127 protein-coding genes and 2 riboswitches (2 of these 129 running past the window's edge) are annotated in these 115343 nt (G+C 36.2%); of the genes, 15 read left to right on the forward strand and 112 right to left on the reverse strand.

Annotated elements, in window-relative coordinates:
- The 74 genes from QSJ81_RS10860 to QSJ81_RS11225 form a co-directional block, all read right to left on the reverse strand.
- On the reverse strand, positions 1 to 382 hold the beginning of the coding sequence (locus QSJ81_RS10860; protein ID WP_285717414.1) for a ClpP family protease. It extends 395 nt beyond the left edge of the window; 382 of the gene's 777 nt are visible here — the first part of the coding sequence; it begins with the start codon at positions 380 to 382; its stop codon lies off the left edge, out of view.
- A 121-nt stretch (positions 383 to 503) separates the two neighbouring features.
- Positions 504 to 2168 carry a ribonuclease J gene (locus tag QSJ81_RS10865; RefSeq protein ID WP_285717415.1) on the reverse strand — a complete coding sequence of 555 codons (1665 nt, stop codon included), beginning with the start codon at positions 2166 to 2168 and terminating at the stop codon, positions 504 to 506.
- Positions 2169 to 2389: 221 nt separating this feature from the next.
- Positions 2390 to 3271: a 4-hydroxy-tetrahydrodipicolinate synthase gene (gene dapA, locus QSJ81_RS10870; protein WP_285717416.1), complete on the reverse strand. Its 882-nt coding sequence runs from the start codon at positions 3269 to 3271 to the stop codon at positions 2390 to 2392.
- A gap of 18 nt (positions 3272 to 3289) precedes the next feature.
- On the reverse strand, positions 3290 to 4510 hold the full coding sequence (dapG, locus tag QSJ81_RS10875) for an aspartate kinase (protein WP_285717417.1): 1221 nt from the start codon (positions 4508 to 4510) through the stop codon (positions 3290 to 3292).
- Positions 4511 to 4519: 9 nt separating this feature from the next.
- Positions 4520 to 5551 (reverse strand): aspartate-semialdehyde dehydrogenase, encoded by a 1032-nt coding sequence (locus tag QSJ81_RS10880; protein WP_285717418.1) that lies wholly within the window; start codon positions 5549 to 5551, stop codon positions 4520 to 4522.
- Between the two features lie 155 nt (positions 5552 to 5706).
- Positions 5707 to 6501 carry a 4-hydroxy-tetrahydrodipicolinate reductase gene (gene dapB, locus QSJ81_RS10885; protein WP_038670755.1) on the reverse strand — a complete coding sequence of 265 codons (795 nt, stop codon included), beginning with the start codon at positions 6499 to 6501 and terminating at the stop codon, positions 5707 to 5709.
- Positions 6502 to 6658: 157 nt separating this feature from the next.
- A riboswitch (Lysine riboswitch) is annotated at positions 6659 to 6836 on the reverse strand.
- A gap of 114 nt (positions 6837 to 6950) precedes the next feature.
- A complete protein-coding gene (locus tag QSJ81_RS10890; protein WP_285717419.1) occupies positions 6951 to 7619 on the reverse strand; it encodes a general stress protein in 669 nt (222 codons plus the stop codon).
- 64 nt (positions 7620 to 7683) lie between these two features.
- On the reverse strand, positions 7684 to 7974 hold the full coding sequence (locus QSJ81_RS10895; RefSeq protein ID WP_285717420.1) for a YlmC/YmxH family sporulation protein: 291 nt from the start codon (positions 7972 to 7974) through the stop codon (positions 7684 to 7686).
- Between the two features lie 5 nt (positions 7975 to 7979).
- Positions 7980 to 8303 carry a hypothetical protein gene (locus tag QSJ81_RS10900; RefSeq protein WP_285717421.1) on the reverse strand — a complete coding sequence of 108 codons (324 nt, stop codon included), beginning with the start codon at positions 8301 to 8303 and terminating at the stop codon, positions 7980 to 7982.
- A gap of 110 nt (positions 8304 to 8413) precedes the next feature.
- Positions 8414 to 8866: a dCTP deaminase/dUTPase family protein gene (locus QSJ81_RS10905; RefSeq protein WP_285717764.1), complete on the reverse strand. Its 453-nt coding sequence runs from the start codon at positions 8864 to 8866 to the stop codon at positions 8414 to 8416.
- Positions 8847 to 10100: a M16 family metallopeptidase gene (locus QSJ81_RS10910; RefSeq protein WP_285717422.1), complete on the reverse strand. Its 1254-nt coding sequence runs from the start codon at positions 10098 to 10100 to the stop codon at positions 8847 to 8849. The genes QSJ81_RS10905 and QSJ81_RS10910 overlap by 20 nt, the downstream gene beginning before the upstream one ends.
- A gap of 165 nt (positions 10101 to 10265) precedes the next feature.
- Positions 10266 to 11114, reverse strand: coding sequence for an N-acetylmuramoyl-L-alanine amidase family protein (locus tag QSJ81_RS10915; RefSeq protein ID WP_285717423.1), 849 nt, complete (start codon positions 11112 to 11114; stop codon positions 10266 to 10268).
- Positions 11115 to 11138: 24 nt separating this feature from the next.
- Entirely contained in the window at positions 11139 to 12368 is a 1230-nt protein-coding gene (locus QSJ81_RS10920) for a glycosyl hydrolase family 18 protein (RefSeq protein ID WP_285717424.1), read from the reverse strand.
- Between the two features lie 114 nt (positions 12369 to 12482).
- Positions 12483 to 13199, reverse strand: a complete 717-nt coding sequence (locus QSJ81_RS10925) for a polysaccharide deacetylase family protein (protein WP_502929647.1) — start codon at positions 13197 to 13199, stop codon at positions 12483 to 12485.
- 94 nt (positions 13200 to 13293) lie between these two features.
- Positions 13294 to 15393 (reverse strand): polyribonucleotide nucleotidyltransferase, encoded by a 2100-nt coding sequence (locus QSJ81_RS10930; RefSeq protein WP_285717426.1) that lies wholly within the window; start codon positions 15391 to 15393, stop codon positions 13294 to 13296.
- Between the two features lie 154 nt (positions 15394 to 15547).
- Entirely contained in the window at positions 15548 to 15814 is a 267-nt protein-coding gene (gene rpsO / locus QSJ81_RS10935) for a 30S ribosomal protein S15 (RefSeq protein WP_084159813.1), read from the reverse strand.
- A gap of 167 nt (positions 15815 to 15981) precedes the next feature.
- Complete coding sequence (locus QSJ81_RS10940) at positions 15982 to 16902, reverse strand: bifunctional riboflavin kinase/FAD synthetase (protein ID WP_285717427.1); 921 nt, start codon at positions 16900 to 16902, stop codon at positions 15982 to 15984.
- A gap of 86 nt (positions 16903 to 16988) precedes the next feature.
- Entirely contained in the window at positions 16989 to 17864 is an 876-nt protein-coding gene (gene truB / locus QSJ81_RS10945) for a tRNA pseudouridine(55) synthase TruB (protein ID WP_285717428.1), read from the reverse strand.
- On the reverse strand, positions 17861 to 18814 hold the full coding sequence (locus QSJ81_RS10950; RefSeq protein ID WP_285717429.1) for a DHH family phosphoesterase: 954 nt from the start codon (positions 18812 to 18814) through the stop codon (positions 17861 to 17863). The genes truB and QSJ81_RS10950 overlap by 4 nt, the downstream gene beginning before the upstream one ends.
- A gap of 3 nt (positions 18815 to 18817) precedes the next feature.
- The gene (rbfA, locus tag QSJ81_RS10955; protein WP_038670780.1) at positions 18818 to 19174 is read right to left on the reverse strand and encodes a 30S ribosome-binding factor RbfA; all 357 of its coding nucleotides are present in this window, start codon (positions 19172 to 19174) and stop codon (positions 18818 to 18820) included.
- Positions 19175 to 19194: 20 nt separating this feature from the next.
- Positions 19195 to 21720 carry a translation initiation factor IF-2 gene (gene infB, locus QSJ81_RS10960; RefSeq protein ID WP_285717430.1) on the reverse strand — a complete coding sequence of 842 codons (2526 nt, stop codon included), beginning with the start codon at positions 21718 to 21720 and terminating at the stop codon, positions 19195 to 19197.
- 41 nt (positions 21721 to 21761) lie between these two features.
- The gene (locus QSJ81_RS10965; protein WP_285717431.1) at positions 21762 to 22070 is read right to left on the reverse strand and encodes a L7Ae/L30e/S12e/Gadd45 family ribosomal protein; all 309 of its coding nucleotides are present in this window, start codon (positions 22068 to 22070) and stop codon (positions 21762 to 21764) included.
- Complete coding sequence (gene rnpM / locus QSJ81_RS10970) at positions 22067 to 22333, reverse strand: RNase P modulator RnpM (RefSeq protein WP_285717432.1); 267 nt, start codon at positions 22331 to 22333, stop codon at positions 22067 to 22069. Before rnpM ends, QSJ81_RS10965 begins: the two co-directional genes overlap by 4 nt.
- 9 nt (positions 22334 to 22342) lie before the next feature.
- Complete coding sequence (nusA, locus tag QSJ81_RS10975; RefSeq protein WP_038670788.1) at positions 22343 to 23380, reverse strand: transcription termination factor NusA; 1038 nt, start codon at positions 23378 to 23380, stop codon at positions 22343 to 22345.
- Between the two features lie 25 nt (positions 23381 to 23405).
- Positions 23406 to 23864, reverse strand: a complete 459-nt coding sequence (gene rimP, locus QSJ81_RS10980; protein ID WP_038670789.1) for a ribosome maturation factor RimP — start codon at positions 23862 to 23864, stop codon at positions 23406 to 23408.
- A 251-nt stretch (positions 23865 to 24115) separates the two neighbouring features.
- The gene (locus QSJ81_RS10985; RefSeq protein ID WP_285717433.1) at positions 24116 to 27784 is read right to left on the reverse strand and encodes a PolC-type DNA polymerase III; all 3669 of its coding nucleotides are present in this window, start codon (positions 27782 to 27784) and stop codon (positions 24116 to 24118) included.
- 245 nt (positions 27785 to 28029) lie between these two features.
- Entirely contained in the window at positions 28030 to 28650 is a 621-nt protein-coding gene (gene cobC / locus QSJ81_RS10990) for an alpha-ribazole phosphatase (RefSeq protein WP_285717434.1), read from the reverse strand.
- Positions 28647 to 29747 carry a threonine-phosphate decarboxylase CobD gene (cobD, locus tag QSJ81_RS10995; RefSeq protein ID WP_285717435.1) on the reverse strand — a complete coding sequence of 367 codons (1101 nt, stop codon included), beginning with the start codon at positions 29745 to 29747 and terminating at the stop codon, positions 28647 to 28649. Before cobD ends, cobC begins: the two co-directional genes overlap by 4 nt.
- Positions 29725 to 30624: a GHMP family kinase ATP-binding protein gene (locus QSJ81_RS11000; protein WP_285717436.1), complete on the reverse strand. Its 900-nt coding sequence runs from the start codon at positions 30622 to 30624 to the stop codon at positions 29725 to 29727. Before QSJ81_RS11000 ends, cobD begins: the two co-directional genes overlap by 23 nt.
- Before the next feature lie 156 nt (positions 30625 to 30780).
- The gene (cobS, locus tag QSJ81_RS11005; RefSeq protein WP_285717437.1) at positions 30781 to 31527 is read right to left on the reverse strand and encodes an adenosylcobinamide-GDP ribazoletransferase; all 747 of its coding nucleotides are present in this window, start codon (positions 31525 to 31527) and stop codon (positions 30781 to 30783) included.
- 71 nt (positions 31528 to 31598) lie between these two features.
- Positions 31599 to 32549 (reverse strand): adenosylcobinamide-phosphate synthase CbiB, encoded by a 951-nt coding sequence (cbiB, locus tag QSJ81_RS11010; protein ID WP_285717438.1) that lies wholly within the window; start codon positions 32547 to 32549, stop codon positions 31599 to 31601.
- Positions 32549 to 34069 carry a cobyric acid synthase gene (locus QSJ81_RS11015; RefSeq protein ID WP_285717439.1) on the reverse strand — a complete coding sequence of 507 codons (1521 nt, stop codon included), beginning with the start codon at positions 34067 to 34069 and terminating at the stop codon, positions 32549 to 32551. The genes cbiB and QSJ81_RS11015 overlap by 1 nt, the downstream gene beginning before the upstream one ends.
- Complete coding sequence (cobU, locus tag QSJ81_RS11020; RefSeq protein WP_285717440.1) at positions 34062 to 34643, reverse strand: bifunctional adenosylcobinamide kinase/adenosylcobinamide-phosphate guanylyltransferase; 582 nt, start codon at positions 34641 to 34643, stop codon at positions 34062 to 34064. The genes QSJ81_RS11015 and cobU overlap by 8 nt, the downstream gene beginning before the upstream one ends.
- 24 nt (positions 34644 to 34667) lie before the next feature.
- Complete coding sequence (locus QSJ81_RS11025; protein WP_285717441.1) at positions 34668 to 36059, reverse strand: cobyrinic acid a,c-diamide synthase CobB; 1392 nt, start codon at positions 36057 to 36059, stop codon at positions 34668 to 34670.
- A gap of 59 nt (positions 36060 to 36118) precedes the next feature.
- The gene (locus QSJ81_RS11030; RefSeq protein ID WP_285717442.1) at positions 36119 to 36745 is read right to left on the reverse strand and encodes a precorrin-8X methylmutase; all 627 of its coding nucleotides are present in this window, start codon (positions 36743 to 36745) and stop codon (positions 36119 to 36121) included.
- Positions 36745 to 37503, reverse strand: a complete 759-nt coding sequence (cobK, locus tag QSJ81_RS11035) for a precorrin-6A reductase (RefSeq protein WP_285717443.1) — start codon at positions 37501 to 37503, stop codon at positions 36745 to 36747. Before cobK ends, QSJ81_RS11030 begins: the two co-directional genes overlap by 1 nt.
- The gene (gene cobJ, locus QSJ81_RS11040; RefSeq protein WP_285717765.1) at positions 37500 to 38198 is read right to left on the reverse strand and encodes a precorrin-3B C(17)-methyltransferase; all 699 of its coding nucleotides are present in this window, start codon (positions 38196 to 38198) and stop codon (positions 37500 to 37502) included. The genes cobK and cobJ overlap by 4 nt, the downstream gene beginning before the upstream one ends.
- Positions 38199 to 38224: 26 nt before the next feature.
- On the reverse strand, positions 38225 to 39286 hold the full coding sequence (locus tag QSJ81_RS11045) for a cobalt-precorrin 5A hydrolase (protein WP_285717444.1): 1062 nt from the start codon (positions 39284 to 39286) through the stop codon (positions 38225 to 38227).
- On the reverse strand, positions 39283 to 40038 hold the full coding sequence (gene cobM, locus QSJ81_RS11050) for a precorrin-4 C(11)-methyltransferase (RefSeq protein WP_285717445.1): 756 nt from the start codon (positions 40036 to 40038) through the stop codon (positions 39283 to 39285). Before cobM ends, QSJ81_RS11045 begins: the two co-directional genes overlap by 4 nt.
- A 48-nt stretch (positions 40039 to 40086) precedes the next feature.
- Positions 40087 to 40668 (reverse strand): precorrin-6Y C5,15-methyltransferase (decarboxylating) subunit CbiT, encoded by a 582-nt coding sequence (cbiT, locus tag QSJ81_RS11055; RefSeq protein WP_285717446.1) that lies wholly within the window; start codon positions 40666 to 40668, stop codon positions 40087 to 40089.
- The gene (gene cbiE, locus QSJ81_RS11060) at positions 40665 to 41291 is read right to left on the reverse strand and encodes a precorrin-6y C5,15-methyltransferase (decarboxylating) subunit CbiE (protein ID WP_285717447.1); all 627 of its coding nucleotides are present in this window, start codon (positions 41289 to 41291) and stop codon (positions 40665 to 40667) included. Before cbiE ends, cbiT begins: the two co-directional genes overlap by 4 nt.
- A complete protein-coding gene (gene cbiD / locus QSJ81_RS11065; RefSeq protein ID WP_285717448.1) occupies positions 41276 to 42376 on the reverse strand; it encodes a cobalt-precorrin-5B (C(1))-methyltransferase CbiD in 1101 nt (366 codons plus the stop codon). The genes cbiE and cbiD overlap by 16 nt, the downstream gene beginning before the upstream one ends.
- Before the next feature lie 77 nt (positions 42377 to 42453).
- Positions 42454 to 42628, reverse strand: a riboswitch (cobalamin riboswitch).
- Positions 42629 to 42727: 99 nt separating this feature from the next.
- Entirely contained in the window at positions 42728 to 44323 is a 1596-nt protein-coding gene (locus tag QSJ81_RS11070) for an ArnT family glycosyltransferase (protein WP_285717449.1), read from the reverse strand.
- Positions 44324 to 44334: 11 nt separating this feature from the next.
- On the reverse strand, positions 44335 to 45873 hold the full coding sequence (locus QSJ81_RS11075) for an ArnT family glycosyltransferase (protein ID WP_285717450.1): 1539 nt from the start codon (positions 45871 to 45873) through the stop codon (positions 44335 to 44337).
- 114 nt (positions 45874 to 45987) lie between these two features.
- A complete protein-coding gene (locus tag QSJ81_RS11080; protein ID WP_285717451.1) occupies positions 45988 to 46899 on the reverse strand; it encodes an SDR family NAD(P)-dependent oxidoreductase in 912 nt (303 codons plus the stop codon).
- Between the two features lie 12 nt (positions 46900 to 46911).
- Positions 46912 to 47895 (reverse strand): lysylphosphatidylglycerol synthase transmembrane domain-containing protein, encoded by a 984-nt coding sequence (locus QSJ81_RS11085; RefSeq protein ID WP_285717452.1) that lies wholly within the window; start codon positions 47893 to 47895, stop codon positions 46912 to 46914.
- Entirely contained in the window at positions 47888 to 48742 is an 855-nt protein-coding gene (locus QSJ81_RS11090; RefSeq protein ID WP_285717453.1) for a ChbG/HpnK family deacetylase, read from the reverse strand. Before QSJ81_RS11090 ends, QSJ81_RS11085 begins: the two co-directional genes overlap by 8 nt.
- Positions 48743 to 48945: 203 nt before the next feature.
- Positions 48946 to 49734, reverse strand: coding sequence for a GTP cyclohydrolase FolE2 (folE2, locus tag QSJ81_RS11095; RefSeq protein ID WP_285717454.1), 789 nt, complete (start codon positions 49732 to 49734; stop codon positions 48946 to 48948).
- Between the two features lie 3 nt (positions 49735 to 49737).
- On the reverse strand, positions 49738 to 50448 hold the full coding sequence (gene queC / locus QSJ81_RS11100) for a 7-cyano-7-deazaguanine synthase QueC (RefSeq protein WP_285717766.1): 711 nt from the start codon (positions 50446 to 50448) through the stop codon (positions 49738 to 49740).
- A 25-nt stretch (positions 50449 to 50473) separates the two neighbouring features.
- Positions 50474 to 51667 (reverse strand): nickel pincer cofactor biosynthesis protein LarC, encoded by a 1194-nt coding sequence (larC, locus tag QSJ81_RS11105; protein ID WP_285717455.1) that lies wholly within the window; start codon positions 51665 to 51667, stop codon positions 50474 to 50476.
- A 4-nt stretch (positions 51668 to 51671) separates the two neighbouring features.
- The gene (larB, locus tag QSJ81_RS11110; RefSeq protein ID WP_285717456.1) at positions 51672 to 52424 is read right to left on the reverse strand and encodes a nickel pincer cofactor biosynthesis protein LarB; all 753 of its coding nucleotides are present in this window, start codon (positions 52422 to 52424) and stop codon (positions 51672 to 51674) included.
- A gap of 148 nt (positions 52425 to 52572) precedes the next feature.
- Positions 52573 to 53664 carry an HD-GYP domain-containing protein gene (locus tag QSJ81_RS11115; protein ID WP_285717457.1) on the reverse strand — a complete coding sequence of 364 codons (1092 nt, stop codon included), beginning with the start codon at positions 53662 to 53664 and terminating at the stop codon, positions 52573 to 52575.
- Positions 53665 to 53801: 137 nt separating this feature from the next.
- Positions 53802 to 56891: an efflux RND transporter permease subunit gene (locus QSJ81_RS11120; protein WP_285717458.1), complete on the reverse strand. Its 3090-nt coding sequence runs from the start codon at positions 56889 to 56891 to the stop codon at positions 53802 to 53804.
- Positions 56892 to 58025 (reverse strand): efflux RND transporter periplasmic adaptor subunit, encoded by a 1134-nt coding sequence (locus QSJ81_RS11125; RefSeq protein ID WP_285717459.1) that lies wholly within the window; start codon positions 58023 to 58025, stop codon positions 56892 to 56894.
- Between the two features lie 119 nt (positions 58026 to 58144).
- On the reverse strand, positions 58145 to 59245 hold the full coding sequence (gene aroB / locus QSJ81_RS11130; protein WP_285717460.1) for a 3-dehydroquinate synthase: 1101 nt from the start codon (positions 59243 to 59245) through the stop codon (positions 58145 to 58147).
- A complete protein-coding gene (locus QSJ81_RS11135; RefSeq protein WP_285717767.1) occupies positions 59232 to 59762 on the reverse strand; it encodes a shikimate kinase in 531 nt (176 codons plus the stop codon). Before QSJ81_RS11135 ends, aroB begins: the two co-directional genes overlap by 14 nt.
- Positions 59763 to 60031: 269 nt before the next feature.
- Positions 60032 to 60616, reverse strand: coding sequence for a type IV pilus inner membrane component PilO (locus QSJ81_RS11140; RefSeq protein WP_285717461.1), 585 nt, complete (start codon positions 60614 to 60616; stop codon positions 60032 to 60034).
- A complete protein-coding gene (locus QSJ81_RS11145; RefSeq protein ID WP_285717462.1) occupies positions 60616 to 61149 on the reverse strand; it encodes a PilN domain-containing protein in 534 nt (177 codons plus the stop codon). The genes QSJ81_RS11140 and QSJ81_RS11145 overlap by 1 nt, the downstream gene beginning before the upstream one ends.
- Positions 61146 to 62213: a type IV pilus assembly protein PilM gene (gene pilM, locus QSJ81_RS11150; protein ID WP_285717463.1), complete on the reverse strand. Its 1068-nt coding sequence runs from the start codon at positions 62211 to 62213 to the stop codon at positions 61146 to 61148. The genes QSJ81_RS11145 and pilM overlap by 4 nt, the downstream gene beginning before the upstream one ends.
- 9 nt (positions 62214 to 62222) lie before the next feature.
- Positions 62223 to 62495 (reverse strand): late competence development ComFB family protein, encoded by a 273-nt coding sequence (locus tag QSJ81_RS11155; protein WP_285717464.1) that lies wholly within the window; start codon positions 62493 to 62495, stop codon positions 62223 to 62225.
- 13 nt (positions 62496 to 62508) lie between these two features.
- Entirely contained in the window at positions 62509 to 63561 is a 1053-nt protein-coding gene (locus QSJ81_RS11160; RefSeq protein WP_285717465.1) for a hypothetical protein, read from the reverse strand.
- The gene (locus QSJ81_RS11165) at positions 63551 to 64087 is read right to left on the reverse strand and encodes a PilW family protein (protein WP_285717466.1); all 537 of its coding nucleotides are present in this window, start codon (positions 64085 to 64087) and stop codon (positions 63551 to 63553) included. Before QSJ81_RS11165 ends, QSJ81_RS11160 begins: the two co-directional genes overlap by 11 nt.
- A gap of 32 nt (positions 64088 to 64119) precedes the next feature.
- On the reverse strand, positions 64120 to 64521 hold the full coding sequence (locus tag QSJ81_RS11170) for a type IV pilus modification PilV family protein (protein WP_285717467.1): 402 nt from the start codon (positions 64519 to 64521) through the stop codon (positions 64120 to 64122).
- 15 nt (positions 64522 to 64536) lie between these two features.
- On the reverse strand, positions 64537 to 64998 hold the full coding sequence (locus QSJ81_RS11175) for a pilus assembly FimT family protein (RefSeq protein WP_285717468.1): 462 nt from the start codon (positions 64996 to 64998) through the stop codon (positions 64537 to 64539).
- 17 nt (positions 64999 to 65015) lie between these two features.
- Positions 65016 to 65759 carry a prepilin peptidase gene (locus QSJ81_RS11180; RefSeq protein ID WP_285717469.1) on the reverse strand — a complete coding sequence of 248 codons (744 nt, stop codon included), beginning with the start codon at positions 65757 to 65759 and terminating at the stop codon, positions 65016 to 65018.
- 100 nt (positions 65760 to 65859) lie between these two features.
- Positions 65860 to 66240, reverse strand: coding sequence for a type IV pilin protein (locus QSJ81_RS25700; RefSeq protein ID WP_352230880.1), 381 nt, complete (start codon positions 66238 to 66240; stop codon positions 65860 to 65862).
- A 26-nt stretch (positions 66241 to 66266) separates the two neighbouring features.
- Positions 66267 to 67487: a type II secretion system F family protein gene (locus QSJ81_RS11190; RefSeq protein WP_285717470.1), complete on the reverse strand. Its 1221-nt coding sequence runs from the start codon at positions 67485 to 67487 to the stop codon at positions 66267 to 66269.
- Positions 67488 to 67509: 22 nt separating this feature from the next.
- Entirely contained in the window at positions 67510 to 68559 is a 1050-nt protein-coding gene (locus QSJ81_RS11195) for a type IV pilus twitching motility protein PilT (RefSeq protein WP_285717471.1), read from the reverse strand.
- Positions 68559 to 70244: a GspE/PulE family protein gene (locus QSJ81_RS11200; protein WP_285717472.1), complete on the reverse strand. Its 1686-nt coding sequence runs from the start codon at positions 70242 to 70244 to the stop codon at positions 68559 to 68561. The genes QSJ81_RS11195 and QSJ81_RS11200 overlap by 1 nt, the downstream gene beginning before the upstream one ends.
- 91 nt (positions 70245 to 70335) lie before the next feature.
- The gene (locus tag QSJ81_RS11205) at positions 70336 to 71571 is read right to left on the reverse strand and encodes a secretin GspD/PilQ domain-containing protein (RefSeq protein WP_285717473.1); all 1236 of its coding nucleotides are present in this window, start codon (positions 71569 to 71571) and stop codon (positions 70336 to 70338) included.
- On the reverse strand, positions 71568 to 72149 hold the full coding sequence (locus QSJ81_RS11210; protein ID WP_285717474.1) for a pilus assembly protein PilP: 582 nt from the start codon (positions 72147 to 72149) through the stop codon (positions 71568 to 71570). Before QSJ81_RS11210 ends, QSJ81_RS11205 begins: the two co-directional genes overlap by 4 nt.
- A 224-nt stretch (positions 72150 to 72373) precedes the next feature.
- Complete coding sequence (locus QSJ81_RS11215; RefSeq protein ID WP_285717475.1) at positions 72374 to 73219, reverse strand: shikimate dehydrogenase; 846 nt, start codon at positions 73217 to 73219, stop codon at positions 72374 to 72376.
- Between the two features lie 43 nt (positions 73220 to 73262).
- Positions 73263 to 73769, reverse strand: a complete 507-nt coding sequence (locus QSJ81_RS11220; RefSeq protein ID WP_285717476.1) for a YqeG family HAD IIIA-type phosphatase — start codon at positions 73767 to 73769, stop codon at positions 73263 to 73265.
- Positions 73770 to 73824: 55 nt separating this feature from the next.
- Positions 73825 to 75336: a YifB family Mg chelatase-like AAA ATPase gene (locus QSJ81_RS11225; RefSeq protein ID WP_285717477.1), complete on the reverse strand. Its 1512-nt coding sequence runs from the start codon at positions 75334 to 75336 to the stop codon at positions 73825 to 73827.
- 839 nt (positions 75337 to 76175) lie between these two features.
- Between QSJ81_RS11225 and QSJ81_RS11230 the strand changes: the two genes are divergently transcribed.
- The 3 genes from QSJ81_RS11230 (at position 76176) to QSJ81_RS11240 (ending at position 77780) form a co-directional block, all read left to right on the forward strand.
- On the forward strand, positions 76176 to 76685 hold the full coding sequence (locus tag QSJ81_RS11230; RefSeq protein ID WP_285717478.1) for a hypothetical protein: 510 nt from the start codon (positions 76176 to 76178) through the stop codon (positions 76683 to 76685).
- A gap of 125 nt (positions 76686 to 76810) precedes the next feature.
- Positions 76811 to 77380, forward strand: coding sequence for a nitroreductase family protein (locus QSJ81_RS11235; RefSeq protein ID WP_285717479.1), 570 nt, complete (start codon positions 76811 to 76813; stop codon positions 77378 to 77380).
- A gap of 28 nt (positions 77381 to 77408) precedes the next feature.
- The gene (locus QSJ81_RS11240; protein ID WP_285717480.1) at positions 77409 to 77780 is read left to right on the forward strand and encodes a hypothetical protein; all 372 of its coding nucleotides are present in this window, start codon (positions 77409 to 77411) and stop codon (positions 77778 to 77780) included.
- 353 nt (positions 77781 to 78133) lie between these two features.
- On the opposite strand, the gene QSJ81_RS11245 is transcribed toward QSJ81_RS11240, so the two are convergent.
- Complete coding sequence (locus QSJ81_RS11245; protein ID WP_285717481.1) at positions 78134 to 78439, reverse strand: hypothetical protein; 306 nt, start codon at positions 78437 to 78439, stop codon at positions 78134 to 78136.
- A complete protein-coding gene (locus QSJ81_RS11250; protein ID WP_285717482.1) occupies positions 78393 to 78617 on the reverse strand; it encodes a hypothetical protein in 225 nt (74 codons plus the stop codon). Before QSJ81_RS11250 ends, QSJ81_RS11245 begins: the two co-directional genes overlap by 47 nt.
- Positions 78618 to 79056: 439 nt before the next feature.
- Between QSJ81_RS11250 and QSJ81_RS11255 the strand changes: the two genes are divergently transcribed.
- Positions 79057 to 80124, forward strand: coding sequence for a hypothetical protein (locus QSJ81_RS11255; protein ID WP_285717483.1), 1068 nt, complete (start codon positions 79057 to 79059; stop codon positions 80122 to 80124).
- A gap of 147 nt (positions 80125 to 80271) precedes the next feature.
- On the opposite strand, the gene QSJ81_RS11260 is transcribed toward QSJ81_RS11255, so the two are convergent.
- From QSJ81_RS11260 to QSJ81_RS11340, 17 genes are all read right to left on the reverse strand, one after another.
- The gene (locus tag QSJ81_RS11260; RefSeq protein WP_285717484.1) at positions 80272 to 81102 is read right to left on the reverse strand and encodes a helix-turn-helix domain-containing protein; all 831 of its coding nucleotides are present in this window, start codon (positions 81100 to 81102) and stop codon (positions 80272 to 80274) included.
- Between the two features lie 456 nt (positions 81103 to 81558).
- On the reverse strand, positions 81559 to 82404 hold the full coding sequence (locus tag QSJ81_RS11265; RefSeq protein ID WP_285717485.1) for an aldo/keto reductase: 846 nt from the start codon (positions 82402 to 82404) through the stop codon (positions 81559 to 81561).
- An 88-nt stretch (positions 82405 to 82492) separates the two neighbouring features.
- The gene (namA, locus tag QSJ81_RS11270) at positions 82493 to 83509 is read right to left on the reverse strand and encodes an NADPH dehydrogenase NamA (RefSeq protein ID WP_285717486.1); all 1017 of its coding nucleotides are present in this window, start codon (positions 83507 to 83509) and stop codon (positions 82493 to 82495) included.
- A gap of 713 nt (positions 83510 to 84222) precedes the next feature.
- Complete coding sequence (locus QSJ81_RS11275; RefSeq protein WP_285717487.1) at positions 84223 to 84552, reverse strand: hypothetical protein; 330 nt, start codon at positions 84550 to 84552, stop codon at positions 84223 to 84225.
- A gap of 77 nt (positions 84553 to 84629) precedes the next feature.
- Positions 84630 to 85412, reverse strand: a complete 783-nt coding sequence (locus QSJ81_RS11280; protein WP_285717488.1) for a hypothetical protein — start codon at positions 85410 to 85412, stop codon at positions 84630 to 84632.
- Positions 85413 to 85728: 316 nt separating this feature from the next.
- The gene (locus tag QSJ81_RS11285; RefSeq protein WP_285717489.1) at positions 85729 to 85950 is read right to left on the reverse strand and encodes a hypothetical protein; all 222 of its coding nucleotides are present in this window, start codon (positions 85948 to 85950) and stop codon (positions 85729 to 85731) included.
- A gap of 3 nt (positions 85951 to 85953) precedes the next feature.
- A complete protein-coding gene (locus QSJ81_RS11290) occupies positions 85954 to 86265 on the reverse strand; it encodes a DUF7336 domain-containing protein (RefSeq protein ID WP_285717490.1) in 312 nt (103 codons plus the stop codon).
- Positions 86266 to 86459: 194 nt separating this feature from the next.
- Positions 86460 to 86735 (reverse strand): hypothetical protein, encoded by a 276-nt coding sequence (locus QSJ81_RS11295; protein WP_285717491.1) that lies wholly within the window; start codon positions 86733 to 86735, stop codon positions 86460 to 86462.
- Positions 86736 to 86768: 33 nt separating this feature from the next.
- Positions 86769 to 87071 carry a DUF7660 family protein gene (locus tag QSJ81_RS11300; RefSeq protein ID WP_285717492.1) on the reverse strand — a complete coding sequence of 101 codons (303 nt, stop codon included), beginning with the start codon at positions 87069 to 87071 and terminating at the stop codon, positions 86769 to 86771.
- A 27-nt stretch (positions 87072 to 87098) separates the two neighbouring features.
- On the reverse strand, positions 87099 to 87344 hold the full coding sequence (locus QSJ81_RS11305) for a hypothetical protein (RefSeq protein ID WP_285717493.1): 246 nt from the start codon (positions 87342 to 87344) through the stop codon (positions 87099 to 87101).
- Positions 87345 to 87366: 22 nt separating this feature from the next.
- Positions 87367 to 87696: a hypothetical protein gene (locus QSJ81_RS11310; RefSeq protein ID WP_285717494.1), complete on the reverse strand. Its 330-nt coding sequence runs from the start codon at positions 87694 to 87696 to the stop codon at positions 87367 to 87369.
- A 130-nt stretch (positions 87697 to 87826) separates the two neighbouring features.
- Positions 87827 to 88402, reverse strand: a complete 576-nt coding sequence (locus QSJ81_RS11315) for a hypothetical protein (protein WP_285717495.1) — start codon at positions 88400 to 88402, stop codon at positions 87827 to 87829.
- A 311-nt stretch (positions 88403 to 88713) separates the two neighbouring features.
- Positions 88714 to 89256 carry a hypothetical protein gene (locus tag QSJ81_RS11320; RefSeq protein WP_285717496.1) on the reverse strand — a complete coding sequence of 181 codons (543 nt, stop codon included), beginning with the start codon at positions 89254 to 89256 and terminating at the stop codon, positions 88714 to 88716.
- A gap of 198 nt (positions 89257 to 89454) precedes the next feature.
- Positions 89455 to 89961, reverse strand: a complete 507-nt coding sequence (locus QSJ81_RS11325) for a hypothetical protein (RefSeq protein ID WP_285717497.1) — start codon at positions 89959 to 89961, stop codon at positions 89455 to 89457.
- Between the two features lie 151 nt (positions 89962 to 90112).
- Positions 90113 to 91183, reverse strand: coding sequence for a hypothetical protein (locus QSJ81_RS11330; RefSeq protein ID WP_285717498.1), 1071 nt, complete (start codon positions 91181 to 91183; stop codon positions 90113 to 90115).
- A gap of 90 nt (positions 91184 to 91273) precedes the next feature.
- Positions 91274 to 91831 (reverse strand): suppressor of fused domain protein, encoded by a 558-nt coding sequence (locus tag QSJ81_RS11335; RefSeq protein WP_285717499.1) that lies wholly within the window; start codon positions 91829 to 91831, stop codon positions 91274 to 91276.
- 39 nt (positions 91832 to 91870) lie between these two features.
- Positions 91871 to 92272, reverse strand: a complete 402-nt coding sequence (locus QSJ81_RS11340; protein WP_285717500.1) for a DUF2251 domain-containing protein — start codon at positions 92270 to 92272, stop codon at positions 91871 to 91873.
- Between the two features lie 196 nt (positions 92273 to 92468).
- On the opposite strand from QSJ81_RS11340, the gene QSJ81_RS11345 reads away from it, so the two are divergent.
- Positions 92469 to 92714 carry a hypothetical protein gene (locus QSJ81_RS11345; RefSeq protein WP_285717501.1) on the forward strand — a complete coding sequence of 82 codons (246 nt, stop codon included), beginning with the start codon at positions 92469 to 92471 and terminating at the stop codon, positions 92712 to 92714.
- Between the two features lie 113 nt (positions 92715 to 92827).
- Positions 92828 to 93208, forward strand: coding sequence for a recombinase family protein (locus QSJ81_RS11350; protein ID WP_285717502.1), 381 nt, complete (start codon positions 92828 to 92830; stop codon positions 93206 to 93208).
- A gap of 329 nt (positions 93209 to 93537) precedes the next feature.
- Here the strand turns inward: QSJ81_RS11350 and QSJ81_RS11355 are convergent, their stop codons facing one another.
- Both QSJ81_RS11355 and QSJ81_RS11360 read right to left on the reverse strand, forming a co-directional pair.
- Positions 93538 to 93726: an aspartyl-phosphate phosphatase Spo0E family protein gene (locus QSJ81_RS11355; protein ID WP_285717503.1), complete on the reverse strand. Its 189-nt coding sequence runs from the start codon at positions 93724 to 93726 to the stop codon at positions 93538 to 93540.
- Positions 93727 to 94849: 1123 nt separating this feature from the next.
- Positions 94850 to 95188, reverse strand: a complete 339-nt coding sequence (locus tag QSJ81_RS11360; protein WP_285717504.1) for a hypothetical protein — start codon at positions 95186 to 95188, stop codon at positions 94850 to 94852.
- Positions 95189 to 95875: 687 nt separating this feature from the next.
- Here QSJ81_RS11360 and QSJ81_RS11365 point away from each other — a divergent pair.
- The 3 genes from QSJ81_RS11365 to QSJ81_RS11375 all read left to right on the forward strand — a co-directional run bounded on the left by QSJ81_RS11365 (position 95876) and on the right by QSJ81_RS11375 (position 97914).
- Positions 95876 to 96730 (forward strand): hypothetical protein, encoded by an 855-nt coding sequence (locus QSJ81_RS11365; RefSeq protein WP_285717505.1) that lies wholly within the window; start codon positions 95876 to 95878, stop codon positions 96728 to 96730.
- Between the two features lie 17 nt (positions 96731 to 96747).
- The gene (locus tag QSJ81_RS11370) at positions 96748 to 97251 is read left to right on the forward strand and encodes a PsbP-related protein (RefSeq protein WP_285717506.1); all 504 of its coding nucleotides are present in this window, start codon (positions 96748 to 96750) and stop codon (positions 97249 to 97251) included.
- Positions 97252 to 97434: 183 nt separating this feature from the next.
- On the forward strand, positions 97435 to 97914 hold the full coding sequence (locus QSJ81_RS11375) for a CBO0543 family protein (RefSeq protein WP_285717507.1): 480 nt from the start codon (positions 97435 to 97437) through the stop codon (positions 97912 to 97914).
- A 165-nt stretch (positions 97915 to 98079) separates the two neighbouring features.
- Here QSJ81_RS11375 and QSJ81_RS11380 read toward each other — a convergent pair whose 3' ends face one another.
- Positions 98080 to 98295, reverse strand: a complete 216-nt coding sequence (locus QSJ81_RS11380) for a LysM peptidoglycan-binding domain-containing protein (protein ID WP_285717508.1) — start codon at positions 98293 to 98295, stop codon at positions 98080 to 98082.
- 444 nt (positions 98296 to 98739) lie between these two features.
- On the opposite strand from QSJ81_RS11380, the gene QSJ81_RS11385 reads away from it, so the two are divergent.
- Positions 98740 to 98901 (forward strand): hypothetical protein, encoded by a 162-nt coding sequence (locus QSJ81_RS11385; RefSeq protein ID WP_285717509.1) that lies wholly within the window; start codon positions 98740 to 98742, stop codon positions 98899 to 98901.
- A gap of 52 nt (positions 98902 to 98953) precedes the next feature.
- Here QSJ81_RS11385 and QSJ81_RS11390 read toward each other — a convergent pair whose 3' ends face one another.
- The 3 genes from QSJ81_RS11390 to QSJ81_RS11400 form a co-directional block, all read right to left on the reverse strand.
- A complete protein-coding gene (locus QSJ81_RS11390; protein ID WP_285717510.1) occupies positions 98954 to 100042 on the reverse strand; it encodes a tetratricopeptide repeat protein in 1089 nt (362 codons plus the stop codon).
- 350 nt (positions 100043 to 100392) lie between these two features.
- Entirely contained in the window at positions 100393 to 101670 is a 1278-nt protein-coding gene (locus QSJ81_RS11395) for an MFS transporter (RefSeq protein WP_285717511.1), read from the reverse strand.
- A 44-nt stretch (positions 101671 to 101714) separates the two neighbouring features.
- On the reverse strand, positions 101715 to 104195 hold the full coding sequence (locus QSJ81_RS11400; RefSeq protein ID WP_285717512.1) for a glycoside hydrolase family 31 protein: 2481 nt from the start codon (positions 104193 to 104195) through the stop codon (positions 101715 to 101717).
- Positions 104196 to 104794: 599 nt separating this feature from the next.
- Between QSJ81_RS11400 and QSJ81_RS11405 the strand changes: the two genes are divergently transcribed.
- Entirely contained in the window at positions 104795 to 105679 is an 885-nt protein-coding gene (locus QSJ81_RS11405) for an AraC family transcriptional regulator (RefSeq protein WP_285717513.1), read from the forward strand.
- A gap of 655 nt (positions 105680 to 106334) precedes the next feature.
- Here the strand turns inward: QSJ81_RS11405 and QSJ81_RS11410 are convergent.
- The 10 genes from QSJ81_RS11410 to QSJ81_RS11450 all read right to left on the reverse strand — a co-directional run bounded on the left by QSJ81_RS11410 (position 106335) and on the right by QSJ81_RS11450 (position 111990).
- Positions 106335 to 106475, reverse strand: a complete 141-nt coding sequence (locus QSJ81_RS11410) for a hypothetical protein (RefSeq protein WP_285717514.1) — start codon at positions 106473 to 106475, stop codon at positions 106335 to 106337.
- A 177-nt stretch (positions 106476 to 106652) separates the two neighbouring features.
- On the reverse strand, positions 106653 to 107351 hold the full coding sequence (locus QSJ81_RS11415; protein WP_285717515.1) for a SanA/YdcF family protein: 699 nt from the start codon (positions 107349 to 107351) through the stop codon (positions 106653 to 106655).
- 56 nt (positions 107352 to 107407) lie between these two features.
- Entirely contained in the window at positions 107408 to 107791 is a 384-nt protein-coding gene (locus tag QSJ81_RS11420) for a hypothetical protein (RefSeq protein WP_285717516.1), read from the reverse strand.
- A gap of 43 nt (positions 107792 to 107834) precedes the next feature.
- Positions 107835 to 108389 carry a suppressor of fused domain protein gene (locus QSJ81_RS11425; protein ID WP_285717517.1) on the reverse strand — a complete coding sequence of 185 codons (555 nt, stop codon included), beginning with the start codon at positions 108387 to 108389 and terminating at the stop codon, positions 107835 to 107837.
- Positions 108390 to 108509: 120 nt separating this feature from the next.
- Positions 108510 to 109124: a hypothetical protein gene (locus QSJ81_RS11430; RefSeq protein WP_285717518.1), complete on the reverse strand. Its 615-nt coding sequence runs from the start codon at positions 109122 to 109124 to the stop codon at positions 108510 to 108512.
- Between the two features lie 197 nt (positions 109125 to 109321).
- Entirely contained in the window at positions 109322 to 109519 is a 198-nt protein-coding gene (locus QSJ81_RS11435) for a hypothetical protein (RefSeq protein ID WP_285717519.1), read from the reverse strand.
- Positions 109519 to 109728: a polymorphic toxin type 17 domain-containing protein gene (locus QSJ81_RS25705; protein ID WP_352230889.1), complete on the reverse strand. Its 210-nt coding sequence runs from the start codon at positions 109726 to 109728 to the stop codon at positions 109519 to 109521. The genes QSJ81_RS11435 and QSJ81_RS25705 overlap by 1 nt, the downstream gene beginning before the upstream one ends.
- A gap of 199 nt (positions 109729 to 109927) precedes the next feature.
- Positions 109928 to 110593, reverse strand: a complete 666-nt coding sequence (locus QSJ81_RS11440; RefSeq protein WP_285717520.1) for an HAD family hydrolase — start codon at positions 110591 to 110593, stop codon at positions 109928 to 109930.
- A complete protein-coding gene (locus tag QSJ81_RS11445; RefSeq protein ID WP_285717521.1) occupies positions 110586 to 111194 on the reverse strand; it encodes a sugar O-acetyltransferase in 609 nt (202 codons plus the stop codon). Before QSJ81_RS11445 ends, QSJ81_RS11440 begins: the two co-directional genes overlap by 8 nt.
- 82 nt (positions 111195 to 111276) lie before the next feature.
- On the reverse strand, positions 111277 to 111990 hold the full coding sequence (locus QSJ81_RS11450) for a MurR/RpiR family transcriptional regulator (protein WP_285717522.1): 714 nt from the start codon (positions 111988 to 111990) through the stop codon (positions 111277 to 111279).
- A gap of 313 nt (positions 111991 to 112303) precedes the next feature.
- On the opposite strand from QSJ81_RS11450, the gene QSJ81_RS11455 reads away from it, so the two are divergent.
- The 3 genes from QSJ81_RS11455 to QSJ81_RS11465 all read left to right on the forward strand — a co-directional run bounded on the left by QSJ81_RS11455 (position 112304) and on the right by QSJ81_RS11465 (position 113670).
- Positions 112304 to 112633, forward strand: a complete 330-nt coding sequence (locus QSJ81_RS11455; protein ID WP_285717523.1) for a hypothetical protein — start codon at positions 112304 to 112306, stop codon at positions 112631 to 112633.
- Positions 112634 to 112855: 222 nt separating this feature from the next.
- Positions 112856 to 113401, forward strand: a complete 546-nt coding sequence (locus QSJ81_RS11460; RefSeq protein ID WP_285717524.1) for a hypothetical protein — start codon at positions 112856 to 112858, stop codon at positions 113399 to 113401.
- 17 nt (positions 113402 to 113418) lie between these two features.
- Positions 113419 to 113670, forward strand: coding sequence for a hypothetical protein (locus QSJ81_RS11465; RefSeq protein WP_285717525.1), 252 nt, complete (start codon positions 113419 to 113421; stop codon positions 113668 to 113670).
- A 543-nt stretch (positions 113671 to 114213) separates the two neighbouring features.
- Here QSJ81_RS11465 and QSJ81_RS11470 read toward each other — a convergent pair.
- The 3 genes from QSJ81_RS11470 to QSJ81_RS11475 form a co-directional block, all read right to left on the reverse strand.
- Positions 114214 to 114519: a hypothetical protein gene (locus tag QSJ81_RS11470; RefSeq protein WP_285717526.1), complete on the reverse strand. Its 306-nt coding sequence runs from the start codon at positions 114517 to 114519 to the stop codon at positions 114214 to 114216.
- Positions 114520 to 114600: 81 nt separating this feature from the next.
- Positions 114601 to 114783, reverse strand: a complete 183-nt coding sequence (locus QSJ81_RS25710) for a hypothetical protein (RefSeq protein WP_502929650.1) — start codon at positions 114781 to 114783, stop codon at positions 114601 to 114603.
- Positions 114784 to 114816: 33 nt separating this feature from the next.
- Entirely contained in the window at positions 114817 to 114966 is a 150-nt protein-coding gene (locus QSJ81_RS11475) for a hypothetical protein (protein ID WP_285717527.1), read from the reverse strand.
- Positions 114967 to 115192: 226 nt separating this feature from the next.
- Here QSJ81_RS11475 and QSJ81_RS11480 point away from each other — a divergent pair, with 226 nt between their 5' ends.
- Positions 115193 to 115343 carry the beginning of an Ada metal-binding domain-containing protein gene (locus QSJ81_RS11480; RefSeq protein ID WP_285717528.1) on the forward strand. It continues 173 nt past the right edge of the window, so 151 of the gene's 324 nt are visible here — the first part of the coding sequence; the start codon lies at positions 115193 to 115195; the stop codon falls past the right edge of the window.

A 115343-nucleotide genomic window follows, 5' to 3' on the forward strand; every position in this document is an offset into this window, starting at 1 on the left:
ATGGCTTAGACATACTAGAAATCATTTCTGCGATAGCCAAGCCTGCCTCCACATCACCACCAACTGTATTTAACAGCAACAATAGGCCTTCAATTTCAGGATTTTGTTCAATTGCTACTAATTGTGGCATTATATGTTCATACTTGGTTGTTTTATTTTGGGGTGGTAAAATCATATGACCTTCAACTTGACCAATAATTGTCATTACATGTATATTGGATTTAGCCGTAGGAATTGTCGTTGCACCTAACTCTTGGATGTTATCTACGGTATCAACCTTTCTAGCCGTTATATTTTTTTTAGGATATTCTTGCGGTATTCTAGGTTGTTCTGGGTTGGTTCCAGGTGGTTCTATAACCGGATTATCATTCTCTAGCATCATACTACCTCCAGTATCTTAGTTTAAATCCTTTATGTAGTATTAGCCAAGTATAAAGTTTCATACTCTGTGATAAGAAAAAAACTTGGCTTATGCCAAGTTTTTTTTATCTAACAGATCATTATTATACTTCCATAATAATCGGTAAAATCATCGGACGACGACGTGTCTTTTCATATAAGTATTTTCCTAAAGTATCGCGCACGCTTGATTTAATTGTGGCCCATTCAGTAATATTATTGGTTTCGCATTTATCTAAAGTTTGCCTTACTTTATTTTTTGCTTCATCCATTAATTGCTCTGATTCTCTAACATATACAAAACCACGAGATACAATATCTGGTCCAGCTACAACACATCCATTTTGCTTGTCCATAGTAATAACTACAATTAAGATACCTTCTTGCGAAAGTTGGCGGCGATCACGGAGTACAATATTACCAACATCACCAACTCCTAAACCATCAATTAAGACAATACCAGAGGCAACTTTTCCTGTAATACTCCCCTTATCAGGTGTAAATTCTAAGACCTGTCCATTTTCGGCAATAAAAATATGATCTTTTGGCATGCCAAGTTCTTGCGCCAATTTGGAATGTTTAACCAGATGGCGATACTCGCCATGTACTGGGATAAAAAACTTAGGACGAACCAAATTATGCATCATTTTGAGTTCTTCCTGGCTTGCATGTCCTGAAACATGAATACCTGATGTTTTTTCGTAAAGTACTTCTGCACCTTGGCGTAATAAATAATCAATTGTACGCGAAACTAATTTTTCATTTCCCGGGATAGGTGTAGCAGAAATAATAATTGTATCACTAGGAGTAATATCTACTTTACGATGATCAGACATGGCCATTCTAGTTAATGCTGACATCGGTTCACCTTGGCTACCTGTAGTTATAATGACAACGCCAGAAGGTGGATAGTTATTAATTTCATCAATATCAATTAAAACGCCCTCAGGGACAGTCAGATAACCTAAATCAGAAGAGATATTGACTACATTAATCATACTACGTCCGAGAACTGCAACTTTACGTTTGTATTTACAAGCGGTATCAATTGCTTGTTGCACACGGTGCACATTGGAAGAAAAGCTTGCTACAATGATTCGTCCCCTAGCATTATGAAACATTTCATCAAATGTCACACCTACCGATTTTTCACTCATTGTATAACCTGGATGCTCTGCATTTGTACTATCAGCGAGCATTACTAACACACCTTGATCACCCAACTCTGCAAGTTTATGGAAATCTGTTACTTTTCCATCTACAGGTGTTTGATCGAATTTAAAGTCGCCAGTATGTACGATAGTACCAATTGGTGTTTTAAGAGAAAGGGCTACCGCATCGGCAATACTATGACTAACCCTAATAAAACCGACTTTAAAAGGGCCTACTTCAATTTGATCACCAGCTTTAACAGGCATCAAATTAGTCGTTGGTACATTGTTCTCTTTTAATCTTCCTTCTAAAATTCCTAAGGTTAATTTTGTACCGTACACTGGAACATTGAGTTGTTTAAGTACATAAGGTAACGCACCAATATGATCCTCATGGCCATGTGTTAGTAAAATTGCCCGCACCAGATCACGATTTTCCAATAAATAAGATATGTCAGGAATTACCAAGTCAATACCGAGCATATCATCTTCAGGAAACATAAGACCAGAATCAATAACGATAATGTCATCTCCATAGCGGACAACTGTCATATTCTTACCAATTTCCCCTAAACCACCTAGGGGAATAATTTGAAGTTTTTGTTGTGTTTTTACCAAAAAGAATCGCACCTCCAGATATTTTCGTAAAGCAAGAAAAACAAACCATTATTTATAAATATCGCCCCTCGATAAATTGAGCTAAAATCCGGTCGTTCATCACTTAGTGTAATTATAGCTTATTTTTAAGTGTATTTGCAACATAGGAAGCTGTAATTGCGCTATTATATGTAGCATTGATAAAAAAACCTCATCCTTTAACTAGGATGAGGTTTTTAGAATCATATCAAATTCATTTTAGTTAAACAACTTTTTATCTGATCCAGTTCAGTTGAGGTAGGTGGGATTAGAGGTAATCTGAAACAACCAGCCTTTTGTCCAATTAAATTTACTGCTGTTTTAACCGGTATTGGATTTGTCGTAATAAACATCATTCGAAAGAAGGGTAAGAGTTCTGATTGTATAGCTTGCGCTTTAGCTAGGTCGTTATCTTTAAAAGCTGAAATCATATCTTGCATACGATTACCTACGATATGAGCAGCCACACTAATAATACCTACCCCACCAACCGCCAATATCGGTAACGTAAGGCTATCATCACCACTATATACCATAAAATCATTAGGCGTAGTCCGAACAATTTCAGCCACTTGTTCAAGATTTCCGCTTGCTTCTTTTACAGCAACAATATTTTTGATTTCCGATAATCTAGCAATTGTTCCAGGCAATATATTAGAGCTAGTACGACCAGGAACATTATAAATAATCAAAGGTAAATTAGTAGTATCAGCAATTGCTTTAAAATGTTGATAAAAGCCCTCTTGTGGAGGTTTATTATAATATGGACCTACTAGCATGGCACCATGTACACCGAGTTTTTCTGCAGCTTGTGTTAGTTTTATTGAAGCCATAGTATCATTAGATCCAGTACCCGCAATAACTGTAGCTTTATCGCCAACTGCTTCAAGTACAGTAGCAAATAACCTTAGCTTTTCTTCATTACTTAGGGTTGCTGATTCACCAGTGCTGCCTGCGACTACTAGACCATCTGAACCATTAGCAATTAAATATTTTGCAAGATTTGCAGCTGCATCATAATTAACACTGAAATCATCATGAAATGGGGTTACCATAGCTGTTAAAATCCGCCCAAAAGTATTCATTTGTTTTTCTTCTCCTTATTAACAGGATAAATTAAACTTCTCATGTAAGGCTGTAACGGCCAAATGTACAAAAGATTTTTTTATTAAAACTGAAATCGATGTATGTGAATCGACAGTCTGTAATATAGGAATATTATTAATAGATAACGCTTCTATAAAACTGGCCATAACACCTGGAACACCATTTATTCCGCCACCGACGACGGAAACTTTAGCACAGTCAAGGGTTGTTTGCACATCACAACCAAATTCGCGAAGTTGAGCTGCAGCCTTATCAGCAAGTTCTTCTGATACCGTAAACATAATTTGACCAGGATGAACGTTAATCAAATCAACACTGATTCCATTGTTTGCCATAGATTTAAATATATTAAAGCTTGCAATGTTATTCAAAGAATCATGCAAATTAACTTTAATTTGAGCGATATTAGCAAGATAGGTAACACCGGTAGCAACACGGTCATTGACATTTGACTCAGTGGTATCTTCTGGCACTATATTAGTTATCAGCGTACCAGGTTCATCTGAAAAGGTTGATTTTACAAGTAAGGGAATATTTTTTTGCATTGCAATTTCTACAGCCCTCGGATGAATGACTTTAGCTCCTTGATGTGCTAGCTGGCAAACCTCTCCATAGGAAATGCAGTCTAGTATTTTTGCAGTGCTGACAATTCGAGGATCCGCTGTCATTATACCATCTACATCAGTATAAATTTCAATCATTTCTGCATCGAGGGCTGATCCTAAAGCAGCTGCTGTAGTGTCACTCCCCCCTCTGCCCAAAGTAGTAAATTCATAATCAATGGTCGCACCTTGGAAGCCACATACGACAGGAATTTTACCCATTCGTAATAAGCTTAGTATTCGGGATGGATCTACTTTCAAAATTCTAGCATTGGTAAAATTATTATCGGTTATAATGCCGGCTTGCCCACCTGTAAGCATAATCGCATCAAGTCCTGCAGCTTGTAGTGTTCCAGTCATAATAACAGCAGAAATCATCTCGCCACAATACAAAATTTGATCGAGTTCACGGCTTGCAATATCTTTATATGCAGTACGTGCCAGGTCAATCAATGTATCGGTAGCGTAACTTTCTCCTTTTCTTCCCATAGCCGAAACGACTACTACTGGATTAAAACCTTTATCATGGGCAGTTTTAATCTTTGCAACTACTAAATCTCTACATTCAGGAGTTGCAACAGAGGTACCACCAAATTTTTGAACTATTATCCCCATTATTTCACCTCAAAGTAAGTTATGTTCAATCATATACTCGGCGATTTGTAAGGCATTTAAAGCAGCGCCTTTACGTATTTGATCACCAACAACCCAAAGATTTAGACCATGTGGAACGGAATTATCTTTTCTAATTCGACCTACAAAAACTTCATTTTGATTGGAAGTAAACAAAGGCATTGGGTATACCATTTCTGCCGGATTATCTTGCAAAATAACTCCTGGGAAATTTGCTAAGAGTTCTTTAGCCTGATCGACTGAGATTGTTTCTTCAAACTCAACATTAATTGACTCTGAATGGCTACGATAAATAGGAACCCTTACAGTAGTTGCTGTAATACCTATCTTATAATCATTAAATATTTTATGCGTTTCATGAACCATCTTCATTTCTTCTTTTGTATAATTATCTTCTACAAATACATCAATATGTGGAATGATATTAAAAGCAATTTGATAATGCTTAGGTAAGCTAGCACTAGGAAGAATATTAGCTTCCACAGGGCGATTTTCAACAACAGCTTGCACTTGATTTGACAACTCATCAATTGCTTCTTTACCTGCTCCAGATACTGCTTGATAAGTGGAAACGACAATTCTTTTAATTTTTGCTTGATCATAAAGGGGCTTTAGGGCCATGGCCATAATAATGGTAGAACAATTAGGATTTGCAATAATCCCTTTATGCTGTCGTATAGCTTCTGGATTAACTTCTGGCACAACCAATGGCACAGTAGGATCCATCCGAAAAGCACTAGAATTATCAATCACTACTGCTCCACATTTTACTGCGGCAGGGGCAAATTTTGTACTAGCAGAACCACCGGCAAATAAGGCAATATCAATATTTTTAAAAGAGTCATCAGTAGCTTCTTCTACGATATAATCTTTTCCCATGAAAGGAATGATTTTTCCAGCGGAACGTTTTGATGCAAGTAATTTTAGATTATCAAAAGGAAAATTACGTTCTTCAATTAAATCTAGGAACTCTTGCCCTACTGCTCCAGTAGCTCCAAGTATCGCTACATTATATTTCTTCATACATATCGCTCCCCATTATTTTTTCTCGTAATATTATATATTCTTATTATATTCATTTTATTTACTATAGTTATTGCTTATGATGCCTGATTTAATGCAAAAGATGCTATGCTGTAAGTTTATGATTATACTATTTATTAAGCTTTCCAATAAACTTATTTTAAAATCTCTTCAAGTCCCAAAACCAAACCATTTGCTGTTAGTACATATTTACAAGCCAATACAACCCCTGGCATAAATGACTCACGGGATATGGAGTCATGACGAATCGTTAGTGTTTGACCAAGTCCACCAAAAATAACTTCTTGATGCGCTACATATCCAGGTAAACGCACACTATGCATTCTAATACCAGAAAAGTCTCCTCCTCTTGCACCTGGTAGCTTCTCGACTTCGTCTGGATGTCCTTGTTGTAAATAACCACGTTTTTTCGCAATTAATTCTGCTGTTTGCAAAGCAGTTCCAGAGGGTGCATCGAGCTTTTGGTCGTGATGCAATTCAATGATTTCCACATGTGGAAAAAATTTAGCGGCATCTTGTGCCAATTTCATCATTAGAATAGCACCAATGGCAAAATTAGGGGCAATTAATGCATTCACTTTGGTTTTTTCACATAATTGACTAATTTCTTCCAGATTTTCTTCGGATAATCCAGTAGTTCCGACAACAGGGCAAACACCATTAGCAATTGCCATACGAATATTATTTAATACTACTTCTGGTCTTGTAAAGTCAACCATTACTTGTGGCTGTGTTTCATTAATTACAGTTTGCAGATTATTACCAACAATAATACCTGTTTTTTCTACACCGATTAAATCACCAATATCAATAAAATCCGATTTTGTATCTACAGCTCCTACGATACTTAATTGCGTATCGTTATGTATGGCTTTTAGTACCTCACGCCCCATTTTACCGTAAGCTCCACACACTATTACTCTAATCATATTGCGCACCTCCTAATAGTAGCAATGTATTCATTGATTGTTATGAATGTTAATCTTGAGGTAAAAATAATAGCCGATGAGTATAATCTCATCGGCTGTCAATCGTACATTCAACAGTTATAAGGATAATGGGAAAACAAATGTTTCCCCACGCCTTAGATAAGATAGCACTCCACTAAAAGGTTACTTTTAGTGACAGTCTTACACCTATTTGATGAAAGACCAGCACTGAAGACTTGGCATCTTCCGCACTTCGGCAAGCAACCCTTTTCTTTCAGATCATAGAGACCAATCTCCTTGAAAGTACTTTTGTTGTCTGCACCTCTATTCCATCCTGCGTAGGATGAAGTGTATTTAATTACATACATTGTATAATAGTGATTATAGTAGTGTCAATGCTTTTAAATAAAAAAGTAAAGTTTTAACAATCATTATATTTTAAGTCATATTTATTTACTGTGATTTTCTACATCTTTAGCGCCATTTTGTCGCAGTATTTGGGCTGCTGAGGTTACCTTAGTTGTATCTGTGCGAATAATAGCAAGAATGCTACCCTGCGCAACCTCTTGCTCATATCGTTGACTTGCTTCAGCAGGAATTCCCCAGTCAATTAGCCCACCAGCGATGCCGCCTGCAATTGCTCCTCCTACTGCAGCCGTAATAGGGCCAACAGCAAGAATAGGCCCGATACCGGGAAGCAGTAAAGCTCCAGCCCCCATGAGTAAGCCACCAATTCCACCTAACGTACCACCAGTCAATGTTCCATCAACAATGTCATCATCATAAGTTTCATCTTGTGTTGTATTAGCATGTTGTTGTTTTTTTGATACAATGTTAATTTCTTCTGATGTAAAGCCTTGTTGACGTAAAGTATTCACTGCATTTTCAGCTCTATCCCTCGATTCAAATACTCCAATAATGGTTTGGTTTTGCTTTTTGTTCTGTTGATAGTTTTGTTTTTGGTTTGAATTTTGTGTATTTGTCATATTGGTTGTATTCATGTTTCCTACTGGCGCCTGTTGCATTGTATTAGCAGTAGTGTTTGTTGCAGTATAACTATTTACCACGGTGTCTGAACTTGCTTGGTTTGGTAATTGATTGCAATTCTGTTTTTCCATGTGTAAACCTCCTAACATTAAATGCATTCCATGCAATTTAATGTTAGTTTATCCAGAGTACTTATTAATATGTATTTTCTTGACGCTCCCGATTTAAATTGCTATATCGATCATAAGCATTATTTATATCTACAATAATTACTTCATCTCCAATACGCTTTATTGCCTGCCATGGAATTGTCGTAGTTTTACTATCGCTGAAAAAGTTAAATAGTCCATTTCGCTTTGGTAGCAAGATAGTATGTATTCTGCCTGATTTATAATCAAAATTTAATTCACATTCATCAATTATCCCTAGGCGAGCTCCATCACCTAAATTGATAACTTCTTTACCTGATAACTCACTCAAGCGCATTTTCTTCACCCCTTACTATTCTTATAAAATAATTTCACAAAGAACGGCTGAACAATGGATAAAGCAATCGATAGAAAAGCTATTGGATCTATGTAGAAACCAAAAATCAATACTTTCTCTGGTACATCTAACTTTAGAAAAGATATAAGCATAACTAATGATAAATAGATACCACCAGAAACCGCGATTAATTCCTGCAGAGCCAATGATATTGGCGAAATTTTAATTTCATTACTGGCATTTATTTGGCGGTAATGCTTCATGCGTTCTAATACTGAAACTAGTAAGCCCCCAGTAAACAAAACAAGGAAAATTAACCAGGAATACATGATAGACCTCCATATACCTTCTATCTTAAGAATATGATGAAAAAACAATATTATGTTAAAAATAGCTTAGTGAAAGTTATGTATACTTCCACTAAGCTACTATAAAATCACTAATTACCTGTGCTGCCTAGGCCGCCTTTTCTAATTGAGAATATATCATGGTCATCTATGTCAGTTAATAAATATTTATAGAAAATTCCTTGTGCAATTCGAGCACCTTTATTAATCACTATTTCTTGTAAATTGTGATTATAAATAGCAATAAAAATGTGTCCTTCATTTTCACTATTATTGTAGTAGTCAGCATCAATAATCCCTTGGCTATTCATTAAACTTAATTTGTTTTTTATTGATAGACCAGAACGAATGTGTATGCCAAGGTATTCATCGGGCTGCATATACGCTTTAATACCTGTAGGTACTAGACTAAGGGAGTTTGGAGGTACTATTATATCTTCGGCGGCGGCTATATCATAGCCTGCGCTGCATTGTGTTTTTCGAGTAGGAATAATAATATCTTTATCTTTATAAGTAGAAATCAATTCAAAACCTCTTAACCTCATCATATATCTCCTCACTTATCGGTCCTAATGCTGTAAAACATAGAGTATTTGGATTAAACATTTGTTGTGTTATAGAGTGCACTTGCTCTAAAGAAACTTTATCAATGTTAGCAACTACCTCATCTAGAGTAATATACTTTCCTAATGTAAGTTCCATCTTCCCAAGCCGCGACATACGGCTACTTGAGCTTTCAAGTGCTAATAATAAATTACCTTTTAATTGTTCTTTCGTTTTGGTAAGCTCTCTAGCTGTAATGCCCTTATTCTTTAATTCAAAAATAGTTTGTCTCACTAATTCTACTACCTGGCATGCATTACTAGGACGTGTTCCAGCATAAATGGTAAATAGACCAGCATCGCTATAATTCGTCTGGTAAGAATAGATGGAGTAAGCAAGTCCCTTTTCTTCTCGAATCGTCTGAAATAATCGTGAACTGATACCTCCACCCAAAATATTATTTATTATGTGAAAGGTATAGATATCTGGTGATAACTGGGATACACTACTAGTTCCTAAACAAAGATGTACTTGCTCGATCGTTTTGGATTGGATTGTCTGATTTGGTTTTAATTCTGGGACAGTTGGGTTACCTTGTTTTTTATTGCCTGCCATTTTTCCAAAGTAGTGGTTTGTTAACTCTACTAGCCTTTCGTGGTTCAAATTACCAGCGGCGGCAATAACAATATTATCAGGGGTATAGAAATTTTGGTAGTATTCAAGAAGAAGTGGCTTGTTAAAATTTTCAATAGAAGGTACAGTGCCGATAATATTACGCCCAAGGGCATGCCCTGCCCAGATATTACTATGGTGAAGATCATGTACTAACTCATCGGGAGTATCTTCATACATATGGACTTCTTCTAAAACTACTTCTCTTTCACGGTTAATATCTTCCTGCTCAAATTTAGAAGATAAAAGCATATCGCTAAGAACATCCAGTGCAAGTTCTAGATGAGTATCGAGAACTTTTATATAATAGCAAGTATGTTCTTTATCGGTGAAAGCATTGATTTGTCCTCCAACTTCGTCTACCATTTCAGCAATATCCTTTGCAGAACGGTTCTCAGTACCTTTGAAGATCATGTGCTCAATAAAATGAGAAATGCCATGATTATGTTGTTGCTCAGTTCGAGAGCCAGTTCCTATCCATATTCCTAAAGTAACTGATTTTACATAAGGAATGGCTTCAGAGACAACACGAATACTATTTGGCAATGTTGATTTACGATACATATACTACTCCTTTTGTTCTATATCTAATCATATAAACTAATTTCTATTGGTATATGATAAATCCTGCTTGTTTACTAGATAACAATGGGAATAAAGATTTTATATAAAAAAAACAGAGATATAATATCTCTGTTTTTTACATAGTAAGCATTTGCTGCAAATTTATTAATTCTTAAAATATGCTACTGTACCATTAAAGATACCTTGTGCAATTTTACTACGATAGGAATCACTATTCAGTTGAGCTGCCTCTTCTTGATTTGAAACAAAACCCATTTCAACTAGTGTACTTGGCATAGATGTGTTGCGAAGCACATGAAAAGTAGCTGAGGAGGTTCCTTTATCAATTGCACCAGTTTCTTTGACAAGAGCTGTTTCTATTTCTGATGCTAGTGTAGAGGATTTTCCTGCAGGATAGAAAGCCATAGCTCCTTTAATACTACTATCGGGATTTTCATTAGAATGTATACTAATGAAAATATCAGCATGGTTATCTTCAGCCATCGTAACTCTAGCTGCTAACTCTTCCCCTAATGAACTTCCTTCAGGGGCAACGGTTCGATCCTTATCTCGAGTCATAATTACTTTAGCACCAGCTTGTACTAATTTATCACGCAATTTTAGTCCTACTGCCAGGTTATTATCAGACTCTCGTGTGTTATTGGCTACTGCTCCAGGATTACTACCACCATGTCCAGGATCTATAACAATAGTTTTATTTTTTAATGTCGTATCATTAGTTGATCCCGGCGGCACTGTTGTCGGTGATTTAGTGTTATTACCATCAAAAATGTTAAATACAGGGCCAAGAATCTTTTTGAAGATTAAGTTAAACAATTGCCCAAATATGCCCCCACCACCAGTATTTGAACTATTTGAATCTGCTATCGTAGTTGCAGCTAATGTATTTAGTATGTTATCAGTTGACGCCGCATGGGTGATTGGAATAGGAATTATTATATTAAATAAAAGTAAAGATAGAATAATATAGGATAAAAATTTGTTTTTATTCACTGGATACCTCCACAACGATATAAATTACTTTCTTGAAAATACAGTTTTTAAAGTCTTCCAAGAGTTAGGATCCTCTTCACCAAGCTTCCACATTGCAGCACCTGCAATATCATATTTGTTCACTAAATCAAGCTTGTATTTAAGGCTCTCACTATTTTCATACCATACCTGATGACTAATTCCATCAGCACCGGTATAGTCAAAATAAGGAGACTTAGAAGTTTTATCAAATACAACAGAACTATTAAATTGCTGTACTAAATTCATGATGGCTCCATTCTCTAAACTTTCTACTCCTTTGCTAGACCAATCATAGCCATAGGCTGCAATACCAATATAGACCTTATTTTTAGGTATAAATTTCAATGCATATTTGAGGTTGTTTTCTACCCAGTTTATATCAGCAATTGGGCCAGCTTTACTCCAAGTACCATGATTATCGTAAGTCATAATCATAATTTTATCGGCATATTTAGCCAATTGCGCATAATCATATGCAATAGACACATCATTTGACTCGTCCTGTTTCGGAAATACATCAATAGAAATAATATAGCCTTGTGGCTTAAGACGTAATGAAAGCTCTTCCATGAAGGATGACAAATTATCTCTGTCCTGTGCATCAACCATTTCAAAATCTACATTTATACCATCAAGATTATACTTTTTAATATAAGCCTCAAGATTATTGATTGCGTTCGTTCGTAAGGACGGAGAATTTAGTATCTTGTGAATTGGTGATATATCTCCTGTTTTTTTTGCATTATTAACTAGCAGTAAAACAGAAACATTGTTTTGATGTGCGAATTTAACTACTGAATCATGATCGTTACCACCTCGATCACTTACAGTAGCATCTTCCTCTAAGGTAGTCCAAAAAGGAGCAATTGTTTTAATTACATCCGTATTTTTTGATAATGAGTTAAAAGAAGAAGTATCTGTTCCCCACCATTCAGCATAAAAGCCAATAAGCTCCTTTTGAGAATTAGTTATTTTGGAAGGAGAGTCAATATTACCTGGATCCTGAGGAATAGTCATGTTACCAAGAACTTTTCCCATAAGAAGACCAAGTAGTATATTGATGAAACTAGTTCCAGAGGATGCTTCACTTGCGCCATTAATTTGATTACTAATTGTTGATTTTAAGCTATCAGTAAGGCTTGATGCATATACAGGGGCTGTTGCAGGCAGCAGAAAAGATAAGGCTATCAGCATAATAAGAAACCACGCTGTTGGCCTTTTGTAATTTTTCATATATCAACCTCCAAAAGTATTACAATAACAAAGCGATAATAGTTATGTAAACATAATAACACATATGAAGAGTCCTATCAATAACAAAAACAGGCATTTATATGCCTGTTTTTGTTATTTAATGATATCAGAAACCGTTGATATCTGATATCCTTTGTTTTTAATTTGCTGAATTAGTTCTGGTAATGCTTTAGCGGTTACCTCGGTAGGATGGATCAGAATGATCGCTCCATTGTGTAATTTCTTCATTACTCTACTAATGATAATTTCGGTTGGAGGGCGTTGCCAGTCAATTGTATCAATGCTCCACATAATAGTTGTGTAACCAAGCTCATTTGCAGCATATAAGACTGTATCATTATATTCACCATATGGTGGCGCGTATAATGTTGTCTTTATTGTAGTGAGTTCCTTAACTAAATCTTCCGTACGAACAATTTGTTCTTTATTTTTTTCTTTACTGAGAGCATTTGGATGAGGGTGGCTGTAGGTGTGATTGCCTAATTCGTGGCCATGGTTTGCTAATTCAGTAACTAAAGAGGGAAAACGTTTACCCCAACTTCCTCCAATGAAAAACGTTATTTTTATATTATTTTCATCAAGAGTATTTAACATGGTAGGTAAAAATTCTTCACCCCAAAAAACATTGCAAGCAAAGGCAACTTTCGGTTCTGCTGCGTTACCATGAAAAATAGGAAGTGGCTTTGCAACAGATTGTGCATTATTAAAAATAGGTTGTAATAGACCTGATAAGATAATGATTGCAAAGAATACACCAGCAGAAAATAATATATACCACCGTTGAACTCGGACGACTAAGAACCATTTCAAAGGAATCACCTCTAATTTTTTACTATTCTATTAATTAGAGGATGATTTTATGAAATAAAAAAACATAAACCTTATGGTTTATGTTTATCTTTTATTAGATTTGTTCTTTTTTCTCAGTTTCAACAGGTAAGAGTTCTTTGCGTGAAAGGTTAATACGACCTTGGCGATCAACTTCAGTTACTTTTACTAAAATTTCATCTCCAACTTTTACAACATCCTCCACTTTCTCTACGCGTTCGCGAGCCAATTGGGAAATGTGTACAAGTCCTTCCTTACCAGGAAGTATTTCAACAAAAGCACCAAAGTTCATCAAACGAGTGACTTTACCAGTATAGCTACTACCAACCTCTACTTCTCTGACTAAAGTCTCAATAATCTTTACTGCCTTCTGGCCTGCTTCCATATCAACTGCAGCTATAAAAACTTTACCATCATCTTCAATATCAATTTTAACGCCTGTCTCTTCAATAATCTTTTTAATTGTTTTACCACCAGGCCCAATTACATCCCGTATCTTATCTGGATGAATTTCCATAGTGATAATTCGAGGAGCAAAAGGAGATAACTCAGCTCTCGGTTTTTCTATTACCTCTATGATTTTATTCATTATATGCATACGGCCACGATGCGCTTGTGCGAGAGCGCTTGATAGAATTTCTTTGGTTATACCAGCAATTTTAATGTCCATTTGAATTGCTGTAATACCAGCTGTTGTTCCAGCAACTTTAAAGTCCATATCACCTAAAGCATCTTCTAATCCTTGAATATCAGTAAGAATTGAATAGTCCTCTCCATCTTTAACTAAACCCATAGCAACTCCAGAAACTGGGCGTTTAATTGGTACACCAGCATCTAGAAGAGATAAGGTGCTACCACAAACACTTGCCATTGAACTAGAACCATTTGATTCTAAAATTTCAGAGACTAATCGAATTGTATAAGGAAATTCAACTTCTGAAGGAATTACGGGTACTAGTGCGCGTTCAGCTAGAGCACCGTGTCCAATTTCTCTACGACCTGGTCCACGAGATGGTCTTGTTTCACCAACGCTAAAGGATGGAAAATTATAATGATGCATATAGCGTTTTGATTCTTCAACACCTAGGCCGTCAAGAATCTGTTCGTCACCCATTGCACCAAGAGTAGTAATTGTTAATGCTTGGGTTTGTCCACGAGTAAACAACGCGGAGCCATGTGTTCGTGCAAATAAACCAATCGCACAACTAATTGGTCGAACTTCTTCTAATTCCCGACCATCAGGGCGTATTTTATCAACTGTAATCATTTTGCGAACGACTTCTTTTATGATTTTTTGCATCATGTTTTGAACGTCTTTACCATTTTCAGGATAAATGGCAGCAAAGTGTTCGGCAACTTGCTTTTTAGCTTGTTTCATATTTTCTTCACGAGTTAATTTATCAGAATTTCTAACTGCTGTTATGAAACTTTCGGTAGCAAAATCGCGAACCGCACTGTTAATATCTGCAGGTATTTCATATAACTTTATCTCGCGTTTTGGTTTGCCTATTTCCGCAACTATCTTTTCTTGTAAGGCAATGAGGCTCCGAATAATATCATGTCCAAAGCTAATTGCTTGCAAAATAATTTCTTCCGATAATTCATTTGCACCAGCTTCTACCATAAGGACAGCATCTTTTGTTCCCGCGACAACTAAGTTAAGTTCACTTAACTTTTGTTGCTCAACTGTAGGATTGGTTATAAATTCATTATTAATTAAACCAATTCGTACACCACCAATTGGGCCATTAAAAGGAATATCGGAAATTGATAGTGCGCAGGATGCGCCAATCATCGCTGGAATTTCGGGTGAATTATCTTGATCCACTGAGAGTACAGTAGCAACTACTTGTACATCATTACGAAAACCGCTAGCAAACAACGGCCGAATTGGTCTATCAATTAAACGGCTAGCAAGAATAGAGGACTCACTTGGGCGTCCTTCTCTTTTGATAAAGCCTCCTGGAATTTTGCCGACTGAATATAATTTTTCCTCATAATCTACTGTGAGTGGGAAAAAATCAATGCCTTCTCTCGGCTCGGCTGAAGCAGTAGCAGTGACTAATACCGCAGTGTCTCCATATCTGACTAGAACTGATCCACCGGCTTGTTTGGCCATTGTACCTGATTCTATAATCAGGGTTCTATCTCCCAACTGCATTTCAAATTTATACATATATGGCTTTCCTCCTCTATAACCTCTAACTTTATTACCAAAGATTAACTCTTCGACATTTTTTTTAGTATTTCCTTTATTATTAGAGTTAATCTATAAAAAAATACTTTTAGCATAAAAAGAAAAGACTTGGCTTGTGCCAAGTCTGTCTTTTTTACTTTCTTAGGTTGAGTTTTTCAAGAATAGAACGATAACGTTCTAAATCGTTGTTACGTAGATAGTTTAATAAACCTCTGCGTTGACCAACCATTTTTAAAAGACCGCGTCTTGAATGATGATCTTTTTTGTGCTCTTTTAAATGATTCGTCAAATAATTAATACGTTCAGTTAAAATAGCAATTTGGACTTCTGGTGATCCAGTATCAGCCTCATGCACACGGTACTTTTCAATTAGAGATTGTTTTAATTCTGGTGTTAACAAAGTGGTCACCTCCTTATACATTATCCCCACTAGCCAAGACAATCGTTGGAGAATCGAACATCCTCGCTATGGTTATTTGTCAATAAATGATTAGTCATCATTCACCAACAGAACATACTATATCACAAATAATAAAGATTGTAAATGATAGTATTTTCTTGGAGAAATTAAGAATAATACTTTTGAGCAATAATTATGTCTTGTGATATCTGCATTTTGAGATCCTCTGCATTAGAGAAGGTAAATTCATTACGGAGATGTTTTAGAAATCGTATACTAACTATTTCGCCATATAAATCACCAGAAAAATCAAGAATATGGACTTCAATGCGGTGATCCTTATCTTTGAAAGTAGGATTGGTACCAACATTTGCAATTCCGTTATATTGAATTTTATTTATAGTGAGCTGAACAGCATATACTCCATTATGAGGTACGATTAAACCAGGAGCAACATTCAAATTAATGGTTGGATATCCTAATAATCGGCCACGTTTAGCACCATGGACTACAATACCTTTTACCGTTACTGGCCTACCTAGAAGATGTGCAGCCTGATCAACCTTACCCATTGCTATCATTTGACGAATTAGGGTACTACTAACCATAACATTATCTACATAAACTGTTGGATTGATCTCTGTTTTAAATCCGTATTGTGATCCTACCTGCTGCAAAAGTTCTGGTGTTCCACCACGTTTATAGCCAAAAAAATAGTTTGGACCAATTAAAATATGTTTAGGATCTAAATTTTCGACTAATAGAGTAATAAACTGTGTAGCTGTTAATTGTAGAAAATTTGCTGTAAAAGGTATATTTAATAAAACATCTACACCTAGGTTTTGAATTAACTCAGCCTTATGATTCTGCGTGATTATTTGCAAGGGGCACCGTTGGGGAGCAATTACAGACAAAGGATGATTGCTAAAAGTGAATACTACACTTGTACCATGTAGCTGTTTGGCCAACTCTACCGAACGTGAAATTACTTTTTGATGGCCAATATGCACGCCATCAAAAGTCCCTAATGCAACGGTAATATTAGAGTATTGACTTTTTATATTCTTTAGATGAGTTAATATTTCCATATTTTCCACCACACAATAACAATAATTATATCAGAAAATCTATCCATGGAAGTCATAGTGATTTCCATAGATAGATTTCATGTACTTTATTCTAAATTGATTACTTTCACAGGAGTAATCACAGCAGTAGTATTTAATTGTCCGATACCAATAAATTGGGATTCTTGCTCGTAAAGCCTTATTAACCCTTGAAAAGGCTCTTTAAAAGTATGGTTGCTGATGCTTTGGCCATATTTAAAGGCTTGTGCCATTTCCGGTGTTAACGTCAATTTGGGCATGTATTCTATGGCGTAATCAAGTGGCAATAGTGCCTGCTCGGGATTCGACCCAATTTCCTCTAAAGAAAAGGCCTTGTCTAAAGAAAAGCATCCTACGTGAGTACGAACTAAAAACGACATAACAACAGGACAATTTATTTTTTGTCCTATATCGATGCATAAGGAACGTATATAGGTTCCTTTAGAACATGTTACATCAAATAAGATATGCGTTGTATCAACATGCAGCAGTGTTATATCATGAATTGTAATAGTTCTTGGCTGGCGTTCTATTGTAATGCCAGCTCGTGCTAATTCATATAGTTTTTTTCCTTGGACTTTTATCGCCGAATACATTGGAGGAACTTGCTCATTTGTACCAATAAATGATGCTAACACTTTTTCAATTTCTGCTTTACTAGGCATAGAACATGCCTCACGATTAACAATAGTACCAGTATCGTCTCCAGTATCTGTTTCATAACCGATTGTAAGCTCAACTCGGTAACCCTTATCCGTATCTGTCATATATTCAAGTAAACGTGTGGCTGTTCCGAGTGCAACGGGCAATACGCCTGCTGCTGCTGGGTCTAATGTACCAGCATGGCCTACACGTTTAAGATGATAAGTTCTACGAACGAAGGAAACTACATCATGAGAGGTCATGCCTGGAGGCTTTAATATGTTAATCAAACCATTACTCATAATGTTGTCCCGGCTAACTGTTTGACAGCAGAGTTAAGTACTTTTATTTTAATGTCCTCAATTTTTCCCATTATAGCGCAACCAGCAGCCTTTGCGTGTCCGCCACCGCCAAAGGACAATGCTAATTTACTAACATCAACTGTCTTTGAACGGAAACTAATTCTGATAGTGCCCTCGTTCATAACTTTAAACATGATTGCAATTTCTACGCCCTCAATAATACGTGGGTAATTTATAAATCCCTCTGTACTATCTAAGGTATCTAAGGTATCAGGTGACACCGTGATGGTAGCAATTTTCCCATGATGATGAAGTTCAAGCGTTTCTAAGACTTTAGCTAGTGTTAGAATACTCTCAAGGGGTTTTGTTTCCATATATTCTGATATTGCATTTGGTTTTGCGCCAAATTCAATTAAATCAGCAGCATATCGCATGGTTTGAACAGAGGTATTGGCGTAACGGAAAAAACCGCAGTCAGTAGCTATAGCAGTATACAAGCAAGTTGCTATAGCAGGAGTAATCTTAGCATTTAATAACTTAAGTAGCTCGAAAATTATTTCTCCTGTGGCTGCTGACTTGCTATTAATATACCAATAATCTGCAAACTTAGTATTTGATATATGATGATCAATGTTCAAAATAGGGGCATTAACATGTTCTTTTACTTTACCTATGCGCTCAATATCACTCGCATCAAGCACAATTAGTAAATCCGCACTAATTACCTTTGTTGTTGGTTTGCCAATGGTCTCATGCCCTGGAAGGAATTTATATAAAGCAGGAACTTCATCATCAAGTATCATTTTTACACTTTTTCCCCGTGAAGCAAGATACTCATTAAGTGCCAACATGGATCCTAAACAGTCACCATCTGGATGAACATGGGCGGTAATTATAATTGTGCTCATGTTTTGTAAAAGGTCAGCAACCTGTTTTAATGAAAAGTTCATAGTTTAGTGACTGCCTTCTTCCTGTTTAATTTTAATTAATAATTCTTGGATGTGAGCACTGTAGTTTAACGATTCATCAATATGCAACGATAATTCGGGAGTTATTCTCATTCGTATGCGCTTGCCTATTTCGCTGCGCATATATCCTAAAGCACTTTGTAAGCCTTTCCAGGTCTCGGCCTTTTGCTCATCATTACCCATTAAACTTACATAAATCTTTGCACTACGCAAATCAGCAGTTGCTTCTACTTGGGTAATAGTTGCAAAACCAACACGTGGATCTTTAAGCTCAGTTAAAATAATTTTGCTGATTTCTTGTTTAATAAACTCCTGGACTTTTTCAACACGGAGTTGCCCCATCTATATACGCCGCCTTTTATTTAACCTTTAGGTTTTATTTCTTCCATTGTGAATGCTTCAATTATATCGCCTTCTTTAAGATCACGGAATTTATCAACAGTAATACCACATTCATAACCTGCAGCAACTTCTTTTACGTCATCTTTAAAACGTCGTAATGATTCTAACTCACCTTCATGTATTACGATACCATTACGGATTACACGTACTTGGGAAGAGTTGAGTATTTTTCCTTCTAAGACATAAGCTCCTGCAATAACAACCTTTGATATTGTAAACAGTTGACGTATTTCTACGCGGCCTTGGATTACTTCTTTAAATTCTGGTGCCAACATGCCTGTCATAGCAGCTTCTACATCATGTAATGCTTCATAAATAACACGATACAGTCTAATATCAATTTTCTCAGACTCACCAGCTTTGCGTGCATTACCATCAGGACGAACATTAAATCCTATGATTAAGGCGTTAGAAGCAGAGGCCAACATTACGTCAGATTCATTAATAGCACCAACTCCAGCGTGTACAATGTTTACTCTTACTTCCTTGTTATTAGCATTTAAGGCTAATAAGGATTGGCGTAACGCTTCAACGGAACCCTGGACATCAGCTTTAATAACAATATTCAAATCCTGAATATTGCCATCTTGTATTTGTTTAAATAAATCATCTAAGGAAACCTTTTGAGATTGCATTAACTCATCAGTACGTCTTTTAGCAATACGCTTTTCTGCTACAGCTCTTGCTATTTTTTCATCTACAGCGACAAGAACATCACCTGCTTGTGGTACATCGGCCAAGCCAAGTACCTCTACAGGAGTAGATGGTTCCGCTTTTTTCACCTTTTCACCACGATCATTGACCATAGCTCGAACTTTACCATAGGCAATACCAGCAATAATAGTATCACCAATATGCAGAGTTCCTTTTTGCACTAAAACAGTAGCTACAGGGCCTCGTCCTTTATCAAGCTTTGCTTCAATAATCGTGCCATACGCTTGGCGGTTCGGATTAGCCTTAATTTCTTGCATTTCTGCTACGAGCAATACCATTTCTAGCAGTTCATTAATGCCAGTTTTTTGTTGAGCAGAAACTGGCACCATAATAGCATCTCCACCCCAGTCTTCAGAAACAAGACCGTAGTCAGATAATTGCTGTTTAATTCTATCAGGGTTCGCTCCGGGGCGATCCATTTTATTAATAGCTACAATGATAGGGACGTTAGCAGATTTAGCATGATTGATAGCTTCAATAGTTTGTGGCATAACTCCATCATCGGCTGCTACAACTAAAATTGCAATATCAGTAACTTGAGCACCTCGAGCTCGCATAGCTGTGAAGGCTTCATGACCAGGGGTGTCAAGAAAAACGATCTTTTTCCCTTGACAAGTAACCTTATAGGCACCGATGTGCTGCGTGATCCCACCAGCTTCTTGGGAAGTTACATGGGTTTGTCTGATTGAATCTAATAAAGAAGTCTTGCCATGATCAACATGTCCCATAACAGTGACAACTGGCGGTCTATGCACAAGAGTAGCAGGATCATCTTCAATCTCTGCGATTTCAGTTGGATCTTCTTCAGGTGGTAGTTCTTGTACAGTAACACCAAATTCCGTAGCAAGCAGCGAGGCGGTTTCAAAGTCAAGATCTTGGTTTATTGTAGCCATAACTCCAAGCATCATAAGCTTTTTAATGACTTCACCGACTTCGCGACATAGTTTGCTAGCCAATTCTTTTACAGTAATTGACTCGCCTAATTTAACACTTTTTGGTTTCGGTGGTTCAACTTTAACAGTAGGGGCTGCGTTACGAGGTTGAAATCCGCGATTTTGTTGTGGCTTTTTGTTAAAGTTCCCTGCGCCTTGATTTCTTGAGCCATTATTATTTGCGGGACGATTGTTATTCGATTGGAAACGGTTAGGAGGAGCAGCAGGTCTAGAGTGAACGGAAGGTTGTTGTGTTCCTGCATTTCGGGGTTGTAAAATTTGCGTATTTGAGGAATTCTGCTGCATTGGACGTTGTGGGCTCTGCTGCACGGGACGTTGCGAATTTTGTTGTGCAGGACGTTGTTGATTTTGAAATGGAGTTTGCGTAGGGCGTTGTGGGTTTTGGGAATTCTGCTGCATTGGACGTTGTGTATTTTGTTGTGGTCTATTTAGATTGTTATTATTTTGATTTGGTTGATTATGCATTGGACGTTGTTGTTGATTTGGGAAAGAACGTTGGTCTCCTCTATTGGCAAACGATTGTTGCCTATCATTTGCAGGACGGCTCTCTGGCTTGGTCGGCTGTTGAGTCTGTACCCTTGGTTTGTTTTCAATACGTTCTGTATTTGGTTGGGATTGAATTGCATTATTTTGTGGCACTGTTGAAGGTGTAGTAGTTATTTTATGAGCAAATGTTCTTGTAATAAGGTTTTTGGCATCATCATCCACACTACTCATATGATTTTTTGCTTCCATATTATTTCTTACTAAAATATCAATTATCACCTTACTCGTTGTGTTAAAATCTTTGGCTAATTCATATATTCTATATTTGGACATTCATCTACCCCCATTTTCTATCTCTCTCGTAATAATACCAGCTAACTACTAAGTAACTTTTTGACCGTATTACTAAAACCACTATCTGTTAATGCTAACGCTGCACGGTACATCTTTCCGATACAATGCCCCAATTGATCTTTTGAAAAAATTTCATAAATCTCGACATTATAATAGGCAGCCATATCGCGATAGCCTTTTTTTGTGGATTCAGAACAATCAGTGGCAATGATAAGAAGTTTAGCGTTACCTGACTTAACTGCCTTCTCAACGGACAATTCTCCAGAAGCTATTTTTCCAGCTTTTTGCGCTAGACCTAACATTGAAATTATTTTGTCTTCTTTTATCATATTATAATACCAGATCTTAATTGTTCATAGATCTGAGGATCAACAACTCTTTTTAACGCTCGTTCTAATCTTTTCTCTTTAAATGCTTTTAACAAACATTGTTCATTAGAGCAAAGATATGCACCCCGTCCCGATTTTTTACCTGTAGCATCTAAAACCACTTCATTATCAGGTGTGCGGACGACACGTAACAGCTCTTTCTTATTTTTCATTTCTTGGCAACCAACACACATACGCTGAGGAGTTTTTTTCTGTATAACCATAAAATCCTCCTAGGAATTAACTTGAGATTCGCTTTTAATATCAATTTTCCAACCAGTTAATTTTGCTGCTAGACGAGCATTCTGACCTTCTTTGCCGATTGCTAAGGACAATTGGTAATCAGGCACTACAACCCTTGAAATTTTCTCTACTTCATTAATTTCTACACTGACTACTTTAGCAGGGCTCAAGGCATTGGCAATGTATTTGGCTGGATCCGTATTCCATTTTACAATATCTACTTTTTCGCCCTTTAGTTCATTGACAATCGACTGCACTCGCATCCCTTTATGTCCAACACAAGCACCTACTGGATCGACATTTTCGTCCCGTGAATAAACTGCAAATTTGGAGCGTAAACCTGGTTCTCTAGCTACCGATTTTATTTCAACAACCCCATCATGAATTTCTGGGACTTCTAATTCAAATAAGCGTTTCAATAGACCAGGATGAGTACGGGATACTAAAATTTGTGGTCCTTTGGTGGTTTTTTTCACTTCAATTATATATGTTTTTAGTCGATCACCATGTTTATAAACTTCCCCGGCAATTTGTTCAGAAGGTGCTAAGATGGCTTCCGCTTTACCAAGATCGATATACACATTCTTTTGTTCAATGCGTTGCACAATACCAGTGAGGATATCACTTTCGCGGTTTGAAAATTCATCATAAATTATACCGCGTTCCGCTTCTCGAATGCGTTGCACTACTACTTGTTTTGCTGTTTGGGCTGCAATTCGGCCGAAATTTTTTGGTGTAACCTCTATTTCAACAATATCCTCTAAATCATAACGTACGTCTAATAGGCGAGCTTCATTTAAATCTATTTCTAGTCGTGCATCTGTTACTACATCTACTACAGTTTTTCTCGCATATACATGAATTTCACCTGTTGTACGTTCTAACGACACTCTTACATTTTGAGCTGAGCTAAAATTTCGTTTGTAAGCTGAGATAAGTGCTGCTTCAATTGCCTCAAACAATATTTCAGGAGCAATCCCCTTTTCCTTGCCTAGTTGTTCAAAAGCTTGCATGAATTCTGCGTTCACTTAAATTCCTCCTATTCAATTTTTATTAAAAGTCAACATATAACCTAACTTGAGACGTTTGATTGCGTGGAATCTTAAGTTCAGTGCCATCTACATCAATACTGATTTCACCGTTACTTAAGTTGTTTAATGTGCCTACAATACTTTTTTTCCCATTAATTGGCGTAAATGTGGTGATTTCAATTTTATCACCAACATGGCGAACAAAATCTCGATCTTTTCGTAATGCACGATCAAGCCCAGGTGAAGAAACTTCTAAATAATAGCTTTCCTTAATCGGGTCAAGTTCTTCAAGTTTAGCTTCTAGCCGTTCACTTACCCAATGACAGTCTTCAATTTCAATACCGCCTTCTTTATCTAAAAAGATGCGTAAATACCATTCACGTTCCTTGATATATTCCACATCTACCAATTCAATTACGCTTTCCGCAACGATCTCTTGAACAAGCTTCTCTACTAAATTTTCAATGTGCTCTTTCGACATAAAATCCTCCTACCTACGTATATTTCTCTACCACCTTAGTGTTGCTAATAATATGTATGCTTATACCCTATATTTGGTAGGATAAAATAGCCACTAAGCTGAAAGAGTGGGTATTATACCCACTCCTTCGGCGCTAAAAAAACAATTATACTATCAATTAGTATATCACTACCTATTTGCATTTACAATAAGAATTTAGTAAAAGTTAATGGATTTATAACAATTCATTAACTTTTACTATGTCTTTTGTGTTAAGCAAACAGCATCATTTGATCAGATTCTGGTAAATCACCAAGACAACCATGTGTCTTTAAAATATCAACCACTGTTTTTGATATATGGGCCCTATTTCTTAAATCGTCTAAAGAAGAAAAAGGATTGCCGCCACGGGTTAACACAATATTATGAGCAGCATTTTCCCCTACCCCTTGTAAGGAAGATAAGGGCGGTAATAATCCATTATCAACAACTAAGAATTTAGTTGCATCTGATTTATATAAATCTACTCTTTGGAAGGTAAATCCCCGCAAATACATCTCTAAAGCCATTTCAACTATTGTAAGTAATCCTTTTTCTTTGGCGGTTACATTATTGCCTTTTGCCTCAAACTCTGCCAATTTATTTCGTAAGGCAACTTGCCCTTGCAAAACAAGTTCAGCGTCAAAATCACTACCTCTTACCGTGAAATAGGCGGCATAAAAGGCTACTGGGTGATGTACTTTACAGTAAGCGATGCGAAAAGCCATCATAACGTAAGCCACGGCATGGGCTTTTGGAAACATGTACTTAATCTTTTGGCAAGATTCAATATACCACTCAGGCACATTTTTTTCCCTTAATTTTGCTACATCTTCTGGTTTTACGCCTTTTCCTTTGCGAACGCCTTCCATAATTTTAAAAGCTAATTGTGGCTCGACCCCTTTTTGTATAAGATATACCATAATGTCATCACGGGCAGAAATGGCCTCGGATAACTTTGCCGTACCAGCTTTAATTAAGTCTTGTGCATTATTGAGCCACACATCAGTACCATGGGAAAAACCACTGATCCTTACTAATTCACTAAATGTTTTTGGTTTTGTATCTTCTAACATTTGTCTAACAAATTTTGTTCCAAATTCTGGAATTCCAAATGTACCAACAGTGCTACCTAATTGGTCAGGTGTTAAGTTTAACGCTGTTGTTGTGGAAAATAAGCTCATGGTTTTAGGGTCATCCAAGGAAATAGTTTTTGCATCAATTTCCGTTAAATCTTCTAGCATACGAATTACAGTTGGATCATCATGACCAAGGATATCAAGTTTAACTAGTCGACTGCTAATGGAATGATAGTCAAAATGAGTAGTGATTGTACCTGAACTTTTGTCATCAGCAGGATGCTGAATTGGTGTAAAGTGATGTACATCCATATCTCTTGGCACAACCATAATACCACCTGGATGTTGGCCTGTTGTTCTCTTTACTCCGGTGCAACCACTAATTAACGCATTAATATAAGCGTTACGTGGTGTGATTCCTTTGTCAGTAAAATAATTTTTTACATAGCCATAGGCCGTTTTATCAGCTACAGTAGCAATCGTTCCTGCTCGGAATACATTATCTTTGCCAAATAGTTCCTCGGTATATTTATGGGCAGTCGGTTGATAATGACCGGAAAAATTTAAATCGATATCAGGAACTTTGTCACCATGAAATCCCATAAAAACAGCAAAGGGAATATCATGGCCATTTTTGATGGTTTTAGAATTACATTGCGGACATTGTTTGTCAGGTAAGTCAAAACCACCACCGTAACTACCATCGGTTACAAATTCACTAAATTTACATTTAGGACAACTCCAATGAGGCGGCAATGGATTAACCTCTGTTATATCTGTCATAGTAGCTACAAAAGAGGATCCGACAGAACCTCGAGAACCTACTAGATAGCCATCATCAAGTGATTTTTTTACTAGTTTGTGAGCAATAAGATATAAAACAGCAAAACCATTATTAATAATCGCATCTAACTCATATTTTAAGCGTTCCGCTACAACCGTAGGTAATGGATTACCATATATTTGTTCAGCTTTATTATACGACATAGAACGTATTTGATCTTCAGCACCAGGGATTTGCGGCGAGTACAGTTCATCAGGTATTGGTTTAAAATTATCAATAAGTTCATTAATACGTCTTGGGTTTTCTACGACGACTTCATAAGCTTTTTCTTCGCCAAGATACATAAATTCATTCATCATCTCTTCTGTTGTCCGAAAATATAAGGGAGGCTGCTGATCAGCATCGCTAAAACCTTTACCAGCCATCATAATGCGCCTGTAAACTTCATCTTCGGGATTTAAAAAATGTACATCGCAAGTTGCGACTACTAATTTATTAAGTTTGAGGCCTATCTCACAAACCCTACGATTGATTTGCCGTAATCCTTCTTCATTTGCTACCATACCTTCTCTTATTAAAAAGGAGTTATTCCCGATAGGCTGAATTTCTAGATAATCGTAAAAGCTAGCAATTTTAATTAATTCATCCTCATTCTCTCCGCGTAATATCGCCTGAATTAATTCGCCTGCTTCACAAGCCGAGCCTAATAATAAGCCTTCTCGATATTCCATAAGAATCTTACGGGGTACGCGAGGGGTTCGATACAAATATTTTAGGTGGGATAAAGAAACTAACCGATATAAATTTCGTAAACCGATACTGTTTTTGGCTAAAATAATAATGTGACGAGCTTTTTTTACATCATCTTCTATTAAGTAGCCTTCCATGCCATAAATTACTTTTATTCCTGCTTTAACGGCAGCTTCATGAGCTTCAGGAAAGGCCTGTACGACACCATGATCTGTAATTGCCACTGCCGAGTGGCCCCACTTAGCAGCAGTTTTAATAAGATCTTTTGCCGAGACCATTGCATCCATATTACTCATACGAGTATGGGCATGTAATTCAATTCGTGTTTTAGGAGCATTATCCATTCGACTTATTTGATCTACTCTACACATACTATCAGCATACAAAACTAATTCATTACTGTATTTATCAAATTGAACTGTACCTTTGGCTTTTATGGTCATACCTTTTGTCAATGAAGTTGATACCTTGTCAATTTGTTGCTTATCCTTGTCTTCAAAAAATACCTTACCACTAAGACCATCTGTTAAGTCCCCAATATCAAAGGTTAACAGTTGTCGCCCTGAACGTAATTCTCTTAGCTCAAAATTAACAAGCTGCCCTTCTACGACAACATTTCGGGCTTCTTCTTGAATTGTACTCATAGGTACGGGATCTGCTTTAATATTTCTACCAAAAATAACTGGATTATCTACTTTTGTCTCACTAGGCGATTTGTAATCTGATATAGCCTCTAAATATTCGGGTGTTAATAAGTCATCATCAGAAATAATGTTATCTTCAGCAGCAGTTGTAATACATTTAATGGTACAATTACGTCCAAATTCTTCTACCATAAATTTCTGCATACTTTGTACAACTCCATGCGTAGCAAAAATCTCTGCAGCTAAATCACCAATGGTTTCAATGGTTAAGGTTTGTCCATCAAAGCTCCATTTGGCACTTAAAAGTAAATGTTTAATAGAATAAATATTTTTTGAAATTTGTGTTACAAAATCCGTCCAATTATTTGCCAAATAATCTTCTAAAACTTTAACAGTTTGTATGAAATTAACTTTTTTCAAGCCACAATCAGTACAAAACTTTTCTTCAGCCAAGGCGATTATTTGACTGGACAACTTTTGGGGAACTGTAATAAATACATCCCAGGTGTTGGTAGTCGTATGTACCTCAACTTTAGTAACTTTACAAGACTTAACTAATTCCTTGTCTTCTGGCTTAATCGATAGTTGTGTAATAAATGTTAAAAAATTTTCAGGATTATCCGGTATGATACAATAACTATACATTTTCGAAAACCTCTTTCATGACCAGCACAATTAGGATTTAAAATCGTTTTAAGAACATGATCACTCATGTCATTGAAATTATTTTGATAAAATAGTGTTTTTTCTTATTTTAACATATTTTTATATAATATAGAGACTGTAATTTAAAACCTTTTTTAAGAATCTAAAAGAAAGGACACGCCAAAGGACATCAAATCAATCCTTTGGCGTGTTTACTTCACTATTTTTTTGTATATCAAACTAACTTACTGTTCATCTAAGCCACTTAGATGATGTGAATCATTTACTAAGTCGACCAATATTTGGTTACCATGATACTCAAGTATATTAATAGCTGTGTTATCTTGCTTAATGTTCCAAAGATGATTGAGATGAATATTAAGCGCGGCACACAGTAATGTGCGTATGGTTCCCCCATGAGACACGACGACAATGGTTTGCGCTGGATGTTGTGATACCAATTTGTCTAACGCAGTAGAAGCACGTTCTTTGACTTCTTTAAAGCTTTCTCCGCCGGGAATTTCAACTTCATCGGGATGAGTAAAAAGTGTTGTCATCTGCTCGGTACATTGACTACTAATTTTTTCATAGGTTAACCCTTCCCATTGACCAAAATTAATTTCTCTAAATTCAGGTACCGTTGTCACTTGAAGATTATGTTTGTTAGCAATACATGTTGCTGTCGTCAAGGCACGGCTTAAATCGCTGGCATATACGGCAGAAATTTTTTCATTAGCTAGACGATTTGCTGCTAATTTTGCTTGTTGTAACCCTTTTTCTGTTAATGCAACGTCACAATGCCCTTGGTATTTCATTTCTAGATTCCATAGAGTTTGACCGTGACGTACTAAAATAACTTTTGTCATCTGTTACCACCTATAACTTTTTGCAATGCATTTACTAAAAGAGTATTTTGTTCTGGCTTCTTTACTGCTACACGAAAATAGTCGCAGGATAACCCCGGATAATTATCACAATTACGAATTAGGATGTTGTATGATGTCATAACTTCTACTAATTGTGCCGCTGTAAGAAGAGTTTCTTTACTATTTACTAAAATGAAATTTACTGATGGAACGTATGGCTTTAACCCTTTTATTGCTAACAACTTGTTATATAAGTCTTTTTTTGCTTCTTGGATATATTCTATACTTGCGCTTTGGTAGGCAGTGTCACCTAAAGCTACAACGCCGGCATTTTGCGCTAACGTGTTGACATTCCAAGGATCTTTTCCTTTATGAAGCAAAAGAGTAAGCGTAGGATTAGCTAGGCTAAAGCCCAACCTTAAACCCGGAATAGCATAGAACTTAGTAAGGGAGTGTAAAATAATAAGATTATCATATTGCTCTAATAAGCTTCGGCATGTATATAAAGCACTATCGGGTAAGAAGTCAATAAAAGATTCATCAACAACTACATACGTTTTTTGGGATTTTGCCGTTATGATGAATTGTTCTAGTTGTTGAGTTGAAAGAAGTGTACCTGTAGGATTATTAGGATTACAAATAAATACAATATCTATATCCACTAGCTGCTTTGCTATAGCATCGAGATCAATTGCAAAATCGTACTTTTCATTAAGATAAAAATATTCAATATTCGCCCCACTAGCCCTAGCAGCAGACTCATATTCACTGAAAGTTGGCGCTGTTACTAATACACGTTTTGGAGTTATTATATGACATAAAACATACATAAGCTCAACTGCACCATTACCAATTGTTATTCGCTCACTATCTACATGATAGAACTTACTAATTGCTTGCTTTAGTGCATAAGCCTCGGCATCCGGGTAATGAATAACGGATTCCAAAGACTCTTCTAAGGATCGCCTGATTTTCATTGACAAACCAAGGGGATTAATATTAGCACTAAAATCTAATATTTCATTAAGAGATCCACCGTTTTTTCGTGTTGTAGCATATAAATTTCCGCCATGTTCAAAAGCATTGTTCCCACTCATGACTGTCACCTTCTTGTTTCATTAATCCGCCAGAAATGAAATTTACAGTATGCAGAAATTTGACACCGGTACAGCATCTGTTAATTTCTTCAATACAAGCGGGGCAATTACTTAGTTTATTTACCGGGAAGAGTACACCAACGACTGTACCACTGTGAGCAACATTGACTCCTACAGCTCCCCAAGAAAGACCTATGTCAATTATTTCTTCTAAATGTGGTTTATATAAAATCTTTTGATTCGCTAATGCGCTAATTGTAGCTCCTTTACCAAGAAGAGAAACATCATTCTTGGTAAGGCCATTGATAATTAAATTCATTGCTTGCTTTACTTGTAATTCTTTGGAATGATTTAGTTTTTCTAAATCACTCCGTTGATTAAAATGCAGTGTATCAATTTCGCCGCCTACATCAAAGATTAGGATATGCATCGGAATTGCGTGTCCTAAGTATCGTCGAAGGTGTCCTTTTACATGATCAAACAAGATAATACCAGGGTAAAATATACCGTCTGTAGGTTCAATTGATAGGGCGATATCTGCTATTTCATCAGGTGATAAAAGTGTACCCCTGCTTAAGGCAATACATTGGCATGCAGCACTAATATCAGCACTACTAGAAGCCATCCCTTTGCCTAGTGGTAATTCAGAATTTACACTAACATGAAAACCATCATTAGTGGTTTTTAAAAACTGAAGTGTTTTGGTGATGGCAGTTGCGACCTTATGTCCAATTGTTACAATACCAATATCTTTATTAGGCATTACCGTTACCTTTGAGTATAAATCAATAGGGCAAGTAATTAAAAAACTATTTCCATTAATTGTACCTTGTGCTAATTCGCCACATGAACCAGGGGCTTTGACGGTTACCCTCATACAAGTGTTCTCCATACGTTAATATTTATATAAATCAATAAAATTTCGCTGAATTCTTTAAGGCTAGCTATCTTTACACCAACTATATCTTCCACTATATTATTTGTCAACCTGACTAAAATGGACTATTTAGAAGGATAACAGTGGAACTTGCCTTTAATATAAGAAGATGATTAATACCATTATTTCGGAGAGTTCACTAATTGCCCCGTATACATCCCCTGTTAAACCACCTATAATGTTTTTAACATAATTGGAAAAAATCATAGTGATCATAATAATACTTGCTAGGCTTACAATTGCTTGTTTGCCTAAGGGGACTACCAATAATAAGGTGAGAAGGGAAGCAATATAGAGGGTGTTTTTGCCCGCATATAAGGCAAAGGCTTTGCCGATACCATCAAGGCGAGCATAGGAAAACATAGTAATTCCTATGACCATAGCAAATCGTCCTAATAATGGCATAATAAATAAAGCAGTAGGAATTGCCAATGGAGAAATATCCATTAACAGTGACCACTTTAGAATAACAAGTAAAACAAAAGCGACAACACCATTTGCTCCGACTCTACTGTCTTTCATTATTTCTAACATTCTATCTTTTGAACGACCAGAGAATATGCCATCCATGGTATCCATAAAACCATCACAATGTAATCCACCTGTGAGAATAATATTAGCAATAATTAGAATGATTGCTAATACATGCGGTGGCATATACATACCCATATGTGGCAAAAGTTCTGTAAGAAAGTGGTTTATAAGTACTAATAAAATCCCAAGAATAGCACCTACTAAAGGAAAATACTTCACACTTCGACCGAAACTTTCAGATGACCACTCTGTTTGTTTGATTATATAAATACGAGTTAAAAATTGTAATCCTGTTAAAAAATTCTTCATTGTTAATGTAGCGTATACTTACGCTAACCTCCAAATTGTCATTTCTAAAAGCGTTTCTATTTTTGTTTGAATTATCTCCCTACACCCCAAAAGAGGAATAAGGCTATGATAAAAAGGGCAGTTACCGTGTACATAATATAAATCGTCTGTTTAATATGCATAGGATTTAATATAGTATGTACTTCTCCCATGTAAGCACGCTCAGAAGCAATTCCACCATAATAATTTAAACCACCCAAACGGACACCCAAGGCACCGGCTACGCCAGCTTCTGAAAAGCCGCTATTAGGGCTAGGATGTTTTGCTGCATCCCGCCAAATTGCACTAGCTGCGCAAAAAAAACGAAAGCGGAGCAGAATTGTAGATACTAGTATCAATATGGCTGTGAAACGAGCAGGAATATAGTTAAATATATCATCGACACGAGCCGCAATCATACCAAAGTCTTGGTATTTTTCGTTTTTATAACCAACCATAGAATCAAGTGTATTTACAGCTCGATATAAGAATGCCAGTGGTAGGCCACCAATTGCAAAATAAAAAAGCGGAGAAATAATACCATCCACAATGTTTTCTGCAATCGTTTCTACCGTTGCTCGAGTTACCTCCGCAACATCTAGTTTGTCTGTATCTCGCCCAACAATCCAGCCTACTTTAAATCTTGCTTGTTGCATATTACCTACTAGTAAATACTGATAGATTTCATTACCTGCCTTAGCCAAACTATTAGGAGAAATAGTAAAACTTAGTAGTAGGGCTCCCCCTAAAAATTCGACCCAAGGATGAACAGCCGCTAATAAGTATAATATCCACCAAGTAATACTGTAAGTTACAGCTAATACTATAACTACCAGTAGCATACCATATAATTTTTTCAAATTAGACGAATGCTCAAAATTTAATAACTTATTTTCCAAAAAAGTTATTAAATTACCAATCATTACTACAGGGTGCATAGGTGTTCGAGGATCACCTAGAAAGGTATCAATTAAGATGGCAACTAAGGGGATATATTGATCCATTACTTTGCACCTAGGATTGTATAAAGTAAATCCATATTGAGGCTATTCCTCACAGTTTCTGCCAAACGATTGTAACTGTTTTCCTTACGAGTGTGAGTATCATTCACTGTCTCTATCGGAGCTAGACCTTTACGTACTCTTAAGGCATTCAGTATACTGCGACGATAGACATCATTATCGAAGATGCCATGAATATAGGTACCCATGACTAAACCATCAGAACGCACCACCCCATCAGCAGAATCGGCGCGTTGATTAGAGCGACTAGTAATTGTAAAAGCATGCTTAGCAGTTTGTAAGAATTCTGTTAGTCCCATGTGAATTTCATAGCCGACTAGATTCTCATAGGTAAGATTCAATCCTAAAAATCCATTATTTGAACAATTAGCAGTTATTTGATGGGTTATTTTATTCGGTGTAAAGGTAGTCGTAATATCAAGTAAACCAAGCCCAGAAATAGTATCTAAATTAGATTCTGTATGGTTCGGATCTGATATTTGTTTTCCTAGCATTTGATAGCCGCCACAAATACCAATAAGAGGCGTCCCAGATTCTACTAGTTTAATGATTTGTTCTTCAAATCCTTGCTGACGTATATATAATAAATCTTCAATTGTATTTTTACTTCCAGGTAAAAGTATTAAATCAGGCTTACCAATTGACTCACCTTGTTGAATATAACGAACTGTCACATCTGTTTCATTAGCAAAAGCATCAAAATCTGTGAAGTTTGATATTTTAGGAGTTCTAATAACCGCGATATCAAGGTCACTGAGAGTCTTTACCTGTTTGTCATCTAGAGAGACCGAATCTTCATCGTCAATGCCTAATTGATCAAGATGTGGTACTACCCCAATTACAGGTTTACCAGTTTTGGTTTCTAAAAAATCTAGAGCTGGTTTTAGCAAATCGATATCGCCCCGGAATTTATTAATAATAATGCCCTTAATTAGATCTCTTTCATCTGGATCTAACAATTCTAGTGTTCCAACAACGGATGCTAATGCTCCTCCCCTGTCAATATCAGCAATTAATAACACAGGCGCAGTAAGCATTTTAGCGATGCGCATATTAACAATGTCATTGGCTTTCAGATTAACTTCCGCTGGACTACCAGCACCTTCAATAACAATGGTATCAAATTCTGCTCCTAGTTTATCCAAACACTCTTTGATAACACCTAATGCTTTTAAGCTATAACCAGTATGATATTCTTTAGCCGACATATTGCCAATTGGTTTTCCCATTAAAACAACTTGTGAACAAGAGTTGCCTGTTGGTTTTAATAATACGGGATTCATCTCCACGATAGGATCAAGTCCTGCAGCTTCAGCTTGGGCGACTTGGGCTCTCCCCATTTCTCCACCTGTTTTCGTGACATAAGAATTCAAAGCCATATTTTGAGCTTTAAAAGGTACGACTTTTTGTCCATCTTGCAAAAAAATGCGACATAAAGCAGTAGTTAGTATGCTTTTTCCTACATGTGAGCTTGTCCCTTGCAACATTATGGTCTTAGCCATGATGCACCCCTTTCGCAATTTGTGTCGCTATTTTTTTTATTTCAACAGGTAAACCACTAATCACCAAATATACCTCATCAGCATGAGCGGCCATCTTTTGATTGACCATACCAGCAATATCACGGTACTGTCTGGCTAAAGCATTATCAGGCACAATCCCCATACCTACTTCGTTTGTAACAAATAATACTGTAGCTTGGCTTGCACGTGAACTAATCACTAGCTTTTCAATTTGTTTCATAATATACTGATATGTTTCTTCAGGATTAGTTGGTGTATTGGGTGATAATAATAAGTTACTAGTATATAAGGTTAAACAGTCAAATAAGATAACATTAGCCTGTTTAGCGGCTTCTTGCAGTATTTGGTCAGCATCATATGGTGCTTCAAATGTTTGCCAAGTATCTGGACGACGCTGGCGATGCAATGTTACACGTGTTTGCATTTCTTGATCATATACTTGGGCGGTAGCAATATAGGCTACTTTATCTGTTTGTGCTGCGGCATATTGTTCAGCAAATAAACTTTTGCCACTTCTGGCTCCACCTGTTATAAGTACGATTTTGCCTTGCATTATATCAATCTCCCAAAGGATATATTATTTTCTTTTTTGCTTAAATAATTTACATGAAGATAGAAAGCGGAGAGCATTCTTTTCGTTACCAGCAAAATGCATATGTAAATAAGAAGCTACTACGTTCTTGCTGGCATATCCGCCATTATATACTTCACCAGTACGTGTCTTTTTGAATTCAAAAGCCCAAGGAAAATCTTTTTGATTTTCGTCAATAATCATTTGTGAAAAATGAAACTCATGCCCTCGCAGAATATCACCATTATCACACAAAATATTTTCTGTAAGAGCCGTTGCCTCAACATAGCCTACTGTTTGTAACTTAGATTGCATTGAACAGGTTGCTGGAATAGCTCCCACCATATCATATTTTTGCCCTTCAAAATCAACGATTTTTTTTGTCAAATACATAAAGCCACCACATTCAGCATATACTGGCATGCCTTCTTGGCAAGCTTGCTTTATAGATTGCCTCATACTTACATTAACGGCTAATTCATTAGCAAACATTTCTGGAAAACCACCGCCAAATAATAGGCCATCCACTTGCGGAAGCTCATTATCGCTTATAGGACTAAATGGTATAATTTCTGCCCCTAAAGATTTTAAGACATCAAGACTTTCGGGATAATAAAAAGAAAAAGCATCATCTTGCGCGACACCAATACGTAAATTTAGTGGAATTTTTTTAGAATTATTGGTTACTTCTTCTAAGCTACACAAACTAGGGGATGACTGTGCTATTTCAAGAAGTTTGTTAATATCTAACTGAGAAGAAATTTGTTCTCTTAATTCGCTAATCCTATCAGAAGCATTATGTTCAGTAACTGGTGTTAAACCTAAATGCCTTTCAGGCATATGTAGAGCATCATTTCTATAAATACAGCCTAACACTGGAATACCAATTCGATCTAATGCATCACATATCATACTTTTATGAGTTTGGGATCCTAATCGATTGATTATAACACCAACTAAATTGACTTCCTGATCATACATCTTATAACCTAATGCAATAGCAGCAGCACTTTCTCCTACTGATCTAGCATCAATAACAAGCACGACTGGTGTTTTGAGTATTTTGGCGATAGCTGCTGTACTGCTAATCCCAGTGCGCCCCCCATCATATAAGCCCATGACTCCCTCAATGATAACAATATCATTATCAGAAGCCGTTTTAGCAAAAATCGGAACTAGCTTGTCTGTAGGTACTAACCAGGTATCCAAGTTATGAGCAACCTTACCACTTGCTAATTGATGATAACCAGGGTCAATATAATCAGGACCGACTTTGTAGGATTGTATTGTAAGGCCCTTTTCTTTTAAAACGGCTAAGATTCCTGTAACAATAGTGGTTTTTCCCACACCGCTGTGAGTGCCAGCAATGACGATACGTGGAATATTAATTTGGGACATAATCTCCCCCCCCCTACTAGTACCTTCTTATAGTTTTGCAATTATTGGCACTTAAAAAATTATCTTTTATGCATGTATAAAAGAGCATTTGTAATTGCGGCAGCAATTGGACTACCACCTTTATTTCCTCGGACTGTTATGTAAGGCACAGGGCAAGTTTCAGCTAATAAATCTTTTGATTCACTGGCACCAACGAAGCCAACAGGAACACCAATAATAAGTGCAGGTCGAATATTAGTATTTTTCATCATATTTAAGACTTCAAATAAAGCAGTAGGTGCATTACCGATGGCAATGATAGAGCCATGCAATCGTTCACCAAAAGTACGCATAGCTACCATAGACCTTGTGATTCCAAGTTCTTTGGCAGTAGACGCTACTGTTTCATCACCAATGAGGCAATTTACTGTTCCGCCATATTCTGCTAAACGACGTTTATTAATACCAGTACGAACCATCTCTACATCACAAAAAATATCACATCCTGCTTCTAATGCTTTGCATCCTGCATTAATAGCTTCCGCATGGATTTCAATAACTTTTGAATACTCTGGGTCACCAGCTGCGTGGATAATGCGTGAAAATACCTTTATTTCTTCAGGTTTTAAATTCAAACTAGTTAAGTAAGGAGCAATGATTTCCATACTGCGCTCTTCAATAGCCATCGGCTCTGTTATATATTGCATTAGTAGACCTCCCTAATAAATTTGATAACTTCGGTAACATCATAAACTACGTTGTTATACTGAATGATAGGTCTATCAATTACGACCAAAGGCAAATGTAATTCCATTGCAGCTGTGATTTTAGTATCACTACCACCAATTTCTCCACTATTTTTAGTGACGATTACTTCTGCATGATATTCCTCAAATAGGGCCACATTAAGTTCGTGAGAGAAGGGACCTTGTATTGCTACTATATCTCGCGGCGTGAAACCCAATTCTAAGCATTCTGTTAAGACGCCTGGTTCCGGTAGCACACGGGCGATTAATCTATGTTTGTGCAAAAATGTTGAATTTTTAAATATTTTTAAATGACGACTACCGGTGGTAAGAAATATAGTTTTACCCAAAGATCCTGCCACTTGCGCTGCTTCTGCATAATCATGAACAATGTGTAAACCATCATAATTGGGCAATGCAGCACTTGGGCGTTCATACCTGACATAAGCTATCGTTGTAGCTTGGCATGCCTTCATAGCATTCTCAGAAACATTAACAGCATAAGGATGACTAGCATCTACAATCATAGTAATCTTGTTAGTGTGAATCAAAGTAGTAAATCCATTTGAATCAAGGGGACCAGTATGAACTGGCACCCCAAGGTCAATCAATTCTCGACCATAATCACTAAAAACAGAAGCCATCACTTCGTAATCATAGTTTATCAATAAGTTAACTAGATCTCGCCCATCTTTTGTTCCGGCAAGGACTAAAATCATAATTTATAACCACGTGGTGTAATCATACGGTTATCTTGTACGTAAGTTTGGCTATTTCCGATAATTACAAGAGAAAACATATCAATAAATTCCTTAGTAAATTCATTTAAAGTCGATATCGCCATATTCTCACCTTCACGAGTAGCGTGATGCACAATACCTACTGGTGTAGAGGTTTTCCGATGCTTCAATACAATTTCACGTACTTCTCTAATTTGGCTGGTACGACGTTTGCTCTTAGGATTATATAAAGCGATTACAAAATCAGCTTCTGCAGCCATTTCAACACGTTTTCTAATAACATCCCAAGGTGTTAATAGATCACTTAAACTAATTACAGCAAAATCATGCATTAATGGTGCTCCTAGAATAGCGGCTGAAGCGCCAACTGCACTAATTCCAGGTATAACATTGACCTCTGGACGAATATCTGAATCATATTTCATTACTAACTCAAGTATAAGACCAGCCATACCATAAATTCCTGGATCTCCACTGGAAATTACTGCTACATTCTTGCCAGCGAGTGCCTGATCTACAGCACTTTGGCAACGTTCAATTTCTTGCATCATACCTGTACCAATAATTTTTTTATTAGTTAGTAATTCAGAGACAAGCGTAACGTAAGTATTGTAACCAACAATTACATCGGCATTTTCTATGCTTTCTCTAGCTCTAGGACTCATATCAAGCAAACTGCCTGGCCCTATTCCAACGACTGCTATTTTACCTGGGCAATTGACACCGTTACATTCTTGTATTTTGTTTTGGGAAGAAGAAGCTTGTTCGTCTGCCCCGCTAATATTGCTGCTGCTGCACATACATTTCCCACTCCTATCTCTTTTTTAACGAAAGTTGATACCTCAAGTTGATTCTCTTCAATACATTTTTCTAATTGTTCGTTGACAAAAAATACACTGGGTACAGCAAATTGCTGTATTACAGATAATAAACCTGGTTCATTTTGTTTTATAACACTGCTGCCAATGATGGCAATACTATTTATACTACGTCCAATTCGGCCACAAGCATCAGTGACTGCTGCTAAAATTTCTTCACTAGTTGTGTTTCGTCTACAACCGATACCAACGGCAAGTGTTGCTGGCCGCAAATATAAGTGAGTGATACTTAGGGACAATACTTGATCTGAAATAATAACGGCAGCATCAAACTCATTACTACCTATGTTGGATAAATCTATTAATTCGATCCCTAACTTAGCGGCTTCTTGATAATAAAACTCCTGATGTGATATTGTTTTATCAATAAAAAATAGTACATTATCACCATTAACTATTGCTGCATTAATCGTTTTTAATTGTTTAAAAGGTTCTATTTTTAATTTAAGTTTTACTGCTAACATATCTGCTGCAGGTTTATTAGCAATATCAGTAGCAGTAGTTATAACTGGCTCGGCACCTACTAATCCACCAATTAATGTGGTTAGCTCATTTGCACCACCAATATGCCCTGATAATAAACTAATTGCATGTTTACCACTATCGTCCATAACGACGATTGCTGGATCAACTCGTTTGTCAATAATATAAGGGGCAATAACCCTAACTACAATACCTGTCGCCATTATGAAAATAAACCCATCGTATTGAGAAAAAACGCTATGCATCAGGGTACTTAGCAAGTCATAGGTATTGTGGCGTAGTGGATTGCGTCCAACTTTAGCAAAAATATCTACGCTTTTTCCTAATTTACTTAGTTTCTCTGCTAGATTATTACCGAGTAGTGCACCTTGATTCGTCACAGAGATAATTGCCAGTTTCATTTTGCATCCCGGTACATATGACCAAACTCAGGGGCATATAATCGTGATAATGCATATTGACTATCTAGGCAACGTCCAACAACAATCATTGCCGTACGGTCGATTTTCGCGTCAGTTATAATTTTTCCAATTGTAGATACTGTGCCTCTAAAGATTTTTTGATCCGGCCAAGAAGCTTTTTGTACAATAGCTACAGGTGTGTCTTGTTCATAACCACCGTCTATTAATTCTTTCATTACATTATCAATCATATGAACACTTAAAAAGATACACATAGTCGCGTTGTGACTAGCCAGTAGAGCTAGTTTTTCTTTTTCAGGTACAGGTGTGCGGCCTTCTAATCGTGTAATGATTACCGTTTGCGAAACATCAGGTAATGTATATTCACGTTTTAATGCGGCAGCTGTTGCTAAGAAAGAACTAACACCCGGAATTACATCATATGTAATATTTTTTTTATCTAGGGCATCCATTTGTTCTTGGATCGCACCATAAATACTAGGGTCACCAGTATGTAATCGGACTGTCTTTTTGCCATGACTGGCAGCTTCCTCGATAACATCAATAACTTGATCTAAGGTCATAGAAGCACTGTTGTAAATTGATGCACCTTGTTTAGCTAGCGCCAATAAGGCTGGATTGACAAGGGAACCAGCATAAATAATAACATCGGCTTCTCCTAATAAACGTTGACCCTTTACCGTAATTAACTCAGGATCTCCAGGACCTGCCCCTACAAATGAAACATGCATTGAAAAACCTCCCAAATATTTGTTAGTGAAAATTCTAATATAATTAGCTTATATACCTTTAGTACATGTAATGATATAGATTGGATTTAATGCTTGCAACATATTACTGCTTTTCACCTGTTTTATACGTGTTACTTGCATACCAAAAGCTTCTACCGTAAATTCAGGTTTAGCCTGCATACTATGTAAAGCATCATATAATGTTTCTATAGTAATAGCTGTGATAACTAATCTGCCATTTGGTTTAAGTAAACTATTACTTTGTGCTAGAATTTCTTGTAAGTGACCACCGCTTCCGCCAATAAAGATTACATCGGCAACGGGAAGCCCCTGCAATGCCTCCGGTGCGGAACCTGAGATGACTTCGATATTATCTGCGCCAAAATGTATTGCATTAGAACGAATTAGTTGAGCTCCTTCTGGATGCCGTTCAATCGCATATACTTTACCACTACTAGCTTGTAAGGCCGCCTCAATTGAGAGAGAGCCAGTCCCGGCCCCAATGTCTATAATAGTGTCAGTAGGACAAATCTTCGCTTTAGTAAGAACTAAAATACGAACTTCTTGCTTCGTCATCGGAATATCACCACGAATAAAGTCCTCATCCTTAATACCTGGAAAATAGCTCATGCTTCCACCACCATTACACAATGAGTAAACCCATTTAGCATTTTTACTTCATTTAGAGTTGATTGTTTAATTTCTTCATTCTCATAAGACAAATTAGCACACAACCATACTTTTGCATTTGACGGCCAGCCATGATCTATGAGTACGCCCGCAATAAATTTTGGATCTTGTTCATAATCAGTGAGAATACCAAGTTTTTTGTTAGGTGCATATTTCAAATCATTGTCATTGGCCATACGACCATGCATACTAATAAGAAGTGCGTCTTGCCATATAGCGGTTATACGGGCGAAAGCTAACTGCATAGAGCTTATTCCTGGGATAACGGTAATACATTCAGACGTAAATTTAGTTTTAAGAGTAGCTAGGAAACTGTAAAAACCAGGATCACCTGAAACCATGACCACTACATCACTTTGCGAAAGGGATGTAGCGATGAACGTTAAAACGCCACTGATATCTCGATCGATAACTTTAACCGTTGCATGTTTAGGTGCAAATGTTATAAGAGCTCGCTGACTTCCAACTAGTACGTCTGCCTGGGCAATTATGCGACTAGCCACTGGCAATATATAATCAGGTGATCCTGGTCCAATTCCTACTACTATTATTTTATGTTCCATCCTAGATTGCCTCCAATTTCTTGTGCGGTATCATCAGTTGCTAATATATCTCCTTTTAGAGTAATCATAGCGGTACCCACTCTTAGATCACCAAAGATATAACGCTCAGCACGTATGCTGGCTCTTTGGGCAATTACGCGGTACACCTCATGCAATTTGTATTTTGTAATAATTGGCATAGCAGCTTCCGTAGTATTACAGTCTAATACTTCTTGTATCGCGGACTGCGGTGCGCCTAGGGAAGCCATATAGGCAGCCAGTGTTTCAAAACGAGCATCAGCCATACGATTATGAGTATGAAAAATTCCTGCAGCTACCTTGACAATTTTCCCCAAATGGCCAAATAACAATACTTGCTCCATACCATAATGTACAGCACTTTCTAACATATGTCCGATAAAATTGCTAGTTTGTATTACTGCTTCTCTAGGAAGATGGTACCTATTAATGGCGATTTCTTGTCCCATTTTTCCAGGAGCAAAGACAATTTGATTATATCCTAATGCCTTTACCATAGAAATTTGTGGTGATAATGAATTTTTAAAGGCTTCTTCTGACATTGGTTCCACTATGCCGGTAGTACCAATAATGGATAAACCGCCTACAATACCTAATGTTGGATTTAAAGTTCGTTGTGCTAACCTTTCACCATCAGGTATTGAAATAGTAACAGTTACACCACAACCAGTAGGTAATACATCTTGTATTGCTTGCATGATCATTTTACGAGGTCCAGGGTTAATAGCGGGCTGACCAACAGCTACAGATAAGCCTGGTTTAGTAACAAGCCCCACTCCAACTCCAGCTTTTAGGATTATCTCACTCGTTTTATTGACTTCTACTTCGGCAAAGATCCTTGTACCATTTGTAACATCAGGATCATCTCCTGCATCCTTAATGATACTTGCCTTTCCTCCATTATATAAGGGCTGACATGTTGCAATTTTCACATGGATATTTTGTCCCTGTGGTGAGGTTACATGTACAGTAGTAGGCAATTGCCCAGACCATGCTAGTAATGCAGCTTTGGTTGCTGCAGCGGCACAAGTGCCAGTAGTAATTCCAGACTTCATTTTTTTTTGCAAAATAAAAACCCCCTGAAGACAGGAGGTACAATAAACCTAATTTATTCTACCACCTGCCTATCCTCCGTAGGTCATAACGGTGTGTGTCAGAATAGGCAGGTCTCCTGACTCTGGTTCATTACATAGCTAAACCTTCCCGGATTATTTCCAGTGGTATATTCTTAGCTATGCTCCCCAATACAGTGGCGGGACCGCGCCGGCTTTGACCGGACTTCCCTTTTAAGCGTAAGCACCCATTCCCAATTTATTAATTTTGTTATTGGTATATTTTTGTAGTATTCCACTACTACTGCTAATATTCCTGCTATTATTTATAAATTATAGATGATTTATTCAATTATCCTGATTCAATCATTGTGATTGGCCTCGCTGATATAGTGTTATCTCATTCCGTGTAGCAATTGGAGAAAAATGCTTAGAAAAAGGTTCATTCATAAAATTTTTGTTATCTTTATTTGATACCAATATATACGACATACTGGTATCAGAAGTAAATTCTCTGATCGTTTGAGTAGGCATTGTATATTTTCCTGCCCAAGTACCTAGCTGCTGAGGTTCTTCTTCATGTATTAATCGAGGAATATTATAGCCACTATAAAACACCGCTGATGTTGAATATTCACCATAGGAAGCTATTCTAGCCCTTTCTGCTGGTAACTCAGCAGATATACTTTTAGCAGAGCGTGTTTCTGCTAATGGTATAAGACCATTATGAATTAAGAATAAATTCATAACTACGGTTACTATTGCTATTATTTGTGGCAAATGATAGACATTTCCTTTTAATTGTTTCCAAAGTATTAAACCAATTGAAAGGAAAGTACCAATATATATCATTGTCCAACTAGCTGCAGTTGGGATAAATCGACTACTTAGCGAAATAAGCAGTAATAATGCAATGGCTGGAATGGAAAGCCACCACCAAACCTTTCGATCCCTTAGAATTTGCATTTTACCTAAAGTATATCCAATTAGTAATGCCGCAGGAAAGGATGCAGGGAAAACATATGTAGGATATTTAGTAGCCATCATTGTGTAAAAAATAATCGTAAGAATAGACCAATTTGTTAAATAAATTAGCTGAGAAGACGAAAGCTCTTTTCTAACAACACCCATTGATTTAATGAAAATTCCTGACCAAGGTAATAGGCTGATAGGAAATAGGACTAGATAATAATAAAAGACATTATCCTTAGGATGTTCGGACACTGTGGCACGAAGATAGTTATGTAATCCCAAAAAGGTATCAAGGAAATTTGTACCGTGTAATTGGTACATCTTAACATACCAAGGAGCAGCAATGATTAAAAAGGCAAAGATCCCAGGGAGAATAAATACCTTTCTAAATAGCTGCCATTGGCGAGAAATTATTATATAACTACAGATAATTAATCCTGGCAGCACAAGACCAACAGGACCTTTAGTTAAGACGGCCAGCCCCGCGGCCATATAAGCAAATGAAACATACCATTTCGAACCAGTATTTTTTAAACCGAGATATAACATAGCCAAAGTAATGCTAGTATAAAAAAATAAGATAGAATCAGTAATAACCATTTTAGCTAATATCCAAAATTCTAAGGAGGTTGCTAATACTAAAGAGCTTAAGAGTGCAGTTTTGGTATTGCTAAAAATTTTTTGTCCAAACCAGTAAGTAAAACTTACACTAGCAGCGCTAAATAATCCAGCAGGAAAACGTGCGGCAAAATCAGTAATACCAAATATCTTAAAACTTAAAGCAAGCAACCAATAAACCATAATCGGTTTATCAAACCAATAATGTCCATAAATTTGAGGCGATATCCAATCACCAGTCAGAACCATTTCTTTAGCTGTTAATGCATAATTGGATTCTACAGGGTCACTTATCGGTATAGCTGCATTAAAAGATAGAAAAAAAGTTAAAGATGCAAGAAAAAGCAGCAACATTGTTAGGCGCTTTGCCATAAGTACCTCCCCTATTTTTTGAGTAGTAATACTTTATCATCAATGGTAGATAAAACCGTAAGTAACTGGATGCTTTGGTTTGTTAAACGACCATATTCAGATTGTCTAAGGAGAAAATATGCCCTTGGACTTTCTTGAATATATTGATTTAGATCATCATCTTTCTTTAACTCAAATCCGTAAACATTTGTATAGAATGTAAAGCCTGGGTGTAAGAATTTAACAATATATACTGGGGATGTGCCGTCATACTGTTTGATAAACTCTTGTGCAATAGGTTTAGTTGTAAAATTTGGTGCGGCTAAAGGGAACAACATAAAAACTAACACCATAGAAAATGAAACCATAGCAATAATTTGGGTCCAAAAGGCACGGCCTATTTCTTTCCTCCATGTAAAATATATTACCAATAATGCCATTACAATGAAAATTCCTGAGGCTATATAGATTCCATATTGTAATATAGGCATGGTTTTGCTACCGATAATCATACCGGCTGTAAAAAGTATTGTTAACAGACCTAATAGAATTGGCCAGCTTGTAAAACGTATGTTTTTGAGTGACCATATCCTATCAATGTACCACCCTACTATCATCGCTAAAGGTGGATACATAGGCAAAATGTAAGAGACTAACTTAGTCTGAGAAATTGTAAAAAATATAAAAATAAATAGTGCCCAAATATTTAAGAATAATAGGGTTGAAAAATTCCTATTACTGGCAGTCAAAGATGCCCATATAGACTGTAGCATAATAGTCGTCCAGGGAAAAAAGCCAAGTACAAGAACTGGAATATAATAATACCATACTACTAACTCGGGATGTTCAGGAGACGTAAATCTCGTGATATTATGAAAACCAAGAAAGGTATCTACAAAAATACTACCATGGATCTTATACATCATAATATACCACGGGGCAGCTATAAGTGCATAGACAAGCAAGCCAGAGGGTATTTTCATGCTCTTTAGCAGAGACCAATTTCTTGTAACCAGTAAGTAAAAAAAGATAATTCCACCGGGGAACAATAGGCCAATGGGGCCTTTCGTTAAGGTTGCCAATCCAGCAAAAATATAAGCGCTATAATATCTTTTTTCAATAAAAGATAACAGAGATAGAGAAAGAAATAAAACTAAGGTAATATCAGTTACAGCAGCTTTACCTAGATAAAAGTATTCGATACTTGTAGCTAATACTAAAGCGCTAGCAATTCCAGTCCGTTCATTAAATAAACGGCGCCCTGACCAATAAACTACTAGCGCGCAGACTACAGCCAGGGCAGCAGATGGAAAACGTGCAGCAAATTCATTAACACCTAATATTTTATAGGATGCAGCTACTAACCAGTAATACATCGGCGGTTTATCATACCAATACTCACCAAAAATACGTGGGGAGACAAACTCATTAAAAGCAAACATCTCCTTAGGCGTCTCCGCATAGACAGGCTCGTCGGGATCTAATAATGGCACCCCGCCTAGATTAGAAAATACTATAAATATAGTAATTATGGCCACTAGCCAAAAGCCAGTTCCAAATTTATTAAACATATGCAACCTCCAATAGTTAAAATCATAAGATTCATTATCTTTGAGTTAGTAAATAATAAAGTGTCGTTGTTAAATCGTATTTTACTAATATATCCGTTGGAGGAATTTTAAAACCTAGATAAGAGAATTATATGTTTTAGACAAGCCTTCAATTAATGGCATAGCTGGATTCCAGTTTAAGTATTCCTGGGCTGCACGATTTGATAAGGAAGACTTATAAATATCACCTTCACGCATTTCAGCATAGACCCTTGTCACTGTTTTGCCAGCAACTTTTGCCATATATTCTATTAATGTATTAACGCTTATTTCAGTTTGTGTGCTAATGTTACAAATCTTATTCGAATAACTAGATAATAAGGATTGGTAGTTAGCATTAGCTATATCTCCTACATAAATAAAATCACGTGTTTGGCTACCGTCACCAAAGATTGTTACGGGCTGATGATGGTGAATTTTGCGCGTAAAAATGCTAATAACCCCACCTTCCCCACCGTCGCCCTGGCGCTCGCCATAAACATTCGCATAACGTAATATCATAAATTCAAGACCATATATTTGGTTATATAAGGATAAGTAGTTTTCACAAGTTAACTTACTTAAGCCATAAAAAGAAGTAGGCCCTTTTGGGGTTGCTTCAATTACTGGTAAGTTTGTTGCATTACCGTAAACAGCTGCCGTAGAAGAAAATACGATTCGTTTAACATTTGTTTTACGGCAGGCTTCTAAAAGGTTAACCGTGCCGGATATATTTACATCACAATCATAATCCGGCATTTCCAAAGATTTATGCACCATAGTTTGAGCAGCTAAATGAATTACATAATCAAATTTTTCTCTTACAAATAAATCAAGTACTTGATTACTACGTATATCCATTTGAACAAATTGAGCTGCTTTATTGATGTTCTCAAGTAACCCAGTACTCAAATTATCAATAATTACAACCTGGCAATTTTCTTGTATTAGTCGGTCTACTACATGTGAACCAATAAAACCGGCTCCCCCAGTTACTAAAACTTTCATTTTTACAACCTCCTATTTTATATGGTTAACTAAGAAATTTTGACCAAAAACTTTTACTGTGAAATATAAGCCAATAATAAACGGTAAATATTCGACGATTATTCGCCACGCTACAGCAGCGATTCCAACTGTACCTGAAGGTAAAAAGTTGCTAAATAAAAAGATAAAGCCACCTTCCGCGATACCCGATCCTCCTGGTGTCGGTGCAAAGTATAATAGAATATTTAGTAATATCATTCTCCCAATAATTTGTGGTAGATTTACAGAAACACCCATACCCATGAATAATATTGGCACAATGCTGTATAAAGCTAACAGACTTATGGCCGATTCAACAAAAACTCTCCCCATGCTTGTTGGCGCTGATGATAACATAAAGACAGCCCCTCGTACATCACGATATATCGCGAAGACTCGGCGACGATAATTGTAATTTAGTTTCTTTGTAAGTACAACCAATAAATAATTAGGTAGACTAGTACGGAATAGCCATATGATTCCTAATATACTCACAACAAGCAAACCAGATGCTATAGCTAACATATTGTTTGTAAGACCTGGCATAATTTCAGGATCATAATAAAAAACAACGGGAACTAAAAACAATAAAAATATAATAGATAACAGTGTTCTAACGACTACTAAAACAGTGGCCTTTGCCGTAGGTACCCCCGCCTTGCGTAAAAACATGACTTGTGCTACGGCCCCACCGGCTGCTCCAGGGGTTAATAGTGCTAAAAAGTAATTGCCAAAAACAACTTGCACAGCCTCTATTAAGCTTATTCTTTCACCAGAAATACGTACAAGGTGCATGAGACGGACTCCATCAAAATATAAACCAATTATTAAAAAAACAATAGCCAGTACTAAGGACCAGGGCTGAAAACTATTGAGATGGCGTAAAGTATGAATATCGACTGTAAAGTAAATTACAATAGCAGAGATACCACCAACTAACAGTAATAGGAGAATTAGGCGTTGATAAAACTTAGTCATTTCCTAACTCCCCAAATGAAATTAATTGTATACCACGATTTGTAATCTGCTGGCGTACATTTTCGCTTGTAATAGCGTTTAACTCTGCTTGCCAATGGTAATTCCAGTTATAGATAGTATGTAAGATTGATTCATTAACTCCTGGGTGCATCATGATTTCTGAGATTCCTTCAGGTAACTTATTAATGATTTGCAATAAAAATTCTTCATGCATATTACCTCCTGCTAACATACCAAAAAAATGGTTTGGAGCAATGAGTCCCCGCTCTATTATCTTCTTACGAGCTATTCGGGCTAGACAAGTTAAGCCTGCACGAGCTACAATTCGCGAAGTAGAAAAAGGATATCCACCTAAAAAGAGATACGGTTCAGAAGGAATACGTACTGCTTTAATACTAAACTTTTTAGCTAACTCGATAGTAATATCAATTATGCCAGGTACAATATGCATATGTTGATGGCTATCTAAATGCGTGATAGGTAATCCACAATCTGCTACCTTTTGTACTTGAGCGGTTAATTCTTTTTTGATATCATCAAGTTTTATCTGTCCTAAACAAAAACGTTTTAAAAATTGAGGATATTGGGGTGATAAGAATCCTTCCTTATCTACCAATGATGGTATTGTGCTAGGGTTACATACCGGTCTCTCTCCTACTAAGGTTAGATGTACACCAATACCTAATTTCTTATTATCTAAAGCTAAAGGAACAGCATGATCAAAGGCTTTACCACAGGCCATGATGGTGGTACTGGTTATAATTCCTGCTGTATGCCCTTGAATAATTCCGACATTGACCATTTCATTAAGTCCAAAATCATCAGCATTTATGATTAATCGTTTCATAAAAACAACTCCCTTATAGTACGCCTGCTATACATGGTAGCATGTATAAGGAAATATGGCAATTTGCGGCTAAGGAAACACTTCTCAAGTTAGTATAAAATATGTAAGTATACTCATTGTAGAGGAGCCTATTAAAAGGCTCCTGATCATCTACTCAGTAGACTACTGATAATTTTCTTAGCAAGTAAATGGAAAAAGATAACTTAATTATTTACATGCTCAACATGCTTTGCATATGCACTATGATTGTGAATTGACTCGTAATTCTCACATTGTATTTCAAACCAGCTGATAAACTTCTGCTGACGTAACGCTAACACCAAATCTCGTAATATATCTTCAACAAATTTAGCATTCTCATACGCGTGTTCTGTTACATATTTTTCATCTTCGCGCTTTAGCAATGGATAGATAGGGCAACTACCTTGCGCTTCCATTAATGCTACTAAATCCTCAATCCAAATAAATTTTCCACTTGTATATTTAATTTTCACCTTCATTAATCCTCGTTGATTGTGAGCTCCATATTTAGAAATTTCTTTACTACAAGGACACAAAGAAGTGAAAGGAACGGCAACCCCCAGGGTGAAATCCAAAGGCTTACCCTTAGTTAATTTTGCAGAAAAAGAACAATCCACATCAAGCATACTTTTAAGCCCGCTGATGGGGGCAACTTTATCAATAAAATATTTGAAATGAATTTCCATTTGTGCATATTCCACATCAAGTTTAGTTAAAGTATCGATTAGTATAGATTCCATTTCGCGACTAGATATGGGCTTTTGGCTCCATTCACTTAAGATTTCGATGAAACGGCTCATATGGGTACCCTTATATTCTTTTGGTAAATCCACAGTAAGATTTATCGTAGCTAAAACAGACTGAAAAGAGTCTGTTTTAGTTTTGATAAGAAATGGTAAGTGTACACCACTGACACCTACATTTTGAATCGCAATACCACGATCATCTGAAATATTCTGAACGTCTTTCAAACTTTATTCACTCCTAGTTTTATATAAAATGGGATCTGCTATATTTGCTTCAGAGAAACCTTTTAAACGTAGCAGACAACTGTCACACTCGCCACAAGCAGCTGATTCCCCTTTATAACAGCTGGTAGTCAATTCTAAAGGAGCATTTAAACTGTGACCTAAGATAACAATGTCTTTTTTAGTTAAATGTAGTAAGGGGGTTTCTATTCTTATTTTTCGCTGATCTTGCACTCCTGCTTTTGTACTATAATCAGCAACTTCTTGAAATAGGTTAATAAATTCAGGACGGCAGTCAGGATAACCTGAATAATCAAGAGCATTTACACCAATGAAAATTTTATCTGCTCCTGTTACTTCTGCATATCCTAAAGCATAACTTAGGAAAATTAAATTTCTAGCAGGCACATAGGTAATCGGGATATCATGGGTTGCATTGCTGCCTGATGGTACTTCCAGGTGCTCATCAGTTAAAGCGCTACCTCCTATCGCATTCATATTCGTTTCAATAACAATATGTTTAGTAACTTTATAATACTGAGCTACAGAAGTAGCACTTTCTAATTCTCTGGAATGACGTTGATTATAATTAAAACTAATAGGGAAAAGTTCGTAGCCCTGACTATGAGCTACAGCCATACATACTGTAGAGTCTAGACCACCCGATAATAAAACAACTGCTTTCAAGCTTAACACACTCCTATTTTTTACGAAAATTATACTAAAAACACTGAATAAATGATTATTTAATAGTATTAAAGGCTGCGTCTAATACTGCTTGCTGCACTTTTTTCAAGGGAATTTTATGTTGTTTTGCTATACTTTTACAATCCTCAAATTCAGGAGTAACGCTACACACTTTTCCATTGTATGAACTAATTTTTGCTCTAGCTTCACCCCAAGATAGAGCTACCGTTACAAATTCTCGTTTTGCCATTTTCCGCTCAACCGAATAATATCTTAGTCCAATTGTCGACGTTTCTTCAAATATAATTGTAGTCACTTGATCTAAAATGTTACTTGGCACTAATATGGATAGCATAGTAGCAGCACGATTCTTTTTCATAATAATAGGAGTTAACCAGACATCAAATACACCAATCTCTAGCAACTTATCCATAACATACGGAAAAACTTGTGGGCTTAAATCATCAATATTTGCCTCTATGAGAAGAGTTTCACTCGTCTTAATGCACTCAGGTATTTCTCCTATATGCATCCTAAGAACATTGGGAATCTCCAAATCCCAAGTGCCGGCTCCATAACCAATTGTTTTGCTAGTAAAATTCTCTGGCATACTTCCATAGTCAGTTCCTAATGCTGAAAGTACTGCTGCTCCTGTCGGAGTTACTAATTCTTTGCTAATTTCCCCATTGTAATAAGGAATGCTTTTTAACAGTTCTGCTGTTGCTGGTGCTGGTATTGGCATTAGGCCATGGCAACATTTAACAAAGCCCTTGCCAACTTGTAATTTTGAAGTATAAATGGCCTCAATTCCAAAATAATTAAGTCCAATAACGGTGCCCACAATATCGATAATCGCATCAACGGCTCCAACTTCATGAAAATGAATTTCCTCTATTGTTACACCATGTACCTTAGCCTCTGCTTGAGCTAACAACATGAAGATTTTCTTACTATCATCTTTTATTCTTGGTGCTAATTGAGAATCATCAATAATTTGAAATATAGTAGATAAGTGACGATGATGGTGATGTTCATCTCCATGATGGTCATGAGTATGTAATTTCACATCTACATATACTGCACTAATACCATTCTTATTTACTTTTTCAATAGTTAAATGATAACCGTCGACTGGTAAAAGGGATAACTGTTCTCTTAGAACTTCTTCTGGTAAACCTGCATTTAATAATGCTCCTAATAACATGTTACCACTAATGCCGGCGAAGCAATCTAAATAAAGCGCTTGCATGATATCACCTCATCTTATTAATAATACTTGCCAATCGTCCTGCACCAAATCCATTATCAATATTCACAACGGATACACCGGCGGCACAACTATTTAACATACTTAATAAAGCTGCTAGACCATTAAAGTTAGCACCATAACCAACACTAGTAGGTAAAGCTATGACTGGCTTGGCCACCATCCCTCCAACGACACTAACTAACGCCCCCTCCATACCTGCAGCAACGATAATAACATTCGCCCTTTGGATGACCTGCTGCTGGGAAAATAAGCGATGAATGCCGGCTACCCCGACGTCATAAACACGTTCTACTTTATTACCCATAATTTCTGCAGTAACAGCAGCTTCCTCAGCTACAGGAATATCACTGGTTCCTGCTGTCATAACTAGTATAAATCGTTCATCATCAGGTTCGATGGTATCATGTTTAACAAAAATTATTTTCGCTACTTCATAATACTGTGCGTCAGGTACAACTTTTTTTACAGCAGAATACATATCCGCTGTTGCTCTAGTAGCTAAAACATTTTGATTATGTCTCGATAAACTTTTCATTATAGTTGCCACTTGCTCGGCTGTCTTTCCTTGACAAAAGATTACTTCAGGAAATCCCTGCCGAATCATACGATGGTGATCAATCTTTACAAAATCTAAATCTTCATATGGTAAAATTTTAAGCTTGTCCACTGCCTCATCCAAAGATAATCGACTAGCATGAAATTCTTCTAATACATTGCGTAGGCTATTGATATCCATGTTATCTCCTTATTATTTATTCAATTATTAATAAGATTGTTTCCTATTATATCACTTTTTACTTTTAAGTATGACTAAGAAGGAAAAAACTTAAGAATTTGTTCAAATAAGACAATATAATACAGAAAACTTGGCCTTTAGCCAAGTTTCAGTAACTTGTAGCAATGATTCCAATATTAGGTTCATGTAATAAATTCACTATTCCAACTGGCGTGGAAATAAGCGGACGAGTTAAATCACTACTATTAAGCCCGAACACTTTGCCGTTTAAACCATTGGTAAGTTTGACTTCACTATCAATCTGATAAGGAATAGCCACTGCATTGAAGGCTTCAATTACATTTTCATCAAAATATACTTTATTACCTTTATTTATTATTTCCATTGCCTCAAATGAAGTAAGTCGTGAACGATAGACTCGATTTGTTGTTAATGCATCATAAACATCTGCCACTGCAACAATTCGTGCTAATGGATGTATTTGCAATTTGGGGATCCCCCAAGGATATCCGCTGCCATCGCATCGCTCATGATGCTGTAATGCCATAAAATTAATTCGATAGTCGAGTTGTGTATCTACTTTTAATACATTATAGCCAAGGGATGCATGTTGCTTAATTTCATTAAACTCTTCTACAGTTAATTTCTCTTGTTTATCAAGAATTTCTTTTGTAATTCTTGTTTTCCCAAAGTCATGTAGTAATCCGCCCATGCCTAAAATACATAATTCTTCATACGGTAATTCCATTGCAATGCCAATAATGATAGAAAATATTCCTACATTGACACTATGCATAAACAAATAATCACTTGCGCAGTTAACATCATTTAAATACATTAGAATATCCTTATTACTAGCTAATGTAGAGACAATGTCTTCTATATAATTTTGCAATTGTGTTAAATGTTTAGCTAAGCCGTCAGAACTGGTAAAGGCGTTTTCTACATTAGAAATTAGCTGCAACCTAGTGTCCATACTTATTAAATCGCGAAGCTCGTTAATCTCACGGTTTGTAAACTTATGGTCACATACATAAACAGAATCAATTTCGTGTTTAATAAGTAGATTAATTATTTCGTTTTTTAATGTCATTCCTGACGCCACAAGTATTCTACCATACTGATCAATTACATCTTCTGCTAAAATCATTCCCGCTTTGACATCATTTAACAACTTTTGTTGAATCTTCGTTACCTCCCATCTAGGGTATGCTTTATCTTCATGTAGTAGTAAGCCCAATTTTCTTTATGTTAATTCTACATAAATTTCACAATTCCCTTCTATTTCAATGAAAATATTGGATATTATATAATATTAATAAAAACAAAAAAGTAACCGCCAATATTAGGCGATTACTTAGATGAATTTACAACATTTTATAAATTAATGTTCTTCTCTGTTTTGCTTCTCCTAAAGTACTGCTGCATTTGATCAATTAAAAAATACACTAGTGGAACAATGATTAAAGTTAAGAAAGTGGATGTTATTAAACCGCCAATAAGTACTACGCCCATTGAAGAGCGTAATTCGGCACCCGCTCCTAAACCTAATGCCACTGGCATCATACCAAAAATCATGGCCATTGTAGTCATGAGAATTGGTCGCAATCTTAAAACTCCAGCTTCGACCAAAGCATCCTGGATTGACATACCGTTATTACGTAACTGTATTGTGTGATCAATTAGCAATATCGCATTTTTCGTAACTAGGCCCATTAACATGATAATACCAATTAAAGACATCATATTAATTGTTTTACCTGAAATCAAAAGGCCTAGAACGGCACCAACAAGTGAAAAAGGTAGTGATAGCATAATCGTCAAGGGATGGATAAAGCTTTCAAACTCTGCAGCCAGTACCATATAGATAAGTACAATAGCTAATAGTAACGCTTTACCAATTTCTTTGAAAGAGTCCTGCATCATCTGCGCTTGTCCTACAAATTTATAGGTATAACCTAAGGGCAAATTGATCGATGGAATAATTTCTTTAATCTTTGTGAGAACTTCACCTGTAGATACCCCTACTGTATTTGCATAAACGATAACTTGCCTTTGTCGAGACTCGCGGTCAATTTGGGTAGGTCCAGATGAAAACTTTACGTCAGCAATGTCTGCAAGCCGGACAAATCCGCCCGTTTTAGATGATATTCGTAAGTTGGCTACATCAGACATACTTAATCGATTGCTAGGCTGCATCTGCACACGAATATCATAATCACTGTCTGCTACATTGTATTGATTCTTAGTTGTGATTCCGAGAAATGCCATCTGAATGACCTCCCCGGCAATAGTGCTATTAATCCCTAGCTCAGCTGCTCTGACAGGGTCTAATTTAACTTGTACTTCTGGTTCAGATTGGTCACTTGAGATATCTACATCTGTTGTACCAGAAATTTGTTTAATGGCTTCTGCTAAATCAAAAGCACTACGGTTTAAGACCTCTAATTCAGGTCCCCTAATGCCCACCTGGACAGGGCGAGAATCCCCTCTACCTATACCTTGGTTAGATTGTACTGCAACCTTTAAATTTTTGACTGTGCGGAATTTGATTCTTAATTGATCCATGATTTGAGACATAGATCGCGATCTATCAGCACTGTCGATTAGTCGTATACCAATGTTTACTTTATTTAATTGCCGGTTTGTGCCAATCAAAACAAACGCAGATTCTAGTTCCGGAATAGATAATACTTCTTTTTCGATTGGCTCTACAAGCTCCTTCATTTTTTCCATAGATGTGCCAGAGGATGCAGTTAACATCACGTTGAACTCTCCAGAATCGTAAGTAGGCTGAAACTCAACACCTATAAACGGCAATAAAAGTCCGTTAAGGAACAAGGACAATACAGCTAATGCAACTAATTTCTTCGGACGTTTTAGGGCCCATTGAAGAATTAATTTGTAGTTATCTCTTAAGGAAAGGAAGCCAGTCTCCCAAACATCAAGGATTTTTTGCAGCCAACTCCAGCGGCTTTGTAGTGATTCACCATGATTGTTTTTTAGCCAGTAAGCGGCTAAGGTAGGAGTTAAAGTAAAAGCTACAAATAAGGAAAAAGCTACTGCAAAAGCAACGGTAATACCAAACTGTTTAAAAAATTGGCCTATGATTTCGCCCATATTACCTACAGGAACAAACACGGCTAAAATCGATAAAGTAGTAGCAACTACTGCCAAAGAGATTTCAGTAGTACCGATTCTAGCAGCCTCCATAGGTGATAGACCATCTTCCATATGACGGAAGATATTTTCAATGACAACAATAGCATCATCAATCAAAATCCCTACTGCTAAACTAAGCCCCATGAGTGACATATTATTAAGAGTAAAGCCCATTACCTTCATAGCAAAGAAAGTCGCTATGATAGAGGTTGGGATGGCAATGGCTCCAATCATTGTTGCACGAGTATTTTGTAAGAAGAGAAATGTAATTACCACTGCCAATAAGCCACCAAAGAGTAGTGATACCATAACATCTTCCACACTACTACGAATATACTTGGAGCTATCTCGGACAATAGAAACTTTAATATCTTGTGGTAAGACATTCGTCTGCATGTTTTCCATAGCCCTTTTTACTCGTTCTGCCACATCTACTGTATTTGTACCGGATTGTTTTTGCACAGAAATAATTACACTAGGTGTACCATTTGTATGTGCGTAAACACGTTCTTCGGCCCAGCCATCTTCAATTGTAACAACGTCCTTTAAGGTAATAAGACGGCCGTCTTGATTTGCTACAATTATATTCTTAATCTCATCTACGCTTTTATATTTGCCCATTGTACGTACCGTTAATTCGGTACCTTTTTCGTTTACTTTACCACCAGGAGTATTTAAGTTTTGGTCATTAATTGCATCACGGATTTGTTGGAAAGAAATATTATAAGATTCTATTTTTTTAGGGTCAATAAAAATATGAATTTCCCGATCCGTGGCACCAAAAACGTCTACTTGCGCTACTCCGTCCATGCGTTGTAATTCATCTTTTACAACATCAATGGCCAATTTACGTATTTCACCACGACTACGAGTATCAGAGGCTAAACTAAAATAAACAATGGATTGCGCCGTAATATCGAAACGTTGTACAACAGGTTCGTCAATTTGATCAGGTAATCTTTTACGGACCCCTGCCACTTTTTCTCTAATCTCATTAGCCGCTAATTTGGGATTTGTTCCAAACTCAAATTCTAAAGTGACTTGAGAGGTACCTTCACGAGAAACTGAGGATAAAGATTTTATTCCGGAAACGGAACTAACTGCGTCTTCCACTGGTTTAGTAATTAGGCTTTCCATTTCTTCTGGTGAAGCACCTGTGTAAGTTATGGTTACAGTAACAATAGGAAACTCAACATCTGGGTTTAAATCAATTCCCAAGGTAGGATAAGCACCTAAACCAAATACTACGAGTAGCATAACGATCATCGTAGTAAATACAGGCCGCTTAATAAATGTATCAATCATTTAGTTTCCACCCTCTTTGCCACTAGGAGCAGTTATAGTGGAACCATCTTTTAATTTATTTTGTCCTGCAATTACAATGCGTTCACCATCGTTTAAGCCTGCTAATACTTCAGCCCAGCCCTCACCTACATATCCTAATTTTAGAACGCGTTGTTGGACTTTATTTTCATTTGTTACCACATAGACTGTCTTTTGATCTTCACGCATGACTAATGCACTTTCAGGGACAACTAATGCATTTTTATGGACTGTACCAGGAATTACTATTTTACTAAATAAACCAGGTTTCAATATCCCAGAAGTATTAGGAATTGTAATTTCTGCGGTAAATGTTCGAGCTGGCAAAGTAGCTGCCGGAGAGATACGAGTGATCGTTCCGATGTATTCCTTATCTTGTAAAGCATTTACTATGATTTTAACTTGTAAGCCAACTGCAATTTCACTAAGTTCAGATTCACCAAGTGTAGCCTTACCCAATAAAGATGAGACATCAGCGATACTTACGATTTGTGCACCAGCTTTTGCATATGAGCCAGCTTGTATGTAACGTTTTAAAACAATCCCACTGCGCGGTGCTATAATATTTGCATTGTCTAAACGAGCCTGCAATAAAACAACATTACCTTCTGCTGAACGTACTTGTCCAATCGCTAAATCTCTTTTTGTACGAGCTGTATCTAATGATTGTGCTGATACAGCTCCTTGATTTGCTAGCGCCTGTGCTCTAGATAAGTCTAATTCGGCTTGTTCCAAACTTGCCTGATTCGAAAGTAAATTACCTTCGGCTTGCATAACTTGTGCTGCTAGCTCATTCGTATCAAGCACACCAATTATCATACCTGCAGTTACAGTATCCCCTTCATCAACGTAAAGTTTATCAACTCTACCATCTACTTTAGGCGAAATATCTGCATTCCATAAGGGTTCAAGATTAGCTGAAAATGTTAAAGTAGGAGTAATGTCTCGTCTTGTTACTACTCCTGTTTCGACGGCTGCGCCACGTCCTTGGGAACCTTTGATTGCACGTTCTTTGTTGGCGGAAACATTGTCATAGATTCGGTATGAGATAATACCTAAGAAAGCGAGTACTACGAAACCTGTAATAAAGAGAACCTTTTTCTTTTTTGCATTCACTACTATAACCTCCATAAAAAGTTGCATATCCTTATAGTTAATTCGATTTGAATGAATATGTTCCTGTTTATTAACTAAAAAAAATAAGTAATAATTTTAATTATTACTTATTTTAAAATCTAGCATATTTTATTGGGAACTGTAATTTCTTTTAAGACACGAATGACAACATCTTCAGGAACTTGCTTACAGATACTGACCTGCCCAATCTCATTCAGCAATACCCAATTAATCTTATTATCAACTACCTTTTTATCTCTATATAAAAGTGCAAATAATTCGGTTATGTTACATTCAGGTGCAGATAATGGTAATTTGAATTTACTAATAGTATCTTTTAAATTGGCAACAGTCATCTCACTGCACAAGCCAAGATATTTGCTAATTAACGCTGCACCATACATGCCAATGGCTACAGCCTCGCCGTGATTATAGATGGAAAAGCTCGTATTAGCCTCAATAGCATGGCCAATTGTATGCCCAAAATTTAAAATAGCTCGCAATGAGCTCTCTTGCTCATCTTGTTCTACCACCCTGGCCTTTATTTCACAAGATCTACGGATAATTTCGGTTAAGGCATCTGGCTCTTTGTCCAAAATTTGTTGTACATTATTATTCAGATACATAAAGAAGTTTTTATCCGCGATGACACCGCATTTAATGACTTCTGCTAGGCCAGTGAATAACTCTCTATCGGGTAACGTATGCAGGCAATCAATATCAATTACTACAGCTTTGGGTTGATAAAAAGCACCAATTAGATTTTTCCCTAGGGGATGATTAACTGCAACCTTTCCCCCGACACTTGAATCTACTTGCGAAAGCAATGATGTTGGTACTTGAATAAAAGGAATACCTCTAAGATAAGTAGCTGCTACGAAACCTGATAAATCACCAACTACTCCACCACCCAATGCAAGTATAGTTGAATTACGGTCAAGCCCTAAAACTATGGCTTTTGTGTACAATTCCATAGCTGTATCGAGGCATTTTGAGTGTTCCCCTGGTGAAATACAATGTAGCTCTACGATAAAACCAGATTGCTGTAATTGCTTTTTTAGTTCCACCCCATAAAGATTTCCTACATTCTGATCTGAAACAATTAGAACTTTTTGATTTACTTTCATATTTTGCATAAGTGTAGCAATTATTTTCTTGTTTGCCACATCAATAAAGATTTTGTAACTTCTGTTTCCTAAATTTACATTAACTTCTGCCACGCAAATAACCTCCCTGCCGTAAAAAAAACATGATTTCGTTAATTACCTGTTGTGGTGAACTATTACTCGTATCAATATGACAATCTGCTTTCTGATATAGTTCCATCCGCTCTTTCAGTAACTTATTAACAATTTGCTCTCGTTTTTCAAAATCATCAAGTAATGGACGAGTATTGCGTCTACCCGTTCTTTCTAGAATGGTTTCGGTAGAAGCAGTGAGGGCGATAATAACACCATTTCGTTTTAAACGAACCATATTCTCGGTTGATAGCACCACACCACCACCAGCTGCAATAACAGTACTATTATAGTGGGATAAGCGAGCGATCATTGACCTTTCTTGTTGTCGAAAGTATGTTTCGCCGTAAGCATTAAAGATTTCACGAATGCTCATACCATTTTCATATTCAATTTTCTTGTCGCTATCAATAAAGGGGCGACCTAGGCGATTGGCCAAGAGTCTACCAATCGTTGTTTTCCCTGTTCCCATAAAACCTATCAATACAATATTTTTCATCATATTACCTACAAACTCGTTGGTAACAGTTATTAATCGTTATATCAATTGACAATTCTTTTGATGCTTGTCTATAAAGTCTACCTATAGTAATAATTTTTGTCATAGTAATTCACCTCAGCGAAAAATAGAGAAAACAATAAGACAAGCGATGTTGTTATTAATATTGCGTGATTAAATTTCACTATTAATAACAGCACCGCCTGTACTTTTTTCAAGGCTTGTGTATACTATTTTACTATATAATTGTAAATATATCTAAAGTTATTTCAATTATTTTTAATATCTGTAGTTTTACTGCTTTCAGAAGGTACTCCATAACTATAAATTTTAGCTGAAATTTTACTTTCTAAATTGTTTTTACCTGCTTGCATAGAAATGGTATTTACATTTATAAAACGCAATTCATTTTCAAGTTTATTTAAAAAGTTCATAGATTGTGTAAACGATCCACTTATCAGTATTTCAATAGCGTATTCCTTATAGCCTTCTTTATTAGTTGTTTGCGTTGGTTTGACATGACCAAGATGTACACCGCATCCCTTCGATAATTGCTCTATTTGTATAAGGAAATTACTAATATCAGGATTATTCGGCAGCATTGCATCAACATAAGTAAACTTTTTATCTAATTCTAACGCAAATTGCTCAACATTTGGATGGAGTAACAAAAAATCCTCAATTACTTTTACTTTTTGATGTTCTATATTAGATTGTGCTGTTAACTCTTCGATTTGACTCCATTGAGGCAAAAGTAAAAAGGAATATAATAGCCAAGTTGCAGCTGCTACACTTGCGATAAACAAAATAACTTTACCTTTATTTGATGTTTTATTCCATGAAAAAGACTTCATTATTGTATCCCCTTAAACTTTACCGATATTTCAAATTTAGCTATTGATAAAGTTGCATCACTTTCAACCTTATTCAAAATTGGTTCGGTAAAAATAGGATCATTCTCTAAATTTCTCATTAATTGGGCTACAGCGGGATAGGCTTCTGCTGAACCTTTAATATAGACGACACCTTTATCCGTATTGACTAAATCAGTAAACCATAACTCCTGGGGTGTTATAGTTACTAAATGTTGTATAATTGAATACCAGGTGCTACGTTCTTTTGTTAAGTTCACTACTAAATTATTTTTTTTATCCAATAATTGTTGCTTGGCATCCATATTAATCATCTGGATTCTTGTTGGCTGCAATAATTCATATTGGGTACGAGTGGCTTGCAGTTCTTTTTCAATACTCCAGATTTTATAAGTATTATAACAATATAAGCTACTAAACAGCAAAAGTAGTAAAAAAACAGATATAAATAGCAATTGCTTTATTGGCCATTTAGGTTGGCGCTCCTTAAAAGGTAATAGGTTAATGGTATTCATCGCTCACCTCCTCTTAAGGATAAACCAATTGCAGTGCCTAATTGAGGTGCTATTTGTTGTAAGTGAGTTTTATCAAAAGAGGACGGGATCTCCAATCTTACCAATGGGTCATGCAATACGATCGGTAAATCTAACTGTGTGGCCAAATAAGGAATCAAGTTATTCATCTTTGAACCACCACCTGTAATATACATTTTATCAATAATTGCTGCGTTATTTTGTAATTGGTAGTATTCAGCAGTGCGACGTATATCTCTACAAAACTCAGCTAATAGTAACTTTAGTTGATGATTTATCTCAGCATCTTTTTCAGTCATATTATCGTTAATCAAATCAAACTGTCCTTGTTTTACTTGCTCTGCTTCAGCATCTGTAAGCTCCTCTACTTCCATAATTACCTCAGTCATGCGTTCTCCGCCAATCGGGATATTGCGGATTACAGCAGGGCTACCATTTTGAAATATAGTAACTTGAGAAATCATTTTTCCAATATCAAGTACTATCGCATTTTCAGCATTTATAAAGGTACGATATAAAGCCAGTGGTTCAACATCAACTGCGACTGGTACTAAGTCAACACTTCTAATAATAGTCGTAAGACTATTAATTAGCTCATGAGGAGCAGCCACTAACAAAACCTTTATTTCCGTTTCGATATCACCCTTACCTACTATAGAAAAATCAAAATAATAGCTCTCAGGAGCATAGGGTATATATTTTTCTAAATCCCACTTAATTGCTTCTTGTAATTCTTCTTTCGTCATAACAGGGAAAACCAATTCTCGTGCAAACATTCCTCGTCCACCTACTGCGATAACAACATGTTTACTAGAAATTCTGATAGTGGCAAGCAATTTACTAAGAATATCACTTAAAAGGTAACTGTCAAGGATACGTCCATCTTCAATAACTTTTGGCGGTAAGGTTTGAATACCAAAGTTTTTTAAAATAGGGTTTCCTTTCGTCCATCCGATTTCAACGACTTTTATGGCACCTGTACCAATATCAATGCCAATTGTATTTGAGTTCTTTTTTAATAAAAAACTTTCGATCTTTTTCCACATAATACTCACCTATTTTTCCGAATGATGGGGCTGCTTTTTCACTATTTTAATGGCTTGGGTAAGAGCAGATACGACATCAACGTGGAATTGTTGGTCCAATGAGCTTAATTTAGTATAGGTTTCACCCGTAGAAGTCGCAACATAACGAGTCGGCAAAGCATTCAAAGCTAAAGCGGCAATATCATACTGGCACCGTTGGCAAGTACACATAGCAGGGTCTGCTTGAAGAACAATCGCAAGTTTTTCCATAACTAGTTTTTCCATATAATTTTTAAGTTCCATTGTACACATCTCCTTAATAATCCCAAATAATCTCAAAAGGACTTGCTTTGTCAGTCGGTAGATTGAAAAATTGTATAATATTGTTATCATAAATAACTTTGGCATTCTCTACAGTAAGCTTTCCACCAACAGAAATACAGCCTGTAATTTCTGCACTCGTATCAATTTGCCCATTACCTTTCGCTAATAAGATAGCTTTGTTTAGGATAGCATGATCTGAGATGATAATATTTCCACCTGCAACTATCATAATATTGCCAAGCATTTGAGATTTTGTATCAATTATAAAATTGTTTTTCACGTAGATTAAACCGTTTCCTAGTAAGTAGCTATTATTTTTCATAATAAAATTGTCATTTGCAAATGATAGGTTATCAGTTAGAGTATAAGTTTGTCCATCAAGAAAATCAGGTAAAAGGCTACTATTCCTATAGTCATTTTCATTGTAAGCAGGTATTTTGATAATTGGTACATTATAGTTTATCATACCATTTATTGTTGTTTCATTGTAACTTATTTTAGTAGAATCCCTAATAAATATATCACCGATTATTTCACAATTTTTATTCAAAGTAATGTTGTCATTACTACGGAGTGATCCAGTAATAGTAGCGTTCATAACATTTAAATTGGTATTAGAGAATAAAGCATTATTAAAAATGCTATTGCTCGCTACTGGCAAAAGTATCTTCACATTAATTTGGCGCTTTGCTTTATTAACTGTTCCAATGGATCGAATGAGGCGTACATTTTTGTTAGTAGTTTTAGAATCCGGTCCTATTTTAACATTATAACTTCCAATTGGTGATAACGTACCAAGAATTTCGGACGTGGTTATAAAATCCTTGCTCTCAGTTTGACCTTTGAATTCATCATCTATTTTTAGCTTGGTAATAGCCCATTGTATTCCAGCCTCAGCTACGTATTGTGCAGCAACTCCATCTCGATGATTCGTTGCTACTTCCAACTCTATTCTACTGCGTGTCATCATACCAATGCCTATTAGTCCTAATAACATCATAGCAATAATTCCTAACAATGCTGCTGAACCTCGCTCATTGTTCATTAAGCATGCCACCTTTATTTAGCGGATAACAGGCTGTATGAAGCAGCTTTTTTTCTCCAGTATTCTCGTCAGTTGTTTCTAAAGTTATCATTACCGCTTTTGGATTTTCATTCTCCGGATAAGCAAGAAATTCTAAGTTGGTTACAAAATTTTCTGTTATTGGATTGCGAGAAATACCACCTGCAGGTTTTGTCTTAGTTTTATCTATAATAATATATATGGTTTTGGAATGAGTTCCGCCACCTAATTGAAAGGTGTTATTTTCCCCACTTGGTTTGGTAATAAGTAAAGAGGATTTACTCTTAAAAGTGATTTGTTGAGCATAGCGTATTTCTCGACCTATACTATCCATTGCTAGGCGTGCCGTTTGCTGAATATTTTCTTGATCTCTATTAAATATCCAAAGTCTTAAAGATTCGGAAAACAAATCTGCGATACCAGAAAGTAACATAAGCAATAGCGTGATACTAATTAATAATTCTACGAGAGTCAATCCATCTTGTACAGTAAGGTATGCTTTTTTCATGGAACACCACCTCTTTTGCTAACAAAATGCTATTAGTTAAGGGTAGGATAAAATGCAACAAATTGTAGATTGCACTCCCTATTCCACTCCTTCCAAGAAGCAATAATATTCACCTGCACAAGATGACTGTCTAGTGTAGATAAAGTTGCTTGTGAGGTCAATGTGTACTTTGATGGTGGTAGTAAACGATTTCCTTGCCACGGTATTTGACAAGGCAGTGCAAGCTCTGCCCAATATTCAGGAGGTTTAGTTTTTAATAATTCCAATTGTTGTTGTATTAGATTCGCAGCACGGGTATAATCAGCAGCTTCAGCACTGGTCTGTATTGATTGCGTAAACAAACCAGAAATTGGTACTAAGGCTACACAGACAAGAAAAATTGCGATTATCACATCAGCTAACATGAAACCCCGATTTTCTTTCAGAACATTCATCTGAGTACCTCCCCCTTATTCTTCTGGCTGCGTACTTATAGAGCTACTAATACGCACTCGTCCCGTGACTGGCGCAAGAATAACATACTTCGACTCTTTTAGTTTAGGGCTATATAGAGTAACTGATTGCGCACTATTTTTAGGTGTTCCATTCAAACTAAAGGAAATAGAAGAAAACTGTCCAGATAAATTTACTGATGGTGGAAAAGCAACTTTTTTTATTCTTTGGGTATTCGCAGTAATATAATAGCCCTGCGGAACCGTATACTTAAAAAGTAATACGTAAGCAGTCGTGTCTACACCCGAGTTTATAGATATTTGCTGAAGCCAACGAATGTCTGCAACTAATTGACGAGCGCTATTCTCAAGCTCTTGTTTTGCTAAGGATTGGCCAATTGTTGGCACTGCCATACTAGAAAAAATGCTGAGTATAGCAATACATAGCAGGAGTTCAATAAATGTTACACCTCGTTGCATAGGATATAGCCACCTTATTATAATCGTTCCAAATACCAAGTAATAATTTGGTTACCGTATAAGGTACTAACTAAGGCACCTAAGGCAATAAAGGGACCAAAGGGTATAAAATCCTTACGGGTTTTTAATTTAAAAGCTAATAATAATAAGCCGCCTACACCACCAAATATAAAAGATAATAGTAAGGTTAGTAGTAAGTATTCCCATCCCAACCAAATACCAAGAGCTGTAGCAAACTTAATATCACCGCCTCCCATGCCACCACGGCTGACTAGGGCAATTAAAAGCAATATTCCACCACCAAGTAAACTGGCGCTAATCATGTCCCAGATTTCTAGGCTATTTGTCCACAAATTTATAACAACACCAGCCCCAAATAGCCATAGCAAAACTTTGTCTAAAATAAGTTGGTGATCATAATCAATGAAAGTAATAACAAGTAAAAAAGATGTAAGAATAAGGGCTTTCAAAAGTTCTAGGGAAACTCCAAATATATAAAGGCACCAGACAAAGAGAATTGCTGTCAATATTTCTAAGACAAAATAGCGTGATGAAAAAGTAACACCGCAATAGCGGCAGCGACCGCGAGATAGAAGATAACTAAGGAAAGGAATTAGATCCCATGGTTTAAGATGTGTATTGCACGTCATGCAATGAGAAGAAGGTGTAATGATAGATTGGTTTTGCGGTAAACGATAGATGCAGACGTTGACGAAGCTACCGATAATAAGACCAACCATTATGATTATTAAAGTGAGCAACGCTATTACTCCTTTATAAAAAATATCTACTAATTTTTGTACTTAGAGATACAAGAGGACGTGTCCCCTTGTATCTAGTATGCTTATAGATTATTGTAGCCTAACTAGGAGTTATACTTGATGTTCCATTTGATGTGTATGTTTTTGTACCAAAGGTAGATGTCACTTCACCAGTAGTTGTATTAACTGTATATGCACCTGCAGTGGCAGGTGGAACAGGAACCTCGGCAAGTAGATTTGCCGTTTTCAGTGTGGCCAAAGTGCTCACATATGCACCGTTTTGTGAAAAGTATACTGCTTCAGCACTAGCAATAGTACGTAGATCGGCCTGAATTTTAGCAACTTTAGCTGCATCAGTTGTTCCAGACATTTTAGGTACAGCAATTGCTGCTAAAACTCCAATTATGGCAATAACTACCATCAACTCTACTAGAGTAAAACCTCTCTGATTCCTCATCTTTTGTCTTAATTTAATTAACATATACTCACCTCCTTTCAGCAAAAAGATTATAAAGCGCCAACATTTGTTATGACATCAAAGAGTGGTATCATGATAGAAATCACAATTAAACCAATGACCACTCCTAATCCCCCAATAATTACAGGTTCAATTATGCTACTCAGACGGCTGATAACATCATCAATATCATTTTCATAAAAATCGGCAATCTTTTCTAGCATTTTGTCTAATGCACCACTTTCTTCGCCAATGGAAACCATCTGTATCACCATAGGAGTGAAGACCTTACTTTGGGCTAAGGTTGCGGCTAGTCCCATACCTTCTTTGATACCACTTTGTGCTTGTCCTAAGGCTCTCGTCATACTAAGATTACCAATGGTTTTTTGAACCACTTCTAAGGCAGTAATGATAGGTACGCCACCATGGAGTAAGGTACTTAAGGTACGACTAAAGCGAGCAATACCAACTTTTCGAGACAACATACCAACAACAGGAATCTTTAACGTTAAGGCATCTACGTATTGGCGCGTATCTTCTCGCTGATAGGCAATCTTCAGACCATAACCGCTAGCAATAGCGATTATTAAGAGAATAGGAGCATAATTACGCAGGAAGGCACTTATTGCTAATAAGATACGAGTTAGTAAGGGCAGCTCCATCTTCATATTGTCAAACATTTGTACAAATGTGGGTAAAACAAAGGTTAGGATAAATACTACAGATAAAACTGCCATAGCACTTACAACTGCAGGATAGGTTAAAGCGGATTTGATTTTTTCATTGATTTTGTGTTCTTTTTCAAAATGAATCGCCAAGCGGCCGAGTACATCGTCGAGTATCCCACCAACCTCCCCTGCTTCTACCATGTTAATCATAAGGCCAGGGAAGATACGAGGGTGATCCCCTAGGGAACGAGATAATGTTTCTCCCTCTTTAACTTTTTTATAAACATCCTGGAGGGCTTTTTTCATTCGCAGATGATCAGTTTGTTCAATGAGCACATTAAGACATGACACTAGAGGTAAACCTGCATCGATCATTGTAGAAAATAACCGACAAAAGATAGCTATTTCTTTTAGACTAATCCGCTGTAAGTTATCGATAAAATGGCGTATTGCACTAGTGTTGCCTTCTTCTTTGATCTGAGTAATAAAATAGCCTTTTTCACGAACGTGCAGGGCTACTGCATGTTCGCTCTCCGCCAAAATACTGCCTGTCAGCACTTGTCCATTACGGTCTTTGGCTCTGTAGGCAAAGTTTATAGCCACTCACAATCTCCTACTTTCCTTTTTAACTATTGGCGAGACGAGCGAAGGTTTCCTCATTAATAGCGCGCATGACTGCCTCCCCATAAGATACAATTCCACGTCGATATAAATCTATTAGAGCCATGTCCATTGGTTGCATGCCAAACTTTGCTCCCGTTTGAATCACTGAAGTTAACTGATGAGTTTTGCCTTCCCGAATCATGTTGCGTACTGCAGGTGTGGCAATTAGTATTTCTAACGCAGCGATCCTACCTGGTTGATCAATGCGAGGTAAAAGTTGCTGGGCAACAATTCCTTGTAATGTGACAGAAAGTTGAATACGAATTTGTTGCTGTTGATGAGCGGGAAAAGCGTCAATGATACGGTCAATGGTCTGAGCGGCACTGCCAGTATGCAGAGTGGCAAATACCAAATGTCCTGTCTCTGCTGCTGTAATGGCAGTAGCTATTGTTTCAGAATCACGCATTTCCCCTACCAAAATAACATCAGGATCTTCCCGTAGTGCAGCCCTTAGAGCAATTGCAAAGGATTTGGTATCCGAATGCATTTCACGTTGGTTTACAATAGACTGATTGTGTTTATGCAAGTATTCGACCGGATCTTCTAAGGTCAGAATATGGCAAGATCTTTCCTTGTTGATTAGATTAATCATTGCCGCTAACGTTGTAGATTTCCCACTACCAGTAGGCCCAGTAACAAGAACCAGCCCCCTAGCTTGAGAAGCTAGAGTCTTAAGCACTGGCGGATGCCCTAATTCTTCCAAGGTAGGCACAGCTTCATTTACAACACGAATGACAATGGCCGTTGAACCACGTTGCCGAAAGGCATTTACCCGAAAACGGCTTAGACCGAAAATAGCAAAAGAAAAGTCAATTTCACCATGGTCTTTAAAATACAACTGTTGTTCTGGTTTGGTAATGGAGAAAAATAATTCCTCCGTATCCTTGACTGTCAGCACCTTGTGTTCTGTCCGTACCAAATTACCATTGATCCTCAATATAGGTGGTACCCCTACCGTAATATGTAAATCCGAAGCCCCGTTTTTTACGGCTTGATGTAATAATTTTTCCATTAGGGTTCCTCCCCGTTACTTTCAGCATAGGCCACACGCATCACTTCTTGAACATTTGTTAGACCAGCTAAGGCTTTTTGAATCGCATCACGGCGCATAGTAGTCATACCCTGTGTAACGGCAATGCTACTAATTTCGTCACTAGAAGCTTTACGATTAATCGCTTCTCGTATTTCAGCGGTTATGGGCATAAGTTCATGAATGGCCATTCGTCCCCGATAGCCTGTATGGTTACAACGTGCGCAGCCTACTCCCCTATGCAGTGTAATGTGTGAGTCGGGTCCAATACCTAAGAAAAGCCGTTCTAAAGAATTCGGTTTAGGAATATAAACTTCCTTACACTCGGGACATATTAATCTGACTAATCGTTGTGCTACGACCCCTAAGACGGATGAAGCTACAAGAAAAGGCTCAACATTCATATCCAGTAGACGAGTGATGGTTCCTGCTGCATCATTCGTGTGTAAAGTACTAAAGACTAGATGACCAGTCAAGGCCGCTCGAATCGCAATGTCCGCAGTTTCGCTATCACGTATCTCGCCCACTAACACAATATTGGGATCTTGGCGCAACACGGACCGGAGTCCGCTAGCAAAGGTAAGACCTGCTTTAGGATTGACTTGTACCTGATTTACACCAGTCAAACGATACTCTACAGGATCTTCTAGAGTAATAATATTTTTACTTGGTGAATTCACCTTTTTTAACGTAGAATAGAGAGTCGTCGTTTTTCCTGATCCAGTGGGACCCGTAACTAAAACCATGCCATAGGAATGGGAACATAATTTGTGATACAGAGTAAAGTTTTCAGGGGAAAAGCCAAGTTTATTCAGATCCAAAATAACTGCTTTCTGATCTAATAACCGCATGACAACTTTTTCTCCCATAATGGTAGGCAAAGTTGATACTCTTACGTCCACATTATGGTTTGCTTCTTTCACTTTGATCCTGCCATCCTGGGGTAATCGCTTCTCCGCAATGTCCATATCACTCATAATTTTAATTCTAGCAATAATTGCAGGATGAATATCTCGTGGAAAACTGCCAACTTCTCTTAACATGCCATCTACACGATAGCGCACTCGCAGTGTCTTATCTTGTGGTTCAATATGTATGTCACTAGCCATGTCTTTAATAGCTTGATTCATAAGAGAATTGACCAAACTAATAATAGGCGCATCATCTGCTGTTTGGAGTTCGGCTGTTAATGTCATATCTTCTGGTCGCATATTATTGACAGCCTTTTGCACTAAATCTTGGACACCATAAGATTCTCTTATGGCTCGTAAAATATCTTTTTCCGTGGCAATAACTGGTTCTACATCAAAACCAGAAGCCATACGAATGTCATCAATAGCATAAAAATTAGTAGGATCAACCATAGCCAAGGTGATTTTATTACCAGCTATTTTTATCGGAATCACCTGGTGTCGTTCTGCTAAGTTCACTGGAATAAGAGCTGCCGTTGCTGGTTTTATTACATTATTTGATAAATCTACATGAGGCACGCCTAATTGAAACTCAAGAACTTGAATCATAGCATCTTCTGATACATAATTAAGGTCGCTCAATACTTTACCTAGACGTTTATTATCCTTTTTTTGAATCTTCAATGCTTCTTCTAATTGTTGTTGTGTGATTAGATTTGTCTCAAGCAACAAATCTCCCAGTCTTTTTCGTTTCATTTTCCACCTACCTATTCATAAAAGCAACCGAACAGCAAACACATTCATATTATGATTAAATGCATAGAGTTAGTGTAAGATTTCACTTGCATTATTTAGTAGTGTGTGCTGTTAAAAATATAATTACTTCTGTTTCTGCTTTCGAATTATGCACACTTTTAAATAATGTCCCAATTAATGGGAGTTCACTTAAGAAAGGTACATTATTATTGGTTTTGGATTCTTCGCTGCCAATAAGACCGCCAATAACCATTGTCTCACCATCATTCATACAGACCGTGGTTTCAGCTTCGCGAGTAGTAATCCGATAATTTTTGATATCAGATACTAAAGTTGGCGTGCTCACTTCCGTACGAACTTTAGCAGTCACAGTACCTTCAGCAGTAATGGTGGGGGTATAAGTAAGTTTAATACCTGCGTCAACATATTCTACAGTAGTGGTTGTTTTACCGTTTTCTGTTTTTTCTGTGAGTACAGGAATGTGATCACCAATTAAAATACGCGCTTCCTTACCATTAATGGTAGTTACTTTGGGACTTGCCAAAATTTTAGCATTACCATTACTAACAAGAGCATTGATCTTTGCCTGATAGTAGAATTCATAGGGAACTCCTACCGGACTACTACCAAATCTAATAGTACCTTTATGTGCTGTCCGAGTAATTGTGGTCTTTGCTGGTGTAGTTACATTCCCATTACTATCACGCACTTCATCTGTTGTTTCAACTTCAGGATACTGGGGTGTTACATCCCATGACCAATCAATTCCTAAATCTTTTGTTTTAGCTTTATTAATGGCTACTACTTTCGCTTCAAGGGTTACTTGTTGTTGTGGAGTATCAAGATCCGCTAATAAGGTTTTGATGCGAGCGCAACCTGTAGGTGAACCACTAACAAGTAAAGAGTTTGATACTTCATCTATCTCTGCTTTTAGTTTGAGACTTCCCATAATAGGTTCTAGAGATTTTTTTATATCAACAGCACGAATATAATGAAGTTTATAGACTTCTGTTATACCCATATCAGCAGGTTCAATAATGTAGGAATCACCTATTTTTCGGTATGATATTCCCTTGGCAGAAGTGATTAAGGCCAAAGCATTTTCAAAGGTTATGTTATTAATTTTCATGGTAATATTACCTTTGATCGAATCATCAATAATCATATCAACATTACCAATTGTGGCAAGAGTATGTAGGACTACACGCACATCTTCGTCCATAAAGTTAAGATTAATACTTTGAGGAGCTGCCATTGACATTCTAGAAATCCCTATCCCTATAGAGAGAAAAAGTACGAACATACATATAAATATCTTGTATCTCATTTTCTTCCTCCTTTTTTCCCGGGAGTTTCTAGGGGTAAAACTAGCTGGCTATCATTATCTTTAAGAATAACAGTATCATCCTGAATCGCAACCAGTTGGTATGCACCTATAAATTCATATAACTGGTAGGCTTTACTTTTGTTCGCTGATTGAATAACTGCTAAACGCTGATTATCAGTACTAACAATACCAGTCAGTGTAACAGATTCTTTGGCTTTAATTGGAGCAGTTAGTTTTTCACTCGCGGTAAGTTCTCTATTTGAACTAGACACCTTTGAATATCCCTGATCTCTTACGTTGTTAGTAATAGGTGTTTTCTCTTGAAATTCGGAAGGTATACAGAAAGGATCACGAAATACTTGGTTTGTTTGACTACTCTGTTGTCCAACAATCATAATAGCCTTATTGGAGGAGCTCTTAACAACTTCCGTATTTGCTTGCTTAGGAATAGCAGGGGCCGTTACTACTTCGGTGGGTGTTATATACATTGTGATGATAAATGCGATGCTTCCCACTCCTAGAATTATGCCTAGACGTTGTTTGGCGGTAAATTTTCCAATTTGATCCGAAAATTCCAAAGTTGTCCACCCCTACTATACAAATCAGAAACTCGCAATGTTTCTCTTATTTACTAAAACAATTTGCTGATAATTGCGACAACTTGAAATATAATACTATTTATTATTATTATATTTCAAAACAAAGGCTTGGGTCCTGGGACCCAAGCCTTCATGTCCTAATTATGTATATTCTAACCAATTTTGTGAATTCCTGCTTTATAGCTAGTGGATTTTGTTATTTTTTACATATATTTCAATACAATTTTCGACATAATAGTACGTGGTGCTTGCTTATCTGTCCATAATTCAAATGCTAAGGCCCCTTGCTCTACCAACATTCCTGCTCCATTAATGGTCCTATAGCCACGAATTTGAGCAGCGTTTAAAAAAGCAGTCATTGGTGGATTATATATTAAATCACAGATAGCAGCATCCTTATTTACATTCTCCCATAGAATAGGCAGCTCTTCTTTTTCATTAGCTGACATACCAATGGGAGTCGAGTTAATAAGAATATCGCATTCCTTAACTTGGTTAGTAAATGTACTATCTCGCCAGTTACAGCCTAATAAGTTTTTAAAATTTGGAAAAAGGCAAGTGAATTCCTGTGCCTTTAGAGGGTTTCTTGTGCCAATGGTGATTTGTTGTATTCCATTTTGTATGAGACCAGAGGCGACAGCTCTTGCTGCGCCACCAGCCCCCATAATAACGGCTTTCTTATCCATTATAGTTACATTATTTCTTGTTAGCGATTGGATAAATCCTTGGGCATCCGTATTATAGCCAATACATTTTCCTTCTTTTATGAGTATTGTATTTACCGCTCCCACAAGTTGGGCACTAAGATCAATTTCATCAAGGTAAGACATAATGGCAACCTTATGTGGTATGGTGACGTTTGCACCAGTAAAGTCCATAGCTTTTAAACCAGCCACAGCTTGAGCCAAATTTTCTGGTTGAACAGGTAATGGTACATAAACATAATCGAGATTGAGTGCTGTAAAAGCTGCATTATGCATGAGGGGGGATAAGGAATGTCCCAAAGGCCATCCTAAAATACCTATTTTTTTTGTCTTGCTGGTAATCATAACCTTACCTCCATTCTGGATATTTCCTGGAAATATATGTAATCTATTTTAATAACCCTTTAGCTTTTAATAATCCTACAGCCAATTTTTCTAATCGACGGGTAATTTTGGTACCAATGAATTCTTTTGAACTGAGAGGTTTAACCCAAATGGTAACTAGACCTAAACGATTACCACCAAGTATATCAGTGAATAATTGATCACCGATAACAGCCACTTGGTTTGGAGATAATTCCATTGTTGCGATTGCCTGGCGAAAGCCTGCCTTCGCAGGTTTATAAGCTCTAGATACAAAGGGTGCATTAAAAATAGTGGCTATACCTTTCACCCTTTTCCCCATATTATTTGATAAAAAACATATTTTAAAGCCTTCAGCTAGTAAGGTATTTAGCCATGTGATAATTTCAGGTGACATTTCTTGGCTATCCCAAGGAATGATGGTATTATCCAAATCAAAAATGATCCCTCTAATACCTAGGCTTTTTAAATGATTGTATTCAATGTCGTGTAAGGAATTATAAATTAAGGTTGGACATAAAAGACTATACAAAGAATCTGTACCTCCATATAATTAGGGATTGTTTACTTTCCTCTTACGAAAAATCCTATATATTATTACGAAAATGAATGGCTTCTGCAATGTGCATTTCTGCTATTTCGTCTGTTTTTGCTAAATCTGCAATTGTACGAGCTACTTTTAGTATACGATCATATCCTCGTGCGCTTAAATTCATTTTTTCGAAAGCCTGTTTAAGGATTAACTGTGCTCCTGGCGTCATGTGACAAGCAGTCTTAAGATGTTTATGACTCATTTGGGCATTACAAAATAAATTATACTTTTTTAAACGAGCATACTGAATCGTTCTTGCTTCTATCACCCGTTGGCGGATAATAGCAGAGGATTCTGTGGGTACAGTCGTCGTCATTTCTGTGTATTCTAAGCGTGGTACATGTACATGTATATCCATGCGATCGAGTAAAGGACCAGAGATTTTCTTGCGATAACGATTAATATCACCAATACTACAGGAGCACCCCTTATTACTATCACCCAAAAATCCGCACGGACAAGGGTTCATTGCCGTTAGAAGCATCAGCTTTGCTGGATAAGAAAAAGAAGCATTAACTCGCGAAATTGTAACTTGCCCATCTTCTAAGGGCTGGCGTAATACTTCTAAAACGGTTCTTGGAAATTCAGCTAACTCATCTAAAAATAATACACCATGATGGCTCAATGTAACTTCTCCGGGGCGAGGGATACGTCCACCACCTACCATGCTAGCAGCAGAAATAGTATGATGGGGACTGCGAAATGGTCTTGTCGTTACCAATCCTGTATGACTGTGTAGTAAATCGGCAATGCTATATATTTTTGTAACTTCTAGTGCTTCTTGGGTCGACATGGTAGGCAAAATAGAAGTAATGCGTCTAGCTAACATAGTCTTTCCGGAGCCTGGTGGCCCTACCATTAATAAATTATGTCCACCCGCGGCTGCAACTTCCAAGGCCCTTTTGGCAACAAATTGCCCCTGCACATCAGCAAAATCCTCATAATTATTGATTCCCAAATTGGTAAAAGACTTTTGCTTTTCAGTTGTCAGAGGATCTTGTCCATTTAAATGGTTAACTAATTGAGCTAAGTTATTAGGGGAATAAACCATTAACCCATCCACCAGCAAGGCTTCTTGAGAATTATCAGAGGCAACAACTATTTGATTTACTCCTTGCTCAGAGCAATGAATCGCCATTGGTAATACCCCTGAGATACCTCGTAGCTTACCTTCTAAGGATAATTCACTGATAAATACATACTGCTGATAATGTTTTGAAATAATTTGCCCGCTGGCCGCTAGGATACCAATGGCAATGGGTAAATCTAGTCCCGAGCTATCTTTTTTTAGATCAGCCGGTGCTAAATTAATTGTAATACGTCGGGAAGGAAATTCAAAACCTGAATTTTTTATTGCTGCCCGTACACGCTCTTTCGACTCTTTGACAGCAGTATCGGGTAAACCAACAATATCTAATGCTGGCAGTCCATTGGATATATCTACTTCTACTGTAATAAGAACACCATTCAATCCTAAAGTGGTTGAGCCAAATGTTTGCGAAAACACAAAGTTACCTCCGTAAGTTATTCACCTTCCATCTAGGAAATAAATCGTTAATATCAATTGTATCACAAATTTTACCAACCATCATATCAATCAGGTGTTTAATGTATAGGTTTTAAATAAACTCTAAGGTTATCAGGTAAAATTGCACCGCATTCCAGATCATTGATCATATTCAATAAATGTATGGCATTAAATGATGTTTCTCGAGGGAAGAGAATAAATTGGCTTTCCTCCTTTAACATCACCATAGCTGGCAAGGATATCTCTTTCGCCAATTCTACGTATATTTTCGTTCTAGTATATCATATCCACCTCGAGGTAATAATCTAGCCACCTGCTCCTCAATATTTCCTGTCTAACCTTATTCACAATTACACCTAGATACAATATTCCCCTAAAAAAAATAACATCCTGCTACTTTGATGCTGGTTTGGGAAATATAATATTCTCATTTTCACTAATACTCATTGTATGAGCAGTACCAAGACGAAGTTTTTCTTTTTTTGCTATTTTGGTATGGTTCTATCTCGACGACAACGTGCCGAATTAATGTGATATAGTGCGTGTGAATTCGTTATCTTGATTGCTGGCACAGTTTGTATGACATTTTACTTTTGAACACATCTTGTGTTGAATTTGCAAAAAAAGCTTAGGAATAAGAAATTTACCACATAAAAAAAGCACCACGAGGGGTGCTTTTGGGTTAAACTTAAGTTACTATCTATCACCTTATATATTGCAACAAAATCAGTAGAATCAACTCCCTTCCAAAGGATGTCTAAAGGTTTATTAATCTAAAATCCCAATTGTCTTCTATACAGCTTATCGGAGGAATTAATATGAAAAAAATACCATTTATATTGCTAGCTTCCCTCTTTTGGTTATCTACAACAGTTTTTGCTCAGACTTTTACTTCATATGCCATGTCAGACTATCTATCTGTATCTCTGCCTACTAATTGGGATACAAAGTTATTTGATACAGGCATACTTTCCCACCGCAGTGATTTTCACTTTAGCGCTTCCATATATGTAAAACCACGCCCTGAGGAAAGCTTAGATGAACTTGCTATTAATTTAGAAAAAGGTGCTTTGAATATAAATAAGATATCAAAATTAACTTGGAGCATAGAAGATAAAGGGGCATTGCTAATCGACCATTGCGATTCAAGGTTTATGTTACATCATTATTCGGGACCAAGTTTACAAAAAGCTCGATATCAATTGCATTATTTTTTATATAGTAATGATTACCAATATGATATCCATATTATCGGAGAGTATGATAGCTTAAAAACCGATCGAGAAACCATTGACCAAATCATCTCTAGCATTAAAATTATAAAATAGTTGTGAACTGATACGCTAACAAAAGACACAGTACTATTCCACTAATAGATAGGCTGTGTCTTATCACTTTTTTGTATGACTCCCCTATACCATTTAAGGCAAGTTCAGTCAATCGGAGGAATAGCATGGATACACTAAAGGCAATTACAGATAGAAGAAGTATTCGAGAATTTCAGAATAAATCAATACCACAGGAAACTATAGAAGCAATTCTGGAACTAACCATGAAAGCACCTTCAGGAAAGAATCGTCAGCCATGGCGATTTGTTGTATTACAAGATAAAAGAAAAGATGAATTAGTTAACATCATGACTGACGTTACTAATCATCGAAAGTTACAAGGCTTAGATATTGGAAGTTGTGAAGGAAGCATTCATGCAATGGATCAGGCATCCGTAGTAATCTTAGTATTTAATGCTTTCTCTAACTCCGAAAAAGATTATAATCACTACAGGCTACTAACTGATACTCAGTCGATTGGTGCAGCTATTCAAACGATGATTTTAGCTTCACAAGATTTTGGACTTGGAACTCTTTGGATTTGTGATATTTTTTACTCTGAACGTGAAATATGTTCATGGTTAAATCGTGGTGATGAGCTTGTTGCAGCATTGGCTATCGGCTATGCTAATCAATCACCTAATCCGCGGCCGCGTCAAGCATGGAGAAATGTTACAGAGTGGGAGAAGTTATAGGTTCTTTAGGCTATAATCAATTAGGTAGGTGAATGATTATATCTACAAGCTTAAAAGAAATAATGATAATGATAAAATTACGAACTGGCAAGAAAAATTTCAAGATAATGAATGGTATTTCCATGATCTCCGTACGGAAATAACCTGCAATCTAGAACCAGTAGCAGCTTATAATTTATTACCAGAGGTAATCGATCTGATTCTTAAACAGAATGAAGTTTATGTAATTACTGAATGCTTTCAGCTTTTGTTTGAAGTATATAGGGCTGCTAATACGACAGAAATACACCCATATTTACTAAAAAACATTACAAACATCTCTTACCATGTTGAATCAACAGGAGAATATGGAAAAAGCAAGGTGGCTGAACTTAAAAGCTGGCTTCGTTTAGAAAATTGAACTACAGTAAAATGATAAACGCCACAGCACTAATCCTCTAATGGGTAGGCTGTGGCTTATTAGTTTTATTACTTGGGAGCTTTTCACGATTATACATACCTCCCTCTCCAGTCGCTTTTAGCGAGAGGCAAATAAGTTTGCTTGGCTATTGTTGTTTGATGAAGAGGTTTGCAGATCTGATTATGATAATGATCTTGTTAGGTATGCCTGGGAGGAAGGAATTGTAGAATTGCTTGGATATAGGATGTAAATCAGATATAGTACTAGACTACGTCATTAATCTAATAAAGTGAGGCTGAGTAAGGATTTTAATTTAGGTAGTGATATTTAAAGTTTCCTTTATACGAATTTAACTATTTATCATTATAAAGTTTCGGTCTTGGCGGTAAAGTATGTACATGCCTCTCTACCAATTCCTCCTCTTCTGGATAGAAGCGGATCAATTTAGCACGGATATACCCAGCAGACACCTGTTTTTTCGTCAACTCGGTCATCAGTCCTATTGCTCCTTCTCCTTCACGAACAATAACCCGTACCTTTGCTTCAGAATTTGCAGAGAATCCAAGGGGAGCAGGAATCACAACAGATTCCTTATAAAATTCTAAATGGCTTTCAACAAGATGGTCTAGTCGTGCTTTTAAATGGATTCCAACCTGCATCTTCCATACTCCTAATTCCTAATAGAGTCTGAAGATAATCAAATTCTGAAATCTCTTTGGCTTGACAAAATAAGGGATGTATAATTCCTAAATACTCAATTAATACCTTTTCATAGTCTAAACCAGTAGACTCACCCCTTATCTTCCAACAACCGTTTTCATCCACAAAGACATCCATAAATCGCCTCCCAACCAGAGCAGGATCATCCTACTTCTCTTTTCCTTTGACTTTCTTACCACAAACATTCAAATATTTTTTAGCGAGAAATAATTTAAAGTATTTACTTTATTATTTACCCTTTTTATAAACCATAAGAATCTTTTTAATTAAACAATTAGAATGAATTACGTTTTATGTAATTATTCTCTTAATTCTCCTTCTTCCCTGCCAATCTTTGAGAAAAACCATATTTTGCATTAATATGTAAATTTATGATTTAAAATATCATTTTTAGAGGATTTTCCTGATTAAGGATATAAAGTAATATAGTAGGTAATTTCTTATTAGGTTAAATTATTTCATCTTATAGAAAGGATTAATTAATTATTTATCTTAAATAGCTGTTTTCCCATAAGTGATAGTTAAAAACACATTAACAGTAGTAGGAGGAATTTTAATGGATAATATTGTAAAAGAGGCGCTGTCCCCCAACAATAAGAAAAAGTATTTTATATTTGCATTGGTAACTGTTATATTCATTAGCTGTTTTGGTTACTGGTATTGGTTAAGAACTCCCCAATATTCCTTAAAAATCATTAAAGACGCTGTCGAAACCCACGATCTACAAAAATTTGAAAAACATGTTGATATTGAAACGTTGGTCTCTCGTGTAATTGATCAGGTATTAGATTCAAAAGTAAATAATAAAAATGAAGTACAAGACGAGCAAACGAACGCTTTTGCTGCAGGGTTAATAAAGATGTTAAAACCACAGTTTGTCTTAATGGCAAAAGATCAGATACGCTCTTACGTTGAAAAAGGTAGCACAGAGACTCAACCGAAGAATAATCAACCCAAAAATAAAAATGAATCCACACCTAATTTTTCAATTAATGACATCTATAAGAATAATGGTGGCGGATCTGTTGATTTCAAAGGGATAGAGTACGTAAATAAAGATGGTAAGATAGCGATTGTAGGATTGAAATTATTTTATCCTAAACTGAATTCAGATGTTATTTTGGAACTTAAAATGAGGGAAATGGATGGTTATTGGCAAATAGCAGAAATAAACAATTTAAGTGCATTTATGCTCAAACTTGAAGAGTTGGAAAAAAATAAGCTTGCTGAGCTGAATAAACCAATTATCAATGAAATGAACGCAGCAATAAAAATTGATAGCATTCAAATTGTTCCGGTTAATAACGGACCATATTCAAAAGCAGTTAGATTCCCTACAAATATTACATTTTTAAGTCCAAAAGATATAAAAGAAATCGGAATGCTAATTGAAGTTAAAAATCAGGAAGGAAAAATACTCTTTAAAAACATAATGCGATCAGCTGGTTCTACATATCCCGGAAAAGTAAGTACTATTAATTGGGGAAAAGAGATAAATCCTTTTATCAAATCTGATGCAGATTTGTTTAATACACCTGTAAATAAATTAACTGTACAAATACAACCGCAATTTCTAAAATTTGCAGATGGTTCAGAACTTAAATTAATAGATACGTTACAATAACTTGTTCTTTGAGTGAAGATTGTATTTTGTAATCGACTGACATTTATATTAGATAGAAAAGACACAGCCCTGTTCCACTAATGGATGGGCTGTGTCTTCTTTTTACTAAAGATTGCTTGTTTGAGTGAGTCAGAAAACCTATAGTAATTACGCTTCTATTTTTCTAGCGATTATACTATGTATCGCATGCTGGTGGGGTATACCTGCGGAGTTGCAGTCTATAATTTGTTCTTCACACCGAAGTATCTCCCAATCGTGGTAATACCTAGCCAAATCACCAGATAGATAGAAAAACTCGTCTTTTTCCCAATCAGGGGCAACCTTGATAAACGGCTTTTCAACAAAGATAAAATGTGCGTTAAGTCCACCAACGCATGTATGCCGTTTATATTTTTCAAAATGATTTTGCCGTTGATCCAGTGGTAAAAATTGAAGTGAACCATGAGAATAAATTACGTCATAAGAAGCTTTGAATTCGTATCCGATCATATCGGTATGAAGAATATTAACTTCATAGCCTGACAAATGACTATACTGCTTGATTTTTTCTATGCCAGGAGTTGAGATTTCCAACGCATCTACCTGATAGCCGCATTGGGCAAAATAGATAGCATCTCGCCCCTCTCCACTACCAATATCTAATAAACGTTTGTTGGCCTTATCTTGCATGATTTCTGCAATTTGCTCTGCAAGCAAAGAATGCTGTAGTCCCCAATAAAATTCTTCTTTTTTATATTCTCCATCATACGGGCTTGTTTTTTCCATTATACTACCTCCTGTAAGCAAACGATCAATTGACACCCCTAGCGTCTTTGCTAAGATCGGCAGCAATGAGATATCTGGCAAAGCATTACCTTTTTCCCATTTAGAAACCGCTTGCGGGGTGACATTCAAAATAAAGCTGATTTGTTCTTGAGTATATTCTCTTCCTTTTCGCAGCAGTGCAATACGTCGCCCAATCTCGTTATCGTTAATCATGATTTATCTTCCTCTTCAATAATATCAGTACTGATGATATCATTGTATCTTGGACAGATATCAAAGTCTACCGAAGTGTAGTTGCAGACACCCGAAGGAGACTCAACTACTGGTTGAATTCTTACGTAGGCTAACAAATCTTCTTAAAACAAAAAATCACCCCCTGCAGTAACCATATTTTGCAACGAAATGCAAAAATATGAGTAAATAAAAAAGACACAGCCTTGCTCCACTAATGGATAGGCTGCGTTTTTCTCATTATTTTATCACCGTTACCAATGTTACGGTTCTCCATATAGGGGCAAACGGCAATTTTATTATACATCGCTTAGTTTTGAGACAGTTTCTCGCCTCCTTGGTTTCCTTGCTTCTCGACTAAATGGAGCTATCCCCTATTTCTGCGTGAGACCTACTAAGTTTGACTCCCCAAAAGATTCTGCCCTAGTTTATAAATATTTAAAACTCTTCGTATGTCCTCGGGTCTTGATTATAAGTGCGTCCTGTTTCCGTGGTAAATCCGGAAATGACGATCATTTCTTCTTCTGTCAATTGAAAATCAAAAATATCTAAATTATCACGCTGATGTTTTTGTGAAGATGCTTTTGGAATCGGAATTGCTCCAGACTGTATATGCCAACGCAAAATCACTTGAGAGGTAGATTTTCGATACGCTTTGGCAATGTCAACAATTTTTTCATTTTCCAATACACTATTACCCTGCCCTAAAGGGCTCCAGGATTGTGTTACAATGCCATGTTCCGTATGCCAACGGCGCTGTTCTTCCTGATTAAAATAAGGGTAAAGCTCAATTTGGTTGATACTAGGCTTTACATCGGTTTCTTTTATTAATCGGTCAATATGCTCCGGTAAAAAGTTGCAAACACCGATGGAGCGGATTAACCCTTGCTTTTTAGCCTCTATTAAAGCCTGCCAGGCCTCAACATACAAGTTCACTCTGGGATTTGGCCAGTGAATCAAATATAGATCGTAATATTCCACCCCCCCTCTATAGAGTGACTCTTGAATCGTTTGTATCGCTTCCTGGTAAGCATGATGGCGTCCCGGCAGCTTGGAGCAAATCAATAGTTCTTCTCTTGGTATTGAACTTCGACGAACAGCTTCACCTACCGCTCCCTCATTTTCGTAGTTAAATGCAGTATCAAGCAACCGATAGCCTATGTCAATTGCATTTTTAATCGCATTCACTCCATCTGCGCCATTTAACTTATAAGTTCCAAAGCCAATGGCAGGGACTTCAAGACCATCGTTTAGCAATACTTTTGAAACTGTTTTATCCATCATGCAGACACTCCTTTTTATGACAATTTTAATTTTCTATTGGCAACCCTGGATGCTGAACCCAAAAATGTCCATGGCATTTTGCAGAATATTATTTGAAAGCACCCTTATATTGTTCTGGATAATCAATATCTAAGTTTCTAATTTTTGCTTCATTTAGCACAAAGTATGGATTTCTTAAAAGTTCCCTACCAACTGCAACCAAATCTGCTCTGTCATTTGATATTATTTCTTCAGCCATGTTAACATCTGTAATTAATCCAACAGCTATTGTAGGAATGTTACATTTTTCTTTAATTGTACTTGAAAAATTCACTTGGTATCCTGGATATGCATTAATTTCTGCTGGAATTAATCCTCCAGTACTTACATGCACTATATCTATATATTCTTTAATTTCGTTTATGATTTCAATCATATCATTTAATGTTATTCCGCCATCTTTATAATCATAAGCTGATACTCTAAGCAAAATTGCTTTTTCTTTTGACCATACTTCCTCTACAGCTTGTAATATTTCTTTAAGAAATCTGGTTCTATTTTTTATATCTCCACCGTATTCATCTTCTCTTAAATTTGATAATGGTGATAGAAATTGATGTATCAAATAACCATGGGCTCCATGTATTTCTATAGCATCAAATCCCGCTTTATCTGCTCTTTTAGCTGCTTCTTTAAAGTTTAATACAATTTCTTTAATATCATCTTTAGTTAATTCCTTAGGTAATGTACTTTTTTCATCAAATTTAACTGAACTTGGAGCTACAGCTTGGCTAGCTGTTCCTGTATATTTTCTTCCACCATGATTTAATTGTATTGCAATTTTAGAACCATGCTTTTTAACACCACCAACAATTTTTTTTAGTCCGTCTATATGCTTATCATCCCAAATCCCTAAATCATTGTCTGTTATCCTTCCATTTTCAACTACTCCTGTAGATTCAATTATTATAAGACCTACTTCTCCAATAGCTCTTGTAACATAATGGGTGTAGTGAAAATCATTTACTATGCCAGTCTCGTCGGAAGAATACATGCACATTGGTGGCATAACTATTCTGTTCTTTAAGTTTAAATTTTTTAAAACGTAATTTTTAAAAGTATTCATAATTATACTCTCCTCTTTTATTTAAATTTGCTTTGCTTATTGCCATTATATTATTCATACTATACTTTGGGAAGTAGTGATATTTTTTTCATATAATTTCAAGAAAGTAAGTATTGTGTAAAATCAATGGTTAAACGGAGTTTAACGACTCAAGGTCGAGTAGAGGTAGACCTCTCGGTCTAACCCTCCTCACGGAACCGGACGTGCCCTATTAAGGCATCCGGCTCTTCATAATAGCATTCACCTACGTTTAGCCATATATATCGACATAGATTCTTGCCCTAGCAAGCGGGAAACGTTTCTCAGTCTTTGTAAACCCTTCCGAGGTCAAACCCTTCTTCTTTCAAATTAAACACCGTTGATAAGATTCTTTTTGCCATTAACAATGATACTTTTTTCGAATTAAAAGTCCAGTGCGTACCTGTCATTTTAGCCTCAATCTAACCTTAATATTGTTTTATAAGGCAATCGGACAAAGGTCAGTATCGGTTGTGTATGCTTGTGGGTAGTTGAAAGATTGCATATAGGTAGGTATTGGCTGTAGCGTAGATCATTGCGGGCTGGGTTTAGGTTTAAGGGCAAAAAAAGCGAGGTCAGTGGATTTTTTACGTCCACTGACCTCGATTCATTTGATCATCTGCGCTGTCTTAGACTAGGAGCGTGTCAACAACCCCGTCCCCCTGGCTTGTCTCCCTGGCACCTACCTACATTTTCTAATCGTCCGTAGAATAAATCATTATAGGTGCTGTAATATTTATTTCATCTCCAGAGCTAAGTACAATATTTACTTTTAATAAATCTCCTTCAACCTCTTCTATATCTAATGAAATAACATTAATCCCCGGTCCCCATGGTTCCTTTCGATTAACTTCTACGTATACCACATTTTCGAATTTCAACAATGCGTTATATCGCCCTTTATCATCCATAATTATAGGCAGTTCAACAGTTCCGTTATCATAATCACAAATAATCTTCGCTACGAATGCATCATGAAAATTGATATTTTTAATTTCTTCTATTTCTTTTTTACTAAAATTCATATTTATCATTACCTTTTCTATCAATCACATCGTCTTATATTTAAATCTACTTCATATGTAACCACTAGTATATCAACCTATACTTCACATTTTGTCATTTCGGCAATAAATTCAGGCAATAAATAGCAAGCCTTCGGAAAATATACTACTTCACTATTCTTCGTTATAATTTTCATGCGAAATATACTTTTTTCAACTTTATAAATTTCCTTGAAGCCTATAAAGCGCTCACCATTTTCATCTTTTATTTGTATTCCTTCACTATTAATCATAACTGATACTTGTTTGTAAAATGGTGGTATAAAACAAATTATTGCAAGTATTGCAAAAAGCGCATAAGAAGCTACAATATGAAAATATAGTCCAACCCCAAAAACAGCAAATGTAATAAAGCCTAATACATTCGGCAAATATGGTGTCAATGCATATTTACCTACTGGATCATATGTAATGCACATCATTTCGTCATTAATTTGGGGAGTTATCGAAATTAGTTTTTTATCAAAATCCCATTTTGTAGATATATTTATTTGATTTAAATGAGTTTTAGCAAGTTTTACGATTTCATCATCATCTAAACAGATTTTTCGTACGCAGTCAGAAGTATTTACATCTACAAATACTGTAGACGGAAAAACTAGGCTTCGATCATACCCACCTTCGATAAGTTCTATATGATTTAAAGATATCTCTTGATTCTCCTCTATGGTATATTTTAATTTATTCTGCTTAATAACGCCTTCTTTTCGATAACGTGCAAACATATCTCTCAACTCACGCAAAAGCAAATAAACAAAAAAACCGCCCTGCAAAACTTGAACCACAATAATAACTAGTACAATCTCTATTAACCAGTACATAAGTAATCCTCCACTCGAAAAAACGACATTTGAACTCATATTTGCTTGTTTCTCATTTGCACTAAAACTAAATGTATCCTTAAAGGGTTACACTTATCATAATACAAAACTCCGATTGAAACCTCTACTTAAAGGTATAGCTAAGTATGGATATTTACTTTACAACTTAAATGATGATAAGTTTTATGTTTAGAATACAAAAAAGAGAGGCCACCGGATTTTTACGTCCGGTGACCTCGCTCTTTATTACATCTCCAAATCTTAGTCCAGACTTTTATTGGTATGGAACTTCCTTTATTAGATAGACTTTAAAACCTTAATTAACCAGTCTGCTTAATATATCACGACATGCTTTATCCTCTGTTTGATACTTAACCAAATCAAACATTTTACCCCGTTCACTATAATATACGATCCAGCTTTTACCATCAAACTCTAGGCAAACTTTCTGATCAATCTCTCCAACATTATCAAGATTATAGTAATAATCGGGTACCTTCTTTAATTGTAAAAGATTTCGCAATCCTTCTTTTTTCATTAATTAATAGTCTCCCATATTAAGCGGATTAGGAAGTTCGATTGAATGAGTAATTGAATCTGCCATGCTTAACTTAACTATCCTGCATTGATTATAGTTCCCCCCAAGTAATAAAACCTTCTTCCCAGTGCCTTTTATCAAGTTCGTACTGATCAACATAGAAGTTCTCAGGGTAGTTCTTAAATCCAGAAACTTTTTTATAGCCTTTTCCGCTTTTTCTTTAGAAGAGAAAATTCCTATTAGTTTTGTTTCATCAAAAATTCCCGATTTTGTTTCTATTTCATAGCTATGTTGTAACAAATAAACAATCGCCATATTTATCTCCTTATAGCATATATAAGAACATTCCAATATTATTATTCAATACTAGTTTCTCAATTTCTACAAAAAACCTTTTCTTCCTTTAATTATGCAAAAAGAGAGGTCAGCGGATTTTTACGTCCACTGACCTCGCTTTCATTTTGATTTTTAGCCTTTACTTCTCACAAAATCTTGAGCCTAATATACCTTCATATTTTCTCACATTCAATAAACATTTCTTCATGCTCTAATATTCCTATTTCTTCAACTTTAAAATACCGAGAGTCATCAAGAACTACAGCAATGACCGGCTTACCATTTATATTACTTAAACAAGCAAATTTAATTTTAACCTTGTTATTTCCAAAATAAAGATAAATTGGTTTAAATTTAATAAAATTGAATTCTATATTTATATCAAGAGCAAGATACAATTGTTGTTTTTCTTTTATGGGATATACAAAATTAACCTTCATTCTCTCCATTAAAAAGCCTCTTTATATTACAGTCTTGTCGCTTTACTCATACATTTTCCCCATGTATAAAATGAGAGCACATCTTTTCCATGCATTAGTTTGACTCTCAACATCTCCGATCCCTGGTTTAGAATCCTCCGCCCACGCAATTGCAGCTTCTAAGAACCCTTCTATTGTATCATTTTGCCAACCATTAGCTCCGGCTCCATATGGTGAAGATGGACTAACTTTTTCCTTTTCTACCTCATCTATTCGGTCGTCCATTAATGCTTTAAGAAAAATCAGAAAGGTTGTTTCATCATACACTTGGTCGACTAATAAATGCGAATGAATGCTTTCGGACATAGAGGTTCCTCCAATGTAATTCTTTTTTTATTCGCTAATATAATTTTGCATCATTTGGTTCAAAATAATCTTCAAATCCACTCCCACGCCAATCCAATCACGGATACAAGCAACTCCAAAGCTATCTGGTAATCTGCAGCTCCCTTCGTCGACTCTTATCGCTACTTTCAAAGCTTCGCTAAGAGAAGAATGAAGGCCTGGGGCGCATAAATCATCTTTCTCCCTCCACATAAAGCATTTTTCGCGAAGGCAAATCTTTATTGGTGTAGTCATTCACATTTTTCCTCCAATGATATTACCTTACCATGTTCTTTATATTTAAAAGATCATTAAATATTTTTGTAACTTTAGCATATCCAACTATATGGCTACCTTCTTGAATATTCATTACTTTCTCCTCCCAAAGGCAATGCGGATACGCTTCTGGAGAAATAAAAGTAATTGTACCAGTAACAGACTCACCGGGGGCAACCTCTTGTTTATCATGGTAATGATGAACTCCAGTTGTTAGATAGTCATCTTTAATCAAATGAGCTGGTCTATAACCTGAACAACATGGATATTTTCTTCCACCTTCTTCGATTTTTAGAAAAGTAAAAAGAACTTCAACATCCGGCCTTATCATTTACCTTCCTCCGTTTTACTTACGTCTACTTTCTTGCCAAAACGACAATGCTTGCTGAAAGAATTGTTGTTCTTTTCGTTATTACTACTAATACGGTTCCCTATATAGAGTATAACGAATTGAACTATTTTCAACTATTATTCATAAATCCCTTTATGAGTCCCTTCTCAGACAATATCTCAAGGATGTACTTAGCCTCAGCCGCATCGATGCCTAAGCCAAAGTTTACAGTTTTCATTCCATAATCAAAAGCAATTGTTCCGTCATTACCTCCAAAAAAATTCATCCTTCTTTTATGATTAAAGAACGAATATGAATTATTATCTCTCACGACCCTGAAATCGCGAGTTACTGATAATGTATACTCTCGACTTAAACCAACCCCAAATATGGTTTTTTTTATTTTAATAATTCCGTGTCCAACTGCTATATGTTCGTTTCCGGCAATACTCCAAAGCACTGTAAAAATCACAAAGCCTCCACCTATAGTCCAGCCACATAACCAAAAAAGCATAAATAAGTTACTCCCAAGTGACCTTGCACCAAAGACTTGTTTAATTGCAGACGTCTCACCAAAAAACCAACCGCCAAGCCATGCGCACAGAAACAAAATTACAAAAATATTTTTAGTAGATGGAATATTTATACTCACTTGTCCGTTCATTTTATTAATCTTTGCACGCCCCTCTCGTGAAGATACATACATAGAAGAATCCTCCTTATTTTAAAAGTTACATTAAAATTATCTTATTTATCATAATATAAAACTTCAATAGATACATCCATCTAAATATATAGATAGATGATATTTAGATATAATTAGCGATCGGCTCGGTTGCTGGCAAAGGTCAGTATCGGTTGTGTAATGATCGCGGCTGTAGCGTAGACACGACAGGCTCTTTTAAAGATAACGGAATATCCCATTAGTTTTTATATTTGTAGAGGGAAGCGAAAAAAGAGCGCTCAGCGGATTTTTACGTCCGGTGACCGCTCTTTCTACACTATCAATTATGAAATTCATACTGATTTAACTAGGGCATCACTTAACTCATATCCTGTACTTTTCAATAAATAAATTTTAACTATCCTCCATGCATCGTCTATGACTTTCGTCAATATTTCTAACTCCACCTCATCCCATTGAGGGAAAAAAACGTCTTTCTCTTTCTTAACCGCTGGCAAGTTACTACCATAAAATAGTTTATTGTAAATCTCTAATATCCCGTTATTATCCTTGTCACCGTAAAATTCTTCGTTAACAGAATGAGCTAAATCGGCAACAATATTCCAGAAATCAAGAAAATACCTGCAATTAATCTCCCTATCTCTTCTCCTCAACCAATTAATAGCAAGATCAAGTATTACTACAGTATGTTCATCCTGTAAATTTATATTTTTTTCTATTGCGTATTGTCGTAATTCATTCATAGACTTAAAGCTTAATATCTTGTTTTGATCTATTAAGAATCCATCATTTTTACCTGAATACCAAAGAGAATAAATTTCCTTACGTTCCAATGCAAATTTCACCGAATAATAGCAACGCTCATTATTATTCAAATGCCCTATCCCCCCCATTTCCTTATTATAATCACTTTTAGGTCCCTTATCGTAATTTCCCGGTCCAAATCTCTCATCACATAATCTTTTTGCAAAAACGTTTCCATCTTCATCTACATAGGGTCTATTCCCCTTAGCCCAACTTGGTACATCTTTTGATTTTTCTTTTGGACTTCCCGACTTGATTCGTACGGAATGTCATTCCTGACCTAAATTTAATATATTTCCCTTTATCTTAGTGTTATATAATTTTATTGCCAATGTTAACGATTGATTTAATTGTCTAATAATTTCATAAACAGGATTAAGGTTTTCGCTCATTTCATCACAAAATAAATCAATATGAAATCTTAAAGTACTGCCCAATTGTTTTCCATAGGGTGTTTCAGCTGGAAGAGCAAAAGGTGTTAATTGAATTTTTTTACCGCCCCTCGCACAGTCACGTACAAACCACGCTATAAACTCTAATGCTTCTAATCCCTCTGTAGATTTATCAATTATAAACCTAAACTGAACCAGTAGTTCATTCGGCCTTCCACCTTCTGTTCTTAAAAGAGCAGCAATTGGTAAGTGTGCATATTCCACCGTTAAAAGTAACTGAGAATCTACATCTGATAAATCACAAATTCCACTTTCAACAAAAGAAATGCCGACTATATTATATATAGTCTCTTGAAAATTTTGAATATCTATTGGATAACGCACTTAAATAATCTCCCCTTAATACAAAATATAAATGCTCTTTCTAAAAAGACGGGATGATGGATGTATCTTGTTAGTTTTCAATAATTTTTACTGACTACAATGCCTAATAGATAAGCTCTCAATACAAGAAACAAACATTCACATAATGTTATTAGGATTGGTCGTAATTACAGGCATGAACGCCACATTTTTCACAGGAAAAAAAGTAGTAGATACCATCCCCATATAGCTCGACATCTCCAATATCAAACTGTGCGACAAACTTCATTAGTTGTTCACATTCTGGGCAGATTGGATAATCAATTTCATTTATACCTGTTGGCATGCCTCCTATTTGCGTTAACGGGACTTCAGCAAATTGATGAGCTGTGTATGTAGATTTTTTATGTTCTCTAGATAATTCTATACTATAATCAAAACGTTGGGTTATTTCTTCATCATTATTTGTAAATCGTTCAAAATTTTTCTTAAAAAAATCAGATGGAGTATTATGCAAATGCCATTTAACCTGGTCTCCTATTTGCTTCATAAATAAAGTTTCATAACAAGCGCAGTATAGACAAGTTGCCAATTTATCTTTTCCATCAAAAACCAAAGTAAGTGGTTGATGGCAATATTCACAAACATCTTCTAATGGTTTAAGATGAGAAGAATCTGAAATTTGCCCTTTTTCACAGCGTTGAAATGCGATGACCTTATTAGAAAACAACTGCTGAATTCCACCTCTTCCATCAGGATACCATCCACCGGTTTTAGCATATTCAATAGGAAGAATATGCAATTGTTCAGCCCATTTAGGAATTGATTGGGTACTATTATTTTGCAGAAATTCCAAACTTGTTTTACATGGAATTTGAGCAATGCAGGAAAGTATATGGTTTATTTCCAAACTTTCTGCTTCGTCAGATATGCATTGAATCAGATTTTTAGCAATATTTTCATCTGCACGTAAATATAATTCGCTATAATAATAGACTTTTTGTTCTAAGAGATAATTATAAAACTTAACTGGTAATTTATCACCACACTCATATGCAAATAGTGCAAGGTAAAGAAAGATATCAATTTTTTCATCCGCCTGCATACTATCATCGGCAATTGCAATATCAATAAAGTTAATTATCTCTTCATTTGTTAAAGCCGCATATTCCTGATACAAGGTACAGCTATTCGAAACCTCACCCATTATATGCTTTTTATACAATTCTTTAGCAATTCTCATATTTCATTTTCCCTTCTTTATTTCAAAAGAACAATCAACTTCCAAAGACATAACTTATTTCCCCTATCAATTTATTCATCAATTAAACTACTACTTTTCTTTTGCAAGGTTTATTCTATTAACATTATACATATCGAATCCATCAAGATGCCAAAAGTCCTTTAATCCAATTTTATTGTATAGATTGACTTCCTCTTTATATAGAGGATACATGCCTGATAGAAATACCTTATAATCGGGTAGTTCAATTGTATATTCTTCCTTGCTTAAAAATGAAGGTGTAAAAAGGAAATACCCTGCCATTTCAGACTCCTCACTAATTGGAGAATCAGTTGTAAATAAATCGCCATACGAGAATCTTTTTGCTCCTCTAAACTGTGATGCAAAGTAAGCTGATGCCAATCCCCAGGATTCGTCTTGTGTATCCAAAGAAACTATTAATTCTGGTCTTCCATACTTCCACTCAGGAAAATCTACTATTGAAAGACCATAAGTAATTGAGGTTAGACAACCTTTTTCTGGCAAATCGTAATAATAGAAGACATGAATTGCTGGCCCGTTGTCAGTAGCCTCTATCCTTTTTATAGTGTCTTCTCTACCAAACCTTTCGGTTAATGTATCTAAATATATTTCAGCTGTAGATTTCACTATGATCCCTCCCAAACATGAACGCACAAACACTCGCAACTAAATAAGCCTTAAAGGTTTGCCCTCATTGTTTTCAATACCTTTGTCCCAAACACTTCTTTTGATTGACACAATACAATTATCAATTCTTGGAGCAGTCAGTTTTCGCTTGTTTAATATGTCGAACATACCCCAACATTCTCCATCAATAATTAACCCTGTCCGACTTGAATCGTCAGTCCAAATTATAAAAACATCTTTACATTCCTCAATTGATGGATTTATTTGGTTGTAAATCCACAAGTGGTCACCAATTTCTCCGGATTCTCCATTTGTGTTGTATTTACATAGATACATATATCCAGTTTCACCGTTATCCTCAAAAATAGTAATCCATTTATTATCCGGAGACGGGCATTCTACCATAAAGCTCTCCTTCTGAGAGTCTAAATTTTTATTCATAACTACCATCCTTTTATAGCGAGGAGCTTTATATTTCCTTTTCAAAATTGATTAATTACATAATAACTTATTGCTGGAATTTATACCTCCACTAAAAGGTATAGATTTCCATTTATAAAATCAACAGACATGCAATGTTGTGATATTGTGGTAAAATATTATCATCTTAATACTAAATTAAAGTGGCGGTATCAAAATGAATGCAACTATTAATCGAAGACTATTTATTGAAAACATCTCCCCTATCCCTGTTGCTAATGGCGTATCAGTACTCATTGCTGATGGTATTTTATCGGTGGCTAGTTTTAGTCAAGGTGTTACAGGTAGGATGCCAGCTTATACAATAAAGGATGGCCAGGTATTCCTAAGTGAGGAAGAATGGAGTAAAGTTGTTTCTTCTATAGAAAATAGCATAGACTCATATACAGATATAAATATTTAAACTAAAGCGGATTCCTCTTAAGCTTTTAGAGTGATATTATATATACAAGGCGGTACATCCGCTTTTTTCTTTACCTATCTAATCGAACATACGTTTTTAAGGGAGGCAATTTCATGCTTAACATTGCGGTCTATTGTCGGGTTTCATCAGAAGATCAACAAGAGCGCGGTACTATAGAAAGTCAAATCGAATTTGCAACCAAATACTGCGATCTTCATCAAATAAATATAGTTAAGTGGTATAAAGATGATGGAATTTCTGGAACCCTCCCCTTCGAATCTCGCCCAGAAGCCTCTATAATGCTCCAAGATGCTCAAGAAAAAAAATTTAACACACTACTATTCTATCGTCTTGATCGCTTTGGTCGAAGTGCCAGAATTATATTAAATGGTGTTCACATTTTGGAGCAATACGGAATAAAAATAAAGTCCATGACGGAGCCGAAACATCCTATAGAGGAAAATACATGGGAAAATGCTCGGCAAAGAATTTAGCTGCCGATTGGTTAGATGAAAAAGTTTGGAACGATTGCGTTAATTTCAGCTAATAATCCTGGACAATTATTAGCTGACCTATCACCAGATGAACAAAAGAATAATTTTTCCGCATCTTATGTTGGATTTGCAAAAAAGCTTAGGAATAAGAAATTTACCACATAAAAAAAGCACCACGAGGGGTGCTTTTGGGTTAAACTTAAATTACTATCTTCACCTTATATATTGCAACAAAATCAGTAAATTCAACCCCCTTCCAAAGGATGTCTAAAGGTTTCCCAAAGGTTTATTAATCTAAATATAAAAATAGCACCCTTTTAAGGGTGCTTCTATGCTTTATTAGATAAGGGTGTAACTTGTCTTTGAGAACAATAATATTCATTTAACTTAATATCTAATAATTGACTTGCTCGAATCGCGTCCGGGGAGCTTATCCCTTTTCTAATGGCAATATTATGGAATTCATCGCGTAGCCTTTCTGTTTCTTCCCAAGGTTCTTTTCTAGTGACATAAGTCAAATCTATCGCCTCCCCTTTACTATAATGGTAATCAAGAAGGAAAAACCCGTATGTGATTTATATTAATAATTTAGATTAGATTTTTAATAAAACCCTATCTAGCACTCCATTAATCAAGTTACGCACAAAGTAGGTAATTAAAACTATATATAAGAAAAATAATATGACTCTCTGTAATAAAATTTAAATGGCTTTGATATAAAAAAACCGATAGATATCATATGTTTGTAAAATTTATTATTAAGTTCCATGCAAAGGGTTTATAACGGGTACGAGTTATCCTTATATACGTCTCTACAATTATAAATGCAATATAAAACCAAACATAACTCATTATAATTGATTGATAAGCACTTTCAAATAACTTTAAAGCATCTACGTCCACGATATCACTCCTATTAGCCGATTCGGCATAAGAATGTAATTACCTTTATATGGATGAATACTAGATAAATAAAAAAGCACCCCGAAGGATGCTTAAATGTTGAGCCCTCAAAATTTCTAAACTTCTTTAGATACTTTTACAGTGCTCTCTATTTAGAACGTTTTAATAACATAATTTTCATATTTGATTATCACTAACATACCTATTGTATAAGTCCTTGGCAGCCAATGTAATAATAGCAACCGAAACTACTATATTTGGTATACTTATGTACCAAGAATTTACTAGAGTATTTACCCCTATCAAAGCTATATTTAGCAAGGTTAAATAAAAAATCATAGCTACACCTCCAACATTATAATATGCACATTAGTTAGTAATAGTCTGATTTTTTATAGGTGCTGACGTATACAATATTTACCATGTAGCTTCCTAAAAAAAGAGCACACAGGTTTAATTTCTGATATAGTTTTTCCGTCTTGTAGTAGATCTTCTTCTGCTTCTTATTTTCCCATAAAAATCAATACTCATTGTTAGTATTCCCAATAGGGTCGCAATTGTTGTTAGTATTTTTTGTATCACATCGTAATCTACTCCTGCATGAACTCACCTCCTAATAAAATTTTCAGCGAAATCTTATAAGGGTTACATTTACAGCTTACCATAATTTATCACTAAAGTAAAATATTCACATATAACAAATAACGACAATCCTCTGTCCGATAAATAAAAACCGCCCTATTCGGACGGTAATAAGTTGCTATCCATAGCCGACTTATATAACTGGTCACTAGTTAAAGATGCTTTAAGAATTATAAATGATTCAGGAGATACTTTAAATTCACCATTTAGAAGAGTATTTATTTTCTCAGCTAAATCCAGTTGTCCTTTTTGAATCAATTCTTGTTGGATACCTTTTAAAAGTTGCTGATCCTTTGTTTGTAAATCATTAATCGCGGCCTCCAGGCGTTCTTCATACTTATTTGAATCAACTGCTGCTAATAATTGTTTTTTCGTTCTCAAGCCATCTAGGTAAGCTAATGAAGCTAATAGAATACTGATAAAAATAGATTCCATATTATCCCTCCGCACATAATACTTTAATAAAATAGTTATGAGCAAGTAGATAATTCTATGACTTGTTTTATGTAAAAAGAGAAGGCTGGCAGATAATTAGTCTGCAAATCCTTCCCATGAATTATTTATAAATATCCCCGTTTTTTTTATTACGAAAAAAGCAGTATATTGCTACCGACGGTAGCGTCGACGCAAATATGCTGTATTTCCTGCCAAGCCCCATAAAACCGGGATGATGTCTACTAGCAGCCAGGAAATAACACTAACCCACTATAATGATAAATAATAGGTCATCAGTCATGTATATTTGGTGCAATTGTCTCATTGTTTACCATAGCGGTAACGGCGGCGACCATGGCGGCGGACATCACTAGACACTACAGACAGAAATAAGAGGATATGCTATTAACAATAAAAAATACGAGAACACCTAAATCTAAAATTAACCTTCCGCCAGCACTCGTTGCTGGCTTTTCCTTATCCCGCCCATAAATCTCCGCTAGTTCTCCTTTAGTCATTTGCCATTATGCTTGCTCTCCTATCATTTTTGGTTAATTTTGGTATAATGGTACATAAGGGAGATGATTATTTGAAACGCATTGTCTTATTTACATTGGCATTATTATTTACATTCACAACTATTGGATTTGCCCAAAAAGGAATAACTTACGAAGTTGATGATTTTTTTTGGTTACACTTCCTGAGACTTGGGATGTGGAAGCGAGAGATTATAAGACTAACATGATAAACTTAATTTTTCCTAACCATTCATCTTCGATATATATCTATGCATTGCCAATTAGTGATATAAAAGACTTTAAAAACCTTGATGACCTAGTAGTTCGTAGTCAAAAAGATAAAGTTTTATTATATAGCCGAGCGGGTTTAGACATTAGATTACAAGAAAGTAGTAGCCTTTACATAGACAATCATGAAGCGAGACGAATATTATATTCTATTGAAGAGCATCCACCCCTTAAAAAGGCCTACCATCTTGAATATAAATGTCAATATAACGAATATATCTATTCATTTATTTTTGATGGCAACTACGATGATTTAGAAACTGATCAGCTAACTATTAAAGATATAATAGATAGCTTTAAACTACTAAATAAACAAGAAAACAAACATGGAATTACTAATATCTTTACTGTTGATTTCCCAGAAGATTGGACTGTAAAATCGTTTCGCAATTTGTTAACGAGCGGTGTCTCCCCTAATGAATTACCTAAAGTAACTATAACATTTTTCCCTATGATCCAAGAAAGTCTTGATGAATATATTGATAGGGTAAGGCGTAAGGAAAAAGAATCTATTCAGTTAGAGGATAGTCAAAATCTATATATTGACTATCGAGAAGCAAGATTGCTAATATATTCTGGCTATAATTCAAACGGGGTCAAATCTTATTATATAAACTGTCTTGTATATGGTGATCAAAATGTCTATTATATTTGGAGTACAGGAAATTACGACAATTTAGCAAACGACCGTAAATTCTTTGACGAAATAATAGCTAGCATTAAAATACTAAAGTGACTTGAGGAGGTCTTCATTTGAAACGCATTATCTTATTTACATTGGTCCTGTTATTTGCCTTCTCAACTACTGCGTTTGCTCAAGAAGAAAAAGCCTACGAAATTGGTGGTTATCTTATCGTTACATTTCCTGATGATTGGGAAGTATATCAAAATAATCATCAAGTGCATTCCAGCTTAATGTTAGCTGCTATTTCACCTAATAAAAGATCTGAACTAGGAATTTACCTATTTGACAACCAACATAGGAACATCGACGATGTTATAACTGAAACTCAAATAGGTATGAGTTTAGATAACGCTGAAACCTTAGAAGAAAGTGACAAACTGTATATTGATAACTACGAAGCTAGAATGTTATTGTATTCGCGCCCCATTGAAAAATCACTAATACAATACTTCCTTATGTATGGAATTATTACTGATCAAAAATGCTATCGCATTGAAGCTTACTATGATAATTTAAAAACTGACCGCAAAACTATTGATAAGATAATATCTAGCATAAAAATACTAAAGTAACCTTCCGCCAGCACTCGTTGCTGGCTTTTCCTTATCCCGCCCTCCCCAATATAACCTTTCTCCTACCATCCTCAGTTAACTGAACAAGCTTTGTTGAAAAACGAATCGCTCCACTTTTCTTGGGTAAAATAATTAGTAGAATGGTTATCATTCTTTCGATAGAAATATAGGAGAATTGTTTATATGATAGAAATAGCCCGAACCTTTCCCACGTCTGCCTCAGATGAGCAAATCGCTTACACCTTGAAGCATCTAACTTACGTTCGAATAGACAATTGGATCGACACAGATTTCAACACATTCGGTTGGTGGCTCCAAATTGTGCTGCTCGTTATTGCTTTATCTGTTTGGTGGAAACTGGTGGATAAAAAGCGATTACTAGAACTGACCTTTTATGGATTTGCGATAATGACGATTAGTATTTGGCTCGATGAGGTCGGATATGAGCTTGGAATATGGTACTATCCCGTCGATCTGATACCTGTCTTTTCACCGTCAACCGCGATTGATTATGTCATGCTTCCGGTCATATATGCGCTCGTGTACCAATACTGCAGCTCCTGGCGAAGTTTCATTATCAGTGTTTCTATTTTGGCTGATGTATTTAGTTTCATCCTTGAGTCTTTGTTGGAAAAGTTCGGTTTTTACGTTCCTATATGTTAGGAATATTACTATGGTTTCCCTATTTATATCGCTATAGGAATATTGGATGAAAATCGCAGTTGAAAAACTAAAAACTATTATGGAAAACCTCCAAGAGTAACTTGCTACTAGGTAAATATAATACGATTTTCTTTAATGCCTGTTCTTTTGAGCAGCCATTTTAAATTACTCCCACCGATTAATTACAATCGTCAGTCCCGCCCACACATCATTTTCTCCTATCGTATCGTAATTCAGCTCCCGAATCCCCTCACGGAACTCAGCTACTTGCCGAAATTGACTACCTGGACAATATTCCTCTGCTAGTGACTGCAATGTTTCTCCAGAGGAGCAAATATGTTGAATTGCCACAAGTACCAATACGAGAACAAATCGTCTCATTTTCAGGCCCATCTCCTTTTAGATTTCATCTTTAGGATTTTTAGTTTGACTCAGATTTTCCAAGCCACAGAATAAACTATATGCCACAAATTATTTATTATGCATCCAGTTATGTTCATCTTAACCCAATAACCGGCAGGGATCCTTATAGTCACGTCCAATGTTCTTAATATCTCGTAAATCGGGTAGGCTACGGCTTAACCCAGTCTTGATTTGGGATACCAGCTACATGTACAGCCACAACGTTCTGCATATAGCGCAAAAAAGTATAGTGACAATTGAAAAAACACAGCCATATGAAAGCTGTGTTTTATTTATATCCCACTGTCGAGCATTAGTTCTTTTTGTCGGAGGATTCTATGGATATTAAACGTCGTGTAAAGAACTTAGTAAAAAAATAAATTAGCACTTGCCCTACTCCACAAAGGATGGAGATATTATTCTATGATGGAGAACACCTTATTCTCCCCTGGGCGCTTTGAGCGTGAGGCAAATGAGTTTGCATGGCTGCTGTTATTTGATTATGAGGTTGCCAGGCTGATTATGATGGTGATATTGGTAGGTATGCTCGTGAGGAAGGGATTATGGAGTCGGTTGGGTATATGAAGAATAATATAGCAAAAACTTATTTTACCCCTTTTGCTTCCACAGGTCTCTATTATTCTGGAAAATGGTCTGAATATTTAATGCTTTCTATTATACTTAGACCTATTTTCCTCTTCTCTGTTGTCATAGAAGGCTTTGCTGCATACATTGCAAAACCATAGCTGGCATTTCCTCTAAATATCCGCATAATTGTATGTTCGTCTTGTACCCCCGCCTGACCAGACACCTTATATTCCAGTACAATATCAGAATCGGAAACGCGAAGAATATCGGTTTGTGCTTTATCACCGTAGGCACTACGTATATTCCGCTCTATAAAACTTGCATATTGCTGTGGTGTAATATTTCTCTGTTCTCTAATAAATTTAACGGTAATTAATTCTGTCCAATTTTCCACAGTTTCATTACCTGATACAAATTCTGTGATAGTACTGTTGCCTGTCTCTTGTTGAAAACCGATTTTCCAGCGAGGTTTGTCAACATTAAGGGTAAGATAATCCTTTTTCAAAAAATCAAATATATATTTTGTAGTGGTAACATCCTCATTTGAGCCCAATGACTTGCTCGTAGCCTCAATTCGAGCTTTATCAGCTGTTTGCAAATTTTCTAGACGTTTTTTAGCAAGTTCTATATTGGGATATTGCGCTGGGGCGTATTTTAGAAAATTTTGATACGATTCTATCGCTAAGTAATTTGCGCTTAATTTTTCATAAGACAACGCTAAATTCCAGTATGCCATATACATCTGAGGATTCATTCTAAGCGTTTTATTATATTCATTAATCGCTAATTGATGTTGTCCCTTTCCAGCATACGCTAAGCCACGAAGCCAATATAACTCTCCATTTTGTGGTTCCATTTCAATACTTTTTGTAAAATCAGCAACCGCAAGATCATATTGTTTTGTAAATATATATGTTTTTCCACGCTGCACATAAGCTTGCTCCATTTGCGGATCCAAATTTATGGCTTGATTATAAGCCAATATTGCATTTTCAAAATTTTTGCTAGTCTGATATTCATCTCCCTTTTCTAGCCATTGGGCAGCAGTGAACTCTGTTTCTTCTGCATAAACGACGAAAGTGGTCAGGAGTGTTACTAATAATACCACGCAAAAGATTAGTTTTTTATTTTGATCCACAATAATGGCCTCCCCCGTTTTTTATAAAACTCAACCTATTGTTATAATAGCCACCATAAATTAAAGTTCACAAGATTATTCTACCGAGTCAGTCCTACAATACTAAGGTATAAATTCCCATAATATACAAAGAACTCCTGCCTAAGTTACACAAAAATTTGACAGAAAATCTTTAGCGATTAGAGTGATACGGTTCTGCGATGCGCCGGTTCAAAACCTTGCTCAGCGAAGTTCCCACCCGCTATATGATGTGCCCTTAGATTGGCGCATACTCCGTCCGCATGACACCTATAGAAAAAGGATGTCTAGAAAGGATGAAACTCCATTTCTAAGACACCCATTTAGCAAAATTACTTGGAATTTAAGGTTCTTACCCCTTTTTCATAAATTAACCACAACATAAAAGCCGCACCAATTATATCGAAAAAGCCCATGCAAAGAAATATAGGGTTATATCCAAAACTCGGTACAACTTTACCAATCAAAAGGGAAAATAAAAAGGCGCTTGTCCATGCTGAGAAACCACGTATACCATTGACCGAAGCAACCTGATTGGAGTCAAAATTCTCCATAATCAAAACACCAAGCATCGCAGAAATCGCTGCGTGCCCAAAACCGCCAATTGATATTAGACCAATCGCTGCATATGGGCTATCAACAAAAGGAACAAAAGCTAGCGAAATCATAAGACATGCTCCTGATATAGAGCTCCAAATCGCAGCATTGTTGTTTGATAAAGAAAATTTACCACGATACATCTTTGCCAAATAGCCGCTAGCAGCACTTCCAATGTCGGCTGCTAAAAACGGCAACCAGGCAAATATAGCAATTTGTTTTAAATTCATGCCTCTTTCTGTCGCCAAATATAAGGGAACAAAAAAGCTCATTGTCTGCCATGCTGGTTCAGCCAGAAAAGCAGGTATAGCAACTCCATAGAATTTTTTTACTTTGCAAATGTCTTTAATACTAGTCCAAAGATTAGTTTTTAATGGTTCTGTTGATCTTACCGTCTCTTCATCTAAAATGTAAGCCTTTTCTTCTTCAGAAATTAACTTATGGTCCTTAGGATTGTTATAATAAAGTTTCCAAATACCTGCCCAGATTAATCCCATAAAACCAGTTACAACAAACGCAGCCTGCCAGCCATAATTTAAGTGAATCGCAATAACCAGCGGAGGTGCCAGCATGCCGCCGAAGGAAAATCCAACGCCTGCCCATCCGGCAGCAATGCTTCTTTCTTTAGATGGAAACCAATCCGTTAAAATCTTCAAGTTGGCAGGTACTGCGACAGACTCAGTAACCCCCATCAGAAATCTCAAACCCGCTAGCATTTGCCAACTAGTCGCCAGCGAATGAAGCATACACACGACCGCCCAAGCCGTAGCAAAAATGAAAAAACCAACTTTCAAGCCAATAAAATCCAGCGCCCATCCGCAAATGGGTTGAAAAATTGCATAGGCAGCTTGAAATGCAGCAACAACCCACGAATATTCCTGAGTAGACATATGTAAAATACGTTCCAATTCAGGTGCCAATATTCCTAATGAGTTCCTTGTAATATAATTGATAGTTACGCCTGCAATAAATAAGACCAGCATTGACCAACGCAATTGCTTAACTTTAACCATTTTTTCTCCTCCATTACGTATTGTGGGAGTCCATCAAAATACGATTAAATCGAAATCAAATCTTTACTTGCAAACATTACTTCTACACTTATCTTTTCTTGCTGTTCGGGTAAAGAAATAGAAGCAATCCCTGCTTGCGCATCATAATACCAACCATCTTTACTTTGTTTCCCATGAGCAGAATTCATAATTCTTAGCAGCATCTGTCCATTTACTCGAACTTCTAGCGGTGCCTTCTCAGGGCAAATCATTTGAATTTTTTCACTACTTACAGGACTTTGATAATTACCGCGGCGGAAAATTTCAACGTCGCAGACTTCCTTTTTAACAGTACAAATAATCTGTGTTGTACGATATTCTTTATTTTGATATTTCTGAGTATAGCCGTCGTCTTCATACATAGTAAACTCACCATCAGCGCTTGGTTCAATCAGGTATTTGATCTTGGTGATTTCCTGCGTTCTTAAATTCGTAATACCTTCTGTCATTGGTATAATGCTACCGGCTTTGATAAATAACGGAACTTTATCAAGCGATGCATCCACGGTAATTGCTTTTCCACCAGCAAAAACATTCCAAGTACCCCATTCGCGCCAGGTTGTACCTTCCGGCAAATAAACGTCCCGCGTGGTCGCTCCCTTTTCCAGCACGTTGGCAACCAAAAGGCTCGGGCCAAACATATAATCAAAACTTTCCTCATACACTTTGCTGTCATTTTGAAATTCGTACAGCATGGGGCGCATAATTGGCGCTCCTTCAATTGAAGCTTGATACATTAAAGAATATAAATATGGAATTAAGGTATAGCGAAGTGTAAGAGCTTCTCTTACATACGGAGTATAGTCCGGATACATCCAAGGCTCGGTCACTGTGTTATCATCATTACACGAGTGAATACAAAATCGCGGTTGAAAAACCCCTTGTTGAATCCACCGAACTAAAAGTTCAGGTTCGGGACGCGGTCCAGCAAAACCACAAACATCACTGCCTTGATTTGCTACGCCAGACAAGCCCATCCCTAAAATAGTTGGGATGTTAAATTTCAAACTGTCCCAACTTGTCCAGTTGTCACCACACCAAGTCGAAGCATACCGCTGAATCCCAGCAAAACCGGCACGATTCAATACATAAGGACGAATACCAGGCTTGGATTCTGTCATTGCTTCGTGGCCCATACGCGCCATCAGCGTTGACATGATTGGACGCAGTCCTCCTAATGGTTCTTGCTTGCCGTCACCGCAACATACTGCCATTACATCTTGCGTCTCATACTCGCAGTTATCATTCCAGATAGCCACTACTCCGTTAGAGATGAGCGCTTTGCTTAGCCCCTCCTTCCATAATTGACGCCCATTTGGATTAGTAAAATCAATAAAGGATGCAGGTCCACCCCAGAAACGATCAATTCTCGGCTGGTCTTTTTTAGAATCCTTTATATATGCAGACGCATCGGCAAACTTTTTGTATTGCGGATGAGTCAGTAGCATTCCTGGCTTTACATTCGGACATAATTCCGCGCCATTTTTCTGCAGTTTACTAATAAATCCTGCTGGATCAGGAAAACGATCTTGATTCCATTCAAATACATACCGTTTTCCATCCTTGCCGCTGGTATAGCCGGAAGACAAAAAGAATCCTTCGCAGGGAATCTCTTCTTCTTTGGCTTGCGCTATAAAGCCAAGTACTGCTTCATCAGATTTCTCCGCCAGTTCGGTATAATACATAGTTGACCCCATATATCCTAGGCTATAGCGCGGAGGAAGCACTGTTTTTCCAGTAATATCTGTATAATTGGCAACAACATCTTTAACCGCAGGCCCGTTAAAGAAAAACCAGTCCATTTCCCCTCCGTCAGCAACAAAGTAGGTATACGGAGCCCAATAGCCGCTGCGTTCTGCACCAACATCAAAAGTAGAGTCGTACGCATTATGATAGAAAATGCCATGAGCGGTTTTACTCTCTTTATTTAGTACCATATAAAAAGGAATATGCTTGTAAAGCGGATCAGCTTGACGTGGATCATAGCCAATCGTATCTTTGCTGCTCATACGCAAACGTCGCTTATCTTTATTAAGAAACCCTGTTTTTTCCCCGTAACCGTAATAACAATTACTAGGCTGTTTCACACTATAGTGATAAACACGCCCCAAATGATCTTTGCCATAAGCAATTTCTGGAACATCTGCATGTAGACACACGCCGCTTTTGTTATATACAGAAATAGCAAAAGGTGCTTTCTTTATTCTGACTTCTAACGAGTCAGTGTGGAAAATTACATTTTCTGCTGTTTCTTTCTGACGGGCTGCATATGGTTTTACCTTTGTCCTTTCACTTTTCATAAATTCGTCTAATTCGTCTTCCCATGCTGTCTTTACCAGAATATACGAACGATCCGGCAGAAACTTTTCATTCCAGGAAACCCGTACCCGAAAGATATCTGCACTAAGAAATATCATGCGTACCCATGCTTTATCAGTACGCATTTCAATAAGATCATCATTAACATTAATCTGTAATAACTTCATTTTTTTACCTCTTTTTTAGTACATTTTATTTGGTTGATTATTATCGACCTTTCAGTATGTGTCCTTTATCATCTCTACTTTCAACAAAATTCCGTTACCTGCTAGCACTAGTGGCCACAGCAGGAAAAAAGAAATAATCGCATAGATTCAACACTTTTGTCGCTGTTTATTTATTCAAACATTCTTTATATTTTGACATTTCAAGTTAAAAAAATAAGAATAAAAAACAGTTACTGGTTCGCACCTGCTAATATGCTTACTGATGAATGTACATTGAAACCTGTCATCCCAATGTTAACCTGAACCAAGAACAGCTCCTTTAATTTTCAGCTACATTCACTGGCAAGTTGTATTAAGTAAATCTTTCCACTCATTTTAGTTTCAACACTATGCCTAAATTATAGCTGTACAAATCTATAAAAAATATGTTTTATTTGCTCAAAAACTTGCAAAAATTGCTGTATAAAATATACTAGAGATAGGCTTTTCTAATACTCACTATTAGTTATAGTTACTTTTTTACCCTGTAATCTGTTTGTAGTAGAATAATTCAGAAAGCTTGGCAGCAATTTATACAATTTATTTAAGAGGTGATAAAAATGAAAAAAAAAGGCATACATAAATTTTTGACACGCAAACATATGCTACCCCGTGACTATGAAATCTTTCACTTTTTAAATACTGATCTTCCCTTTCTATATTTACATCATCATGATTTTTATGAGTTTTTTATATATCTCTCTGGAGATGTGACCTATTTAATTGAAGGCAAATCTTATAATCTACAATTCGGAGACATTATATTAATTAATACAAGCGAACTTCACCAAGCAGTCGTTAATAGCATAAAGATTCCCTATGAGCGTATCGTGCTTTGGATAAACAAATCCTTTCTGCAAGGATTATCAACTCCAGAAATCGATCTTACCCTATGCTTTGAAAGCGTAGCAAAAAAAAATGTAATAAGAGTTGATATTGAAAATCAACAAAACATAAAGACACTGCTCAATAAACTGCTGAGTCTAGAAAACTACAAAGGTCTCGGCAAGAACTTGCTCTATAAGGCTTATATTATAGAGATTGCCATATACTTAAACAATCTTGTTTTTAACGATAAATCTCACTTAGATATTACTGTACAGAAGAACCACATAATTGAAGGAATAATTGAGTATATTAATAATCATCTCGATGAAGACATTACCATTGATGCGCTTTCTAGAGAGTTTTATCTTAGTAAATTCCATCTGTCTAGGGAATTTTCTAAGCATACAGGTACTACCATTCACAGGTATATTGTACAGAAAAAGTTAATTGTCGCAAAAGAGCTAATTCTTAAAGACTATCCAATAAATAGCGTTTACAAACAATCAGGTTTTGGTGATTATTCAAATTTCTTCAGAGCTTTTAAGAATGAATACGGTGTTACTCCTAAGCAATTTTATAATATAATGGCAGCATTAAAATTAAATAAATCACCATGATTTTTTATTCAATAAATATGAAAAGAACCAGATGCCGGGTCTGCCACAGTCATTTCTGTAAAGCCAAGAGAAGACCTCCTCATTTGGAGATGCTTATAAGTAGAAAATTTCTTTAGAAAGTTCATTAATCACTAGATTAACTGCATCGCAAGCTGAGAGTTTGGTTAATGATTTATTGGAACATAGTATCCATTTCGGCTTTGTCCCAATATTCATCTTTTTATTATCCAATTTTTTCCCCAGCTTTCTCTCATAAATTATTCTTCCAAAGGCTACAAAGCCTGCATGAGTGCACAATACAATAAACAAACCATACGCTATTTCAGTCATAGTTTTTGACCAATCCGTACAAAAACTTTAGCTCCCTTGTTTCTTTCCTCACCAGCAAAAAGAATTGCCCAATCTACAAAGATTGGACAGGATTCTTTTCGCTACTATAAATGATACGGTTCTCCTCGATTAATCTTAAACGTCTATCTAGTACCTAACGTCATTCTAACCTCAACTCAACCTTCCTTTTCTACCTCATCTATTCGGTCGTCCATTAATGCTTTAAGAAAAATCAGAAAGGTTTTTTCATCATACACTTGGTCGACTAATAAATGTAAAGGTATGCTTTCGGACATAGAGGGTAACCTCCGATGTAATTCTTCTTTTATTTATTTGCTATCATAATTAGCATCATTTGGTTCAAAATAATCTTTAAATCCACCCCACGCCAATCACGGATACAAGTTATTCCAAAGTTATCTGCTAATCCACCTCCTCCTTCATCAACTTTTATCGCTACTTTCAAAGCCTCGTCAGAGAAGCATAAAGACTAGGTGCGCATAAATCACCTTTCTCTCTCCACATAAAGCGTTTTTCGCGAAGACAAGTCTTTATTGGTGTAGCCATACACATTAGTCCTCCAAAAGATCATTAAAATTTTTTTGTAACTTTGCCATATCCAATAATTCGAGAAACTTCAAACTTATTTATCATTAGTAGCCCGTCCATCGCCACTAATGGGTATTACCTCACCAAGAAAGGTCGGTTCGGCTTTAATGACTTGCGTCATAAAGAAAGCCTTGTTTCTCGCTAAAATTTCTCTCACTTGATCCCATCGTGTGAGTGGATGGGGGTAATAGTAATCTGATCTAACTCCATATGCTTCCAATCCTAGTTCCCTGGCGATAAAAGCGGCCCTCATTAGATGATACTGCTGAGTTATGATAATTACTTTTTTTACCTTAAAGATATCCCGTGCACGATAGAGACTTTCGTAAGTGGTAAAACCGGCATGATCCATAAATACATTCTCCGCTGATACATTTCTATCCGTGAGGAATTTCTTCATGGCATTGACTTCGTCGTAGTTATCTTGACCATGGTCGCCGCTGACAATAATTTTATCTGATTTGCCTTTTTCATAGAGTTCGTAACCAGCGTTTAATCGGTTTCCTAGAGCATCAGATAGGCTACCGTCTGGGAGAACGTATGCTCCTAGAATAAGAATGACATCCGCTTTCGGTACGTCATCCGGGCCGACAATATATTTTGACCCCATCCTGGAGACATACTCGCTAACAGCAAAGGAGCATAGGCATAAAAATACCATTAGTACTATAAATTGCTTTGTCCATATGTAAAGTGTACCAGTTACCGTCCTGTGCAGCTCTTGTTGCTTCATAGTTCCCCCTTTGTCTTTTCTGTCCCATACATATCGTCCTGGGACTGGGATTACATTTATCTATCTATTTCCTTGTTAAGTGCCTCAACAACATGTTTTTCTCCATCAGTTAGTAAACTTTCATTATGTACCATCGTTCTAACGAAAGCATTGTTTTTAAAAGCAGACTTAATATTCATTATCATCATTTCCCCCGCTTCTTCTAAAGCCAGCTCTCCGTTATTGTCTAATACATGACACAAAACAGCTTCTTCTTGATCCCCATTATGTGTAAATAAAAGAGTAAAGATAGGACGCATATATTCAGAATCCTTTTCTGAAAAAGAATCAGTTATTAGTACTGAATATTCTTTCGATATATTCGGTTCAGTTAAGTTATTTCCCCTGATAAAAATTACTAACATTAAGATTATTATCAATGCAATTATACTTGGTATCATAAATATTTCACCTTTTTCAAATAAACATCTATCTTTCTTTCTATCAAATCAGGCTATCACGGAATGGATTAGCAAAATCCAGTTCTCTTTCCTCGAACAGTTTCTCGGTCTGATCTAAGCCATACTGTTTTTTGTAATCAAGTTCGCTTTCGGTAATCGGGATCAACCATAAAAATTGAACTGTTTTAGTTTCCAAATCTAGTAGTTCAAGCTCTTCTCCATCTAAATAAGGCAGGCTCAGCATCCCGCGAGTACATAGCGAGCCTTCTATCCATGATTTTCCTAAATTTAAGGTGTGCCCGAAGCGCAAAACAGCACCCGAATGGTAGTAATGCGCCAAAGCGGTAAGCAATTCAATGTTATCTATATGCTGAATCTCAGAAAACATATGTATTTCAATCGGCCTTGTGTCTCCCGGCTGAGACATGCCACAGGTAGCATAAGTCCACATTTCACGGTCATCGTGAGGTGGGAACTCCAAAATATGAAATCCAGGTGGTAGCTCGTTAACTGGACCGTCCGTCCAATATCGCTTACTCCCCTGAGATCTCCAAACCTGCTCGTAGTGTGCTGTTATCTTAAGCAAATAATTATTCATAGGGTAATCACCATCCTCTAATTTAAATTTTGCATGAATTAAGTTCAGTTAGCGAGCCATAGTATTGTTTCTATCACAACCACCAACTTCCTTATGATCATTTTATTTTATTAAGAAAGTCTATAAATCAGCAAATTCACTTTCTATTTCACTCAAAACCTGTGAATAGTGACGAATTCCTCTTATTTCATCATAGGACAACGCCTTAGATACTACTGGAAATTCATCTATAAAATTAAGATCTTCTTTCTCTGATAGTCCAAACTTAGCAAGTGCTTCTATTAGACCTTTTTTATTTGTAGTCCACACCTTGAAATATTTAAAACTGCTTATATATATTTCATTTAGTGAAATATCATCATAATGAGCCATTCCAAATGTGAGAAAGCCATCATTTGATAACTCAAATTTATATCTATACAAGATATCAAAAATCCTTTGCTTTTGAGTAAACTCACTTAACATTGGCTTTTCATCTTTAAATCCTACTATCCCATAAGCTATATCAGCAATTAGTATATTTGACAAACTTACAAACAAATCCCAGATGTTATCAGCATTTACATTAATCTCAGCATAATATGTAAACTTTTCATCCTTTACTTCTCTTAGTACATAACCCTCAACAATATTCGCTGAGTTTCTATTTTTAGTTATCTCCTCTATGTCGTCTTTGTTAGGAATTTCATCAAACTCCGGTATTTTAATACCTAAAGGTAGTTTGTAAATGCTCATAGTTACATCTCCCACTTTGTTAAATTAATGTATCGTTAAGTAGTTACACTTAGCATAATACAAAACACCGATTGAAACCTCTACTTAAAGGTATAGCTAAGTATGGATATTTGCTTTACAACTTAAATGATGATAAGACTTATGTTAGAATATAAAAAAGAGAGGCCACCGGATTTTTACGTCCGGTGACCTCTCTTCTAATCTAATGCTAATAATTTATATTTCATCTCATTTTCAAAATAAACGCTTGCTTCAATCACATAAATTCCTTTTATCTTCCAATATGGTTCTATTTTACAAATTTCCTCCTTTTTTACTGTAGTTTTGATAGCATCAACTACACCTTTAAATATAGTAGTTGCTCCATCTTGATTTTCAGAATAAGCAAACATCATTACTTGTGCGTAATATTACCATCTAAAGATACATTATGCGAGCCATCCCTAGTCGCCCAACCTAATTGATTCTTACCTGTATTAGAAAGTTGTACATCCCATATGGCTGACCTTTGATTCTTCGTGGTATAGTCATCTGTATCCAGCTTGCTGGTAAAGGTCCTTATTGTGGGACTAATGAGTCCAAGTCGTTTTAGGTAATTACTGATTCAATCAGACGGTTGTAGAATCACTTTAGATTAATTGTTAATAGTAATTTATTGCCTATATTGAGTGTTACTAGAGCGCCCTGAGATGAAAACGAGGTTAGTGGATTTTACGTCCGCTGACCTCGTTTTTCCTATTGCTGATTTTAGTTTCAATAATGAATCTTTAATCATATCCGCCTGATTTGATAACCACTTTTCATTAGACTAAATAACTTTTTTCTTCTTCAGTTAGTTTTGATTCTAAAAATATCTTTAAACTAGAAATATTGTTAAATATATAAGTCGGATTAACCTTTCTCAGTTCTTCCAAGTCAACATGATCTGACCATGATGCTGATAGACAAGTTACACCAACCTCTCTACAGGCCGTTACATCAGAAAGTGCATCGCCTATATAATAAAATTCATCATTCTTAATAGAGTACCGTTTTATCAACTTTGAAATAGATTCTGCTTTATTATGACTTATTTCATCTCCTACCATTATCTCACTAAAATAATTATCCATACCCGACTTTTTTAAAGAGATATCGCAGCTTCTTTGACCCTTTCCTGTAATTAATACTACAATAATGTCTTTATCTTTCAAGTACTTAATTAAATCACATATCCCCGGAAAAGGTTCCTTACAGCTATCATACATTTTCTCATAATAAAAATAAAAATCCTGAAGAGCTGGCTTCCAATTGCCTTTTACCACTGCTTTAACCATTCCGGCCTCGTTGAGTCCAAAAGTTTGGACAATCTCATGATTAGTTAAGTCATGTCCTGCATAAGGTGATACCGATTTTTTAAAAACCTCAATACACATAGGAATTGTGTCCGCTATTGTTCCGTCAAAATCAAATGCTACGATTTTAATCATATTTGCAAGCTCCATTAATTTTTCGAATTACTCGGCATGGACTTCCAACTGCAACACAATCTTCAGGAATATCTTTTGTTACAACACTACCTGCACCTATAACACTGCCACGTCCTATATTGACTCCGGGCAAAATAATGACGCCACCTCCAATCCAACAACCATCACCGATAGTAACAGGAAGTGCATAGGTACGGCAAAAATATTCTCCGCTTCCCGGATTCCAATCCGACGTTAATCGTTCTGCCAGTTCTACCGGATGAGTTACTGTATAAATTTGTACATTAGATGCAATCAGAACATTATTGCCTATAGTGATTTTGTTACAATCCACAAAAGTACAATTCATATTAACAGATACATTGTTCCCCAAATGAATATTGCAGCCGTAATCACAGATAAATGGCGAGCCTACAGATACATTAGTACCTATACTACAAAAAAGGCTCTGCAGAATTTCTCTTTTTTCTCCCTTACAATCATATGGAAGGCTATTATATTTTGATAATAATGCTCTGGTTGTCTTTTTAAACTCTAAAAAAACTTCATCGTGGCAGTTATAAATTTCTCCAGCCATACACTTTTCCAATTCTGTTTTCATTTTTTATCTCCTTTAATCATTACATTTAACAATAGTATAAAAAGCATCTTGTTACATAACTAGTAACAAGATGTTTCAAAATTCATATTCTCCTTGCTAATGCTTCTATCAGAAACAATACAGGCACCTGGGTTGTGGCATTATATCCACCATTAACTATATGCATATTCATATTGTAGGAGATGTTCCAGTCTGATACTTTTGCAATTGTGGAATTAGCTTGATTAGTTATGCTCAAAATATTACACTTATTAGTTTTGAATCGGTCAATTAAATTAACAATCTCTTTTGTTTCTCCTGAAACCGAGAGTACAACTATCACTGTAGGACTCACCATATCTTTTATAATTGGGTAATAAGCATCTTCTAAGCCTATTGAAAACTTACCCAAATTAGAGAAATATCTTGCTCCATATCTCGCCAATGTACCCGAGGAACCCCCTCCTATAAATATAACTGTTTCCGCTTTTCTAATAAAATCCGCACCTTGCTCTATTTTCTGTTCAAAGGAATTAGTGTTAGTTCTCTTAAAGTAATCCAATAGCTCAACTAAATCATTTTGAGGCGGCATTTCCTTGATTTGATATAAATATTTCTTAAGTCTTTCTTTAAATTCCGTATATCCATCACAGTTCAATTTATTACAAAATCTAAGGATTGTTGATGTCGATACATGCATCATCTCACTCAATTCCCGAATAGTCATATAAGGAATTTTTTCCTCGTTATCAACAATAAACTTATATATCTGAATTTCAGTTTCATTAAATTTTTGAATATTATCATACGAAAACATTGTAGCCTCCAATAAACATCTATTTGTAACACAGCAGGAGTTGTTTTTTTATACAAATACAAGCTAATTTATTAATAAATAGCTTTGCAGGAAGTAGGTAAAAAGAAAGAATATCATCACGATTAATTCAATTGGGTATGATAAATATCATATTATAGAAGGTAACGAACTGAAAATTATGCTTGATGAAATCATTACGCCAAAGTTACAAGAATTTCATTTATCGTGGCGAGGAGATTACTATTGAACTGGTACTAGTGTTAATGGAATAAGAACATTATTGCATTATTATCTTTTAAAAGGACCTCATGTAGTGCTGAAATGGGGTACGGCCTTTGACTTTATACCTCTTCCTCAGGGGAAAAAAATTATATATCAAAAAACGGAAAAAGCAGCAAAATTACAGTTATTTGAAGCACCAATCGGTTATACCTCATCATTTTATGGCGTAGCAATGAAGGATGGTAACAGAACGGCAAGCCCTTATGGCATAAATGAAATCCAAAAGTATTTGTTGCAAGCTTTTGAAGGAGAATCCGATAATACATTTCAACAGTTCCTTCATCATAATCACAAACGATTTTTGCGACTTTTGCATCATGAAGGTTTAGTCGTTAGACCTCTTCTTTTTCTTTTTTACTAATAACAATCATTATTTATCATCACCTTATCTCTTGTTTGCGGTTAATGTTATACATATAAATACGAAAACCACGGGTAATTAAACTTGCGTTTTAAAATTTCTACAAGAATCCATTTTCCCCTTTAATTCTACAAACATGAATGCCAATATTGTAATATCATGGTAAAATATTCTAAGAATCATTTTCGTTTGCTTTTTTACTTAATAATTAGGAGGTCTATAATGATCGAGATTAATCTTACATCGTTAAGTGTTTTATTGAGTTCAATATATATATGGCTTTTGAACAGTTTTCTTAACTCAATATTAGCAAGAAGAATAGGAGATTCTAAAAAAATAGCATTCTTTATCCCATTCTATGGTTATTACCGATTTGGAACTCTGATAGGTATACATCCGATATGGGTAATTATGGCACTGTCCTTATCTGGGGCCTCTCCTTTTTTATTTTGGTCTTTTTTACCTTATAAGCACATAGTTGTATTGGCTGCGATACTCGCAGATGCAATAATAGTTGGTCTCTCAGCCCTTAAACTCTCAAAATCAAAATGGATGTACATGGGAGTTAGTCTCCTACTTGAATTAACAAGTGAAATATTATTAGCACCTTTTATAGCTAGTTTATTAGTTAGCTCCCAATTACCAAGCTCATTTTTTCATTATATTTTACCGTTATTGTCCACATTCGTACAGATTCCTAAAATCGTACTAGTGCTATCTACCTCAAAAACTAAAAAAGTAAACGAATTTGATAAAGTTAGCATATAGCTGAACTAGGTGGAATAATGAAAGCAACTATTAATCAAGAATTGTTTATACAAAACATCTCCCCTCCCCCTATTCCTGCTACTAATGGCGTATCCATACTAATTGCTGATGGCATCTTATCAGTTGCTAGTTTTGGAGAAGGTGTTATGGGGAGAATCCCAGCTTATGTATTGAGAGATGGCCAGATGTTTTTGAATGCAAATCAATGGAGTAAAGTAGTTTCTTCAATAGAAAACAGTAAAGACTTATATACTGATCTAAAGATTTAGCTTAAAAGCGGATTCCCCTTAAACTTTTAGAATGGTACTATATACATAAGCGGTGGATCCGCTTTTTTCTTTAATCAATAATCGAACATATGTACTGATGATATTTTGTAAAATAATATAAATCTAAGTAATAAAGAGGGTGATTTTTATGCGGACTAGTGACAATATGAATATTGCCATCTATGTTCGTGTTTGACCAGTCAGTATTGACGATCAGGCCGACAAAGGTACAATTGAAAACCAAATCGAATTTGCAACAAAATACTGCGATCTTCATCAATTAAATATCGTGAGCAAGAATTGCTGTTAATTACTTCTTCCCTCTCTCAAAAGGATACAGAGAAACAATCGATCCTCAATTTATAAAGAAAGCAACTTATAACTAGTAAATACGCGGAAGAGCAACTCTCTAAGATTGCCTTTGAGCGATCGGCTCTTGAAGGCCGGCAGAAAGAATTAAAAAACGCCCTCATTACGACCAATGATGAAGTGAGCCGTAAAAAGGACGTTATTATACTCTTAGGTAAATTAAAAGAAAAACTCTCAGATAATATTACATATGAAACTAAACGAAGTATTATTAAGCAACTTGTACGTGAGGTAGTTGTTTGCACCACACATTCCGATGATAGAGATGCGCCGAAGGTAAAACTTCTCGTAAAGTTTGTTTTCGCCCAGGTTGTGAACCACACGGACAAGCGTGAAAATCACAACCTCGGTGAGATAATGCTTATGAGGTAAGGTTTTCATCCCTACAGTGTCAATAATTTTTCCTTCTATCTGGCTTAAATGGGCTGCAGCAATCCCAACTTTTGCAACAAGAGTTGGGATTAACCAACCTTTTTGCATACGAGACCATCTGATACGCTCAGCTGGAGTGCTTCCAACTTTCATTTCTTCCTGGTCAATTTCCCATATGAATATCTTACGCTAATCAGCTCTAATTACATAGCACTGGACACCATCATATACATAACCACTATTTCCTCTACCAAGCTCATCAAAATTTGTGGTATAGAAGTGATTACCTATTGAACTCTTATAATATCGGTACAATGGCTTTATCTTCGGATGATGTGCGGCATCAACGCTTAGTCTTTTCTCCTTAAAAATTAAATCATCTTATCTGATGAAAAATTACGAATACTACCTACAAGCTAATAGTGTAATAATCGAACTAGTAGCAGTATACAGCACTAGTATTCCAGCAAAAATTACAATAGGATGACTACACCATTCTTTTTCTTTTATATTATCACGTTCGTAACCATCTGAACCGTCACTATTAACGCTCATGTATTATCCCCTCCTTCTTTTAGAATATATAATACAGGAAAAATATGACAATATAATGACAGCAAAAAAGTCGTCCACCATTATGTAGATGACTTTACTATTATTTACCCTTTTAAAGTACTCTCTGGAGCTATAAATAAAAACCAATAGTAGCATTAGACACAGCACTATTCCGCTCTTTAAATGGACAGGCTGTGTCTTTATGTATAAAGAAGAAGGAATTGTCATGAAGCGTTTACAAAAAGTCTATTTACAGCTGTTCCTGGTCTTATGTGTTGCGGTCAGTCTTACTTCTATCTTTCCTACCCTCTCTCATCAGGCAGCAATCCCTGTTCAAATTGCTCATTTAGATGATTGTGCTATTGATGCTATTGCAC

It is taken from the genome of Pelosinus sp. IPA-1 (assembly GCF_030269905.1).
Taxonomy (GTDB): Bacteria; Bacillota; Negativicutes; order DSM-13327; family DSM-13327; genus Pelosinus.

Excerpts from the sequence above, each read along its gene's own strand:
- dapA (WP_285717416.1), bottom strand. The coding sequence starts at position 3,271 with ATGAATACTTTTGGGCGGATTTTAACAGCTATGGTAACCCCATTTCAT.
- dapG (WP_285717417.1), bottom strand. The coding sequence starts at position 4,510 with ATGGGGATAATAGTTCAAAAATTTGGTGGTACCTCTGTTGCAACTCCT.
- QSJ81_RS10880 (WP_285717418.1), bottom strand. The coding sequence starts at position 5,551 with ATGAAGAAATATAATGTAGCGATACTTGGAGCTACTGGAGCAGTAGGG.
- dapB (WP_038670755.1), bottom strand. The coding sequence starts at position 6,501 with ATGATTAGAGTAATAGTGTGTGGAGCTTACGGTAAAATGGGGCGTGAG.
- QSJ81_RS10890 (WP_285717419.1), bottom strand. The coding sequence starts at position 7,619 with ATGGAAAAACAGAATTGCAATCAATTACCAAACCAAGCAAGTTCAGAC.
- QSJ81_RS10895 (WP_285717420.1), bottom strand. The coding sequence starts at position 7,974 with ATGCGCTTGAGTGAGTTATCAGGTAAAGAAGTTATCAATTTAGGTGAT.
- QSJ81_RS10900 (WP_285717421.1), bottom strand. The coding sequence starts at position 8,303 with ATGTATTCCTGGTTAATTTTCCTTGTTTTGTTTACTGGGGGCTTACTA.
- QSJ81_RS10905 (WP_285717764.1), bottom strand. The coding sequence starts at position 8,866 with ATGAGGTTAAGAGGTTTTGAATTGATTTCTACTTATAAAGATAAAGAT.
- QSJ81_RS10910 (WP_285717422.1), bottom strand. The coding sequence starts at position 10,100 with ATGTATCGTAAATCAACATTGCCAAATAGTATTCGTGTTGTCTCTGAA.
- QSJ81_RS10920 (WP_285717424.1), bottom strand. The coding sequence starts at position 12,368 with ATGAAAAATTACAAAAGGCCAACAGCGTGGTTTCTTATTATGCTGATA.
- QSJ81_RS10930 (WP_285717426.1), bottom strand. The coding sequence starts at position 15,393 with ATGTATAAATTTGAAATGCAGTTGGGAGATAGAACCCTGATTATAGAA.
- QSJ81_RS10940 (WP_285717427.1), bottom strand. The coding sequence starts at position 16,902 with ATGGAAATATTAACTCATCTAAAGAATATAAAAAGTCAATACTCTAAT.
- truB (WP_285717428.1), bottom strand. The coding sequence starts at position 17,864 with ATGAGTAATGGTTTGATTAACATATTAAAGCCTCCAGGCATGACCTCT.
- QSJ81_RS10950 (WP_285717429.1), bottom strand. The coding sequence starts at position 18,814 with ATGAACTTTTCATTAAAACAGGTTGCTGACCTTTTACAAAACATGAGC.
- rbfA (WP_038670780.1), bottom strand. The coding sequence starts at position 19,174 with ATGGGGCAACTCCGTGTTGAAAAAGTCCAGGAGTTTATTAAACAAGAA.
- infB (WP_285717430.1), bottom strand. The coding sequence starts at position 21,720 with ATGTCCAAATATAGAATATATGAATTAGCCAAAGATTTTAACACAACG.
- QSJ81_RS10965 (WP_285717431.1), bottom strand. The coding sequence starts at position 22,070 with ATGATAAAAGAAGACAAAATAATTTCAATGTTAGGTCTAGCGCAAAAA.
- rnpM (WP_285717432.1), bottom strand. The coding sequence starts at position 22,333 with ATGGTTATACAGAAAAAAACTCCTCAGCGTATGTGTGTTGGTTGCCAA.
- rimP (WP_038670789.1), bottom strand. The coding sequence starts at position 23,864 with ATGTCGAAAGAGCACATTGAAAATTTAGTAGAGAAGCTTGTTCAAGAG.
- QSJ81_RS10985 (WP_285717433.1), bottom strand. The coding sequence starts at position 27,784 with ATGTATAGTTATTGTATCATACCGGATAATCCTGAAAATTTTTTAACA.
- cobC (WP_285717434.1), bottom strand. The coding sequence starts at position 28,650 with ATGACAAAAGTTATTTTAGTACGTCACGGTCAAACTCTATGGAATCTA.
- cobD (WP_285717435.1), bottom strand. The coding sequence starts at position 29,747 with ATGAGTGGGAACAATGCTTTTGAACATGGCGGAAATTTATATGCTACA.
- QSJ81_RS11000 (WP_285717436.1), bottom strand. The coding sequence starts at position 30,624 with ATGAGGGTAACCGTCAAAGCCCCTGGTTCATGTGGCGAATTAGCACAA.
- cobS (WP_285717437.1), bottom strand. The coding sequence starts at position 31,527 with ATGAAGAATTTTTTAACAGGATTACAATTTTTAACTCGTATTTATATA.
- cbiB (WP_285717438.1), bottom strand. The coding sequence starts at position 32,549 with ATGGATCAATATATCCCCTTAGTTGCCATCTTAATTGATACCTTTCTA.
- QSJ81_RS11015 (WP_285717439.1), bottom strand. The coding sequence starts at position 34,069 with ATGGCTAAGACCATAATGTTGCAAGGGACAAGCTCACATGTAGGAAAA.
- cobU (WP_285717440.1), bottom strand. The coding sequence starts at position 34,643 with ATGCAAGGCAAAATCGTACTTATAACAGGTGGAGCCAGAAGTGGCAAA.
- QSJ81_RS11025 (WP_285717441.1), bottom strand. The coding sequence starts at position 36,059 with ATGTCCCAAATTAATATTCCACGTATCGTCATTGCTGGCACTCACAGC.
- QSJ81_RS11030 (WP_285717442.1), bottom strand. The coding sequence starts at position 36,745 with ATGCAATATATAACAGAGCCGATGGCTATTGAAGAGCGCAGTATGGAA.
- cobK (WP_285717443.1), bottom strand. The coding sequence starts at position 37,503 with ATGATTTTAGTCCTTGCCGGAACAAAAGATGGGCGAGATCTAGTTAAC.
- QSJ81_RS11045 (WP_285717444.1), bottom strand. The coding sequence starts at position 39,286 with ATGAAACTGGCAATTATCTCTGTGACGAATCAAGGTGCACTACTCGGT.
- cobM (WP_285717445.1), bottom strand. The coding sequence starts at position 40,038 with ATGCATGTTTCATTTGTAGGGGCAGGTCCTGGAGATCCTGAGTTAATT.
- cbiT (WP_285717446.1), bottom strand. The coding sequence starts at position 40,668 with ATGAGCTATTTTCCAGGTATTAAGGATGAGGACTTTATTCGTGGTGAT.
- cbiE (WP_285717447.1), bottom strand. The coding sequence starts at position 41,291 with ATGGAACATAAAATAATAGTAGTAGGAATTGGACCAGGATCACCTGAT.
- QSJ81_RS11070 (WP_285717449.1), bottom strand. The coding sequence starts at position 44,323 with ATGGCAAAGCGCCTAACAATGTTGCTGCTTTTTCTTGCATCTTTAACT.
- QSJ81_RS11075 (WP_285717450.1), bottom strand. The coding sequence starts at position 45,873 with ATGTTTAATAAATTTGGAACTGGCTTTTGGCTAGTGGCCATAATTACT.
- QSJ81_RS11080 (WP_285717451.1), bottom strand. The coding sequence starts at position 46,899 with ATGAAAGTTTTAGTAACTGGGGGAGCCGGTTTTATTGGTTCACATGTA.
- QSJ81_RS11085 (WP_285717452.1), bottom strand. The coding sequence starts at position 47,895 with ATGACTAAGTTTTATCAACGCCTAATTCTCCTATTACTGTTAGTTGGT.
- QSJ81_RS11090 (WP_285717453.1), bottom strand. The coding sequence starts at position 48,742 with ATGAAACGATTAATCATAAATGCTGATGATTTTGGACTTAATGAAATG.
- larC (WP_285717455.1), bottom strand. The coding sequence starts at position 51,667 with ATGCAAGCGCTTTATTTAGATTGCTTCGCCGGCATTAGTGGTAACATG.
- larB (WP_285717456.1), bottom strand. The coding sequence starts at position 52,424 with ATGGATATCAATAGCCTACGCAATGTATTAGAAGAATTTCATGCTAGT.
- QSJ81_RS11120 (WP_285717458.1), bottom strand. The coding sequence starts at position 56,891 with ATGATTGATACATTTATTAAGCGGCCTGTATTTACTACGATGATCGTT.
- QSJ81_RS11135 (WP_285717767.1), bottom strand. The coding sequence starts at position 59,762 with ATGAAAAATATTGTATTGATAGGTTTTATGGGAACAGGGAAAACAACG.
- QSJ81_RS11140 (WP_285717461.1), bottom strand. The coding sequence starts at position 60,616 with ATGAAGTCTTTTTCATGGAATAAAACATCAAATAAAGGTAAAGTTATT.
- QSJ81_RS11145 (WP_285717462.1), bottom strand. The coding sequence starts at position 61,149 with ATGAATACCATTAACCTATTACCTTTTAAGGAGCGCCAACCTAAATGG.
- pilM (WP_285717463.1), bottom strand. The coding sequence starts at position 62,213 with ATGTGGAAAAAGATCGAAAGTTTTTTATTAAAAAAGAACTCAAATACA.
- QSJ81_RS11155 (WP_285717464.1), bottom strand. The coding sequence starts at position 62,495 with ATGGAACTTAAAAATTATATGGAAAAACTAGTTATGGAAAAACTTGCG.
- QSJ81_RS11160 (WP_285717465.1), bottom strand. The coding sequence starts at position 63,561 with ATGAACAATGAGCGAGGTTCAGCAGCATTGTTAGGAATTATTGCTATG.
- QSJ81_RS11165 (WP_285717466.1), bottom strand. The coding sequence starts at position 64,087 with ATGAAAAAAGCATACCTTACTGTACAAGATGGATTGACTCTCGTAGAA.
- QSJ81_RS11170 (WP_285717467.1), bottom strand. The coding sequence starts at position 64,521 with ATGAATGTTCTGAAAGAAAATCGGGGTTTCATGTTAGCTGATGTGATA.
- QSJ81_RS11175 (WP_285717468.1), bottom strand. The coding sequence starts at position 64,998 with ATGCAACGAGGTGTAACATTTATTGAACTCCTGCTATGTATTGCTATA.
- QSJ81_RS25700 (WP_352230880.1), bottom strand. The coding sequence starts at position 66,240 with ATGTTAATTAAATTAAGACAAAAGATGAGGAATCAGAGAGGTTTTACT.
- QSJ81_RS11195 (WP_285717471.1), bottom strand. The coding sequence starts at position 68,559 with ATGGAAAAATTATTACATCAAGCCGTAAAAAACGGGGCTTCGGATTTA.
- QSJ81_RS11200 (WP_285717472.1), bottom strand. The coding sequence starts at position 70,244 with ATGAAACGAAAAAGACTGGGAGATTTGTTGCTTGAGACAAATCTAATC.
- QSJ81_RS11205 (WP_285717473.1), bottom strand. The coding sequence starts at position 71,571 with ATGAGATACAAGATATTTATATGTATGTTCGTACTTTTTCTCTCTATA.
- QSJ81_RS11215 (WP_285717475.1), bottom strand. The coding sequence starts at position 73,219 with ATGATTACCAGCAAGACAAAAAAAATAGGTATTTTAGGATGGCCTTTG.
- QSJ81_RS11230 (WP_285717478.1), top strand. The coding sequence starts at position 76,176 with ATGAAAAAAATACCATTTATATTGCTAGCTTCCCTCTTTTGGTTATCT.
- QSJ81_RS11235 (WP_285717479.1), top strand. The coding sequence starts at position 76,811 with ATGGATACACTAAAGGCAATTACAGATAGAAGAAGTATTCGAGAATTT.
- QSJ81_RS11245 (WP_285717481.1), bottom strand. The coding sequence starts at position 78,439 with ATGCAGGTTGGAATCCATTTAAAAGCACGACTAGACCATCTTGTTGAA.
- QSJ81_RS11250 (WP_285717482.1), bottom strand. The coding sequence starts at position 78,617 with ATGGATGTCTTTGTGGATGAAAACGGTTGTTGGAAGATAAGGGGTGAG.
- QSJ81_RS11255 (WP_285717483.1), top strand. The coding sequence starts at position 79,057 with ATGGATAATATTGTAAAAGAGGCGCTGTCCCCCAACAATAAGAAAAAG.
- QSJ81_RS11260 (WP_285717484.1), bottom strand. The coding sequence starts at position 81,102 with ATGATTAACGATAACGAGATTGGGCGACGTATTGCACTGCTGCGAAAA.
- QSJ81_RS11265 (WP_285717485.1), bottom strand. The coding sequence starts at position 82,404 with ATGATGGATAAAACAGTTTCAAAAGTATTGCTAAACGATGGTCTTGAA.
- namA (WP_285717486.1), bottom strand. The coding sequence starts at position 83,509 with ATGAATACTTTTAAAAATTACGTTTTAAAAAATTTAAACTTAAAGAAC.
- QSJ81_RS11275 (WP_285717487.1), bottom strand. The coding sequence starts at position 84,552 with ATGAATTTTAGTAAAAAAGAAATAGAAGAAATTAAAAATATCAATTTT.
- QSJ81_RS11280 (WP_285717488.1), bottom strand. The coding sequence starts at position 85,412 with ATGTACTGGTTAATAGAGATTGTACTAGTTATTATTGTGGTTCAAGTT.
- QSJ81_RS11285 (WP_285717489.1), bottom strand. The coding sequence starts at position 85,950 with ATGAAAAAAGAAGGATTGCGAAATCTTTTACAATTAAAGAAGGTACCC.
- QSJ81_RS11290 (WP_285717490.1), bottom strand. The coding sequence starts at position 86,265 with ATGGCGATTGTTTATTTGTTACAACATAGCTATGAAATAGAAACAAAA.
- QSJ81_RS11295 (WP_285717491.1), bottom strand. The coding sequence starts at position 86,735 with ATGGAGAGAATGAAGGTTAATTTTGTATATCCCATAAAAGAAAAACAA.
- QSJ81_RS11300 (WP_285717492.1), bottom strand. The coding sequence starts at position 87,071 with ATGTCCGAAAGCATTCATTCGCATTTATTAGTCGACCAAGTGTATGAT.
- QSJ81_RS11305 (WP_285717493.1), bottom strand. The coding sequence starts at position 87,344 with ATGACTACACCAATAAAGATTTGCCTTCGCGAAAAATGCTTTATGTGG.
- QSJ81_RS11310 (WP_285717494.1), bottom strand. The coding sequence starts at position 87,696 with ATGATAAGGCCGGATGTTGAAGTTCTTTTTACTTTTCTAAAAATCGAA.
- QSJ81_RS11315 (WP_285717495.1), bottom strand. The coding sequence starts at position 88,402 with ATGTATGTATCTTCACGAGAGGGGCGTGCAAAGATTAATAAAATGAAC.
- QSJ81_RS11330 (WP_285717498.1), bottom strand. The coding sequence starts at position 91,183 with ATGAGAATTGCTAAAGAATTGTATAAAAAGCATATAATGGGTGAGGTT.
- QSJ81_RS11340 (WP_285717500.1), bottom strand. The coding sequence starts at position 92,272 with ATGAATAAAAATTTAGACTCTCAGAAGGAGAGCTTTATGGTAGAATGC.
- QSJ81_RS11345 (WP_285717501.1), top strand. The coding sequence starts at position 92,469 with ATGAATGCAACTATTAATCGAAGACTATTTATTGAAAACATCTCCCCT.
- QSJ81_RS11350 (WP_285717502.1), top strand. The coding sequence starts at position 92,828 with ATGCTTAACATTGCGGTCTATTGTCGGGTTTCATCAGAAGATCAACAA.
- QSJ81_RS11360 (WP_285717504.1), bottom strand. The coding sequence starts at position 95,188 with ATGGAATCTATTTTTATCAGTATTCTATTAGCTTCATTAGCTTACCTA.
- QSJ81_RS11375 (WP_285717507.1), top strand. The coding sequence starts at position 97,435 with ATGATAGAAATAGCCCGAACCTTTCCCACGTCTGCCTCAGATGAGCAA.
- QSJ81_RS11380 (WP_285717508.1), bottom strand. The coding sequence starts at position 98,295 with ATGAGACGATTTGTTCTCGTATTGGTACTTGTGGCAATTCAACATATT.
- QSJ81_RS11385 (WP_285717509.1), top strand. The coding sequence starts at position 98,740 with ATGATGGAGAACACCTTATTCTCCCCTGGGCGCTTTGAGCGTGAGGCA.
- QSJ81_RS11395 (WP_285717511.1), bottom strand. The coding sequence starts at position 101,670 with ATGGTTAAAGTTAAGCAATTGCGTTGGTCAATGCTGGTCTTATTTATT.
- QSJ81_RS11400 (WP_285717512.1), bottom strand. The coding sequence starts at position 104,195 with ATGAAGTTATTACAGATTAATGTTAATGATGATCTTATTGAAATGCGT.
- QSJ81_RS11405 (WP_285717513.1), top strand. The coding sequence starts at position 104,795 with ATGAAAAAAAAAGGCATACATAAATTTTTGACACGCAAACATATGCTA.
- QSJ81_RS11415 (WP_285717515.1), bottom strand. The coding sequence starts at position 107,351 with ATGAAGCAACAAGAGCTGCACAGGACGGTAACTGGTACACTTTACATA.
- QSJ81_RS11420 (WP_285717516.1), bottom strand. The coding sequence starts at position 107,791 with ATGATACCAAGTATAATTGCATTGATAATAATCTTAATGTTAGTAATT.
- QSJ81_RS11425 (WP_285717517.1), bottom strand. The coding sequence starts at position 108,389 with ATGAATAATTATTTGCTTAAGATAACAGCACACTACGAGCAGGTTTGG.
- QSJ81_RS11430 (WP_285717518.1), bottom strand. The coding sequence starts at position 109,124 with ATGAGCATTTACAAACTACCTTTAGGTATTAAAATACCGGAGTTTGAT.
- QSJ81_RS11435 (WP_285717519.1), bottom strand. The coding sequence starts at position 109,519 with ATGATGTTTGCTTATTCTGAAAATCAAGATGGAGCAACTACTATATTT.
- QSJ81_RS11440 (WP_285717520.1), bottom strand. The coding sequence starts at position 110,593 with ATGATTAAAATCGTAGCATTTGATTTTGACGGAACAATAGCGGACACA.
- QSJ81_RS11445 (WP_285717521.1), bottom strand. The coding sequence starts at position 111,194 with ATGAAAACAGAATTGGAAAAGTGTATGGCTGGAGAAATTTATAACTGC.
- QSJ81_RS11450 (WP_285717522.1), bottom strand. The coding sequence starts at position 111,990 with ATGTTTTCGTATGATAATATTCAAAAATTTAATGAAACTGAAATTCAG.
- QSJ81_RS11460 (WP_285717524.1), top strand. The coding sequence starts at position 112,856 with ATGATCGAGATTAATCTTACATCGTTAAGTGTTTTATTGAGTTCAATA.
- QSJ81_RS11465 (WP_285717525.1), top strand. The coding sequence starts at position 113,419 with ATGAAAGCAACTATTAATCAAGAATTGTTTATACAAAACATCTCCCCT.
- QSJ81_RS11470 (WP_285717526.1), bottom strand. The coding sequence starts at position 114,519 with ATGCAAAAAGGTTGGTTAATCCCAACTCTTGTTGCAAAAGTTGGGATT.
- QSJ81_RS11475 (WP_285717527.1), bottom strand. The coding sequence starts at position 114,966 with ATGAGCGTTAATAGTGACGGTTCAGATGGTTACGAACGTGATAATATA.